Source organism: Ketobacter sp. (assembly GCF_003671495.1).
Classification (GTDB): domain Bacteria; phylum Pseudomonadota; class Gammaproteobacteria; order Pseudomonadales; family Ketobacteraceae; genus Ketobacter.
In genome coordinates this window covers 173,015-272,804 of the sequence record NZ_RCHN01000020.1, presented here as the reverse complement: position 1 = coordinate 272,804, position 99,790 = coordinate 173,015, and the positions used below count along the sequence as shown (strand labels likewise).

The following is a 99,790-nucleotide window of genomic DNA, read 5'->3' as shown; positions in this document are numbered from 1 at the left end:
ACACCGACAGCCATCCCCACGATGCCCCAGATTACGGTCATGACCGCAAATTGCTTAACGACACCATACTCGTATTGCGGCGTTGCAGCTTGACTATTACTCATTGAGTGTCATTCCTGTGTTGAGTGATTGAACACACACGGTTACTACGGTTTTCTTTCACGAAGCTAAAGGCTTGCCATTGATGAAAATGGCAGCATCGCATTATAGAAGTGAACGGTTGTACGTTGTTGATACATGTCAACTAAGGTAGTCACTGCCCATACCTCTCTAGTACTACATCGGCAAGCACTAATAGTGTGCACTAATGCGCTAAGGTGATCGCAAAAGGTGCGTTTTTCATGAAAGCTCTAGCCTGAAAATTTCTAAATCGTTGAAAAATAAAGAAATCGTCAGATGGCCCAGAATCTGCATGCTCTTAAATGGTGCGAAGGCACCATAATAGAACAAAAGCACGGTAAATTACCAAACATGTTCCTGAGATACAGAAATTTGGGGCGGCAATTATGAAAATGATTACGGCAATCATCAAGCCTTTTAAGCTGGATGATGTGCGCGAAGCGTTAACGGATCTGGGAATCACCGGGATGACGCTGGAAGAAGTGAAGGGATTCGGGCGTCAGAAGGGTCACACTGAGCTCTATCGGGGGGCAGAGTATGTGATCGATTTTGTCCCTAAGTTCAAGCTGCAGGTGGCAGTGAACAATAACCTGGTGGACGTAGTGTGCGAGGCGATCGCCAAAGCGGCCAACACCACCAAAATCGGAGATGGCAAGATCTTCGTTTCAGAGCTGGAACAGGTGATCCGCATTCGTACCGGCGAACAGGGGGAAGCCGCGCTCTAATCTGGGCAGCCCGGTGCACCACCAATAATAAAAGGCCAATTCAGTAACAATCTTCCTTCAAGGGGTATCTTCAATGTTGGGTTTAAGCAACCTGCGGCGGGTATTGCTCGCTGTGTCGTTTTTCCTGTTTCCGTCATTTGGTGTGGCTGATGAGCTGAGCGGTGCCAACACCGCCTGGATTCTGACGGCCACAGCCTTAGTACTGTTTATGACGATTCCCGGGCTCTCGCTGTTCTATGCCGGTCTGGTGCGGTCCAAGAACGTATTGTCGGTGCTGATGCAGTGCTTCACACTCACTTGCCTGATGTCGATCCTGTGGTTCGTGGTGGGTTATACCATCGCCTTCGGCTCGGCCGAGGAGCAGGGCCCATTTATTGGCGACTTTGGCAATGTACTGTTTGCGGCCATGGGGGTGGATTCCCTTAACGGCGACATCCCGGCGGTGTTGTTCGCCGCATTCCAGATGACCTTCGCTGTGATCACGCCGGCACTCATCGTGGGTGCCTTTGCTGAACGCATGAAGTTCTCGGCCATGTTGCTGTTCAGCTCGGCCTGGTTGCTGTTGGTGTATTCCCCGGTGTGTCATTGGGTGTGGGGCGGCGGCTGGCTGGCTGAGATGGGGTTCCTGGACTTCGCAGGGGGATCTGTCGTGCACATTACCGCGGCGGTGGCCGCCCTGGTGGCCGCCCTGGTAATCGGCAATCGGCGGGGTTTTCCCGGCACGCCGATGATGCCGCACAACATGACCATGACGGTAACCGGTGCCGGTATGTTGTGGGTGGGCTGGTTCGGCTTCAACGCGGGCAGTGCGCTGGCGGCCAATGGCAGTGCCGCCATGGCGTTGCTGGTGACCCACATTTCTGCCGCGGCCGGTTCCCTGGCCTGGATGGCCTGTGAATGGATTCGGCACGGCAAACCCTCGGTGCTGGGGATTGTCACCGGCATGGTGGCCGGATTGGGCACCATAACCCCGGCGTCAGGCTCGGTGGGGCCGGCGGCCGCGCTGGTGATCGGGCTCTGTGCCGGCACCATCTGTTTCTTCGCCACCTTGTTCCTCAAGCAGCGGTTGAAAATTGACGATTCTCTGGACGTGTTCCCGGTGCACGGGGTCGGCGGCATCCTGGGCACCTTGCTGGTGGGTGTTTTCTGCGCAACGGACTTGGGTGTGTTCAGTGGGCTGGGCTTTGGTGGGGATAATGGCTCCATTGGTGCGCAGGTACAGGTACAGCTGATCGGGATTGTCGCCACCTTCTCTTATACCGCGGTGGTGTCCTGGCTGTTGTTGAAGCTGGTGGATAAGGTGCTGGGTCTGCGGGTCAGTGAGGATCAGGAAACCGAAGGGCTGGATATTGTCCTCCACGAGGAGCGGGGTTACGACATTCGTTGATTGATTTATAAGATGAAGCCGGCCGTTGCCGTGGGCGCCCTAATACGGGTGCCCGTTTTGTCTTGACCAAAAAAGACCGGTCCATGGTGAAAATGGCTATTGTCTTTGCGGTGGGGATTTTATAAGTTAGCGGTCAGCGTCTCGAACAGTCGTTTGATTGATCAGCGTATAAAGCGTATAACGTAGAAAACTAAAACGTGTAAATTAATGTTAAAAAAGGCTTCAGGGTCGTCCTGAGAGCAAGAATAAAAATTTATAGGAGAAGGTGTAATGAGTCTCAAGTTCCTGTCTGAAGATTGGTTTGCAAAGGTGGCTGAATTGAAAGAGGCTGCCGGTGATCTGGACGTTCCCGCCGCCATGCACGATTTGGTGATCAACATTACTGTTTCCGGTACCGACTTTGGCGATGTGGATATCAGTTTGAATGCCGGCATGATCGAGAAAGGTCATCATGCCAATGCCCCCACCAAGATGACTCTGCCCGTTGACCTGGCCCATCGCCTGTTCATCGACAACGACCAGTCCGCTGGTATGCAGGGCTTCATGTCAGGCCAGATCAAGATCGAAGGTGATATGAGCAAGCTGATGGCTATGCAGACTGTGCAGCCTTCTGCCGCTCAGAAAAGCCTGCAAAAGCAAATTCTGGAAGTGACTGCACCTTAAGGCAGGCACCAACCAGCTCTGAAAAACCCGCCTTGAGACCAGGGCGGGTTTTTTTATGCCAAAAATAAAAATCAAAGAGGTCAGGATATGTCAAAACCCATTGCTGCCGACCTGGTGGGATTGACCACCGAACCGGTCACCGTTCGTTGGTCCGAAAAAGACGTTCTGTTGTATGCCCTGGCGGTGGGCTGCAAGCCGGAGCAGGAACTGGACTTTGTTTACGAAGCCCGCGGCCCCAAAGTACTGCCCACCTTCTCCGTAATTCCCGGCCTGAATATCATGGGGTCTGTGATGTCACAGGTGCAGTTCAATCTGGCCATGCTGTTGCACGGTGAGCAGAAAATTACGCTGCACCGAGCCATTCCTGCCGCCGGTATTGGCACCGGGGTCGGTCGAATTGTGGAGGTGTGGGATAAGGGTAAGGCGGCAGTAATGGGTGTGGAGTGCGAAGTGTCCGATGATGACGGGCTGCTGTTTACCACGCAAGCCACTCTGTTTATCCGTGGTGCCGGTGGCTTTGGCGGTGAGAGAGGGCCCAGTCGAGTGAATTTTGTATTGCCGGAGCGCGAACCGGACTGGGTCGTGGAAGACATCACCCGGGAGGAACAAGCTGCACTCTACCGCCTTACTGGAGACCGCAACCCCATACACATTGATCCCAACTTTGCCAAGTTCGGTGGCTTTGACCGCCCGTTTCTACACGGCCTGTGCACGTTTGGCTTTGCCGGGCGTGCCGCCTTATCAGCGTTGTGTGGTGGTGATCCGGCCCGTTTCCACTCCATGAGCGCGCGCTTCTCCGACCAGGTATATATGGGGGATCGCATCCTCTCCAAAATCTGGCAAACGGGAGCGGGGACTGCCTTGATGCAGGTGGAAACCCAGCGCGGGAATGTGGTGTTGAATCAGTGTGAGGTGACCTACCAACCACAATAAGGGCGGGTATCTCAGCTGGGCACCTGCGATCGCTTTCGATAGAATGCGCCTTCGCCGTGGGGGTTGCTTGGAGGTGTTTTGAATTGATGCAGCAGATGTTGCTGATTTGTCGTCCTGGTTTTGAGTCGGATCTGGCGGCAGAAATCCAGGAAAAGGCTGCCGCACGGGCTGTGTTTGGTTTTGTCCGGGCCAAGCCAAATGAAGGCTTCGTGGTGTTCGAAGGGCAGGAGCCAGATGCGGCTGAACGCTTGTTAAAAGGCCTTCCGTTTCAGGATTTGGTGTTTGCCCGCCAATGGCTGGCGGTTGTGGCCCATCTGCCCCAGGTGGACCCCCAGGACCGGATCAATCCCATACTGGAAGCCCTGTCGGGTCAAGCCTGTCACAGTGCCTGGATGTCCTATCCGGATACCAACGACGGCAAAGGCTTGTCCAAGCTGGTACGCAAACTGGAGCGTCCCCTGGAAAAGGCCCTGGCGAAACAGCTCAACAGCAAGGCGGGTTTCCATCTCCATCTGTTTTTTGAAAGCGGCACGGACATCTGGGTGGGCCTGACCCCGGTCAAGAACGCTGCCCCCTGGCCGCTTGGGTTTCCCCGTTTGCGACAGCCCCCGTCCGCCCCCAGTCGTTCCACCCTGAAACTGGAGGAAGCCTGGCTGCAGCTGATCCCGGAGGCGCAACGGGCCTCGCTGCTAAAACCGTTTCAAAAAGCGGTGGACCTGGGGGCAGCCCCCGGTGGCTGGACCTGGCAGCTGGTGCAGCGGGGTATGCAGGTCACCGCGATCGATAACGGGCCCATGGACAAAGCCCTGCTGGACAGTGGTCAGGTGAAACACCTGCGGGAGGATGCGTTCTCGTACAAGCCGCCACGACCGGTGGACTGGCTGGTGTGCGACATGGTGGAGAAACCGGCACGGGTGGCGGAGTTGATGGAACGCTGGCTGGTGCAGGGCTGGACCCGCTTTGCGATCTTCAACCTGAAGCTGCCCATGAAGCGCCGCTGGCTGGAAGTGAGCCGGATTCTGGCGCGTATGGAAACGGAGCTGGAAAGCGCAGGTTGTGTGTACCAGCTACGGGCGAAACAGCTCTATCATGACCGGGAAGAGATCACGGTGTTTGCTGCACCAAGGCACTATTAACCTAAGCTCTATTAACCCAGGCTCTATTAACAGCCTTTCTGCATGAGTAGCCTCGCTGCAGCCGGTGCGGTTAACCGACCTGTTGCAGTCCGCGGGCGGATTGGTACACACAGGGTTCCAGAATGGTGAAGCGCTCCGGCTCCTGCAAAAACATGCCGATTTTTTTCAGCATGTCCATGCGGGCGGAGGAGCGGAACCAGAGTTGCCAGGCGTTGACGCTTTCCCATAAGGAAATGACCACATAATGATTGGGGCGTTTGGCGTCGCGATAGGATTCTCCGCCCAGGTAGCCGGGGGAGTTTTCGGCATGGGTCAGTAATTCCACGATGGTATGCTCGTAGTTTCCTTCCAGGCCCTCGGCCACTGTCCGTTCAATCAATACCTTAATCATTTCTTTCCTCGGTGAGACCACTGCAATCAGGCCCTAATGGTAATCCCTTCCTTTGATTTTTCAATGAATAAGAAGCCGGAATCGGTATGATGGGCTCCCGACAGAGGGTAGAGATCAACATGAAGATAATGGGGGTAGGGGGATGAGTGCCTCGCTTTCGTACCGCCTGGGATTGCTGGGGTGCCTGTACTTTTCCCAGGGATTGCCGTTTGGTTTTCTGAGCCAGGCGCTGCCGGCGCTGTTGCGCAGTTACGACGTCAGTCTGGAGAAGATCGGCCTGGTGTCCCTGGTGGCGTTGCCCTGGGCATTCAAATTTCTGTGGGCACCCTATGTGGACCATTACCACTGGCAACGATTGGGGCAGCGCAAAAGCTGGATTCTGCCGATGCAGGGGGGCTTTATGCTGTGCCTGCTGGCGTTGGGTGCGCTGGACCCGGCCAGTTTCAGCGGGTCTGGGTTCTATGGTCTGCTGGCCATTCTTTTTGTGTCCAACCTGATTGCGGCCACCCAGGATATCGCCACCGATGGACTGGCGGTGTCCAGCCTCAGCCCGCAGGAACGTGGTCTGGCCAATGGGGTGCAGGTGGCAGGCTATCGCGTGGGGATGTTGTTCGGTGGGGCGGTCATTCTGCTGCTGCTGGAATGGCTGGGCTGGTTCAGCACTTTCATGACGTTGGCGCTGATGATTGTGCTGGTGAGCGTGCCCCTGTGGTGGTTTCGGGAGCCGGCGTCCGGGCCGGTGTTGCAGCATGAGCGGCCGCGTAACGTCTTTATCCTGGCCCGCCAATTCCTGCTCCAGCCCGGAATGTGGCGCTGGGTTCTGGTGATCGTGGTGTACAAGGCGGGCGACGCCTTTGGCTCTGCGATGACCAAGCCGTTGCTGATCGACCTGGGGTACAGCCTGGAGCAGGTGGGCTGGATCAGTGGTGGCGTGGGGATGGGCGCCGGCATTGCAGGCGCTTTGCTGGGTGGCTGGCTGATCCCCAGGTTGGGCCGGGTTCGGGCATTGGTGGGGTTTGGCGTGCTGCAGGCGTTCTCCTTGTTGGGCTTTTATTGGCTGGCCACTGGGTTGATGACTGGCCTGGCGTCTGCACTGGGGGCAGGATCGGTGACAGGGGATGCAGCGCTGCAAAAAGTGGTGATGGTGACGGCGCTGGAGCATTTTAGCGGTGGGCTGGCGACCGCTGCATTGTTCACACTGATGATGGATGCCTGCCGTCGACCCCTGGCGGGTACAGATTACACCTTGCAGGCCAGCCTGCAGGTGGTGGTGGCCGGGGTGATGCACAGTGCCAGCGGCTTCAGTGCATCGGCCCTGGGATATGAGGTACACTTTGTGGCTTCGTTTCTGCTGGGTTTGGTGGCGTTACTCCCGATACTGCTGTGGTGGCCCAAAGCCCCCCAGGTGCAGCGGGATTCATGGCACTGAGATCAAGGCCTCAGGTCAATGGCTCGCAAAACAAGGCAGCGTAACCCGGGCACTACGGCGACCCAGACACGACGTTATAGACACTACGACAGGAACCACAATGACGGAAACAGCAGACCATCACTTCGATGCCACCGGCTTAATGTGCCCCGAGCCGGTGATGATGTTGCACGGGAAAGTGCGCGAGATGGCAGGGGGCGAGACCTTGGAAGTGGTGGCCACAGACCCCTCAACCCAGCGTGATATTCCCAAGTTCTGCCAGTTTCTTGGTCATGAGTTGATCCTGTCAGAAGAACGGGATGGCAAGTATGTTTTTCGGATTCGGAAAAAACCGGACTGATTCAATTTGATAAATGTATTAAACCAATTTTTGATAAGCTGGCCCTTTGCAGCACAAGAATAATTCGAATTCTAGAAAATTTGGATAACGTTGAACCACTCTGGATAAAACGGGATTAAAAAGGCGGGAAGCCTTTCTTATGCACAAGCCAGGAATGCACATATCAGGAATGTACAAGCCAGGAATCGCAAGGGGAACCGCCAGGAATGTTTGGGCGTTGGTGATAATGCTGCTGCTGTCGGCGACCTTGGTGGCCTGCGGTGGCTCCCGCTCATCGGGCTCCGACGACCAGGACCGCTCCACCCAAACCCAGCCGGAGCCCTCTGACCCCGTCGATGGTCAAGACAACGATCAAGACGACCCGGATCAAGGCGACCCGGCCACGCCCGATGATCCGGAACCCCGGCTCCATCCCAAGATGGAGTTTGTCCACACCGATTCCGGTCCCATGGGGCCCGGCCGGATTGTGGACGGCACGGTGCGTTTCAGCGGAACCGCCAATCCCAACGATTCCATCCTCCTGATCATCAATGGCACCCCGTCCGGCTCGGTGCTGGCCAATGCCAAGGGTGAGTGGGACCTGGATTTTACCCGGGTGGAACTGTTGCCCGGGGCCTATCGAATTGATCTGAAGGCCGTGACCACTGGCGGCGCAACACTGGAATCCCGCCAACCTTTCGAGTTCTACTTTGATCCCACCTTGCCTCCCGTACCCCAGATTTCAGGCATCAGCAACGACACCGGTATCCGTGGTGACCGTATTACCGCAAGCCCGGATCAGATCCTGTCCGGTACTGCGCAGGCCGGGCATCGCATCAAGCTTTACCTCGATAACGTGCAGTGGGGTGAAACCATCGCCGATGAGTTCGGCGCCTGGCAGGCCGATATCGGCGCCCTCGATCTGTTGCAAGCGGACGGTGTGTATCGCTTCACGGCGGTGAGTGAGGATTTCGGTCTGCAGAGTCCAGTCTCCGACCCCTTCAATCTTACCTTGGACAGCACCGCGCCAGGGCCATTATCCCTGCAGCCCAGCCCCAACAGCCTGGGTGTTCCCCGGGGTTTGGTGCTGGAGATCGAGTTCAACGAACCGGTGCTGGCGGGGGCGGGGCAATTGGTCCTGCGCCGCACCCTGGACGGTATCGCGGTGCTTGCAGTGGATGTGGCGGCGCTGGTGGCTGCGGACACTCCGGTACAGCGCGTCCGGATTCCCCTGGCCACCTTGCTGGAGTTCGCCACCGGCTACCATGTTGACCTACCCACTGGTGCCTTTGTGGATGTGGCGGGGAATCCATCTGCTGCACTACAGGGGCCGGATGCCTGGGCCTTCAATGTGGAGCCGGCATTGTTCCCGCCCATCGATGTGGGAGCGCTGTCGCCGGAGCAGGGGTTTGTCTTCAGCGGAATGGCATCCTCACTGGCCAGCGCGGTAGCGGGAGTGGGTGATGTCAACGGTGACGGGTTTGAAGATTTTGCCGTGGGCGACCCAGCGTACGATGAGGCCCGTGGCGCCGTCTATCTGCTGCTGGGGCGAGAGGGCGTGACCCGGGCCAATGTGTTGCAGACCGAATGGGTCCGCAGCGAGGGTATTCTGGTGCAGGGTGCAGCCCCCGGTGACCAGCTGGGGGCTTCGATGGCCGGTGCCGGCGACATGAATGGGGACGGGGTCGATGACGTGATGTTGGCGGCCCCTGGCTCCGACCTGGGCGCAGGGGACGCGGGGGCGGTGTATGTCCTGTGGGGTGGCGAAGACCTGAACGATATAAACCTGAATAACTGGAACTCCGGGGCGGGATTTCGCATCCTGGCACGGGAGAGTGGCCAACGCCTCGGTCAGGCAGCACTTGATCAACCGGGGTTGCCCGGCAACGGACAGTCGCTCAGTGCCCATGGGGATGTCAATGGCGATGGGTTTGCGGATCTGTTGATCGGTCACCCTCAAAGCGATGGCACCGGTGAGGATAGTGGGCGCGCCTATGTGATACTGGGGCGCGCCGGGGTGAGCCGCCCGGATGTGGATCTGGGTTTGCTGGGGGCCGATGGTTTTGCGTTGTATGCATCCGGTCAACCCCGCTGGCAGCTGGGCTACAGTGTGCTGATTGCCGGGGATCTGAACCGGGATGGTCGCGACGACCTGCTCCTGTCGGCGCCCATAGCCAATGCCGGTGCAGAGCAGGGTGGGGCCGTGTTTGTGGTCTACGGGCCAGCAACCAGCAATCCCGGGGATCTGGAGCTGAACAATATGGCGGTGAGTGCCGGCGTCCGCTGGCAATCCACTGTCGCGGGCTCGTTGTTGGGGGTGGGTTTAGGGGCCGGCGAGTTCAATGGTGACGGCGTGGTGGACCTGTTTCTGGGCCAGCCCGGCTCTGGGGCAACACCCCTGTCCAATGTCGGTGCAGTCAGTATCCTGTTCGGTGGCAAAGCCTGGTCGGCGGTGAATAACCTGGAATCTCTCTCCCCAGAGCAGGGGTTTACTTTGCAGGGAATGGATGCGGAGAGTTTTACCGGTCAGGCTTTAGCCGGCGCGGGGGACTTCAATGCCGACGGACTGGATGACCTGATTGTGGGCGCCTTCAACGGGCAATACGGAGGCGTGCAGGCTGGGCGGGCCTGGCTGGTGCTGGGCAGCGATGACGATGTAATCGATTCCTGGAGCCTGGCGGACTTTCTTGCCTCTGACGGAATGCCGTTGAGCGGGAGCCGGGCAGGGCAGGGATTGGGGCAGAGCCTGTCCGCGGCAGACCTCAATGGTGATGGCTTCCAGGACCTGATGCTGGGCGCCCCAGGGCAATCTCAAGCGCCAGTTCAGCCCCAGGCGTTTGTGCTGTGGGGAAATGACTGGTTGGGGGATGTGGTGTTCCGCAATGGCCAGCCCGGTGCTGACAATATTGTGGGCAGCGCTGCCAGCGAGACCTTGACCGGTTACGGTGGCACTGATGCCTTTTCCGCCGGTGCCGGGAATGACCGCATTGAAATCGCCGATACCGCCTTTTTCCGGATACGGGGTGGGACCGGTGAAGATACGCTGGCCCTTACCGGCAACAACCTGTTCCTGGACTTGCCGTCCCTGGCACCGGAAGTGATTAACAGCATTGAAGTGATCGACCTGGGGGATGACAACAACCGCCTGCGGGTGAGCCGTGCCAGCGTACTGCGGTTATCACCCAACACCAATCGCCTGCGGATCGTCGGCGGTGCCTCGGACGTCTTCGAAGGCAGCGCCGGGGACAACTGGACGGTGGTGGAGGAGACCGAACTCCAGGGGGTGACTTACACCCGTTATGCTGACGGTGAGGCGGAGCTATTGGTGCAGACTGCCGTGATTCAGCCGGGTGTTGAACGATTGCAGTCCAGTCAGCGTTTTTACTTTGATACCACCGCCACTGGCGCTGATGTAATGGGCAACGTCACGCAGTTTCCCCTACTGCTGCGCATCACCGATGTGGAGATCATTGATGCGGTGCAGCCAGGGGCGCCGGATATCCGCTTTGTGGACAGCGATGGGACCACACGCCTGCCCTACGAAATAGAGCGCTGGGACCAGAATACCAATGAGGCGCTGGTCTGGGTGCTGGTACCGCAGGTGGATGGCAACAGCAACCAGGATTTCATAACCCTGCTCTACGACGATGCCGTGGATGGGAGTGTGGCCGATGGGCAGGATCCGGCCGCATTGTGGAACGACTATGTCGGGGTTTGGCACTTCGCCGAAGCCGGGCAGGCCCGTGATTCTTCACCCTTTGCCAATCATGGTGTGGACGCCGGGGGAGTGGGGCGGTCGCCGGACTTTGTGGGCCTGGCAGCAACCTTCACCGACGAGGCGGCCTATCGCGTGCCATTCAGCGAGTCCCTGGCCGCGGACGGCGGCGCCTTCAGTGTGGAAACCTGGTATTCCAGCAATACCTGCAGCACCACGCTGCTGAGCCGGTTTGATCTCAGCATGCTCGGCCGGGGCGACACCAACACCGGCTTTTGGGAACTGCGCAGTGCCCACTATTTTGCCAGTGTTATCGTCATTGGTACGCGGGTGGACCGTGCCTCGTTCACCCTGGGTGCGGGTGGTGGGGAAAGCGTTTTGTCCGGGGGCGCGTTGTTCGGGCTGTTCGTGGGCGATTGCGTGGAGCATGTCACGGCGTCCTATGATCCCATTCTCGGCTCAAGTATTTACATCAATGGGGTCTTGAAGGCCACCAACAGCCGCCGCTTCACATTGCAGTCTGCTGCTGACCTGATTATGGGAGGGCATGGCACCCGTTACCGGCTGACACTGGACGAATCCAGAGTGGCCCGCCGGCGCTGGGATGCCGATCGTGTGCGCCTGACCTATGAAAACCAGCGTAGCAACAGTGCGCTGGTGGTGACCCCCTAGGTCAGTTCTCTATCAGCATGGAAATCGCTGCCAGGGCTTCCGGGTCCTGTTCTTTGATCTTGTTGGCGATGCGGTGCTGGAAGAAATACTTGAACTCGGCCTGGTCCTGAGCGGAATACAAACAGGGATCACCGGGCAGGACGGGAGTGGATTTCACCTTGTCTTCATCCACCAGCATGGCGTGCACGGTGCCATCCGCCATCAGGCGCCAACTGAGCACTTCGATCAATACAAACGACCGAAAGCCGTTGTCCGTGAGTACCGCATGGGTGCCAATGGCGTCGGGGATTTCCTGAATGATGTCACCGTCGTGGATCTGCTCGATGTGATAAAACTCTTCGGCCAGTTCCAGTTCTTTGACTTTGTGTTTGGGGGGAGTGTAGAAGATGTCGTTAGTGCCCGGGTCGCGATAGCCTTCCCAGCGGCCGTTGAGGGGATCATTGATTTCAGTGCAGGGGACCACCTGATTGAGCCAGGGAACCAGCCCCACCACTTCACCGGATTCCCGCAGCGCCCAGCACACCACTTTCAGTGAGTACAGGCGGTTGGGAGAGGTGTCATTGGTGTAGAGCATCTCCAGCCCGTCCAGCTCCGGCGCTATGCGCACGATGCGGTCAACCACTTCGTCAATGGGGCGCCCGGAAAAAAGGTCGATCACATTGGAACGATTATCCGAAGCCTGTGGTTTCATACGACTACCCTCGCGGACCTGAGCCGGGTATACCGTTGAGCATGGTGATGCGCAGCCCGGGTCGTCATGGACACACTTCTACTTTATATCTAAGTACACTTGCATGCAAAATGCCAGTTTTTACTATGTGTCTTAGGCGATTAGGCGGACAGGGCCAGGGTCTTGCGCATTCGCCAGACGACCCGCCAGCAGAGCATGATGGCGGCGGCAGTGAGCCCGGCCACGAGGCCGATCCAGAAGCCCCGGGCCCCCATGGCGGGTACAACCCAGTCGGTGAGGCCAAGGCAATAGCCGATAGGCAGGCCCAGGCACCAATAGGCGAGGACGGTGATGAGCATGGGCCAGGCGGTGTCTTTCATGCCGCGCAGGACGCCATTGGCACTGACCTGCAGGCAGTCGGAGAGCTGAAACAGAGCCGCAAACAGCAGCAGGCCGGAGGCCATTTCAATGACCGTTTGATCGTCGGTGTAGATCATGGCGATTTCACTGCGAAACAGCGCCATCAGGCTGCTGTTGAAGACCGCGATCACCAAAATGATGGCCAACCCGCAAAGAATGGACAGCCGCACGGCCCGGGAATCCCCAGTGCCCATATTGGTGCCCACCCGCACGGTGAGGGCCAGGGACAGGCTGAGGGGGATCATAAACGTCATGGAGGCGGCGTTGAGGGCAATCTGGTGGCTGGCCACCACCTGTGCCCCGATGCCGGCGATGAACAGTGCGATGACGCAGAACAGGCTCACTTCAATGAATATTGAGAGCCCGATGGGTAACCCCAGGCGGAACACCGCCCCCAGTTCCGGCAGGTGGGGGCCGACAAACCGATGGAACACGCCGGTGCCCTGTTTCTGATCAAAAACAATACTATAAAGCACCATGAGCACCAACATGAGCCACATCACCACGCTGGTGGCCCAGCCGCAGCCTACGCCTCCCATCGGGCTGAAACCCAGTTTGCCGTAGATGAGCACGTAGTTGACCGGGATATTCACTGCCAGCCCCACCAGGCTGATCACCATCACCGGTTTGGTGTAGGACATACCCTCGGTGAGGGCGCGCAACGCCAGGAACAGGGTGATGGCGGGAAACCCCCAGGACAGGCCCTGCAGATAGCCGATGATCATGGGGCGGATGACCGGGTCCACGTCCATAATGTCCAGTAGGGGCTCCAGGTTACGCATCAGTAGGAACGCCAGCCAGCCCAGGGGCAGTGCCAGCCACAGCCCCTGCTGCACCACCACGCCGATGGCAGAGTGGTCGCGGCGGCCGCGGTATTGGGAGACGAACGGGGTCAGACCCTGCATGACTCCCACCAGGAACAGAAACACCGGTACCCAAACCGCCGCACCCACGGCCACCGCGGCCAGGTCGTCGGGCCCCACGCGACCGGCCATCACGGTATCCACAAAACCGTTGGCGGTTTGTGCAAATTGCGCGACGATAATCGGCATGGCCAGCACCAGAATGCGCCTGCATTCCTGCCGGAAGGATTTCCAGGTGTAGTTCATCGGCGTAATTGGGTGAGTTCGAAGGCGCTGTAGTTTATCATGCCGGTGGCCATTGTAATGGCCTGTTTTAGCGGGATATTCAGTCAGGAAAGTGAAGTATCGTGGAGCCAGTGGAACATAAGATCGAAGATATTATTACACTCTTCAACCAGTGTTTTCTGGATTCGTACAATACGCGATTGGTGAAAGGCGGAGATGAACCCATCTATTTGCCACAGTCGGCGGAGCGCGCCCACCACGAACTTCACTTCGCCCATGGCTTCTATCGCAGTGCCCTGCACGAAACCGCTCACTGGCTGATAGCCGGGGCCGCCCGCCGTCAACAGGTGGACTTTGGCTACTGGTATGAGCCGGATGGGCGTAGTGCAGAACAGCAACGGGTTTTTGAACAGGTGGAGGTGAAACCGCAGGCGCTGGAATGGATTCTGTCGGACGCGGCGGGCATACCGTTCCGGGTGAGCGTGGATAACCTCAGCGGCGAGTCCACCGACGCAACCCCCTTCAAGATGGCGGTGTTTTCCCAGGTGCTGGATTACCTGTCAGCCGGCCTGTGGTCGCGGGCGGAGACCTTCCGCCTCGCCCTCTGCGAGTACTATGGTCGCCCCCGCGAACTGGACCCGAACCGGTTTGATCCGGAGTCCATCTAAGGGCGCTATTGCACCAGGCTCATCATGTACCGCACTGCATTGCGGATATCTTCATCCGACAAATCCGGGTTACCCCCCCGGGGCGGCATCATCTCCATGGCGAAACCGTTAATGGCGTGGCTCACCAGGACATCCTCACCCTGGGGTAGTCGTTTGCCCCACATTTTTTTGTTGCCCAGGATCGGCGCACCGTTCAGTCCCTGCCCATGACAGGCGATGCACGTTTTGTCCACCACCGCTTTGCCTGCCAACAGTTCCGGGGCTAATTGCGGGGCTTTTTCTGGCTCATCGGTTGGGCCGCTGCAGGCCACAAACAGTAACATGCCGATGGCGACTAAGAAGGGGGAGGAGAACGAAGAGGCGAAAGTTGGTTTCATAAGTCATCAATCCAGGACGATACGTCGCTTTGTGCCAAGCAAGCTCTGTACCAGGGGCGAGTTCGAGAAATTTAAGCCGGCTTGTGGTAACGTTGTCGCGCATTTTTGACCGGGAATACAGAGCATTATGACAGACAGTCATCAACAGAAAATGGCCGCCAAAAAAGCGGTAATGGACGCCAAGATCGCCAAAGCCACAGAGGAGCGGGGCATCCTGATCCTGATGAAGGGCAATGGCAAAGGCAAAAGCAGTTCCGCCTTTGGAACCATGGCCCGTTCCCTTGGCCATGGCAAACGGGCCGCCGTGATTCAGTTTCTGAAGGGCCGCACCGAAACCGGAGAGTATCGGTTCTTCAAAGAGCATCCGATGGTGGACTGGCATGTAATGGGGGAAGGCTTTACCTGGGAAACCCAGAACAAGGAACAGGACATCGCCACCGCTCAAAAAGCCTGGGAGACCGCCCGGCCTTACCTCAGCAATCCTGACTATGATCTGGTGATTCTGGATGAGATGAGTTACATGTTCAAATACCACTATCTGGATGTGGAGCCGGTGGTGGCGGCCCTGCAACAGCGCCCGCGCTTACAGAATGTGATCATTACCGGGCGCACCATGGCGACGCCGCTGCAGGAGATCGCCGATACCATCAGCAGCGTGCAGGATGAACGCCACGCCTTTCGCCTGGGGGTAAAAGCACAGGCTGGCATCGAGTTTTAAGCGCTCGATCAGCCTGCGGAATTCGTGATAAAGTCGAGAGTCTGACCGAAAAATACAATAATAAAGCAGTGAGACCGCCATGCATTACGACGCCCAGATTCAGATGATCGTGAGCACCTTCAAATTGTCGCAGACACTCGACGTGGACCCGGAAACCGGCAAGGCCTCCATGCGTTATCGATTGAAATGCAGTGGCGGTGCCCGATCCTCGTCTTTTGACGAGTCGCAGGCAGTGGTCACCATCCTGGAGGCTTCCCGTTTGCAAGACCGTTCGTTGGGTTCCATTCAGCAACAGGATGGCCGCATGCAGATCCAGGTGTTGGCACCCCGCGAATACTTCAGTGGCCTGCTGCAGTTGTTTCCCCATTGTCGGCCGGAAGAAGGGGGCTATCTGTCGTTTGACTTTCTGTTGAGTGGGGGCGAGCCCATGCAGGTGTTGAGCGCGGAATACAAAATGGTGAAACAACTGTCTGACAACCCTGATCTGATCCGCCGTACCTGAAATCGAAGCACTTTCTGGAATACACAATGAGCCGATACCGTCCGCCTTCCACACCCGCTGCCCCTTACATAACCCCCCAGGGCCGTGATCGGCTGATGACGGAGTTGCGGTATTTGAGTGATACCCACCGGCCTGAGGTGACCCGAGCCCTGGCCGATGCCGCGGCGGAAGGGGATCGCTCGGAGAATGCGGAATACATCTATCGCAAAAAGCAACTGCGCGAAATCGATCGGCGCATTCGTTATCTGGTGAAACGGTTGGAAGTGTTAAAGACCGTGGATCAAAAACCAACGGACCAGAGCCGGGTGTTTTTTGGTGCCTGGGTGGAGCTGGAAGACCTGGACAGTGGTGCGGTGGAACGTTATCGACTGGTGGGGGCGGATGAGATCGACATTGATCGGGGCTGGATCAGTATTGATTCCCCCATGGCCAAGGCTTTGTTGAAGAAACAGGAAGGCGACGAAGTGCTGGTGGTCCGGCCAAAAGGCGAAGCCTGCTATGAGGTTGCGCGGGTAAGCTATGATCCGCTTCCCTAGCGTGCTAACGTAAACCTGGAGTGAGGTTTGAACTGCACCCTGCGCGCAAACGGATGCAGGTATCCTAAAGGTTGCAGTTATTGAAAGTTTGAAGGTAGAAGGAACAGACTATGAAAACGGTATTCATCACTGGCGCCAGTCGCGGCCTGGGCTTGGAATTCACCAAACAGTATCTGGTTGCTGGCAACCGGGTGATCGCGACAGCGCGGGACCCAGGGCAATCCGCCGGTCTGCAGCAACTGGCTCAGGAATATGGTGATAACCTCAAACTGTATCCCCTGGATGTGACCGATGCCCAAAGCCGCCGCAAGGTTTCCACGGCAGTGGGGGACAGGGTCATTCACCTGTTGATCAACAACGCCGGCTATTATGGAAACAGCAACAGCCTGGGTTCCCTGGATGAGGCGGAATGGGCCAAGGTATTCCACATCAACAGTATTGCCCCGGTCAAAATGGTGGAGTTGTTGCGCTCCAACCTGGTGAATGCAGGCAGTGCCACCATTGCCATGCTCAGCAGCAAAATGGGTTCCATGGGGGATAACAGTTCCGGCGGGAGCTATATCTACCGCAGCTCGAAAGTTGCCCTCAATGCAGCGACCAAATCGCTTTCCATTGATCTGGCCGCCGAACAGATCAAAGTGGTGGCTTTGCATCCCGGTTGGGTGCTGACCGAAATGGGCGGCCCCAATGCACTCATCGACACGGCTACCTCGGTCAGCGGTATGCGTAAGGTGATTGATGGCCTGAAGGCGAAGCAGAGCGGTGACTTCATCGCTTACGACGGTACCTTGATTCCCTGGTAAGGTGGATGTAAGGCAATGGGCGTGCGGTGTTTACGTTGGGGTCGCAGAGGTTGTCTTCTGCTGCTGCTGTTAGTGGCCTTTCCCCAGACGGTGCTGGCAGACTGGTTCAATCGCAAGGCGCCCATCATGGGCACCCGGGTGTTTGTGGAGATCTGGCAGGAGGACCCACAGCGGGCGCAGACTTTGATGCAGGCGGTCATGGATGAGATGGAGCGCATCAACCAGTTGATGAGCCCTTATATCGATTCTGCGGAAGTGGCGGTGGTGAATCGGGATGCCGGGCAGAAGGCGGTGCAGATCAGCCAGGAGTTGTTTGACCTGATTCTGAAAGCGAACCAATACAGCGATCTCAGTGACGGTGCCTTTGATATTACCTTTGCCTCGGTGGGGCACAAGTTTGATTACCGCAAGCATATCCGCCCCAACCCCCTGGAGCAGAAAACGGCGACTGAGCTGATCGACTATCGCCATCTGGTGCTGGACAGCAAAGCCCGCAGCATTGCGTTCGATAAACCGGGTATGCGCATTGACCTGGGGGGGATCGCCAAGGGCTACGCAGTGGACCGGGCGGTGGCACTGTTGCAGGCGGCCGGAGTGACCCATGGCATCGTTACCGCCGGCGGAGACAGTCGCCTGATCGGGGATCATCGGGGTCGACCGTGGATGTTGGGCATCCGCCACCCCCGGGGGGAAGAGCATGTGATTACCTTGCCGCTGTCGGATTCCGCTGTCTCCACCTCGGGGGATTACGAGCGCTATTTTGAAGAAGATGGAGTCCGCTTTCATCACATCATTGACCCGGCAAAAGGCGACTCGGCACGGGCGTTGTTAAGCGTCACGGTGCTGGCGGACCATTCCGTGGACGCCGATGCACTGTCGACCACTGTGTTTGTACTGGGGCCGGAGAAGGGGCTGAAACTCGTCAATTCTTTGGCAGGGGTATCGGCAATCCTGATAGACAAGGCAGGAAAGGTGCTGTACTCGGATGATTTGGTGGATCCGACGATGCATTGATGGGCGCGACATGGTATAACCGTTCCAACCAGTCGAATAAAAAATAAAAATAACCAGCGGACCCGTGGCTTCCCCATGAATTCGTCACTGATGCTGCACGATCCTGCCGAGGCGGGCCTACATTCTCCGAATTACGTTTTCGTTGCTGACCAGCATCAGCAGCACATCATCTGTTCCAATATGGTATCCCCCCAGTTTCTGTTGACACAGGAATCCCATGATGCGGATCTGTATCAGGCCTATTTGAGCGGCCCTGCCACCGCGGTTTTGCAGCTGAAGAACATCAAAGAAGATCTGGTTGATGCCATCGTAAAAGCCAATGAAACTTCGGAAGGCCGCTTATTCCGCTTTCGGGATGAGCGGGGTTATTGGCGTTTCGGGCTGCTGGAGAACATCTTGCTCTATGGTGGTGAAGTGGCGCAGCAGGAATTTCTCTGTGGCGTTATTTCACGGATTCAGAACCCCGCCGCTTACATGGGGCAGGAGCAGTTGAGTGCTTCGCGCCTGGTGTGGGTGACCGATCTGGACCTGAGGCTCACCAAAGTCAGTGGCGATTGCCGTACCCTGGGCTTTGATATGACCACGCTGTTGGCGTCCGGCCAGCTCAGCTTTCTGACGGAGGAAACCGGGGGCTTCCTGGAGTCCATCTGTCATGATCTGTTTCATCAGTCCAAGCCGGAAACCCGTGTGGTGCGCCAGACCCTGCGCAGTCTGGATGGCAACGCGGTTTCAGCGACCATTCAGTTTTCCCTGTTGTTTGATGAGTTTGGCGCAGTGATCGGTACTTTGGGCATGGCCGAGTTCATTCCCAGCCGGGAATTGCTGGAGAGTGAGCGACAGCTGTTCTCGGCGACCTTTGACGCGGTCTCCGAGGGCTTCTTTATCACGGATCGCAGTGGCTTTATCCTGCGGGCGAATCCGGCTCTGTACGAACTCACCGGGTTTTCCCCCAAACAACTGTTGGGCTTGCACTGCAGTCACATTTGGCGCGGTCGCCATGGCCCTGAGTATTTTCGTAAGATTCGTCACTGCCTGCAGCGCGACAGCAAATGGCGGGGCGAGTGCGAATATATGCGATGCGATGGTGAACTCCGGCCGGCCATCCTCAGCTTCAGCCAAACCCACAACCTGCGACACGAAGTGCAGAACTATGTGGGCATGCTGATGGACATCGCCGACAAAAAGCGGGATGAAATGCGCATTTACCGCCTGGCCCATTACGATTCCCTCACCGGGGTGGCCAACCGCCTGTTGTTCAACGAGCGTTTGCAGGAGGCGGTGCAGGCGGCGGAAGCCAGGGGGCAGGCCATTGCGGTTCTGTTCCTGGACATGGACCGCTTCAAGCCGGTGAATGATTCCCTGGGTCACAGTGCCGGCGATCATCTGTTGAAAGCCGTGGCCCGGCGTCTGATGTACTGCCTGGGTGAAGGGGATACGGTGGCCCGCATGGGAGGGGATGAATTTGCCCTGGTGCTGTGTGATCTGCCGACGGAAGAGGCGGAACAAACGGCCATTAAAATGGCGTCGCGAGTATTGGCCCAGTTTTTTGCGCCGTTCCTGATTGATGGCCGGGAGGTTTATTCCTCCTGCAGCATCGGTATCAGCCTGTACCCGTATCATGGCCAGACGGCGGAAATTTTACTGCGCAGTGCTGACACGGCCATGTACGCAGCCAAACGCTCCGGCAAGAACAGTTATCACTTCTATGACGATCACATGAACAAACAGGCCATGGATCGCCTGATTATGGAAAACGCCATGCGCAAGGCGTTGGTGGGGGAAGAGTTCGATTTATATTTCCAGCCCCAGTATTCGGTGCGCAATGGCGTGATGACCGGCATCGAAGTGCTGTTGCGTTGGGATCACCCGGTGTTCGGTAGTGTCCGGCCCCTGGAATTTATTGACCTGGCAGAGCAAACGGATCTGATCATCCCTCTGGGAGAATGGGTTTTCCAGCAAACCTGCGAAAAGATTGCCCGCTGGCAGCAACAGGGGGTGGTGTTTGGCCGGGTGGGGGTGAACGTTTCTGCCAACCAGTTCAAGCGCGATGATTTTGCCGAATGGGTGTTGTTCCAGGTGCAGCGTTTCGGGGTGAATCCCGCCCATCTGGAACTGGAGATCACCGAGAGCGCCCTGATGGAGGACGTGGAGCACAGCTTGCACATGCTGGAGCAGTTGCAGCGGGCCAGGATCCGCATCGCGGTGGATGACTTCGGTACCGGGTATTCCTCGCTGAACTACCTGCGCAAGTTTCCCATCAGCACCCTGAAAATTGATCGGGTGTTCATCGAGGATATCGTGGAGAGCGAAGATACCCTGCAGTTGGCACAGACGGTGATCGCCATTGCCAAGAGCCTGAATCTGGGGGTGATCGCAGAAGGGGTGGAAACCTGGGATCAATACCGCCTGCTCAGCGAGCACGGCTGTGACGAAGTGCAGGGTTACTACATGAGCCGGGCCTTGTCGGAGGCATCTCTGTTGGATCTGGTGGCCTGTGTATCCGAATAGCGGATTTGGGTTCTGATTCCTGGCCTAAGCCTGTGATAGGATGGCTCAAATGCTGTCGAAAGAGCCCACTGAGAGAGCCCAGTATTGTATGAACTCAGCACCGCACAACCCCAGACAACCCCCCGAGTCCACCTCCCGTCAAAAAGACCCGAAAGATTCGAGAGGCTCGAAAGACTCAGGACGCTCGAAAGAAGAGGGCCCCTCACCGAAGCCGGGTCATCCCCTGTTTGACTGGCGCCCCCTGTTTTTTACGTTATTCCTGTTTTCACTCTACTACACGTTTTCCTCCCAGGGGGACGGCGGGCCCAAGAACATTCCCTATACCCAGTTCAAGCAGCAGCTGTACAACGATGAGGTTGCCAGTGTGCTGGTGCGGGGGCAGCAGATCAGTGGTCGCCTGCGCAACAGCGACAAAACCCAGGGCTATGATTTTGTGACCCAGAAGCCAACCCTGCAGGATGACAGCCTGTTGCCCACCATAGAGCGCCTTAACGTGGAGCTGGTGGCAAAAAGTGAAGAGCTGCCCACCTGGGCTTCGGTGTTGATCAACCTGCTGCCCTGGATCCTGATTTTCGGCTTTTTTGCCTACAGTAACCGTGCCCTGCAGAGCCGCATGGGTGGGGGCGGTGGCCTGTTCGGGTTTTCCCGTTCCCACGCCCGTTTGTTTGAGAATCCTGAACAGGACGGGGTGACCTTCGACGAAGTGGCGGGACTGGACAGCGCCAAGCAGGATCTGCGGGAAGTCATCGAGTTTCTGCGCAACCCTGAAAAGTATCGCAAACTGGGTGCCAAGCTGCCCAAAGGCATTCTGATGATGGGCCCTCCCGGCACCGGAAAAACCCTGTTGGCCAGGGCCACCGCAGCCGAAGCCGGCGTGCCTTTTTTCAGCATCAGCGGTTCGGAATTTGTTGAGATGTTCGTGGGGGTGGGGGCCGGACGGGTTCGCAGCATGTTCGAACAGGCGCGGGAAAAGGCGCCGGCGCTGATTTTTGTGGATGAGATTGATTCTGTTGGCCGCGTACGGGGCAGTGGTGTGGGGGGTGGTAACGACGAACGTGAGCAGACCCTCAATCAGATCCTGGCGGAAATGGACGGGTTTTCCGGGGATGAACCCATTGTGGTACTGGCGGCCACCAACCGGCCCGACGTGTTGGATCCGGCGTTGATGCGGCCCGGGCGTTTTGACCGCAAGATCACCATGGAGCTGCCGCAGAAAAAGGCGCGCCTCCAGATCCTGCAGGTCCACACCCGTAACAAGCCGGTGGCCGGGGATGTAGACCTGGAACAATTGTCCAGCCGTACTATTGGTTTTTCCGGTGCGGATCTGGAGAACCTGGTGAATGAGGCAGCCCTGCATGCTGCCCGGTTGAATCAAGCCGAGATCCGGCACAGCGATTTTGAGTACGCCCACGATAAAATTTTGTTGGGATCAGAGCGCCAGGACATTCTCAACACCGAGGACAAAAAGCGCATCGCCTATCATGAGTCCGGGCACGCGTTGCTGTCCATGGCGTTGCCCCACGCCGACCCGGTCAGCAAGGTTACCATCATTCCCCGGGGGCGGGCGCTGGGGGTGACGGAGACCATGCCGGTTGAGGATCGTGTCAACTACACCCAGGCTGTGTTGGAGGACCGCCTTTGTGTGCTGCTGGGTGGCCGCTGTGCGGAGCGGGTGGTGTTCGGCAACGTCAGCTCCGGCGCGGCGGACGATCTTAAGCAGTGTACCTTGCTGGCCCGCCGCATGGTGACCCAATGGGGCATGAGCGAGACTCTGGGCCCGGTGCATTTTCCGCAGCATGAAGAGCATCCGTTTCTGGGGATGGAAATTGCGGCACCCAAGGATTTCAGTGATGCCACGGCCCACTCCATTGATCTGGAAGTGGAAGCCCTGGTGAAAAAGAGTGAGGAGCGCACGCTGAACCTGCTACGGGACAAGCGTGCGCAACTGGATGCCCTGGCCGCTGCGCTGATGGATCATGAAACCGTGAGTGCAGAGGAGATCGAACGCCTTATCGAAAGCTGCTGATCACCAGTGGTATTGCACGGTGTAGGTGACGACCTTTTCCTGACCAGGTTTTAATTGGGTCTCAAACTCAATGGTCTGGCTATCGGTTTTGGTGAAGGGATCTGATTGATCCTTAATGCTCCAGTTACTCCAGCGATACAGCTCTTCTACCACGGTTACGGTCACGGCTTCGGTTTTACTGTTTTTCAGGGTGATGGCGAAGGATTCCTGGGCCCGGTTTTCCCGGCTGTTCAGATTGAAATCCACGCGCTTGCGTTCTCCGCTCACGTCAAAGGCGTTACCGGTGTACACGGAAACCATGGCATCTTTGGCACTGTGGTCAACGTTGTTTTCCCCCAGGAATTCCAGCTGCTGGTCGCTGCCTTGTTGGTAAAAGCGAACCCGGCCTTTGGGGAGGGGAATGCCCAAGCCATTATCCTTGCTGTTTTTGAATTCACGATAGATCCAGACTTTGGGATTGCTGCCGGTGCCGTAGTTGGGATCGTTACGGATGTGCTCCATATTGGGACGGTAGCGGCGATCAATCTGGGCTCCGTTGTACAGGTAGCGGGTTTTGGCAGTGGCGCCGGCGGCGGTGATGAATTCCACCTGTTTGCTTTCCCCGTCGTTCAGATCCAGCGCCCGTTGAATGCTGTACAGGTGATATTCATCCACGGTTTTCTCGGTGACCTGCGCGCCGCTGTCCGCCGCCATCATGGTCATACGTTCACGCCGTACGGCGGAGTTGTCCGCGGCCACTTTATTCACGTCCCCCGCCATCAGTTTGACGTTGGCCTTGGCAAAACTCTTCCCGGACTGGTTGTCGAAGGTCACCCAACCGATGATATCCACTTTGTCGTTTTTCTCATTGGCGATGATGTTGTAATCCGCCTTCCAGCCAAGACCTGCAGTAAGGTAGGCCAGCTCCGCGTTAACGTTGCCGCTGGTGTTGGATTCCAGCTTCAGATTCAGTGCCGGTTTCAGCAGTGTATCGTTTTTCAGGGCGGGAAACAGTGGCCGTCCGGGCAGGCCAAAACGGGTCTTGCCTTCCAGCTCGATGATCGGAGTGCCGGCATTGAGGCCACTGCGGATGATTTTCCCGGGCAACACCAGAGTCTGATCGTTACGCTCGATCTCGAAGTCGATGGTCTGGCCCTCAAAATGGTTCAACAGGAGGGCTTCGTTCACCGGCAGGGACAGGTAGTTCTGCTCCAGAATACGGAACGGTTTGCCGCCGTCCAGGGGGCGGAACACCACCGAATCCGGTTCCAGTTGCTTGGTGATTTCCTGGTAACTGATCTGGTTGACACCCTTGTCGAGTTTAAGGTTCAGGGTGTCCCGCACTACAGCGAAGTTGTCGTTATAAATGGTGAGGGAGGGAGCCCCCTGGGCTGTCAAGCTGTGGGCCAGACCTGCCAGGAGCATACAGGAAACACATAAAGTATGGCGCCGGTGCGCCGGGGTGAATTTCCGCATGATCGTTCCCTCAATGAAATATGGGCTAGAGTGGGTAGCGTACCTGTAGTTGGGTGTACACGGTGGTCTGCAGGTCCGCCTGCGTGCCATCCAAGTTGGCCAGGATCTCTGCCAGGTGCTCGTTGTCTTCTTTGCCATGCCAGACTTTGTGGTAGGTGCCTTCCTTGTAACCATGGTCCTGACGGAAGAAATTCAGCACGTTTTTCCCGATGTACTGTTGATACAGTTCGACCAGGGGGAAGTTACAGAGTTCCATCAACTGGCAGAACAGGGGAACGGAAAACCCCTTGCTGGTCAGGGTGTGTTGGGCCAGTTGTTCCACGGCCACGAGGAAATCCTGTGTGGTGTCTGCACTCTGCCAGTGGGAGGCCAATTCTTCAGCCAGTTCTTCTGCAGTCTTGCCTGAGGTCAACAGGATGCTCAGGCCAAAATGCCAGATATCCACAATCTCCAATTTGATCTGGTGGCTATCCGGGGTTTGTTTCTTCCACCACTTCCAGCCGTGGTGATCCATCAATTCTGCGCATTCCGTCCAGATCGCCCGGTACCATGCGTAGCCCTGCTGCTGCCACTGGGGGTGAACTTTGCTGTTCATTTTGTCCTGCAGTTCAAGCATGCTGACAAAGGCCTGTTTCATGATGTCTCCTATTCGAATCCCAAAGACTGTAGGTTGCGATCCCGCTCCCGTAACAGATGCAGCCCCGCATAGAGCACGATTAACCCGGACATGCACAGATAGAGATGCCACCAGTAACTGGGCAGCACGGCAACATATTGCTCCGGCTCGGCGGGATTAACGTACACGGTATTGATGGCGGCGGCGTTCGGGAGGGGCGCGTTGATGGTGTAGCGTTTCTCGCCTACCTGATAGTAATAAGTACCGTTGACTGAGCTCAGTTCCACCAGCACCCAATCCTGCTTGGCCAGGGTTGCCTGCAGTAAGTACAGGCTCAACAGCAGAATCGTAATGCCGCCGAGGATGGCGAGGCAGGCAATAGCACGGATAACAGGATGTTTCTTCGGTGTGGGATCAGGCATGGCAAGGCGGTGTCATAAACGTCTGGGTCTATGCTAGCCTGTCTCCACCCGTCACTCAATGCGCGAGAACCAATTATGTGCGGTCGTTTCAACATCATTGACGATAAAGGGATGCAGGCGTTGTTGCAGGAGCTGGGATTTGATTTCAATTTTCCCACCCGTTTGAATATCGCGCCCACCGAGCCGGTGCCGGTGGTGGTGCTGGATGGGCAGAGCCTGGCCATGCATGAGATGCGGTGGTGGCTCACACCTTCCTGGGCGCCCGAGGTGTCCACGCGCTTCTCCATGTTCAATGCCCGCAGTGAAACCCTGGACACCAGCAAGGCATTTCGCGGGCCTTTTCGTCACCATCGCGGCATCATGCCGGCATCCTCGTTCATCGAGTGGCGGCGTCTGGGCGATGGCAAACAGCCTTATCTGATTCGGCCGGTGGAGGGCGTGTTCACTTTCGCTGCCATCTGGGATCAGTGGGAGAAATCCGACAGTTATATTGAAAGTTGCGCCATGATCACAACCGAGGCGGTGCCCGCCATGAGCTGGTTGCACCACCGTATGCCGGTGATGTTACCTGTCTCGGATGTGGCGGAATGGTTGGACCCGACAACCAGCAAGGGGCGCCTGCTGGCGCTGATGGCACAGGGTTTGCCCGCAGAGTTGGAGGCGGTGCCCATCAGCACAGCGGTCAACAATGGCCGCAACAAGGCTCCGGAATGTGTGCAGGAAGAGGGTGATCCGGTCACGATCACCCGCCATTAGGCATTACTCGTCGGAGAATATCCGTTTGATAACATCGCTCAGGGTTTGAGACGGCTCTTGATTGCCGGCGGGCTCCGCTGCTTCTGCCGCGCCCGCTGCCGGCTCGGCTCCCAACTCCAATCGGATGCTTTGATCCTGCTGCTTTTTGCGGTCCCGTTCCTGCATGTAGCCCAGATCCTGCAAGCGGGCGATGGCCAACAGGGATTTGGCGCGCATCCGGTCCAGCTGCATTTGCTGTTGTTCGATGATGGATACGGCCACATCCTGCATTTGCCGGCGCTGCTGGCGAAGCAGGGCGGCGGTTTCCATCTCCAGGCCCTTCACCTGCTGATACAGGGTCTGGATTCGGGTTTCAAAGCCATAGAACCGGTTCAGACGTATTTCCCGGGCACTGGCTACCGCCCGGATTCGTTGTTCCAGCTCCACCAGCATGTTATCCATGGCCACTTGCTCTTTGGTGGCTTCCCAGCGCTTGTCGATGGCGGTGGCGTTCAGGTCCCACATCAGCAGACCTTTCAGCAGCTTGAGCTTTTCCCATTCCTCATAATACAGGTCGGGGTCATCCAGTTGGACCAAGGCAGCCTCGATGGCATCCAGGCGCTCCTTTTGCAACAGCTGGGGGACATTGGCCATCCCCATCAGGTCATCATTGGCGATGATTTCACTGAGGCGGGCCTCGAACTCATCCAGCTTGACGCGGGAATAGGCGTAGAAATTCTTCGAGCGGTCGATGGCGGTTTCCGCCTTGGGTGCCAGTTCGTTCAAGCGCTCAACGTGGGTGTTGATCATTTCGTTGAAACTGGGGAACTGACGTTCCCAGTGCCGGAGCACCATGTAGAGTCGCTGCAGCTCCCGGTAATCCCGATACAGCTTCTGGAAATCGTTGCTGGCGAAATAGCGGTACAGGTGTTGGGACACCTCATCGTTCACCGGCAGTTGAAACTCCGGCAGTCGGCCCATGGCATCCTGGCCTGAAATATCCACCGGGCTGATGCGCTCGATCCAGTCCGGTTGCTGAATGTCGAGTTTGATGCTTTCCAGGCGTCGGCGCTGGTTGCGGAAGATCTTATAGGCTGCCTTGTAGCCATCCAGCGCGTCCTGCAGGGCACCCAACTCCTCAAATACGAAGGGTACGTTGAGAATGCTTTCCTGCACCGATGGATCTGTCAGCGCCCGTTCGTTGAGCTCCATCCAGGGGGTGAGGGCGTCCAGCTTGCGGTCGCCGTGAAAATGGGTCCAGCCCAGTGCCAGCAAGGCCCGGTTGGCCACCGGGCCATACAAGCGTACGCGGTGGAAGGTCTGTTCCGCCAGGGCCAACTGGTTGCTGCGCAGGTAATAAATCCCCAGCGCCAGTGCCGCCTGATCGTTCAGGGTTTTATCCAGTTCCGTAGTGGGGCGGCTGTTGGCCAGCACGTCGGAGTAATAGCCCGCAGCCCGTTCCATGTCCCCCAGCTGCGCCATGGCAGACGCCATATTGAAGCGCACGAACAGGCTTTGGGCCTGGTCTTCTTTCAGGTACTGGGTGAGGGCCTGCGCCTGATCCACCTGTCCCAGGCGAATATGGCACAGGATCTGGAGCAACAGGTGTTCGGTGGCGCGGGATTCCAGTGGTTCCTGGATATTGCTGGTGAGTATGGATAACGCCTGCCCGGTGGCACCGCGCTTGTAGTAGATGCGCGCCAACTGATACCAGGATTCATCGGCGCCCTGGGGGGAGGTGTAGGTGTTCAGCAGATTGCGGAAGATGGCTTCTCCCGAGTCCAGCAAACCGTAGGACACATAGAGTGCGCCCAGCACCAGTTCAGCGTGTTCACTGTTGTTCTTGAACAGGCCCCGTTCCTTTGCCACCAGGATCTTGGTGATGGCGGAGAAGTAATGTTGTTGGTAGTACTCAAACAACAGGTCGCCATAGGCCAGGTCCTCGATGCTGTGAGGCTGGTCGATGGGGATCGGCGTTTTGGGTTGCTCTGCGGTCTCCGCTTGCGTGCTGGTTTCGTGATTACCGAACCAGTGCAGGGGGTTCCAGTCCAGGGCAAGCGCAGGCAGTGGCGTCGCCAGGCCGAGGGCGACCACCAGTACGCTGTGCCGCAGACTGCGGGTAACCGGGCGCGAACGAATCACGGATGTTGGGTGATGACGTGTTGGTTTCAAAATCAAATCCTAGAGGCCCTGGCCATCACTCCCACTGCTTTAACTGGAAACCGGGCTGCTTGCGAAGGTCATCCCCTTCAATTTTCAATTCTATGTACTTGGTGCCACTGGTTTTTTCGAATGCCATACTGACTGCCCGCTTATAGTCACGGCCTTCGGGGCCGATGCCGGTCACAATGGCCACCAGTTCGTGTTCGCCCACCGGCAGGTTGCCGGTAAACAGGCGCTGCACGGCGCCCCGGTTCATGGCTTTCAGCTCACGTTCGGTATACAGGTGGTTGCTGATGGGGCGGTCATTCAATTTGAGGGTCACGCCATCCAGCTGGAAGTATTCCAGGGCATCAAACGACACGAACACGTTGACCTGGGTGCTGCTGGGAAACAGCAGGTCCTCCTCCAAAATGAACAGATCGCGGTTCACTTGCAGGATCTTTTCTTTCAATTGTTCCATTTCCTGCTGCATGGTTTCCGGGTCTTTCTTGGCGACGGTGCCTTCCGCCGCATCGTCAGGAGCGTCACCGCCATACAGGATCTGGTTGAGGTCAACAAACTCGCTTTCCTCTTCCGGAGCGGCCAGTTTGGGCTCGGGAGCGGCCTGAACCTGAGTGGGGGCGTTTTCGTCTTCATCCAGAATTTCATCGATTTCGATGAATTCCAGGTCCTCACCCAAATCAAGGTCCACGGTTTCGTCCAGCTCTTCCGCAGAACTCAGGCCGCAGGCTGAAATTAACAGCAAGGCCATGAGCAAGCGGGACAGTTTGTGATTGGTCGCGTTCATGTGCTTCACTTCACTCGTTTGGGTTCACCTATTCGGATACCAGGCTTTGCAGCAGGGTATCAAATGTGTCGACATCAGTGGGCTCAAAGCCGTCCTGCAGATGTCGGATTATGCCATCCCGGTCCACGATGAACGAGGAGGGCAGGTCGTCTATATCGTAGCGTTCGCTGACGCTGAACTGGTCGTCAAACAGGATCGTTAAATCCAGTCCTTTGTGTTGACGGTAGTGTTCGGCATCACTGCGCTTTTTATCCAGGGTGACGGCCCAGATTTTGACGCCATAATCCTGGTATTTTTTTTGTAACTGCTCCAGCGCCTGCAATTGTACAGGGCAGGAACGACACCAGCTGGCCCAGAATACCACCGCAACGATGTACCCCTTCTGTTCCGACAGGCGCAGATTAAAGGGCCCATCGCTGTTGAGGGTAAAGTCGGGTGCCTGATCACCTACCGGTGGCTTTTTGGCAAACGCCATGGGGCTGGCCAGCAGGGCCAACCCCATGATCATCGCTGCTGCCTGTCGTTTCATACCCATGGCGTTATCCATCGCACCGTAATCAGGAGGGAATGAACGAGATGGGATAGGTGTCTTTCCACACATCCACATCCATGGCGCCGAAATTGATGCGCTTGATCTTGAGCACGATCTTGCGTTCCAGGTCGGCATCGTTCAGTTCGCTGCTCACGACTTCGCACTTGGTCACCGTGCCATCGGGCTGGATCACCATGCTCAGCACCACCGTGCCTTCCAACGCAGGGTTGTTGCGCAAGGCGCGGCGATACAGTGAATAGATGGAGCCTTTGTACTTGTCGAACACCAACTGAATGTCTTCAGTAGAGCGTCGGGCGCGACCATCTTTGCCGCGGCGTTTTTCCTGCTCCGCTGCGGGATCGGCAATCTGACTCTCCACCTGAGTGGAGGTGACACCGGCCAGGGAGCCGGAACCGCCGCCGCCGGAGCTGGCCTTGGACGTGCTGACGCCGCCACTGCCACCCAGGGCCATGGCACCCACCAGGTTACGCTGGGTTTTCTGTTCCTGGGCACCTATCGAGGGCACGGACTTCTGCTCCGCTTTCAGGTCCGCCAGATCATTGGTGTCGCGCAAATCGCTCAAGTCGTCAAAGACCGCAATGGCTGCCTTGGCCCGCTCTTTGGCAGTGGGCTTGGGCTTTTCCTCTTTTTTCGGTTCTTCTTTCTTGGGCTCTTCTTTTTTCGGCTCTTCCTTCTTGGGTTCCTCTTCCTTGGGTTCTTCTTTGGGCGGAGGAGGGGGTGGCGGCGGTTTCTGCTTTTCCGTCACCAGCCGGGCCAAACGGGGTGGAACTTTTTCCACTTCGTCACGCTGCTTTTCCGGCACCGGAATATTGGGCAGGATAAACAGCATGGCCAGAAACAGCACCGCGAATGCCGCAACCAGTTTGCGGAAGAGTTTTTCCTCTTCTGAAAAACGATCCCAGGGCAGGTTCGGGTTTGAGTAATACAGCGCCTTCATGATGCCTTGTCCTCCGTTTTCTTGAGGACGGCCAGAGAGATCCGTGAATACTCGTTGGTGCTGCAGGTCATCATGATTTTGCGCAGCAGGGCATAGGGGATTTCCTTGTCACCCATGATGGTGACATCCCGTTCTGCCACACCCAGCTCGTTCACCACCAGGGCCGGGGCCTTGCTGGCCTGGTAGCGTAATTCCTTTTGCAGCGCCGGAATGTTGTCGCCGGGCAGGGCCATAATGGTGGGCACGCTCTCGACGATGCGGCCGTTTACCAGAATGGTCTGGTCGTTCACCATGATGGTCAGGGTTTCCCGCGGCAGTTGCTCCGCGATGGATTCCGGCAGCTTGATGGACTTCTGGTTCGGCAATTGGGTGGTGTTGGAGGAGTTCACCAACAGGAAGAACACCAGAATGGTGAAAATATCCATCAGGGACACCAGGTTTACGCCGGGCAGGAATTGGCGTTTGTGGCGTCGGTCCATGCGTTTTGCGCGATGGGACAATTTCATGCTGCACCTCCCTGAAGCGGGGAGGCGGAGGAGGTGTTCTGCTGATCCGGCGGCGCATCACCGATGGCGATATCCGGGAACAACTCGGCATTCTGTACTTCGGTACCCACCACCTGTTTGGTGACCCGCACCTTGTCCATGGTGGTCACCAGCTCCTCATAGGGGGTATTGGCTTCCAGCAACAAGGTGATTTCGGTGATGTCCGGAAATCGGTTTTTCACGGCCTTGAGGGTTTTTACCAGGGTGTCGAAATCGTGTTGGGTGCCGACTTTGGGAATGATTTTCAGCGGTCCTGTCTGACGGTCGACCACTTCCAAACGATTCTTGTAAATCAGTACTTCCAGCACGATGGGCTTTTTGTCCTCTTCCTGTTGCTGTGCCGCCGGGGTGGTGGCCGGCAGGTTCAGCTCCAGGATGGAGATCTGCGAAAACACAGCGGTGATCAGCAGAAACGGCACCAGTACCACCATCAGGTTCATGAAGGCGGTAATGTTGATTTCTGCATCTGCGGTGTGCTTTCGACGCGAGCGTCTACTCATAGCGGCTCCTGCTCAATCGTATTCGTTTGATTAATGCCGTGCGGCCTTAACCCTGTCCGTTGCCCTGGGCCTTTTGGCTCTGTGCCTGACGGAATACGTTGAGGAATTTAACCGAGGCCATTTCCATGCTGTCGATCAGCTGGTTGGTCTTGTTCTGCAGATAGGTGAAGGCCAGCAGCAGCGGGATAGCCGCCATCAGACCAAACGCCGTGGTGTTCATGGCCACCGAGATACTGGCGGAAAGCAGGTCCGCTTTCTGGGAAGGGTCGGCGCTGGCCACCGCAGTGAAGGCGTTGATCAGACCCATGATGGTACCCAACAGACCCAGCAGGGTGGCAATGTTCGCGAAGGTGGCAATGTAGTTGGTGCGCCGTTCCAGGTGGGGAATGGTTTCCATCAAGCCTTCTTCCATGGCCATTTCCACTTCGTCATGACGGGTGGCATAAGCGCTGCGGGACAATCCGTACACCAGAATCTTGGCGATGGCGCTGCCGGAACCCTTGGCTTCTTCCATGGCGGACTTGAACTTGCCCTGGGTCAGCAGGGGGAACAGTTTTTTCCACACCATCTGGTTGCGGGTCTGAGTCAGGTTCAGGTAAATGAACCGCTCCAGGGTGATGGCCAGTCCCACCAGGAACACCGCCAGGATGATGTACATGAAGGGGCCACCTTCCTGAAAGAATTGAGCGGTGGTGGTGATTAATCCTGCGCTTTGTTCAGCCGCATTCACTGTGTCAGACATTTTGGTCTCCTGCGTTACCAAATAAAGATGTTGCTGTTCGTAAATTCGAGTCCGGGATGAGTGCCCAGGCCAGGTTATTGTCGGAAGTGTGGCGCCATAAATCCTTATTGATCAATCGCTTGGGGATCAGAATGCTGCAGCAGGTTAAAATAATCAACCTGTCGCCGCAACTCGTCCTGGTCCACAGGCTTCAGTGAGTCATTGAGCAATTGGGAGTCGAGGCTGGGTTTGGACTGCCAGGGGTCCACCGACAATTCCCGATTCTGCCAGGGCACCACGTTGAGCACGTTGGGTGCTTCCTTGGTCCCTATAATGGTAGTCCCTTCATCCAGTGCCCACACCTTGCCGGTCAGCATCAGGCATGCCACTAGAAATGCTACGGTATAGCTGGGTTTCCTGTTCATTGTGTTCTTGCCGCTCTGCGCTGTAATTCAACAATCCAGCCACTGACCTTTTTATCCGGTTCCGGAATCAGCGTCTGGTAAGTTTCAAATTCTTTTAAGGCCAACACGGGATCATGCAGATAGAGATCTGCCAGTACCGCTAAATTATAGTGAGCCACCGCGTAGCCTTCATCGATGCGGATCGCAGATTCATAGCTCACCTGGGCCTGTTTGAACTTGCCAAGCTGTCGGCTGAGTAATCCTAACTCGTTGAGCAACCTGGGATTTTTGCCGTGCTGTAGAATGGACTTTTGAAGCAGGTCGTAGGCCTGCTGCGTCTGGCCTTTTTTTCTCAGAATAATGGCCTGGTTCACAATAGGGCCCGCCAACAGAGGGTATTCGGCGTTGAGTTTGCTGAAGCGGGCCTGGGCCGAATCCAGATTACCTTTGCGCATCTCTGCCAGTGCCCGGTTGTAATCGGAGCGGGCGGCGTTGGCTTGTTTCACTTGCTCCGGGTCCCGGGTTACCGGCTCTGTTCCCGGCTGCTTCAAGCGTTCCAGCACCGCCGCCGAGTCTGCATCTTTTATGGCCGTCTGTGGTTCCGCCGTCACCGGCTCGGTACCCGCGCTGTCGGGGGGCACGTCTGTGGCGTCTGCGGTGGGGGCCGCCTGTTTGTCTTCCGGTTCTTCACCGGTGAGGTCGATGGTGACGGATTCCGGCATTTCAAACTCATCAGAGCCAAACAGGCTGCCGCGGTCGGCTGTGGACGCGCAGCCCGCCATCAGCACCAGCATGGCCAGGAGCAGGGTGGACTTAATAAATTTCATCAACGAAGTCCTCCATGATTTCCGGCTTGTTGTAGCGGCCTGGTGATAGTTTGCTCAAAGACTCGTAACTCTTTTGTACCCATTCATCCCAGACACCGTCCAGTGTGCGCTCGGTGTTGGTCTGGAAGATGGCAATGGCTTTATCTTCAAAAGGCAGGGCCTGGTCTTCCAGCAGGATTTCGTACTCCTCCAGGGCCAGTTCGTCCAATCCACGGGGGCGTTCGCTGTCCATGATGCTACGGGCGAACAGCCGGTTCAACTCGCCCAGTTTATAGTTGGCGGCAGTGGTGAAATCGATGACACCGTATTGCACCGTTTGGGTGTACGCTTTGCTCGCTTTCTGCAAGGCCGCTTTCTTTTTGCGCAGGCTGTTTTTCAGAGGCTGCGTCAGGCGGATATTGTTGAAATCCTGGAACAGTATGTCAGCGCCGTGGTAGGCACCATAGGCTGCCAGGTACAGGGTACGATCACTCTGCTCAGCACCGGCGGCATTGTGAGTATCCACCAGTTTGTTCAACCAGAAGTAGCGTTTGCCGCTGTCACCCTGTTGCCCATAGAGTTCCACCAGTTTGAACTGTGCCTCCATGCGCGGGCCCACGGGGCGTTCGTAATCCCATACGAATTTTTTATACAATTCGATGGCGCCATCCACATCCCCGCTTTTCTCCCGCATTTCAGCAGCCTGCAACAGGGCCTCGCGGGCCAGTTCCGGGTTGGTCTCTTTGTTAAGCAGGGCGATGGCCACCAGTTCAGTGGCGGCCATGGTCAGGTTGCCGGTTTTCTCATAGGCAAAACTCAGTTTGGCCGGGATCGACGCAGTTAATGCGTGACTGGGGAAGCGGGAACGGAACGACTCCAGAACCTCTATGGCTTTGTCGTATTCTTCCAGTTGCAGCAGGATGTTGGCAGCATCGTAATCGGCGTTGGCCCGTACCGAGGCGTTGGGGATAACCGCGCCCACCCGCAGGTATTCACCCGCTGCTTCCGCCAGGCGCCCATCCTGCTCCAGGATCTCGCCTTGTTTGTAGATACAGGTGGCCAGGTTCTCTTCAAACTTTGCCCGTTGCTTGGGCTGCAGTGATGTGAACTGGAGCACTTTTGTGATCGCTTCCTCAGCTTTGACCCAGGCCTGCTTGTCGAACATGCCGTTGGCATAGGTAATCCAGGCCTTTTCGCGCAGTGCCTGGGGTGCCGGGGGCACCAGCTCAATAATCAACTGCGCTGTGACAATAGCGCCTTCGACATCCCCCAGCAGTAACTGATCCTCAATCACGTTATCCAGAATGGCTGGCGTGTGCTGGTTGGCGGGGTAAGCCTTGGCAAAGCGCAGGGAACTGCTGGCCCGTTTGGCGACCCAGCCGCGGCGGGTGGGGTCATCCTTGGGCAGCACATTAAGGAATTCCTGATAGGAAAGCAGTGCGAAATAGGCGGCTTTCTCGGCGTCGGCATGGGGTGGGTAATCGTAACCGGTGCGCTCAAATTCTTCGATGGCGGGGCGGAATTCCTTGGCTGCAAACAGGGTTTCACCCAGCAGCATGTTCATCACCGGTGCGCTTTCGTCGTTGGGGAAGGTGGCCAGGAATTCCCGGTACCAGCGGGCGGCGACGCCATAGTCTTTGGGTAGTTTGGTCTTTTGCGCGGCGGCGTGATAATGCTGGGCCAGCTCGATCAGGTGCTGTTTCAGCTCGTTGCTGTATTGTTCCCGGGCTTCCGGTGTGGCACGGGCCCAGAACGCACTATACACCCCGTATTGCTCCACAAAGGTTTCTTTGTAAGGTAACACCAGGCTGGGGAAGCCCCCTTTCTGGTAGGTGTCGATGACCTTGGAGGACATTGAGGGTGCCATGGGGTGCAGGGGATTCTTTTGCGAGAACATGGCGTAGGCGTCTGCGGCATCCTTATAGCGTTCCTGATACAGGTAGAGTTCTGCCAGCGCCGCATACACCTTGAATTCGTAGATACGGTGGCCATTGGTGCGGAAGTATTCCGAGACGCTGTTGGCGCCTTCCAGGTTGGAGAAGGACATACTCAGCACGCGCAGCGTGTCGTCCAGGGTTTTCTGTTGGGTTTTGGATACTTCCGGCAGGGGGATGGCTTCAATTTTGGTGATGGTCCGCTCTTTGCGTTCAGCGGCTTTTTCGGCTTCGGTCTTGGGCGGTGGCGTGGGCATGTAGCCATCCAGGAGGGTGACGAAATCCGTGACCGCCAGATCATAATCCCCCAGTTTGTAGAGGCTCCAGCCGTGTTTGTAGAGCGAATGCTCGTAGAAATCCCGCTGTGGCCCGGCTTTCAGCACATAGGCGTAGGCCCCCACGGCACCCTGGAAGTCCCCGATCAGGAACAGGTGTTCGCCGCGCCGGAACTGGGCTTCGTAGGTGAATTCGCCGTCCGGGTATTTGGCCACCAGGGTGTTCAGGGTATCCAGGGCTTTTTCCTGCTCGCCGCTCAGGTCATAGGCTTTCGCCAGCAGGTAGTACTCTTCCGATAGGTCTGAGCCGGCCGGTGCGCCGGCGATCAACGCCTCATAGATGGCCACCGCCTTGCCATATTGCAGCGTGTCCGCATCCACGGCTCCGGCTGCTGCGGCATCCACCAGCGGGGCTTCCTCCAGGGAATCGATCATTTTGTCTTCGGTGGCCACCATGGTGAGGTCCGCCATCCGGCGCATGGCCAGGGCGCGCTCCTCCTGGGTGGAGAACAGGGCTACCGCGGACTCATAGCTCTCCAGTACCCGCTCGGCGGACACCGGCTCCAGCTCCTGGGGGCGGACACTGATGTCACGACGCTTGAGGTCGCCCAGGGTGGGCTCACCGGAAGAATAGGATTGGTTGGACGACGAGCATCCGGCAAGAACCAGAACACCGGTAAGCGAACAGGCGATTAGAGTTGAGAGCACCCAATTTGGCTTTGACTGTTTGATCAATTTACTCACTCGTAACAACCTGGCACTTCTTGTTCTTTTCTCTCGGAGCGTAATATCTGACGGGTCAACGGATTAATGTCGTTAATTGTCGCCGGTTTTAAATCAACTGGCAAAATAGCGGGCTAATGGATTGTTAATTTTGTGCGCCCGTTATCCAAAAACACAAAAGCCGCCTTCAACACCTGCGAAAAGGCGACCGGTTTGGGTTATCAACGATCTGCTGTATGATCCACTTGGATGCGCAATTGTACGCATTTCAGATAGTTATAAAGAGAATATAGCAACTTTGAGACAATCTGACACGGTTTATCTGCTGGATTCCAGTATCTATATTTTTCAGGCCTGGTTTGGCTACCCGGATAATTTTCACGATGCCGCCGGGCGGCCGGTGAACGCGGTGTACGGGTATCTGAAAACCCTGCTGTCCCAGCTCAACACCTTGCAACCACGGTACCTGGCGGCTGCGTTTGATGAAAGTTTGTTCAGTGGCTTTCGTCATGAACTGTATCCTCCCTATAAAGCCAACCGGGCTTTGCCGGATGAGGACCTGGCCCATCAGCTGCATTTATGCCGGCAGTTGACCGAGTGCCTGGGCGTTCAATGCCTGGGGGATGCGGTCTATGAAGCCGATGACTGGCTGGCGCTGGGAGCGCAGACCGCCGCCGCGGCGGACCTGCCGAAGGTGATCATCACCCGGGACAAGGACCTGGCCCAATTGGTGGGGCCAAAGGACCTGTGGTGGGATTGGTCCGCGGATCTGAGGCGGGATCAAACCGCATTGCAGGATCACTGGCAGGTGGCACCGGATCGTATTCCGGACCTGCTGGCGTTGATGGGGGACAGCTCGGACAATATCCCCGGGATTGCCGGTATTGGGGCGAAGACGGCCAAGACTTTGCTGCAACATTTCGCTAGTCTGGAGTCGCTGTACGCCGATCTTGACGCCGTGGCAGCGCTGCCGGTGCGGGGGGCGGCGCGGTGGTGCCGGATTTTGCAGAATACCGAGGAGGAAGCGTTTCTGTTCCGGGAGTTGATCCGGTTGCATCCACCACCGCATCCGCTTCCATTGCAGGCGCTGGAATTTGCCCCGGTGCCGCTTGCCAAGCTGCTGGAACACCTGGACACAGCTGGCCTGGGCAAAGCATTTCGCAACCTGGTGACGCAATTTTATGCTTAGGGTTTATGGTTAGGGAGTATGGTTACAGCAACGATTCAACAGGACATTCTTGATTGGCTGGCTGAGTGTCTGGGTCACGATTACACGCGGGCGCGGGTGACGCCTTCCGGTGCAGGCTGCATTAATCAAACCTATGCGGTGCAGCGCACGGGTTTGCCCTCGGTGTTCATCAAAGTGGGGCAGAGCGATCAGTTGCCGATGTATCAGCAGGAGCAACGGGGTCTGGCGTTGTTGCGGCAGTGTGAAACCATCCGGGTGCCCGAGGTTTACGGCGCAGAGAACCTGGAATCCTGTGCCCTGCTGGCACTGGAGTTCATTCAACTGGCACCGCTGCGTTCCGTGGCGGAACCCACGTTCGGCCGCGCCCTGGCGCAACTGCATTCAATTACCGTCAACGCTTACGGTCTGGATCACAATAATTTCATCGGGCGCAGTCATCAAATCAATGATTGGCATTCAGACTGGTGGACCTTCTTTTGTGAAAAGCGTTTACGCCCTCAACGCATGTTGGCCCAGATGAAGGGCATGCGCAGTGGACTGCTAACGGATCTGGAGCGTCTGATGGCGGTGGTGCCCGCTGCGCTCTCGGATCACACTCCGCCTGCCTCACTGCTGCACGGGGATTTGTGGAGTGGCAATATGGCGGTGGATGAGAACGGCACTCCCACCCTGTTCGATCCCGCAGTGTATTACGGCGATGGCGAGACGGACCTGGCCATGAGTCGCATGTTCGGTGGTCCGGGGGCGGGGTTTTACCAGGCGTATCACGAAATCCAGCCGCTTCAGGAAGGCCATGAGCTGCGCCGCAGCCTGTACGACCTGTATCATTGGCTGAATCATTTCAACCTGTTCGGCGTGGGCTATTTGGGACAGGTGGAACTCACCTTGGGCGCGTTGCTGCGGGAAATGGACTGATCGATGAAAATTGTGGTGGACGAAAATATTCCCATGGCGGAACTCTGTTTTGGGTCGTTGGGGGAGGTGGTAAAACTTCCGGGTCGCAACCTGGAGCCGGAGCAGGTGAAGGATGCGGATGCCCTGATTGTCCGTTCCATTACCCCAGTGTCCGAATCCTTGTTGGCGGGGTCTGCGGTGCGGTTTGTGGGCACGGCCACCATCGGTGTCGATCATGTGGACCAGTCCTATTTAGCCCGCCAGCAGATCGGGTTTGCCAGCGCCCCCGGTTGCAACGCCCGTTCCGTAGTGGAGTACGTGATCAGCGCCTTGCTGGAGCTGGAAGTCATCCGCGATTTCCAACTCGAGGGAAAATCCATCGGCATCATCGGTGTGGGCAATGTGGGGTCCCGCCTGCAGGCCCAATGCGAAGCCCTGGGATTGCGGGTATTGGCCTGTGATCCTCCCCGACAGGCCCAGGGTGCAGCTGGTCTGGTGAGCCCAGATGAAGCCTGGCAGGCCGACATTGTGACCTTGCATGTGCCCTACACGCTGGAGGGTAAATACAGCACCCATCACCTGGCGGACATTCATCGACTGCGCAGCATGGTGCCCAATGGGGTGTTGATCAACACGGCCCGCGGGCCGGTGGTGGACAACATGGCCCTGAGCAAAGTGCTGGATGAGCGCTATGACCTGTCCGTGGTGCTGGACGTGTGGGAGGGGGAGCCCTTCGTCAACATCGAGCTGGCCAGCCAGGTGGATATTGCCACGCCCCACATTGCCGGTTACAGCTACGATGGGAAGGTGCGTGGCACCTGGATGATTTACCAGGCCTTGTGCCGGCATCTGGATCAAGCCGTGTCATTGCAGGAGACGGACCTGATCGATGCGCAATTAGACCTGTTGCTGGATGTGCAAAGCGAGCAGGCCCAGACTCCATCCACCGCCCGGGAACTGCTGACCCGGATCTACGACATTCGTGAAGACGACATCGGCCTGCGCACCAGCCTGCGCCTGCCCCGGGAAAAACGCGCCCTGGGTTTTGATGCGCTGCGTAAAAGTTATCGGGTAAGGCGCGAGTTTGGTACCGTTCGGTTGCGGGGCGAGGCGTTCCTGCAGTCAGCGTTACCCGCCGTGGAGTTCAATCGCCTGCGGGCGTTGGGCCTGCAACTGGAGCCTTGAGCCGGGTGCCGGGGACAGACTATGGAGCGCATCCACCAGTCCACCTCGGGTTAGGACCCAATGCAGATACACCAAAAACACCAGGATGATGAGGTGATACCAGTCGTTGTAGTGCAGTGGTCCGGTGGGCAAACTGCCCAGGGCCATCAGTGACCAGACGCCACCGGCCACCAGGTTCAACGTAACCAACGCGATCAGTTGCCAGAACAGGCGTAAGCCCTGGGCGAAAATCAGATAAAGAGAAAACCCGATCACCAGCAGATGGGTGAACAGGTGAAATACCACCACCAGGGAATACTGGCTGATGAGCAGCGATGCAGCACAGAACAACAGCAGTGACGCCACCAGTCCACTTTTGACCCAGCGGAATCCATAGCGATCCGCCAATGGGTGCAGAAAAATTCTCATAAAATAGTATTCCGTCAGGCCTATGGCAAAGAACGTGGCCAGCCATACCCGCAGGTAGACATTGTGGAAGGAGCCCACCCTGGAATGGTCGGGCAGCCACTGGTTCAACCCGGCAATCACCTGGTTCACGGCTGATTGTTCCGCTTCCATGTGATGGGCAAAGCCACCCAGCAGGGCCGCCACGGCAAACAGCGCCATATGAGTGGCTGCCTCCCGAAAACGTGACGGGCGGCGGAACAGATCCAGGCTCAGGCACAGGGCCAGGGCGAAAATGGCATAGTTTAAAGAAATCAGCATAATCCGGCGAAATCAGGGCGATTGGAATTCAGCAACATAAGGCTAGTGTCGCACGTTTCGACCCGTTAAGGCATGTCTCAACATCGAGGGCTGCACTCCCTATGAATCTGAGTGGCGTGCTGTAACCGCAGAGCTGATATAAAATGCGGTCAGCGACTGTACGCAGACAATGCAAACCGGCACTAAACGGAATCCATATGAATCACATCAAGTTGGGGCTGATCGTCAATCCAATGGCGGGTATCGGCGGCGCGGTGGGCCTGAAGGGCAGCGATGGCGATGCGATCGTGGACGAAGCGCTGAATCGTGGAGCGATACCCCGGGCTTTGCAGCGGGTAGCGATTTTCCTCAATGAGTTAACGGCCTATGAGGCGCAGATCCACTGGTACTGCTGGAGTGGCCCCATGGGTGAAGATAGCCTGCAGGAAGCGGGCTTCACAGCGCAGGTGTGTGGGCAAAGCCCGGCTACTACCGGCCCCATGGATACCTGCGAGGCAGCCCGCGTGTTGCAACAGGAGGGCGTGGACCTGCTGGTATTTGCCGGTGGGGATGGCACGGCCCGCGACATCCATCGGGCGGTGGGAACCTCGATCCCGGTACTGGGCATCCCGGCCGGAGTGAAAATCCATTCCGGCGTCTACGCCGTGCATGCCAAAGGTGCCGCGGAGATCATCAGTAAGATGATCCGGGGTGAGCTGGTGAGTGTGGCCCGGATGGAAGTGCGGGATATTGACGAAGACGCGTTCCGGCACGGCCAGGTGCGGGCCAGCCATTTTGGTGAACTGCTGGTGCCCGCGGAGGAGCGTTATTTGCAGCACGTGAAATGTGGCGGCAAAGAGGTGGAAGCTCTGGTGTTGCAGGAAATGGCGGCTCATGTGATTGACGATCTGGAGGTGGATTGTGTGTATATCCTGGGCCCTGGCACCACTACCCGGGCGATCGCGGAAGCGCTGGGGCTGGACAAAACCCTGCTGGGGGTGGACTTGCTGCTGAATCAGCAGATGGTGCAAATGGATGTGACCGAGCAGGATATCCTGCACTGGCTGGAGCGTTACCCGGCCCGGATCATCGTCACCCTGATCGGGGGCCAGGGCCATATCTTTGGGCGTGGCAACCACCAGATCAGCCCACCGGTGATTCACAAAGTGGGGCGCGACAACATCTTGATTGTTGCCACCAAAACCAAACTCAAGGAACTGGACGGCCGTCCGCTGCTGGTGGATACCTGGGATGCCGCGCTCAACAAGGCGCTAAGTGGGTATCTCCCCGTTATTACCGGTTATGAGGATGCTGTATTGTATCCCGTGGAGGGTTAGTTTTGTTTACTGTCGGCTTGCAGCTCCGGCAGTTGCCAGGCCAGCACGGCCCCCAGCAACGAGGTGAGGCCCAGCACCAGGATGGCAAACTCCACACTGCGGTTACTCAGCAGGGCCAACGCCGACCCCGCCGCCAGCAGCACAATGCCGATGAGGGTATTGCTGAGCGCCACCAGCTTGGCCCGGTTGCCGGCATTGGCCATATCCATCAGATAGGTGGTGCGCCCCAGCTTCACCCCGGCGTGGCCAACATAGAGGAGGAGTATGACCACACCGTACCACCAGGGTGAGCGGGCAAATGACCAGTTTTGATGTAATGCGGCCACCACCGCCAACGCCAGGACACCACAGAGTGTGCCGGTGATCATCAGTACCCTGCGACTGGAAATATCCGACCACAAGCCCCAAAACCGGCCACTGAACAGATTGGCCAGCCCGGTCAGCAGGATCAGCGCTCCCAGTGTGGAGACACTGCCACCGCTGTAGCGGTTGGCCAGAATCACATAGAAAGGTGCCACCAGAGCCGTGCTGATAAACAGGCTGCGGGTGATCAGAAAGTGGATCAGCTGGCGGTCCTGCAGCAGGTGTTTGAATGGCTCAAACCTGCCTTTGCCTTTGTCTGCATGGCCATCAGGCTGATCCGCCTCTTCCGGAACCGCCTGATAGTGCAGGGCGGCGAATAACCAAAGGCAGCCGGCGACCACCAGCACGATGCTCACGGCGATTTGGTTGGATTCGCTCAGCCAGCCCAGCATGAGCGCGGCGGCGAAGACAATGCCTGCCAGTCCGGCGATGGAGGTGGCCACGCCACTGACCGATCCCCGGCGCTGCTGGTCAATGGTTCTACCCTGCACATCCTTGATCACAATGGAGCACAGGCAGCGGGCCAGGCTGAACACCGTCAGCAAGCCCAAAATCAGCCATCCTGCTGCAGCCCCACGCAGCCCGGTAAACGGCACGCAGCCCATCAAAACAATCGCCAGACCTTGCACGATGCTGCCCAGGCTCCAGAGGCCCTTACGGCGATCGAAGCGTTGGATCCAGTGTGCCAGGATCAACTGTGGCAGCAACGCCAGAGCCTCCCGTAATGGCACCAGCCAGCCGATAAACCACACCGGCGCGCCCAGGGCATTCAGCAGCCAGGGCAGCATGAGCTTAACGTCCGCCAAAGCGTCGCCGGCTTTGGTCAAACTCAGGGCCACCACATGGGCGCCAGCGCTGACATCCTGCTTTTCATAGGCCGTGGTGGATATATCCTGTGGTTTGGAGGAGGTGTTGATCTCTTTGGGCAGAAGCCGATTATTGATCCAGCGGTAGAAGCGCTTCATGGCATCAGGCAGGTGGACAGTCGGTAGGGAGAAAGCGCGAAGCCCGCCGTGGGGCGGGCTTGCGATCAGCTTGGATCAGGCGTTGCTCAATGCGGCAATGCGGGCATCCAGCGGCGGATGTGAAGAAAACAGTTTGGCGACTGTGCCGCTGCGAATACCAAAGGCCACCATGGTGTCGGGCAGGTCGTTGGGCAGTTCCATTTCCGCCTTCAGACGTTGCAAGGCCCGGATCATGGCCCCCCGGCCGGCCAGGTCCGCACCGGCTGCATCGGCGCGGAATTCCCGCCAGCGGGAGAACCACATAACAATGATGCTGGCGAGAATGCCGAAGATCATGTCGAAGATGAACACCACGGCCATGTGACCGAACATGCCCAGACCGCCTTCGCCTTCGTTGTTGCGGAAGAACTGGTCAATGACAAACGCGGCGATGCGGGCAAAGAACATCACGAAGGTGTTCATAATGCCCTGAATCAGGCTCAGGGTGACCATGTCGCCGTTGGCAACGTGACCGATCTCATGGGCCAGTACTGCACGCACTTCTTCGCGATCGAAGCGCCGCAGCAGACCTTCACTCACCGCCACCAGGGCGTCATTCTTGTTCCAGCCAGTAGCAAAGGCATTGGAGACCTGGGATGGGAAGATTGCCACCTCAGGCATCTTGATGCCGGCTTTGGTGGAAAGTTCGTTTACGGTTTCCAGCAGCCACTGTTCGGCGTGGTTGCGGGGTTGAGTGATGACCTGGGCCCGGGAGCTCCACTTTGCCATTTTCTTCGACAGCAGCAGAGAAACGAAAGAACCGGCAAAGCCGAACACGGCACAGAAAATCAGGAGGGACATCAGGTCAATGTTGGTGCCGTTCTGTTGCAAGTAACCAGGCACCCCCAACAGACTCAGGGTAATACTGGCGACGGCAATCACGGCCAGGTTGGTACCAAGGAACAACAGTATGCGCATCATGGCTGGTTTTCTAACCTCTCTAGGGTAGTGAACAATTCAAAATTCATCCGAATGTGGTCTACATCGGGGCGGTCTGGCGGATTTCAAGTGCTTGAAATGCAAGACCAACGGAGGTTTAGACCCATCGGTAGGACAAAGATTCCGACATATCATGTCACTATTTTGTTAAACATAAAAGACGATTTTAATGTGGTCTTTATCCTGGGCAGCAAGATGGTAAACTGCGCGGCATTTCCCGTGGTGCAGCGGTAAACGCTGCGTATACGGCTTATCCGATCGACCTTTGACCAAAGAGTGGAAAACTATGGAATTCAATCCGGTAATGCCCACCTCCATTGACGCGCTGCACCTGATTCTGGGTGGCCTGAGCCTGGTGTTGCTGCTGGTGGCGCTGCTGCGGGGCACTGGCAAAAGCGGCGCTAACACCACCCTGGCCGAGGCGGGCACACCCGCTCCGGCGCCCGCCACCGAGGCAGCACCCAAGCCGGCTCCGGTGCTGAAGTCCAACGACCCGGAATCCGCCCTGCAATTGCTTGGCCTGCTGCAGCAGGAGGCCCGTTTCATCGATTTCCTGAACGAAGACCTGACCGGGTTCAGTGACGCCGAAATCGGTGCGGTTTCTCGCGTAGTACACGAAGGCAGCAAGAAATTGCTGGATCAGTATTTTTCCCTGGCACCGATCCGCGCTGAAGAAGAAGAGTCCCGGGTTACCCTGGATGCCGGGTTCGACCCCGCGCAAAACCGTGTTACCGGCAATGTGGTGGGTGAGCCCCCCTTCAATGGTGTACTGGTGCACCGCGGCTGGAAGGTGACCAAGGCAGAGCTGCCCAGGCTGGCGGAAGGCCATGATCCCAAAATCCTGGCACCGGCTGAGGTTGAGTTATGAGTGAGGGCAGTCGTTACAGCGTCGGGATTGACCTCGGCACCACCAACAGTGTGCTGGCGTATCTGGACGTGACGTCTTCCGCTGCGAACAGTGCAGCCCACGTGCCGGAAACCGGCAACCCCACCGAACAGGTGCTGGCGGTGGATCAGCTCACTCAGCCTGGGGTGGTGGAAGCCCGGGCCCAGTTACCGTCGTTTCTTTATCAGGCCCATGAGGCCGAGGTGTCTGCCACGGAGTTGAGTCTGCCCTGGGGCGCAAGCGGCTCGCAGCTGGTGGGCTATGCAGCCCGCTATCTCGGGGCCAAAACGCCCATGCGCCTGGTGGCCAGCGCCAAAAGTTGGTTGTGCCACAGCGGTGTTGACCGACGTTCTCCATTATTGCCTCTGAACGCCCCGGACGAAGTGGCCAGAATTTCCCCCCTGGCTGCGTCCGCGGCTTATCTTGAGCATCTTAAATGTGCCTGGAACCATCGCTTTCCCGAGTACCCTCTGGAACAGCAGGAGATCACCCTGACGGTACCGGCATCGTTCGATCCTGCGGCCCGGGACCTCACCGCGGAAGCCGCCCGCAGCATTGGCCTGAACCGGCTGACGCTGTTGGAAGAGCCCCAGGCAGCCCTCTACAGCTGGGTTAACCGCTCCGGTGACCAGTGGCGTGAGCAGGTGTCGGTGGGGGATGTGGTACTGGTGGTGGACATTGGTGGCGGTACCACGGATTTGTCCCTGGTGGCCGTCACTGAACAGGATGGCAACCTGGAGCTGAACCGTATTGCCGTAGGGGATCACATCCTGCTGGGCGGCGATAACATGGACCTGGCCCTGGCCTATCGGGTGAAAGCCAAACTGGATGCAGAAGGCAAGGCACTGCAGCCCTGGCAGATTCAGGCGCTGACCCACGGCTGCCGGGACGCCAAGGAAGCGTTGTTGGGTGATGCAGAGTTGGATGCGGTGCCGATTGTGGTGCCGAGCCGTGGCTCCAAGCTGCTGGGCAGCACCCTGCGCACCGAACTGACCCGGGAGGAGGTGGAGCAAACTCTGGTGGACGGGTTCTTCCCCCAGGTGGGCATTACTGAACATCCCCGGCAACAGCCGCGGGGGGCGCTCACCCAGATGGGGTTGCCCTATGCCCAGGATGCCGGGGTAACCCGCCACTTGGCCGCGTTTCTCTGTCGCCAGGCTAACGCAGCCCAGGATTTTTTCGGCAGTGCCCAGGACTTCATCAAACCCACCGCAGTGCTGTTTAACGGTGGCGTGCTGAAAGCCCCCAAACTGGCGCAACGGCTGATGTCTGTGATCAACGGTTGGTTGCAGCAGGCTGGCGCTGAGCCTGCCCGCTTGCTGGATGGGGCGGATCTGGATCTGGCGGTGGCACGGGGTGCCGCCTATTACGGATACGTGCGCCAGGGCCACGGCGTGCGCATTCGTGGTGGTCTGGCCAGCGCCTATTATGTAGGTATCGAAAGTGCCATGCCGGCCGTACCAGGCATGCCGCCACCGTTGCAGGCGCTTTGCGTGGCCCCGTTCGGCATGGAAGAGGGCACTGAGACTACGCCCGGGGCGCAGGAATTCGGGCTGGTGGTGGGCGAGCCGGTCACCTTCCGGTTCTTCGGCTCCACTGTGCGCCGCGACGACCAACCCGGCATGCTGTTGGACTCTTGGAGTGATGAGGAGTTACAGGAACTCCCTCCCATCCAGGCCTCTCTGCCTGCGGAGGGGCGCTCTGCCGGGGAGGTGGTTGCGGTCACACTGGCAGCACGGGTTAATGAATTGGGCACCTTGTGCCTGGAAGCCATCCCCAGGGAAGGCGATCAGCGCTGGCAAGTTGAATTTGACGTGCGGGATCAGTAAGCAGAAGTGAAGCGGAATGAGTGAAACAGGCAAGGCGCGTTATCTGGTCGGCATCGACCTGGGCACCACCCATACTGTGGTGTCTTATGCTGATCTGTCCGTAGGAGCCGACCGGGCTCAGGCCAAGTTGTTTGAAATTGAACAGCTCATTGGTCCCGGCGAGGTGGCCAAGCGGCCGCTGCTACCGTCCTTTCGCTATCATCCCGCAGCAGGCGAACTGCCGGAGGAGCAGTTGGTTCTGCCCTGGCCAAGTCAATCCATTCCCGGCGATGACACCCCCTACCTGGTGGGTGAATACGCCCGCGACCTGGGTAGTAAAGTGGAGGGCCGCCAGATTGCCAGTGCCAAGAGCTGGTTGTCCCACGGTCGAGTGGAGCGCTCTGCCCCCATTCTGCCCTGGGCCGCTGCGGAAGGTGTTGCCAAGGTTTCACCGGTGGTGGCGTCGGCCTCCTATCTGCTGCACATCCGCTGCGCCTGGAACCACGAACACCCGGACGCGCCCCTGGATCAGCAGACCCTGGTGATCACCGTGCCGGCTTCGTTTGACGAGGCGGCCCGCTCCCTCACCCTGCAGGCGGCCGAGCTGGCAGGTTTACCCCAGGTCACGCTGCTGGAAGAGCCCCAGGCCGTTTGCTACGACTGGTATTTTCGCCACGGTGAAGCGGCCCGCACTGCATTGCAGGGCATTCACTTGCTACTGGTATTGGACGTCGGTGGTGGCACCACCGATCTGAGCCTGATCCAGGTGCAGCACCAAGACGGCAAATTGCAATTGAACCGCATTGCGGTGGGCGACCACTGGATGTTGGGAGGCGATAACGTGGACCTGGCCCTGGCCCGGATGGCGGAGCAGCGCATCACCTCAACGGGAAAGCCACTGAGCGCCGCCAGTCTCAGCCAGCTTATCCAACAGAGCCGTTCCGCCAAGGAATTACTGTTAGGCGAACCGGCGCCGGCCAGCGCCAAAGTGACGCTGGTGGGGGGGGGTGCCCGTCTGATCGGCGGGGCGAAAAGTGCGGAGTTCAGTCAGCAGGAGGTCCGCGACCTGGCCCTGGAGGGATTCTTTCCCCTGATCGATTTGGGTGAGCGACCGCGAAAGCGCAGCGGCGCCATTGTGGAGTTCGGCCTGCCTTATGCGCCGGACCCCGCGGTGAGTAAATACATTTCCCAGTTTTTAAGCCAGCATCAGGCAGGGTGTCGCAAGGCGCTTTCTGCGCAGGGCGATGTCAGTGCTGATACGCCGGCAGTACCCGATGCCCTGTTGATGAACGGTGGTGTGTTCAACAGCAAACTGCTGACTGAGCGCGCCCAAACCCTGTTGAGCCAGTGGCGGGGTGCGCCGGTGACCGTGTTGGAAAACCGGGACCCCCACCTGGCTGTAGCCTTCGGCGCAGTGGCCTTCGGGCTGAGCCGCGCCACCAACCAAATGCGGATTGGCGGAGGTTCGGCCCGCTCCTACTTCCTGAAAGTGGATGCTGCCGCCGAGACACCGCTCGGGGTGTGTATTCTACCCAAGGGCAGTGAGGAAGGGGACGAAGTGCCCTTGGCAGACCGACGCTTTGCCCTGCAGGTGAACCAGCCGGTGCAGTTTTCCCTGGTGGGCCACTCCGGCGATGCGGTGTTTGCCCCGGGCGAACTGGTGGAACTGGATCTGGAGGAAGAACGCTTCCAGCCGTTACCGCCACTGGTGGCGGCTTTGGATGGTGGGTCCGAGGACCGGGAAGTGGAAGTGGCGCTGGTGACGCGCCTGACTGAAGTCGGTACCCTGGACATTCAGTGTCGTTCGGTTTCGGATCCGCAGCAACGTTGGCAGGTGGAATTTCAGTTGCGCCGGGACCTGCAAAGCCAGCATTCGGCCCAGCAACTGCCGGCCGGGTTCAAGGCCGCCGTGGACGCCCTGGAAGCCGTATTCGGTGCCAACGACAAGGATGCCGACAAAAACGCCGTGAAACAGTTGCGCCAACAGTTGGAAAAAAAACTGGGGGAGCGCAAAGACTGGGATACGGCATTGGCCCGGGCGCTGTTTGATGAGCTGTGGTCCCGTCGCAAAAAACGCCGGCGTTCCCAGGCCCATGAACGCCTGTGGTTTAACCTGGCGGGCTTTTGCCTGCGTCCGGGGTTCGGCTACCCGGCAGACGATTGGCGTATACAGCAGGCGTGGGGATTGTATCAGCAAGGCTTGCAGTTTGAGAAAGAGAATCAATCCTGGGCGGAGTGGTGGACGTTCTGGCGTCGCGCGGCCGGTGGACTGGATGTCAGCGCCCAGAAAAAGCTGTTTAAAGATATCAGTAAATTCATAAATCCTGCATCCGCTCGCAATCTTAAAATTAAGACTGAGATCAAAAACAAATCCTACGAGGATATGGTACGGTTAGCGGCTTCCCTGGAAGGTTTGCCAGTGGAAACCAAGGTGGAATTGGCCAATTGGCTGGCCAAACGACTGGAGAAATCCAGTGAAACCCAGACCAGCTGGTGGGCTCTGGGACGAATTGCCGCCCGCGAGCCCTTCCACAGTGGCGTGGAATCGGTAGTGCCGCCCCAACAGGCACAGACATGGTGCAAGCTGCTACTGAGCCAGGACTGGAAGAAAAACAGCAATGCCGCTTTTGCCGCTGTGATGATTGCCCGCTGCACCGGTGACCGGGCCCGTGACCTGCCCGACACTTTACGGTCTACAATAATAGAGAAGCTGCGAGCGGCCAAAGCCCCGGAGCTGTGGCAAACCATGGTGGAACAGAAACTGGTGCTGGACGACCAGGAGAGCAAACTCGTATTTGGTGAAGCCCTTCCGGTGGGTTTGAAACTGCTGGCAAGGTGAGCCACCCAACCCAACGGCATCAGGTTAATGAGCGACAGTCGAAAACCGAACAATACCCCATCCTCCGCGGCCCAGCCCGTCTGGTCCAGCACGGAGGCACCCTTGCTGGTGCGTGAATCCATGGGTGAGCCCGCTGGGGCAGTCACGGTGCAGGAAGCGCCAGTGGCGTTTGCTGATCCGATTCGCGAAATCCGCTCCTTTCATCGCTTCCATTTCCGGCTCACCCTGTTGTACGGCAGTGTGGTGATCCTCACCCTGGGTGTGCTGGTGTACCTGTTTTACACCCTCTGGTCGCAATCGGAAATTGCCTCGCTGCAGCAACGCCTGCTGACATTGTCTACCAGCCTGGCCGCCACCATCGATGCCGACCGGGTGGGGGCATACGACCTCAAGGCCACCACGCTGACGCCGTTCCATGAGGAAATTCATGCCCAGTTTGAAGCCATGGCGGAGCGGGACACCGACATTGATTCGATTTACATCCTGCGGCCGTCAGATGTGCCCACCGAGCTTTTCTTTTTTGTGGACTACGCCAAGGGCGAATTGCAGGGTGAACCGGGCCAGTTCTATTCCGCCGAAGACACGCCCGTGATGTTGAAAGGCTTCTCCCGCCCTTCGGTGGAGGATGTGCCCTATCGCGACGAGTTCGGCTATACCCTATCGGCCTATGCGCCGCTGCGCACCACCCAGGGCAAGGCCATCGGGCTGGTGGGTGTGGACGTCAAGGCGGAACGGCTCAACATGGTGGAGAACCGGGTGTTGATGGCCTCCGGGGTGATCTTTGTGGTGTCTTTCCTGGTGATTGCGCTGGTGTCCTGGGTGGTGTCGCGCAGCATTCGTGAACCGCTGGGGCGCTTGATACAGGGTACCGGTGCGGTGGCCCAGGGTAACCTGGATGTGCGCATGCACATGCGGCGGGAGGACGAGTTCGGCCTGTTGGGCCGGTATTTCGACAAAATGGCAGATGAGCTGAAAGAGCGCCAGACTCTGCGGGATCTGTTCGGTCGTTACCTCAGTGAGGATGTGGCCCGCTCTGTACTCTCCCAGGAGCAGAAGATTGACCTGGGTGGGGAAGAGGTGGTGGTCACGGTGCTGTTCTGTGACCTGAAAGATTACACCACCATCAGTGAGCGTTTGTCGCCCCTGCAGATGGTGTCCATGCTGAACGAGTACCTGGGGGTGATGAACAGCATCATCGACCAGCATAAGGGCTGTGTGATCGAGTTTCTGGGGGACGGCATCCTGGCGGTGTTCGGTGCGCCTCAGGCCACGCCGGATCACGCGGAAAAAGGCACCCGCTGCGCACTGGCCATGCGGGAGGCCCTGGATGCCCTTAACAAACAGTGGCAGTCCGATGGCCTGGCCCAACGCTGGCAGGCGCTGGGGGTGGACCACATCGAATTTCGTATCGGTCTGCACACTGGCGCGGTGGTGGCGGGGAATCTGGGCTCCAAGACCCGGATGAAGTATGCGGTGATCGGCGATACCGTGAACGTGGCGGCCCGCCTGGAGCACTTGAACAAGGAGTTCGGCACCACCATCCTCATCAGCGATGATGTGAAAGCCCGCCTGCCCAATGACCTGGCTGGACGCAGCACGCAAATGGGGTTGAGTCAGGTGAAAGGGCGCTCCCAGCCGGTTATCTGCCATTCCATGTGACGGTTACTGACCGCTGACTGGCCGAGACCGGCAGCGGGAAATTACAGTTCGTTGAAAAACGCCCGCATGACCTGGGTCATTTGCTCCGAGGATTGTGAGCTGACGGCGCGACGCATATGCTCAATCATGGTCAGACGTTCCCGCGCCTCAAAACGGGGAACCTCTTCTTCCGTATTCGATGCCTCACGGCCGGACCACGGCGCCTCGACAATGGTGGTCAACCGGATCAGGCCCTTGGCCGTCAGGAAAGCCTGGTCGATGCCATCCTGGCGGATGGTGGCCCCGTATTTCAGAAAGCCCTCGTCGGATAACCAAAGCATGGCGCCAAAACAGGCTTCGTGACGCTTGGTGTGAAGTCCGAACTCGTCCACCTGGTCGGGCCCGATCAGGTCTTCCACAAACAGCTCCATCTTGCGGGGGAACACCCGCTGCAGGCTCATTAGAATGAGAGCTGTGTCTTTGTAGAAATCCAGTATGTTCAGATCCGCCATGACTATCCTTTGAGGTCGTTGCGCAGGCGCTCGAAAAATTCGGTCATTTTGCTCAGGGCGATTTCCAGATCCTCTTCCCGGGGCAGGAACACCAGGCGCAGGTGATCCGGATGCGGCCAGTTGAACCCGGTTCCCTGTACCAGCAGGATTTTCTCCTGAATCAGCAAATCCAGCACCAGTTTCTGGTCATTCTGGATGGGATACACTTTTGGGTCCAGGCGTGGGAACAGATACAGTGCACCTCTGGGTTTGACGCAGCTGACCCCTGGAATATCACACAGCATGGAGTGGGCCAGCTCCCGTTGCCGGTAGAGGCGGCCACCGGGTTTGGTGAGTTCATAGATGCTTTGATAGCCCCCCAGCGCGGTCTGGATCGCCAGTTGACCCGGCACATTGGCGCACAGGCGCATGGAGGCCAACATGGTGATGCCCTCCAGATAATCCTTGGCCGCGTACTTGTTGCCGCTCACCACCATCCAGCCGGCGCGATAGCCCGCCACCCGGTAGGTTTTCGACAGGCCGTTGAAAGTGATGAACACCAGGTCACTGGCCAGGGAGGCGGTGCAGGTGTGCTCGGCGTCGTCGTACAGGATTTTGTCGTAAATCTCGTCGGAGAACACGATCAGTTTGTGCTCCCGGGCGATTTCAATCAGCCCTTCCAGGATGGCCTTGGGGTAGACCGCGCCGGTGGGGTTGTTGGGGTTGATGATCACCAACGCTTTGGTGCGGTCGGTGATCTTGCTGCGGATGTCCTCCAGATCCGGGAACCAATCTGACTGTTCGTCGCAGAGGTAGTGCACAGGGGTGCCACCGGAGAGGCTTACCGCAGCCGTCCACAGGGGGTAGTCGGGTGCTGGAATCAACACCTGGTCACCGTTGTTCAACAGGGCCTGCATGGACATCACAATCAGCTCACTGACGCCATTGCCCAGGTAAATGTCTTCAATCTGCACATCTTCAATGCCGCGGGCCTGGTAGTACTGCATGACGGCTTTGCGGCCGGCAAACAGACCCTTGGAATCGCTGTAGCCGGAGCCCTCGGGCAATTGGTAGATCACATCCTGGATGATCTCTTCCGGCGCCATCAGGCCAAAGGGGGCGGGGTTGCCGATGTTGAGTTTGAGTACCCGATGACCTTCTTCCTCCAGGCGGCGCGCCTCATCCAGTACCGGGCCCCGGATGTCGTAACACACATTATGCAATTTGCTGGACTTCAACACTGGCTTCATAAAGACAAACTCATGCCTCTTGGGGCTGCTATTCATTGGGAAGAAAAAGGTTCATAGTATGCAAGCATAGCAAGCGTACAGGGACCGGTAAGTTTATACGAAAACCGGTTGTTTTTAATGTATTTAATAGTGAGGTACTGAAGGTGGTCAAGCGGGTGGAAAAAACCGATGACGAGTGGAAACAGACTTTATCGGATGAGGCCTTTGCAGTGTGTCGGCTGGCGGGAACCGAACGCGCCTTTACCGGTAAATATTGGGATCATAAGGGAGTAGGGCAATACCACTGCGCCTGCTGTGATACGCCTTTGTTTACCTCCGAGACCAAATACGACTCCGGCTCCGGCTGGCCAAGCTTCTTCAAGCCGCTGGCGGAGGACGTCATTGTGGAGCATCGCGACACCAGCCACGGCATGGTGCGTACCGAGATTCGCTGTGGCAGCTGTGATGCCCATTTGGGCCATGTATTCCCGGATGGTCCGCCTCCCACCGGCCTGCGCTATTGCCTGAACTCCGTTGCATTGCAGTTTCATGAAAACAGTCAAGGTTAGTTATTAACAACTGAGTTGCCTAAAATGCGCCCGTTATAACCGCAGATTGTTAACGGGCGTTTATCTATATTTACCCACCTTTTGATCGTGCACTACGCTGATTCGCCTGCTTTCTGTACGCACCCATTTTGTACACAGTTAGTGTTGACTATCGCGCTATCGCCCTAAATACGGGGCCCTGTCTGTTATGGTGCAGATTGTCAGATAAGTTGCTGAAATGTGGATGAAATATGGCTGGTTAAAAAATAACCAGAATGTTGAGGGGAGCGCAATGAGCGTCTTTTACGAATTTTTACATAATGTATCAACAGAGTTATCCACAGATATTGTGGAAAACTGTGAACCTTGCACCCTCCAAACAGGCTATGGTTGTAGCAAATTAAATTGTGCAAAATATAAATATGCGATAAGGTCGTTGCTCTACATTCCCAGCACCGGCCAGACCAACAGGAGCAAGCCATGAGTGGAGTTCATGAATTTACCGCGGTGACCATGCAGGGTAAGCAAACACCGCTGTCGGAATATAAAGGCAAAGTGTTACTGGTGGTGAATACCGCCAGCAAATGCGGCTTTACCCCCCAATTCAAGGGGCTGGAGGCCCTGTACGAAAAGTACAAAGATAAGGGGTTTGAAATCCTGGGCTTTCCCTGCAATCAATTTGGCAAGCAGGACCCGGGCAGCAACGAAGAGATCAGCGAATTCTGCGAGCTGAACTACGGGGTGAAATTTCCCATGTTCCAGAAGGTGGAGGTGAACGGCGATGGCGCCCATCCGTTGTTCAAGCACCTTAAAGAGCAGGCGCCGGGTCTGCTGGGAACCCAGGCCATAAAATGGAACTTCACCAAGTTCCTGGTGGATCAGAATGGTCGGGTGGTGCAGCGCTTCGCGCCCAAGGATACGCCGGAGAAAATTGAATCCGAAGTCAGCAAACTGTTGGCTTGAGGCGGTAAAGCAGTTTGAGTGATTCTGACGAGTTGGATGATGTCCTGAAGCTGGATAACCAGTTCTGCTTTGTGTTGTATGCCTTGTCCCGCAAAGTGATCGCCCAGTATCGACCGTTACTGGATGAGCTGGGGCTGACCTATCCGCAGTATCTGGTGATGCTTGTGCTGTGGGAATCGCTGCCGCATCCGGATCACCCGGAAGGGGTGTCGGTGAAGTTCATCGGCGAGCGCCTGATGTTGGACAGCGGCACCCTGACACCCCTGTTAAAACGATTGGAAACCAATGGGCTGGTTCATCGGGAGCGGTCGCGGCGGGATGAGCGTGAGGTTCTGGTGAGGCTGTCTCTGGATGGGATTCAACTCAAGGACCGAGCCCGGGTGGTGCCGTTGCAGTTGCTGTGCAGTATTAATGGCACCCCTAACCAATTGATGGCGCTGCGGGATGACCTGAGGGCATTGCTGGATTAAATAACCTGGTCCGGCTACTGGCGCTTCAGAAGTATTTCTTCTTCCAGGCGTCTTCCTCTTCAATCATTTCGTCCATGGCCTGGGTCAGCTCATTGTTCTCCGTGGTGTCTTCCTCCACCTGGTGGCCGGCTTCAATCTTCAGCTCGTTAATGATGGCGCCGATCTGTGCCATGCGTTCATCGTAGGCCCCTTTCTGGTTGCGTTTCTTCATTTCCGCCAGTGCTTTCTCGTAATTGAGGATGGCGAGCTTGGGTTTGTTCTCGCGCCGGGTGTTTTCGGCCACCTGTAAAAGGTAGTTCAGGTTGGCGTCGATAAAACTGCTTTGCAGCTGGCTCAGGTAACGGCGGGCCTCATCCACCGAAATAACCTTGTTCTGGGTAAAGCCTTCAATCACTTTGCTCAGATCCTGCAGTTGGGTGCGGATTTCATTGGCTTCTTCCGGGCATTTGAGCTGGGGCTTGGTTTGGGGTGTGGTCGCGCCGGTCACTTCGGCGATCTGCGCGTTGGTGGATTCCAGTTTTTTGTGGAATTTCTCATTGCCCGGGGCGAGATCCTTGAGTCGCTCCATCCGCTTTTTGATCTGTCCCAGGAGCAGGAGCTGGATGTCCTTTCCGGTGTAGGCTGCAGGAACAGAATCCAGGATGCGCTGCAAACGGAAGGCATGGTCCGACAGATTGGCAATCAGCAATGCCCGCTGCCGACGCTGTTTCTCGATGCTGTGGCTGATGTAAAACAAACCAATCAGCCCGGCACCGCCCACAATGGACAAAATGATAATAAGTTCTGTAGACATGGTTATCCCTGCCGGCTGGCCATCCTATTTTATTAAGTGTAGACCTAAATTCCGGATGCAGGGCTTACTGCCCGGCGCTTGTTGTGGCCGGCGCGTTTTGGAGGGCAGGGGATAGCGCGGGCCGATCCACGCCGGGCTCTTTGTGAGCCCGGGGCCAAATCCACTTAGGGTGATCTAAAAGCGAATTTTTCCGGTCAGCATGTCTTTGTACATTACCCAGTCGCCCATAAAACTGTACCAGGGGTAGGTGAAGGTGGCGGGCTTGTTCTTCTCAAAGAAAAAATGTCCCACCCAGGCGAAGCCATAACCCACCACGGGTAACAGCAGCAGAAATGTCCACTGAGCGGTGGTGACCACGAATGCCAGCAAGGCCAGTACCAGGGTGCTGCCCACAAAATGCAGCCGGCGACAGGTCACGTTGTTGTGTTCGGCCAAATAGAAAGGGTAAAAGGCGGCAAAGGAATCAAATTCTTGGGCTTCAGACATGGCTGTATCCTGTTGTTATTTGCAGCCAGATTAAACCATGGGCGCCCTGGGCTCCACAGGTGTAACCATCTGTTCCAAGAACCGGGTTTGTTATGACGGACCGTTGGGTCACACTGTGTCTGCACGGTATGGAAGGAGCCTGCTTTGAGGGGTGGCAGCCGCAGGTCGACATCACGGAGGGTGATGAATTATTTCAAAAAAATGTCTTGACGGGGTTGGGGTTCGTCCATAAAATGCGCGCCTCAACACACAGCGAAGTGTTCGATGCGTCCCCTTCGTCTAGTGGCCTAGGACACCGCCCTTTCACGGCGGTAACAGGGGTTCGAGTCCCCTAGGGGACGCCACTATTCGACAAAAAAGCAGGCTTAGGCCTGCTTTTTTTATGGGCGCTTTTTATAGGCGCCTTGGCGAGGGAGTGGCGGGACAGTCATGCAGCATCATGCTTGGGATCTCACACCGAAACAGGCCATCCAGGTACAGCACCAATGGCGGCAACGGGTGGTGACTGAGGATCAGTTTGGACCGGTGACCACGGTGGCCGGTGTGGACGTCGGCTTCGAGCAGGCGGGTAGCGTCACCCGGGCGGCCATCGTGGTGCTGAATGCGTCAGATCTGCAACCGGTGGATTCCGCTCTGGTCAAGATCCCCACGTCCTATCCTTATATCCCCGGTTTGCTGTCCTTTCGGGAAATGCCTGCCATCCTGCAAGCGTTTGAGCAATTGAAGACCCGGCCAGACCTGATCTTGTGTGATGGGCAAGGAACAGCACACCCGCGCCGTTTTGGTATTGCCTGTCATCTGGGGGTCTGGCTCGATCTGCCTGCCATTGGCGTGGGCAAGACCCGGTTGGTGGGGCAGCACGTCGAACCGCCGGATGAGCGGGGGGCCTGGGTGCCATTGCAGGACAAAGGGGAAACAGTGGGCGCAGTATTGCGCAGCCGCCGGGGAGTGAAGCCCCTGTATGTGTCGCCCGGGCATCGCGTCAGCCTTGCGTCAGCGGTTCATTGGGTAATGCACTGCGTCACCCGTTATAAGTTGCCGGAAACCACGCGCCAGGCCCATCATCTGGCGTCGAATCTGAAATAACCCGACCCCATATACTATTCGCACAAATCCACGAAGCGCTGTATCAGATGCTGGTTAGCGTCGGCGTGCTGTACCCCGGCCAACAGCTTGCGTACCGGCATGTTTGCCGCCAGTAATTTTTCATAGGCTTCGAAAATATAGCCGCGCATGATGTCCGCCGTGAATTCCGGGTGAAACTGGACACCCCAGGCCCGCTCACCCACCCGAAAAGCCTGATGGGGTTCATAGCGATTGCTGGCCAGCAGAGTGGCGTCAGGGGGCAGCACCAGGGCGCTTTGGGCATGGGTGACCTGGGCCAGGAAGGTTTCCGGTAAGCCACCCAGCAGTGGATCTTCCTTGCCGGAGGCGGTGAGCTTGATGGTGACCGTGCCGATTTCCCGGCCTTTGGGGTGCCAGCCAGCTTCGCCACCGAGAGCGTCTGCCAGCAGTTGATGCCCGTAACAGACCGCCAGCAATGGCCGACCCTCAGCCACAATCTGTTGTATCCAGGGCTTCAGGCTTTCACTCCAGGGCAGTTGCTCCGTCACCATGGCAGGGGAGCCGGTAATGATGTAGCCATCGCACTCATGCAGGGACGGTGGCTTGGCTCCACCCGCCACGTCATATGTAGTAAAGTGCCCGTGGCCCACGCTGTCCTGAAACCAGGATTCAAAATCCCCGAAAATGCTGCGCAGTCTGGGGTGGGTGGTGCCGGTTTTGATAATGCCGATTCTGGAGGTCATGGCGATTGCAATCCATACTGAAACGAACTCTTTCCGTTTTATATCAGGAATGTCCTGTTGGGGAAACCGGGGTTAACGTATGCATGACATGATGTACGGCAACGCACAGCGGGGGCAGGTGGATTGGAAAGTGCTGGGTAAGTTGCTGCCGTACCTGTGGCAGTTCCGAGCCCGGGTAGGGCTGGCCCTGACCTTATTGATCATCGCCAAACTGGCCAATGTGGGAGTGCCGGTTTCCCTCAAATACATTGTGGATTCCCTGGATGCATCGTTGCTGCAGGAGGCGGGGATGCAGGCGGTGGTGGTGCCGGTGGCGATGTTGCTGGCCTATGGCCTGCTGCGTTTCAGCAGTGTGGCGTTTGGGGAATTGAGGGATGCTGTGTTTGGCCGGGTGGCCGAGCGCACGCTGTCCCGCCTGGGGCTGCGGGTGTTCGAGCACCTGCATCGTCTGGATCTGGAATATCACCTCAGTCGCAAAACCGGGGGCTTGTCCCGGGATATCGAGCGGGGTACCAGCGGCGTATCGTTTCTGTTGCGTTCACTGGTGTTCAGTGTGGTACCCATCCTGGTGGAAGTGGCTTTGGTGGTGGGGATCTTTGCCCTGCAGTTTGATTTTGTTTTCGTGTGGATCACCTTGTTCGCGGTGCTGGTCTATATCGTGTTTTCGGTGGTGGTGACCAACTGGCGCACCGCATATGTCCGGGAAGCGAACCTGAAGGACAGCCAGGCCAACACCCGCGCCATTGATAGCCTGCTGAACTACGAAACCGTCAAATACTTCAATAACGAATCCTACGAGGCACGCCTTTACGCCCATAATCTACTGGAGCGGGAACAGGCCAAGGTCAAGAATCACCTGAGCCTGGCCGCGTTGAACTCCGGCCAGGCGCTGATCATCGCCGCAACCATTACTCTGATGATGTTGATTGCGGCTCATCAGGTGAAGGACGGGGTGATGACCCTCGGCGACCTGGCGATGATCAATGCGCTGATGATTCAGGTGTTCATTCCCCTCAATGCCCTGGGGTTTGTGTATCGCGAGATGAAACGAGCGCTGGCCGATGTGGAGGGCATGTTTGATATCCTGGAGCTGCGCCCGGCCATCATGGATGCCGCCGGTGCGCAGGATTTGCCGGCCACCGCGGACGGCATCGAGTTTCACAACGTCAGTTTTGCCTATCATCCAGAGCGACCCATCCTCAAGCAGGTTTCGTTTCAGGTGCCGGCGGGCAAGAAAGTGGCTATCGTCGGGCCCAGCGGGGCCGGCAAGTCCACTATCGCGCGCCTGCTGTTTCGCTTTTACGAGGCCGGCAGTGGCCGCATTTCCATTGGTGGCCACGATCTGGTGAACCTGACCCAGGACAGTCTGCGGGGGGCCATCGCTGTGGTGCCCCAGGATACCGTTCTGTTCAACGACACCCTGTGGGAAAACATCCGTTACGGGCGTCCGGACGCAACCGACCAGGAAATACAGGATGCGGCGCAACACGCCATGCTGACGGAGTTCATCGACAAGTTGCCAAAAGGCTACCAGACGGTGGTGGGGGAGCGGGGCCTGAAAGTCTCCGGGGGTGAAAAGCAACGCATCGCCATTGCCCGTGCCCTGCTCAAACGGCCGCGCATCTTCCTGTTTGATGAAGCCACGTCATCCCTGGATTCCCGCACCGAACAGGGCATCAACCGTTCGTTGCAAACCATTGCCCGTGATCACACCACGCTGATCATCGCCCACCGGCTTTCCACCGTGGTGGAGTGCGATGAGATCATTGTGCTGGAAGACGGGCACATTGTAGAACGGGGTAGCCATCGGGATCTGCTGCAACACGCCGGTCGCTACGCCGCCATGTGGCAGGCTCAGATGCAAATGGAAGGGGAGTAGGCAAAATGGCCCAGACTACGGCATTGGTTGATGCCTTGAAGCAGGTGTTGAAGGAGCAGTCCATCACTTACCGTCAGGTGGCAGAGCATCTGGATATGTCCCTGGCCAGTGTGAAGCGTCTGTTTTCGGAGAAGCAGTTTTCCCTCAAACGCCTGGATGCCGTGTGCGAATACGCTGGTATCGAAATCAGTGACCTGGCGCGGCGGGTGGAGCAGCAGCGCAGGATCAGTCAACTGTCCCTGGAGCAGGAGCAGCAGTTGGTAGAGGACGAGAAACTGTTGATCATTGCGGTGTCGGCGCTCAATCGCTGGAGTTTTGACGACATCATCAGGGCCTATGATTTTAGCGAGGCTGAGATGATTCAGAACCTGGCGCAACTGGATCGCATGAAAATGATCGATCTGTTGCCGGGCAACCGCATCAAGCCGCTGATCACCACTGACTTTCAATGGCAGAAGAACGGCCCCATACAGCGTTTTTTTGAAACCCAGGTGCAGCAGGACTTTTTTCAAAGCCGGTTCAATGGTGCGGGTGAAATTCGCCTGTTTGTCACCGGCATGTTGACGCCGGCCTCCAACCGCATCATGCAGCAGAAGATGGAGCGTTTGGCGATGGACTTTCGGCGCCTGCATCAGGAGGATCTGGCTCAGCCCCTGGCGGATCGCTATGGCACCAGCCTGGTGCTGGCCATGCGTCCCTGGGAATTGGAGTTTTTCCTGCGCCACCGTAGACCGGGCACCAAGAAAGTGTTTCCCGGTTGAATTTAAACGCGGCTGGGGTAATCTCAGTGGCTGAAACAAGCAGACGAAAACAGGGGATGCATGTGAGCACAGAATGGGCCTACCAGAGCGCTAAACAATTGCTGCTGATGATGAAGGACGGCACGTTGAGCAGTCGGCAATTGCTGGACTACTACATCAAGCGCATTGAACGTTTGAATCCGCAGTTGAATGCAGTGGTCGCCACCGATTATTCCGCGGCCCGGGCCCGGGCGGACGCTGCTGACAAGGCACGACGTGAAGGTGAAAACTGGGGTCCATTGCACGGGCTGCCGCTCACGGTGAAGGATACTTTTGAAGTGGTGGGCATGCCCTGCGTGGCCGGTGCGCCATCACTCAAGGATCATTTGCCGAAACAGAACGCCGTGGCCATTGCCCGCCTGCAGCAGGCTGGGGCCATTGTGTTTGGCAAAACCAACGTGCCGTTGTTTGCATCGGATCTGCAGAGTTACAACAAGGTTTATGGCACCACCCACAATCCCTGGAATAAGCAGTGTACGCCCGGTGGCTCATCCGGTGGTGCAGCGGCGGCGCTGGCGGCCGGTTTTACACCACTTGAGTTGGGTTCGGATATTGCCGGTTCCATCAGGACCCCGGCCCATTTCTGTGGTGTGTTCGGACACAAGAGCAGTCACGGTATCATCTCCTTGCGTGGCCACATTCCGGGGCCGCCCGGTGTGCTCAGCGAAACCGACCTGGCCGTGGCCGGCCCGATGGCGCGTACGGCGGATGACTTGCAGTTGATGCTGGACGTAGTGAGCGGACCGTCACCGCTGATGGAGCCCGGTTGGCAACTCAAACTGCCTGCGGCCCGGCAACGAAAGCTGCAGGATTTCAAAGTGTTGTTCTGGATGGAAGACCCACTTTGTCCCATCGCCCAGGAAATGCAGTCCATATTCGGGGATTTGAAACAGAGCCTGGAACAGCAGGGTGTATCCGTTACCCTGGGATCACCCATGGGCATGGAGTTGAAAGCGTTTTACCCGTTGTATTTGAATTTGTTGGGTGGCGTTATGGGGTCCTCCCACAAGAAAATGGAACGGCGGGCGATGGGCCTGGCAGCCCCTTTGTTACAGAAATTCGGCGATCGTTTCCAGTTGCCCAAATTGTTTGAGCATTATCTGGAAGGTGCCAGCCAATCCCATGTGGAGTGGTTGCGTCACAATGAACGGCGCTATCGCCTGCGGGAAAAATTTCTGCAAACCTTCGAACAATACGATGTGATTCTTTGCCCCAACAACATGACCACCAGTTTCCGCCACCATCAGCAGCAGGAAATGTTCATGCGCAAGGTTTCGGTGGATGGCAAGTTGCGCAACTATACGGACATGTTCATGTGGATTGCACCGGCGACCGTATTGGGCGTTCCGGCCACCAGCGCCCCGGTGGGCGTCACCAAAGAAGGGTTGCCGGTGAACGTGCAGATTATGGGCGGGGCCTACCAGGATAAAACCACCATCCGCTTTGCCCGTTGCCTGGAAAAGGCGGGATTCACCTTCCAGCCGCCAGCGGGATACTGAAAAAAAGCCCGGTTAAACCGGGCTTTTTTGTAGGCTAAGGTTCAGGGCTTCCAGCGGGTCATCATTTTTTTCACCAGCTGGGGCGCTGCGCCCAGGGCGCTGCCAATCAACTCCTTGGCATCCCGGGGGTACATCATGCGCTGGGCTTTCAACAGGGTGTTATAGGTGGTCTCATCGAAGGGATACCACCAGAGATTCCGTTTCATGGGCAGGATGTCCCAGTTGATGGCCTTGGCGTGAGTCATTTCCAGCAGGCCTTCATGGCCGTGGGTGCGACCCAGTCCGGAATGCTTCCAACCACCCCAGGGCATTTCTGACAGACCGTGGGTGTACAGGTGATCATTGATGGTGGTGACACCGGATTCCAGTACGGCGGCAATGCGCTTGGCCCGCTTCAGGTCGCGGGACCAGATGGACGAGGTCAGGGCCAGATGAGATTCGTTGGCCAGCTGGATGGCTTCGTCTTCGGTGGCGAACGTCATCACCGGAATGATGGGACCAAAAGTCTCGTCGTTCACCAGCAGCATATCGTTGTGGGTGCCGGACAATAACGTGGCCGGATGGAAATAACCATTTTGCGGACCCACCGGCTTGGACTGGGCTTCGATCTTGGCGCCTTTCTGCAATGCATCCTGTAAATGTTGCTCCACCGTATTCAATTGCCCCCGGGTGGTGAGACAGCCCATGTCCACATCAAAACCCTGACCAACACCGTGGCGCAGAGCCGACGTTTTTTGCCGCATCAGGTCCATGAAAGGTTCATACACGGACTCGTGCACATAGACCCGCTCAACCCCGCCGCAGGATTGCCCGGCATTCTGGAAGCCGGCCCAGGCGGCGCCGTTGGCTGCGCGCTCCAGGTCGGCGTCTTCGAATACCAGCATGGGGTCGTTGCCCCCCAGCTCCAGGGACAGGGGGGTCAGGGTTTTGGCCGCCTGCTCCATCAGCTGTTTGCCCACCGGTACTGAGCCGGTGAAGAATATCTTGTCGATGTTGTTATCGAAAAAGGCCTGTGACACTGCTCCACCCGAGCCTACGATCTGTTGAAACAGGCCCTTGGGCAGGTTGCCGGCTTCCACTATCCGGTTAATGGCTTCGCCCACCAGGGGCGTCGCGGCGGCCACTTTCAGGACAATGGCGTTGCCCGCCATCAGGCCCATGATCACCTCACCAAACGGAATCGACAGCGGATAGTTCCAGGGGCTGATGATGCCAACGACACCCAGGGGTTTGCGTTGAATGACGGTGCGCTTATTGATGAATAATGGGCTGTCGATGGGCAGCTTCTTTTCTTTCAGAACTTTTTCAGCGTGTTTGGCATACCAGTCACAGGCCAGGGTGCAGGGCAGCACTTCGGTGGCCAGGGCATCCACCAGGGTCTTGCCATTGCTTTTGCTCACCACTTCGGACAGTTCTTCCGCATTGGCCACGATGTAATCCCGCATCAGATGCAGGGCGCGGGCCCGTTCCTTGAAGGAGCGGTGTGCCCAGATCTTTTGGGCGGCGCGGGCGTGGGCAAAAATCTCCGGCAGTTGGTTCAGGTCGGTGTTGGCAACCTGGCCGATTTCTTCGCCGGTAGCCGGGTTATAGGCAATGGTGAGTCCGGGTTCACGGATGTCTTGGGGTGCAGTCATTGGGTTAAAACCTCTGAAAGATGATCCTGGTGCCCCTCAATCAGGGCTTTCTAAGTTATTGTCTAAATTATAAGTCAACCTCTTTAATGTCCGATTCTACGAGAACCGGGCGGTGTGGGCAAACCCGGATTGGTGACGCTTTGTATACCGTCGAAGTTCGCAGCCCGGATTCGATTGCCGTCTAACTGACAGTGTGCTTTAAGAGGTTAGTGTAGACTTAGGCAAAAGCCTATTAGGAACCCCGGTGTCTCACCAGGGAGAAGCCGGCGTGCCGGCCGGGCAGGAGCCGCAGGCAAATCATCATTCGACAGGTGACACATCCATGAAGAAAACCGGTGCCTGGTTGGCGCGCTATGCCCTGGAGCAGTTGGGAATCCGTTACACATTCGGCATGCCCGGCGTGCACAACACTGAGTTGTACGACGAGCTTAATAATTCGGAGAGCATTCAACCGGTTATGGTCACCCACGAGGCGGGGGCTGCGTTCATGGCCGACGCCGTCAGCCGCACCTCCGGCCACCTGGGCACACTGGTGATTGTGCCGGCCGCCGGGGCGGCCTATGCGTCTGCCGGCATCGGAGAAGCCTATCTGGATGGGGTGCCCATGCTGGTGATTTCCGGCGGTGTGCGTACGGATATCCCCTTCACCTATCAGCTGCATGAGATGGATCAACAGAACTTCCTGGCCGAGATCACCAAGCAGACTTTCAAGGTGGACCGCCACCGGGAAATCATTCCCACCCTGTATGAAGCCTATCGGGTGGCAAACGAAGGTGAACCGGGACCGGTGTTTGTAGAGATACCGGTGAACCTGCAATTGTTCACGGGGGAGGTGGATCACCTGCCCCGCTACCAGCCGGATGCACCCCGTGCCCCCCTGATTGAAAGTGCGGCGCTGGAGCAGGCTGTCCAATTACTCCTGAATGCGAAAAAACCCGGCCTGTTGGTAGGGTGGGGCGCCCGCCACGCGGAATCCAGCGTGCGGAAAATTGCGGAGTACCTGAATGCGCCGGTGTGTACCACCTTGCAGGGCTTGAGTGCGTTCCCGGCCAACCACCCACTGCACACCGGAATGGGGTTTGGTGAATACGCCGTGCCGGCGGCCGCCAACGCGTTCAGGGATTGTGATTGCCTGTTGGCGGTGGGTACCCGTTTTGGGGAGATCGCCACCGGCAGTTTTGGTGTGAAGGTACCCTCACAGCTGGTGCATGTGGATATCAACCCGCTGGTGTTCAACGCCAATTACCCGGCCACCGTGGCCATTGAGGGGGACGCGGCAGCGGTGTTGGAGTTGCTGAGCGACGCGTTGCAGCGGGCACCGCAGCCCACCAACCAGCGTTCCAGCGTGCGGGCAGACATTGAAAAAGATAAGCACGATTATGCCGCCCAGTGGTTGCAGCACGACAGCAAGAGCCGGGTCAATCCGTTCCACTTTTTTCGGGGCTTGCGTCAGTCCCTGGCGGACGATGATTTCGTGGTGGTGGACGACGGCAACCATACCTTCCTGGCGGCAGAATTATTGCCCATCCATAAGCCCGGTCGCTTCATTTCGCCCACCGACTTCAACTGCATGGGCTATGCGGTGCCTGCCGCCATCGGCACCAAACTGGCGAATCCTGAGCAGCGGGTGGTAGCCGTCGTGGGTGACGGTGCCTTTACCATGACCTGCATGGAAATCCTGACCGCCAGCCGGCAGCAACTGGGCATCCTGTTTTGTGTGTTTCATGATGGGGAGTTATCCCAGATTTCCCAGGCTCAGGAAATTCCCTATAACCGCAAGACCTGTACTGTGCTGCAAGGACTGGATGTGGCCGGGGTGGCGAAGGCCACCGGCGCGCGCTTTCTGGCGTTGGAGCGGAATGTTGATGTGGATCAGGTGTTGGCCAAGGCCTGGTCCATGACAGACGATAACGTGCCGGTGATCATCGATGTGAAAATTGACTATTCGAAACGAACGCGTTTCACTGAAGGAGTGGTGGCCACCAATTTGAAACGCTTCAATCTGGGCACCAAAGCCCGCTTCATCAGTCGGGCACTGATGCGCAGGGTCACCGGTTAAACCCGCAAGCCAACGGAACAGGACAAGCAGACTCATGGCGGATCTCAGCAGCGTATATTGTGGATTAACTCTGGCCAATCCCCTGGTGGCATCGGCGTCTCCCCTCACGGCGGAACTGGCGTCGGCCAAGCAGTTGCAGGCGGCAGGGGCGGGTGCTTTGGTATTGCCCTCCCTGTTTGAAGAATCGGTTCGTCACGATGCAACCCTGCTGAATCGCTACGCAGATAAGATCAAATCCTATAAGGATGCGTTGGATATTCCAGTCATCGCCAGTCTGAACGGCATTACCGAAGGCGGATGGCTAGATCATGCCCGCAGCCTGGAGCAGGCCGGTTGCGATGCCATTGAATTGAACATTTACTACATTGCTGCCAATGCCCATGAATCCAGCGACCAGATCGAGCGCCGTTACATCGACCTGGTATACAAGCTGAGGGCCCAGATCCGCGTGCCCATTGCCGTGAAGCTCACCCACCAGTTTTCTTCGGTAGCCCATCTGGTTAAACGCCTGGAGGATACCGGCGCGAATGGTGTGGTGCTGTTCAACCGGTTTTATTTGCCGGACATTGATGTGGAATCCATGTCGGTGACTCCGTCCCTGCAACTGAGCCATTCCAGCGAGACCCTGTTACGCATACGCTGGATCGGATTGTTGCGAGATCAGGTGCGCTTATCCCTGGCCGCAACAGGCGGCATGCACAACCTGGATGATCTGTTGAAAACTCTGCTGGTGGGGGCAGACGCCGTTCAGTTGTGCAGTGTTCTGTTTGAGCAGGGCATTGATGAAATGGCACGCTTGCGAGACCAGCTGGAAGACTGGTTGGACCGCAAAGGGTATGACGGTGTGGACGCCATCAAGGGCCTGATGAGCTATGGCAAAGCCAAAGACCCGTCCGCCTTCGAACGGGCCAACTACCTGCAAGTGCTGGAGCAAAACAGCTAACTTAACACTTCCTTCAGTTCATCCATCATCAGTACCCGCGCAATCCTGTCTTCCAGGTTATTGGGTTTGTCCAGTTGCACCCGCTCCAGGTAAGGAAGATATTCAGCCGGAGCCTCTGGGTTTTTCAGGGCTTTGAGGAGCGCTTTGACGAGTGTGGATTTGTGCTCGGTTTTGGCTTTCATGGCTTTCAGGCAGCGAGCCACCACCAGTTCCTCGGTGGTGAAATCGGTGCCGCAGGGAAACGCAGGGAACATACCCTTGGCCCGGTACGGGGCCAGGGCAGCTTCCAGTGTTTCCGGTCGGTTGTGGCGGAACGGTTCGGGAATCTGGTAATCCTTCGGCATCTTGCCCGCCTGTTTGGCCTTGGCCAGCAGTTCCGGCTGGAAGCGGGAGTCGGCGATGTTCAACAAGGCGGCGATGACGTCTTTGTCACATTTGCCGCGGGTATCGGCGATGCCATACTCGGTCACGTAAATATCCCGCAAATGCCGTGGAATGGTGGTGTGGCCGTAATTCCAGATGATGTTGGACTGGGTAACCCCGTTTTTCTCCCGGGTGCTCTTCAGCATCAGGATCGAGCGCGCGTCTTCCAGTTCGTGGGCCTGAGCCACAAAATTGTACTGTCCACCCACGCCACTCACCACCTTGCCGCTTTCCAGCCCGTCGGATGTGGCCGCACCCAGGGCATGCACCAAAAACACGGTGTTGATGAAGCGGGACTTCTGCCGCTGCAATCGCTTCAAGGGTTCATTGCCATACAACTGGTTCACGTAGCTGATGTTGGTCATGTTGATGGCGTCAAGGATGTCCGGGCTGAAGTTCTTCAGGCCTTCATAAAAAGAACGGGGCCCCAGGAAGAACCCTCCGTGCATGATGCGACCCTGTTGCAGGGTGTGGCCCAAGCACTGGTCCTGGATGACCTGGCGCGATTCAGCAATGCTTGGCGACACTTTCTGCCCCTGGGGGGTAACCAGTTGACCCGATTGGAAGGTCACGCCGGGTAGAAATATACCGAAGCGGGTGAGGAAGCGGACATCCTCTTCGCTGAGGAGTGGTCCCACCGCGCCGGCTTCCACCAACGCGTCCAGCGTGGCAATGCTGACCTGCTCCTGAATCCGGCCGCTATTCAGCAGGGACTGGATGGCCTCGTGATCGTAGACCTTGCGTTTCAGGATGCCGGTCTTGATCAGGTAATAGAAGCCGTCCACAAACATTTCGCTGTTGCCATAGAGGCCTTGCTCGAAGGTGCCGGTGCCGCCTACCCTGTCGATGATGTCGCCGAACTTGGTGGTGATCTGTAGATCCTTGAGAACCGCGTTGTAGGCGTCGTTCTGTTGCTGGCGGAGCTCACATCCGTAGACAATGGCGTCCCCCAGGGAGCCGATGCCGATTTGCAGGGTGCCGCCATCGGCGATCAGTGTGCTGGCGTGCAGGCCAATCATATGGTCGACCGTGCTGACCGGCATGTTGGGTGGGGCAAACAGGGAGGAATAATATTCCTTGTTGTTGATCACCATGTCGAAGGTGTCTTCTTCTATCAGGGCGTCGTTACCCATAAACGGAAGATTTTCATTCACCTGCCCCACAAACAGAATAGGCTCACCGGCGGCTTTGCGGCGCATCAGTTCTGGCAACAGGTCGCGGGTGGTTTCCGGGTTACAGCTCATGCTGTAACGGTCTTTGCCGTCCACCACCTGATGGGACACCAACTGGGCAACCATATTAATGCCAAGGGCCAGCAGATCCCGCACCGAGTGGGTGTAGTTGGTACTGATATAGTTTTGCTGCGCCAGATCATTACCCAGCATGGAGCCGGATTTGAAGAAGAATTCATGGATGACGATGTTGTCGGGAACCGTGCCGGCCCGCAGGTCGCGCATATAATCCAGGCCCGGGTAATCACCGAAAACCCGTTGCAGGAATGGACCCAAAAAGCGTTTCTGTAATCCTGTGCCGGGATCCGGCACCTCCAGCGAGAGGGCGGTGGCAATCATCAGTTTGATGTTGGGATCTGCTTTGGCGCGCTGGTAGAGAGCATTGATCAACTCCGGGGGCTTGCCCAGCCCCAATGGCAAGCCGATGCGGATGTCGTTACCAATGATGCTGAGAATGTCGTCTACGCAATCTTCCACATTGCGGTGGCGGGTGGGTATCGTCATATTTTTTATCGTTCCCTGCAGGTTTGTTGCTCTGCGTCCACTATGCATCAAAAGTGGAGGGCGGGGAATGATCGAAGTCAGATTTTGACCGCTCTACCCATTCAGTCGGTCAGCACCGGGGCGACGACAATTTTACGGGCTTCCGCGCTGGAAACCGGGACCTGGAACAGGTGTCCCTGCATGGTGTTGCAACCCATGTTCACGAGGTAATCCTTTTGTTGCTGGGTTTCAACCCCTTCTGCCACCAGGTTGAGATTGAGCCCTGAGGCCATGGCACTGATGGCACTCACGATGCAGGCGTCCCCGCTCTGGTATTGGTCACTGATGTGCCGCAGGAAGGACTCGTGCAACTTGATGGTGTTGATGGGCAGCTGGTGCAGGCAGCTCAGTGACGAATAGCCGGTGCCGAAATCGTCCACCGAGATGGAGAAGCCGAGCCGGTTGAGGCGTTTCAGCTTGGTGGTGATCAGGTTCAGATCCGTCATTAACAGCTCTTCGGTGATCTCCAGCTCAATCTGGTTGGGGGATACATTGTGGGCTTTGACCGCGCTCATGAGCATATTCTCAAATTCCGCATGCTCCACCTGGCGCGGGGAAAAGTTCACGGCGATCTTGAGGATGGGGTTGGCCCATTCCTCCAGGTCGGCGCAAACCCGATTCATCACCCAGCTTCCCACCTCCACGATGATTCCGGTCTCTTCCGCCACGCTCAGGAACTGGGCCGGCGTCAGCACGCCCCGTTGCGGGTGATCCCAGCGCACATAGGCTTCCAGCGCATAGACGCCGGAGGTCTGCACGTTGTAGATGGGTTGGTATTCCAGAAACAGCTGCTCGCCTTCCACGCACTGGCGCAGATCCTGCTCGGTATGCAGGCGTTCGGCGTAGGACTGGTTCATTTTCTCATTAAAAAACTGATAGCCGTTCTTGCCATGCCCTTTGATGTGATACATGGCGATATCGGCGTTCTGGATCAGCTGTTCGATCTGTTCGCCGTGGTCAGGATACAGGGCGATACCGATGGACCCGCTGACATAGAGCTCATGCTTCTCTATAAAAAACGGCTGCTTCAATTCGTGCAGGATCTTTTTGGCGATGATCACCGCGTCATCCTGATTGCGAATGTTGGGTAACAGCAGGGTGAATTCGTCGCCCCCAAAGCGGGACAGGGTATCGCCTTCCCGCAGGATCTCACTGCAGCGGCGGGCCACGGCCTGAATCAACTGGTCACCCACTGAATGGCCGAGGGAATCGTTGATCAGCTTAAAGCGGTCCAGGTCCACAAACATGACCGCCACTTTGGAACCGTTGCGTTTGCTGTGGGAGATGGCAAGCGACAGTCGATCCCGGAACAACGTGCGGTTGGGCAGGCCGGTGAGCAGGTCGTGATAGGCCTGGAACCGCATCAGTGATTCCGCCTGCTTGCGGTCGGTGATGTCGCGGGCGATGCCGTAAGTGCCGCGAAACTGCGGCTTGCTGTTGCGGCGATCAATCTCGTAAATGCCCATGGCGCTGATCTCAAACGGCATGGAGAGCGAAGTGCTCTTGTCCTGGCCGTTCAGATAGAGCCGCTTGCGCAGATGCAGCTCGCTGCGCTGCTCCACCCGTTTCACCGCCCGCCGTTCATTGAACACATAAGGATGCTGTTTGCATTCCTCTTCGCTCATCAGGTTGCTGAAGTGCTTACCGATCAGCTCTTCCTTGCTGACGTTCAACAGCTTTTCCACCCGGTCGTTGATGAAGTTGATTTCACCCCGTTCGTTGAGGATATAGATGATGTCCGGGGAATTGTTCACCAGGAACCGATGCATTTTTTCCGATTGCTTGATGCGCTCCTGCAGGGTGCTGACCTCAAACTGGATGCGGCGCTGATTAAGGACTTCCTTGATGGTCTTTTCCAGCTCCAGTGGATTGTAGGGCGCCACCAGGGGATAAATGTTGGGGTGGTTCAACCGGTTGGAGAGTTCGCCGAACAGCCCGGCGTCGCAGAGGGCAATGATGGGCAGCTGATTGCGTTTTTCCCGTACAAAGTCGAACAGCGGGTTCCACAGCGCAGGGGCAGGGCCTACTCTCAACACAATCAGGTCGAAATTCGATCGGCGAATCGCATCCAGCGCACCGTCACAGCTTTCCACACTCCGAAACGGGTATCCCTGGGCTTCGATAAAGTCGCCAAGGCTCTGTAGGGAAGGGGAATTTTCACTGATTAACAACAGGTTGTGCGAATGTCCTGGCTTTGTTGTTGTCATGTCGGCGGGCTCGCTGGGCTATCCGGTCGAGTATACACACAATCAGTCGGAAACTGACACTTATTAGGCACGCAGGGGGAGTATAAAACCCTGAGCGATTCATGAGCAATTGTGATTAATGAAAAAAATTATGTGAAATGAGTCACGGAACCGGTTTTGTGATTCATGTACCCGTCATCGGACTGTCACAGGGGGAGCGTAAAACTAGAGGGAGAGAAAGCCGTCTGCCAAGTAAATCAATCACTTAGCACAAAAAATGTTTGCCTGACTGTGGAAATGTGTTCTACATTCTAGGTAAATTAAAGCAGAAATTGATCAACGCGGGAACCCTTGTTCCGCACTCACCCTCAAGGAGAACAACAAGGGAATTCAAGACCTCAAACCTTTCCACTTTCACCGGGATCAGAATAGGGAGGGACGAAGAAGACTGCACTACGGCTTTGGGAGCCGGTTACTACTTCAATATTCTTCTTGAGGAATGCGAATGAGCAGCAAAGCAGAAAGTACCAAGAAAGCTTATGTAATCGATACCAACGTTTTAATTCACGATCCGAATTCAATCCTCAATTTTGACGAGCATCTCGTCGTCATCCCCATCACTGTCCTGGAAGAACTCGACAAGCTCAAAAACGGCAACAAGTCCATCGCCGCAGATTGCCGCTCGGCCATCCGTCTGATCGACAGTGTGATAGCCGACAGTCCCACGGAACGTTTGCAGAAAGGGGTGCCTATTCCCCGTAACAATGGCACCAGCCACCTGGGTAAGCTGGCCATTATGATGAACAAAACCGGCGAGCCGCCGGAAGCCTGTCTGCCCAACGATAACAATGACAACAAAATCATTAACCGGGTGGTGCAGATGCAACTGGAAAACCCGGAATACAATTTTGTGTTGGTGACCAAGGACATCAACATGCGCCTCAAGGCGCGCGGTTGTCGTATCCATGCCGAGGATTACCACAACGATCAATTGATTTCGGATGTAAAGCAGCTCAGCACCGGCTATCACGAATTTGAAGGCTCGTTCTGGGATCGTGTTGCCCATGTGGATACCATCCAGCGGGACAATGGTACTTTCCATTCTCTGGCACGGGATGTGTTCGAGGGTGCCCTGTACGTCAACCAGTATGTGTTGGATGACCAGGAATTCCTGGCCCGCATCGAAGAGGTGAATGACGAGCATGTGCTGATCAAGCACATCAAACGGGATTCACTGATGCACCAGTCTGCCTGGGGCTTGCAGCCGCGCAACATCTATCAGGCCATGGCGCTGCACGCGCTGTTGGACAACGACGTTCATCTGGTGAATCTCACCGGGCCGGCCGGCTCCGGTAAAACCATCCTGGCCCTGGCAGCCGCCATTGAGATGACGGTGGCGCACAAGATGTACAACAAAATCATTGTTACCCGCTCCACGCCGCCACTGGCAGAAGATCATGGTTTCCTGCCTGGTACGGAAGAGGAAAAAATGGACCCCTGGCTGGGTGCCATCACGGATAACATTGAAGCGCTGCATATCCAGGACGAAAGCCCCCAGGGCAGTATTGAATATGTGAAAGAGCGGGCCAACATCCAGTTCAAGGCGCTGAATTACATCCGCGGGCGCAGTTTCCAGCGCAGTCTGATTCTGATCGATGAATCCCAGAACCTGACGCCCCATCAGATGAAAGCCATCATTACCCGGGCGGGAGAGGGCAGCAAAGTGATCTGCCTGGGCAACCTGGCGCAGATTGATACGCCTTACCTAAGCCCCATTAGCTCCGGGTTAACGTATATGACCGAGCGCTTCAAAGGTTTCCGGCACAGCACCAGCTTGCGTCTGAACGGCATTCCCCGTTCCTTGCTGGCCGAGTACGCGGAAGCTAATCTGTAAACATCGGGTAGACAAAACGGCCCGCCTGGCGGGCCGTTGTTCGTTCTAACACACCAGTTTTGGGGGTGAATGTGCATCACTTTTTTGCGTATGTGTCCAAACTCAAATACATTCTGCGGTGGGGGCTCAAGCGCAATGTGGAAAACGAGAATGTAAAGGAGCACAGCTTTGATGTGGCCACCATTGCGCACGCGCTGGCGTTGATTCGCAACCGGTTGTACGGAGGCGATCTGGATGCCAATGCCATTGCCGTCATTGCGTTATATCATGATGCCTCTGAAGTGCTGACCGGCGACCTGCCAGGCCCCATCAAGTATTTCAATCCCAGTATTGCTGAAGCCTACAAAGAGGTGGAGAAGGCCGCCAAATCGAAATTGCTCACCATGCTGCCGGAGGAATTACAGGCCGACTATGCTGGCCTGATCAACGATCACGAGTTGCCAGCGGAGACCCGCAAGTTGCTGAAGGCGGCGGATGTGTTGTCGGCCTACATCAAGTGCATTCATGAGGTGGATTCCAATAATCATGAGTTCCAGGTGGCCAAACAACGGGTGGAAGGGCTGCTGGCCAGCTATGACCTGCCGGAAGTGGGCTATTTTATGGAGAAGTTCCTGCCCAGTTACCGTCTGACCCTGGACGAACTGGGTTGATCGCTGATTGCGCTCAGTCCAACAGCAGGCGGTCGATGATCAGAGCATAGAAGCCGGCATCGCTTTCTCCGCTACTTCCCTCACAACTGAAGTACCACCCCAGGTGTTGATGACAGCGTCGGCAATAGCAGTATTGCCAGGAAAAGCCTTCAAACCAGCTGAAATAGTCGGTGGGTTTGCCACTGACCTCCACGCCCTCCACCTGCTGGTAGGTTTGCAGGTCGAATCCCTGACCGGCCGGGTTGGTAAAAAAATGCTGGGTCTCGCCGGCAATGGGCGTCAGCAAATCATTGCGGGTGAGGTAGTTGAGGCAGCTCTTGCAGCGGACTTTGCTGCGGGCCGGTTTCACATCATCCCGTGATGCTGTATCCGGGTCCAGAGTGTGCAACCAGTGTTCAAAGGGGTGTGGCGGAGGTTTGTCGTGATCCAGAAGGTGCATGATCAGCGCTTTCCATGGCTTTAATCTGCCAGTTTAGCACCGGTATCTCGGTCTCACCATCGGGGTGGATTTGCCAACAAGAATTTACCAACAAAGAGCCCCCGGAGTACGGGGGCTAAATAAACGCAGGAGAAGATAAAAAGAATCAGGCGGTGAGTTTGGAACGCAGTTCCTGAGTCTTGGCCTGTACCTCGCGCAACTGAGCCGTGACGGTGTCCCGCACTTCAGCCAGCTTGGGTTTGACATCCTTGGCGTAGGTTTTTTCCGCCTGTTGTTTGGCGTAGGCGGAAATCATGGTAGCGTTCCAGTTCAGGCGGAAACGGTTGTCGTAGGTGGCAACGTTCAGGTTGCGCAGAAAATCACGTACCGTTGGGTTGGCCTGGCGCAACTCCTCAACCAGTTCCTGCAGGTCAATTTTCTCGGCGCTGGTGTCAACGCCCATTTCGTGCAGAATGCGTTGACCTTCCAATTTGGCCACTTCCAAGCCTTTGCTCAACTCTGCCTGCAGTTTTTCGCTCTGTTTTTTGAGCTGGTCCAGCTGAACTTTGACTTTGTCTTGAATCATGGTGGTTCCTCACACGTGCGATATTGGGATTGCAGTCGATGGGATAATATTATTGTCAAAAATTAGAATGTTCTTACTAAACTGCGCAATTTCAGTGCATTTGTGGCGTGGTTGTTGATTTTTCGAGGATTTTTAATGAAAGTTTGGTGCACAGGCATTCGCAGGCGGGATCCAAGGGGGCAGTGATGGGTAAGTTTCTGATTGTGCTGGGGGTTGTACTGGCCCTGTTGGGGCTGGCGTTGGTGTATGCCCCGGGATTACTGAGCTGGTTCGGCAAGCTGCCCGGGGATCTGCGCTGGCGCAATGAGAGCGGCGGGGTGTATTTCCCCATCACGTCCATGATCATTGTCAGCGTGGTGCTGACGCTGATCATGAATCTTCTGGGGCGTCACTAACGCCCGTCACTGAAAGGCGCGTCACTAACGCCTGGCACTGATGCCCGGCCTCAGTGCTCTTCCCGATGGGCCAGCTCGGCCCACAGGTCATGCTCATCGGCCTGGAAGATTTTCGCAGTGACCATGTCCCCGGGCAGCAGCTCGGTTTCACCATTGAGGAACACCAGGCCGTCAATTTCCGGGGCATCCGCCGCAGTGCGGCCGATGGCGCCTTCGGCGTCCACTTCGTCAATGATCACGTCCAGCGTTTTACCGATTTTGGCCTGCAGCTTGGCAGCGGAGATGCGGGACTGAACCTCCATAAACCGCTCAAAGCGTTCCTGCTTGACGGCCTCTGGCACAGCGCCGTCCAGTTGGTTGGCCGTGGCGCCCTCCACGGCGGAGTATTTAAAGCATCCCACCCGATCCAGTTGTGCCTCCTCCAGCCAGTTCAGCAGGATCTGGAAATCCTGCTCGGTCTCGCCGGGAAAGCCCACAATGAAGGTGCTGCGCAAGGTCAGGTCCGGGCAGATGGTGCGCCATTTGTGGATACGCTCCAGGGTGTTTTCCGCATGGGCCGGGCGCTTCATGGCCTTCAGTACAGACGGGCTGCCATGCTGGAATGGAATATCCAGATAGGGGAGGATCTTGCCGTCCGCCATCATGGGGATGATCTCGTCCACGTGGGGATAAGGGTAAACATAATGCAGACGCACCCAGACCCCAAAGCTGGCGAGCGCCTCACACAGCTCTTTCATGCGGGTTTTCAGGGGCCGCCCCTGCCAGAAACCGGTGCGGTATTTGGTGTCCACGCCGTAGGCACTGGTGTCCTGGGAGATGACCAGCAGCTCCTGCACCCCGGCCTGCACCAGGCGCTCCGCTTCGTCCATCACATCGCCCACCGGGCGGCTCACCAGATCGCCACGCAGTGACGGGATGATGCAGAAGGTGCAGCGGTGATTGCAGCCCTCGGAGATCTTCAGGTAGGCGTAGTGGCGGGGCGTCAGTTTGATGCCCTGGGGCGGTACCAGGTCGGTGAACGGGTCATGTTGCTTGGGCTGGGGCACATACTTGTGGACGGCGCCCACCACCTCTTCGTAGGCCTGGGGCCCGGTCACGCTCAACACCTGCGGGTGGATCGAGGTGATCTGCTGGGCGTCGCCCCCCATGCAACCGGTGACAATCACCTTGCCGTTCTCCTGCAGGGCTTCGCCGATGGCCTCCAGAGATTCGCGCTTGGCGTCGTCGATAAAGCCACAGGTGTTCACCACCACCACGTCTGCGTCCTCATAGGTGGGCACAATGTCGTAACCATCGGTTCGCAGTTGGGTGAGAATGCGCTCTGAATCCACCAGGGCCTTGGGGCATCCCAGGGAGATGAATCCTACTGTCTTGCGGCTGTCGCTCATAAGTACCTGTTACTCTTGAATCTTTTAGGAGGCTGCTGGATCGTTGCCCATTTGGTCCGATGTGGCCCAGGGGCGGGATCGGCTCAAAAAGGCGCAGTAGTTTGGTTTTTAGCGGCGTAATTGTCAAATAGATGATGCATCTATAGCGCAATGCCGCCAAGTGGCCCAAATCACTGAAAAAATGGTTGACTCAATGGCGGTCACTCCTTAATATTCGCGCCCACACCAAGCGGGAATAGCTCAGTTGGTAGAGCACAACCTTGCCAAGGTTGGGGTCGCGAGTTCGAGTCTCGTTTCCCGCTCCAAAATTCAAAAAAGCCCGAAGTCATCGCGACCTCGGGCTTTTTTTTGCCTGACCGTTTATGCACCCAGCTTACGGCATGGTCCTGTTTAGATGCGCGGCGCTTTTCAGATAAGAGGCGCTCAGCTCGGCCAGCTACTCCTGCTCGCCTGGGTAATACACCCTCCGCGCCTGATCCAGTATTTCACACAGGTTCTCGGCCGCATCCACCGTGCGGGGTGTGGAGCGGGTGTACATGTCCTGATCCACAAAAAACAGCATACCGTGCTTCACGGCGTCCATACTGCCCCAGGTGGCCCATTTTTCTTTCCAGTTATCAATGGAGCGCTTGCCGTGATGACCGCCGGTGAGCATGACCTGGGGATTGCGGATCACGATGGCTTCCACGCTGACGATGGGGGAGGCTTCGCTCAGGTCCGCAAATACATTGACGCCGCCACACAGGCGGTAGAGGTCAGAAATAAAGTGGCCGCCAGCCAGGGTGTAGAGCGGGTCCTCCCACACTTGATAGAACACCCGTATAGAGGGCTTGTGGGCATTGGCGTGTTTGAGTTCAGCGCGGCGGCGGTCGTATTCCTGCGCTGCGCGGTTGGCAATGTTTTCAGTGGCGGTAAGCATACCGAACTGGCGAATGTTGTGGCTGATGCTGTCCATGGTTTTGGGATCACTCATGTACACAGGAATCTGTAACAGCTTGAGCTTTTCCACGGTTTCAGCGCTGTTGCCTTCATACCAGCCGATGATCAGGTCCGGATTCAATGACAGGATGCGTTCAAAATTCACCTGGTTGTAGCCGCCCACCTGGGGAATGGCTTTGGCGGCTTCCGGGTAGTCGCTGTAATTGACGGTGCCGACGATGCGATCACCGGCCCCGGCCGCGAACAGCACTTCGGTAATGTGCGGCGCCAGGGACACAATGCGCTGGGCCGGGCCAGGCAGCACCACCTGTCGCTGCCCGTCGTCGATCAGGCTGATCGGGGCTGCCTGCAGCAACCCGCTGGCAAAGGCCAGCAGCAGCGTCATGGGCAAGTTTGGTTTAAACCACTTCACCTTCGATTCCTTGTGTCGCTTCCCGTGCGCGCCGGGGTTCGGATTCCGACAGCGCCGGCACCGGTATGACCCCGGTGGGTTGCGGATGAATAAAACGGGACAGCAGTATAATCATGCTGGGCAGGAACAGGAAGTCGAATACCAGGGCGATGACGATGGTCATGGACACCATGATGCCCAGAATCGAATTCACATTGAAATCAGACAGCGCCAACATGCCAAAGCCCAGACTGAGCACCACCGTCGTGGTGACCAGGGCGGCACCCACATGCTCAAAGGCATAGTGAATGGCGTGTCTTACGTCGCCGGTTTCCTGATAGCCGCGCAGATACTTCGCCAGGAAGTGCACCGTGTCATCCACCACGATGCCAAGGGTGATGCCAAACACCACGGCCACCGCCAGGTTGACTTCGCCCACACTGAAGCCCCAGATGCCCAGCATGATGGCAGCGGGGAAGGCGTTGGGAATGATGCTCAGAAGCCCCAGTTTCCAGGAGCCCAGCGCCAGAATCAGTAACAGGGAAATGATCACCGTCGCAATCACGGTACCGTTAATCATGCTCTCGATATTGCGCTGGCCGATGGCGGCGAACATGATGGAGGGGCTGGCTCCCACTGCCGCCAGTTCCGGCGCGTGATCGGCAAACCACTGCTGGGCGTTGGCTTCCATGGCCAGGATATCCTTGGCTTTGGCGCCCTTGATACTGACGGTGATGCGCAGGGCAGATTTGTTCATGTCCACCTGGTTATTGACGTCCATGCCAAAGGGCAGGGACATCTCGTACAGCAGCTGGTATTGGGAGGCATGCTCGCGGTTTTCCGGCAGCGTGTAATAGGCGGGATCATCGCCGTGCATGTTTTTGTTGAGGCGCTTCAGGGTGTCGGTAAAGGTGAAGACATGGGTCACCATGGGCTGCTGCCGATACCATTGCACGAAAGCGTCGACTTTTTTCAGGAAGGCCGGATCGTTGATGCCCTGTGCCTGATTGGTGTCCAGGGCGTACTCAATCATGTTCACCCCGTTCAGGTTGGCCTCGGTGAAATCCGCCGCGCGCCGCACCTCAATGGTTTCTTTGAAGTAGCCGAAGTTGTCGTCGTTGAGCTCGTTTTCCCCGATAAAGGAAATGCAGGCAATGGCCACCAACAGGCTGCCGAAAAACAGCTTTTTGGGGTGGCGAATGGTGAAGTCTGCCAGGTGACCGAAGGCGGCACTGCGCTCGGTGTCCACCTTGGGTGCTTTGCGGGTAAACCATAGAATCAATTGCGGCATGACCGTCAGGGTGAACAGGAAAGCAAAGAACACCCCGATGGCGGACACCAGCCCTAGCTCGCGGAACGGCGGGGATTCACTGGATTGCATGCTGAGAAAGCCGATGGCGGTGGTGAGACTGGTCAGAAAAATCGGCTTGGCGTTGATGTCCAGGCTGGTGAGCAGTGCCTCCGTGCGGTCCTGGCCGCGACGCAATCCGGTCAGATAGGTGGACAGCAGGTGAATGCAGTCCGCCACCGCCAGGGTCAGGATGATGATGGGGGAGGCGAAGTTAATGTTGTTGATGGGGATGCCCAGCCAGCCCATGGAGCTGACGGCGATCACCACACTGAAAATGATGATGCCCACGGTGATGAGGGTGCCCGAGAACGAGCGAAGCAGCAGGCCCACCAGCACGATGATCACCAGCAGCATCAACGGCACCAGGGTTTCTGTGTCCCGCTGGTTCATCTCATTGAAGGCGTTGTTGAGGGGAGTCACCCCAGTCAACATGACCTCCAGTTGCGGATAACGCTCGGCAAAGTCCGCCCGGATCTCGCGCACCTTTTGCATAACCTCCGGGATGGCCAGCGTCTGATCCTCCGGCAGGTTCAATTGAATGTTGATGGCACTGACATGGCCGCTGGGGGAAATCAGCCGGTGCACCAACAACGGTTCATTGAGGGCAATGTTCTTGCGCCAGGCAATATCTTCGTCAGAAAGCTCGCCGGCATCCATCACCAGGTCTTCCACCATGAGGTCGTCACCGTCCACCACCGTGTTCTGGAAATTGGTGATGGAATCCACCCGCTGGGAATAGGGTACCTGCCAGGATGCTTCGGTCAGGGCTTCAATGGCGATCAGATTTTCGCGGGTGAAAATATCGCCGTTGGCCGGGTTCAACACCATCAGTACATTGTCGCTGGCACTGAAGCGTTGCTGGATCATCTCGTTGGCGACCAGCTGGGGATTATCTGCTTCAAAAAAGATTTTGTAGTCGGATTTGACGGTGAGGCGGGTGCCGCCAAAACCCACCAATACAATGGTCAGCAGGCTGAGAATGAACAGTGGAAAACGGTATTTTACCAACCAGAGTGAGATTGAATGATGCATGATAGTCAGTCCTTTGGAATCAATGCTTCCAGATGCCGGAAGGTGTTTTGGTAAGTGAGTAGATAGTCATGCTCCGTACTCAAAGGGTGCCAGTGGTATCCGTCCAGCAGGCAGCTCATCTGATGCAGGAGCAGGGTGTTGGTGGCAGACAGTTCCAGGCCGTTGATCAGGTCACGGGCGCCTTCCAGTACCAGCAAGCCAAAGCTCATGGCCCACAGCCCCAGGCACAGGTCGTCCACCTGGGTGTGCTCCGGCAGGGTGAGATCGCCGGACTGGATGGCCAGTTGAATCACTGCACGGATGGCGTTCAGTACCAGGGTATCCACCTGGTCCATGCGTTCCAGCCGCTCTGGTGAGGCTTTCTCCCGGATATTGTTGGTGCGGGCGGCGATCAGCAGGTCAAACTCTTCAGGAAAACGCTGGGTATAGAGCTGATAGCCCACCCCGATGCAGATGATTTTCTCCCGGCTGTTGCCCTGCCAGGTGAGGGCATGGCTGAACATGTCATACATCAGGCCCAGGCTGTCCAGGCATAAACCGCAGAGGATGTCCTCTTTACAGGTAAAGTGCTTGTACACCGTGCCTTTGGCGTACTCGGTGTGTTCGGCGATCTTGTCCATGGTGAGGGCGGAAATCCCGTCCGTGCGGATGATGTTGCGGGCGGCGTCCAGAAACAGCTTTTCCCGCTGCTCATACTCCCGCTGGCGTCTGGTCTGGGTGTTCAAAATGGATGCTCCGTCATAGAGTGACGATTCGTCACATTTTCAACAGGGCGCCAAGTTTTGTCAATCGGATATTCTGGTATAGTGAAACCCTGATTGAGCTTTTGCCGGCAGTAGGGTGGTAACGCTTTGATGGACAACTCTATTTTGGAACAACTGCATCCGGCCCTGGTGCCTTCGCTGGCGCAGGTGCCGAGGGGCGTTCCGGTGTCGCTGGTGACCCGGCATTCCATCCGCGAGCAACCCAAGAACCGCTTTGCCGGTTACGACGTGCCCCTGACGCCGGAAGGGGTGCATCTCGCCCGGGAGTGGGGGCGCAGCCTGGACCGGCCCATCGCCGCCCTGCATTCCAGCCCGGTGGGGCGCTGTGTCGAAACCGCCACCGCCATGGCCGAAGGCGCCGGCCTGGAACTGCCGGTCAGTACGCACAGCAGCCTGGTGGAACCCGGCAGCTATGTGGTGGATCTGCCCGTGGCGGGCCCTTACTTCCTGAAATTGGGGCCGCTGGCCTTTGCCCGCAAGCACCTGCGCAACGAGGTGCGCGGCGTGTTGTCGCCGCGGGAGGGCGCCCTGCGGCTGTTGCAGCATTTCCGGGATACCCTGCTGCAGCCCGGTACCTTCACTGTGCACGTCACCCATGACACTATTCTGACGTCCTTTATCTATTTCCTGCGCAGCGAGTCGGACATCGAGGAGGCCCACTGGCCCTGGATGATGGAGGGTGCCTTCCTCTGGTTTGAAGAAGAGGAGGTGCACTGGCTGTGGCGGGGTGAAGCCGGCAGCCTGGCGCTGGCGTGCCTGGAATAGGCGCTTAACCCTTAGAGCCCAGTCCTGCGCCGTGCCATGCCCTGCGGTGGCAGGGATTGCAGGTTTCCGTATAATGCCTGCTCCACTGTTCTGTTCAGGCATTTCATGACCACAGCACTTTCTGTACACGATCTCAAGAAGACCTATTCCGGTGGCTTTGAGGCCCTGAAAGGCATCAGCTTCGAAGTGAAGTCCGGTGATTTCATGGCTTTGTTGGGGCCCAACGGTGCCGGCAAGTCCACCACCATCGGCATCATCAGTTCTTTGGTCAATAAAACCTCCGGTACCATCAGTATTTACGGCGAGGATATCGACCGCAATTTTGCCGCTGCCAAAATGAACATTGGCGTGGTGCCCCAGGAATTCAATTTCAATCAGTTTGAAAAAGTGGGGGACATTGTCCGTACCCAGGCCGGGTACTACGGCATTGATAACCCGACGGCGGCGCAGCGGGCGGAAAAGTATCTGAAGCTTCTGGATCTGTGGGACAAGCGCGAGGAACGTTCCCGCATGTTGTCCGGTGGCATGAAGCGGCGCCTGATGATTGCCCGGGCCTTGGTGCACGAACCCAGACTGTTGATATTGGATGAGCCCACAGCCGGGGTCGACATCGAATTGCGGCGCTCCATGTGGACTTTTCTGAAGGAGCTGAATCAGCAGGGCACCACCATCATCCTTACCACCCATTATCTGGAAGAAGCGGAACAACTCTGTCGCAGCATCGCCATCATCGACCATGGGGAAATCATCGAGCAAAGTTCCATGAAAACCTTTCTCTCGAAGTTGGATCGCGAGACGTTCATCCTGGATCTGGGGAAAGACATTACAACCGTACCGCAGCTGGATGGGGTGCGCAGCCAGTTGCTGGACGCCCACACCCTGGAAGTGGAAGTGTCCAAGCAGGCACCCCTCAATGCGATTTTTGCAAAGCTTTCGGCTTTGGATATACCGGTTACCAGCATGCGCAACAAAGCCAATCGCCTGGAGGAGTTGTTTGTGTCGCTGGTGGAGCGCAAGCGTTAATTATGAAAGAGAATCCCTGACATGAATTGGCAACAACAGTTCAATGCCTTCAGCACCATCGTGCGCAAGGAAATCCGGCGCTTTATGCGCATCTGGGTGCAGACGCTGATCCCACCGGCCATCACCATTGCCCTGTATTTTGTGATCTTTGGTGAATTGATTGGCCGCCGTATCGGTCACATTGGTGAATATTCCTATATGGAGTACATCGTGCCGGGGTTGATCATGATGTCGGTGATCACCAATTCCTATTCCAATGTGGTGTCGTCGTTTTTCAGCACCAAATTCCAACGCAGTATTGAAGAAATGCTGGTGTCGCCCATGCCCAATTACGTGGTGATCGGTGGCTTTGTGCTGGGTGGTGTGGCCCGTGGTATTGCGGTGGGCGCCATCGTTACCCTGTTGTCCCTGTTTTTTGCCCACCTGAGTGTGGACAATATCTGGATCACCATAAGCATGGTGGTGCTGACGGCCACGCTGTTCTCGCTGGGGGGCTTCATCAATGCGGTGTATGCAGGGTCTTTCGATGACATTTCCATTGTTCCCACCTTTGTACTGACGCCATTAACCTATCTGGGGGGCGTGTTTTATTCCATTACCATGCTGCCGGACTTCTGGCAGGGGGTATCGCAGATTAATCCCATCGTCTACATGGTAAATGGGTTCCGCTATGGCATTCTCGGTATTTCCGACATCAACATCGGCGTGGCCTATGGCATGGTGATCACGTTTATTGTGCTGTTGTACGCGTGGGCGCACTGGCTATTGAAATACGGCGTGGGGATTCGCAGCTGATGAGTGAACAGACGCATGGCCCATTGGGGCAAACCAGCTCCTATCCGGATCAATACGACCCCGGTCAACTGTATCCGATTCCGCGGGAGTCCGGTCGGGTGGAGATCGGTGTGTCGGCACCGTTGCCGTTTTACGGCGAGGACATCTGGAATGCCTATGAGGTTTCCTGGCTGAACGGCAAGGGCAAGCCGGTGGTGGCCATGATGGAGCTGCGGGTGCCGGCCACCTCACCAAATATTGTGGAATCCAAATCCCTGAAATTGTATTTGGGCTCTTTCAATCAGTGGGCGGTGGATTCCACGGAGCAGCTGCAGCAGACCATTACGCGGGATCTTGCCGCCACGGTTGGGGCTGAGGTGGGCGTGCGTTTGTTGCCGTTGCAGCAACAGGGCCCGTTTGCGGTGCAGATGCTGCCGGGCCGTTGCCTGGATGAACTGGATGTGGAGGCCCACCAGTTTGAGGTGGATGCCAGCCTGCTGCGGGTGAAAGCGGGCCATACCAGTGATGTGTTGCACAGTCACCTGTTGCGCTCCTGTTGCCCGGTGACCGGACAGCCGGACTGGGGCAGTGTGTTGATTGAATACGAGGGGCCGCAAATTTGCGAGGAAGGTCTGCTGCAATATCTGATATCGTTTCGCAACAATCAGGAATTTCATGAGCAGTGCGTGGAGCGGATTTTTACCGACATCAGCCGCCGTTGTGCACCGCAACGGTTGGCGGTGTATGCCCGTTACACCCGGCGCGGCGGAATTGATATCAATCCCTATCGATCCAGTCAGCCAGGGGTGCCGTCAAACCTGCGTCTGGTGCGCCAATAGGGCACCAGGTGACGCGTGAGTCCACCTCATCCGGCTGCAGGGCCCAGGGGAATACCAAACCCCACCCATAACGCGAACACCAGGCTCCAGCCAAGCAGAAAAGCCATGGAGTAGGGGAGCATGAGCGACATGATGGTGCCCACCCCCAGATCCTTCTGATAGCGTTGCATGAACGCCACCACCACGCCGAAATAGGGCATCAGGGGGGTGATGATGTTGGTACTGCTGTCCCCCACCCGATAGGCGGCCTGTACGCTTTCCGGCGCAATGCCCAGGAGCAGGAACATGGGTATGAAGACCGGTGCCAGCAGCGACCACTTGGCCGAGGCGCTGCCCACCAGCAGGTTGATGAACGCCGCCATCAGGATGAATATCGAAAGCAGGAACACCGGCGGCAGCGACAGGGCATGCAGCCAATTGGCGCCTTTGATTGCCAGCACCATACCCATATTGGACCACCCGAAGTAATTCACAAACTGGGCGGCAAAAAACATCAACACCAGGTAACTGGCCATGGTGGCCAGCGTATCCTCCATATCCTGAATGACGCTGCCTTTGTTGCGGTAGCGCCGCACTGAGCGTCCATAGACCACTCCGCAGAGCGCAGCCACCAGCGAGATCACCGTGACAATGCCTTTCATCAGCGGCGATTGACTGATGGAACCCTCTGCACTGCGCAACAGACCTTGCTCCGGGGCCAGACCCAAAGCAATCAACACCAGGCAGGCCAACAACACCAGGCCCGCGTTACGCAAACCCTGCGCCTGGGCGCTGCTGGCTTCCGTTGTAGGGGGGGCGGCTGGCGCTGCCTGCCAGGCCGGCAGTGCCGGCAGGGTGACTTTCTCGGTAATCAGGGTGCCCAGGGCCGTAATCAAGAACGTGGAGGCGACGATGAAGTAGTAGTTGCCCAGCATGCTCACCTGCCGCTCGGGCTCGATGAGCTGGGCGGCTTCGGTGGAAATACCGGCCAGCACGGCGTCGATGGGGCCGATCAGCAGGTTGGCACTGTAGCCGCCGGAAACCCCGGCAAAGGCGGCGGCCATTCCGGCCAGGGGGTGCTTGCCTGCGCTGGCAAAGACGATACCGGCCAGCGGGATCAGTACCACATAGCCGGCATCGGCCGCCAGGCTGCTCATGACCCCGGCGAACACCACGATGGCAGACAGCGCCCGCCCACCGGCTTTGGCCACCATGCGGTTCAACAGGGCCCCCAGCAAACCGGATTTTTCGGCGATGCCCAGGCCGAGCATGGCAATCAGTACCGTGCCCACCGGCGCAAACTGGGTGAAATTGGTTACTGTGTGGGTGAGTATCCGATGCAGGCCTTCCTGGCTCAGCAGATTGGTCACAGTGACGGTGCTGCCATTGACCGGATGCACCGCGCTGCTGCCCAGGAGCGATAACAGCCAGGACAACACCAGCACCAGCAGGCAGAACCAGATAAACAGGGTGGTGGGGTGGGGCAGCCGGTTACCCAGGGTTTCAACGTAACTGAGAAACGTGAGTACCGGCCGGCTTTTCATATCAGACGATCAACTTGTCCCGTATGCGCTTGGCGGCTTCCTCCAGCGCTTCCACGACGGTGTCCTTGTCGTAATTGCGGATCTTGTCGATGTCCACGAACAGGGTGAAGCCGTCTTTCTCACACTCCAGGAAGCTCTGGGTGGCCCCCAGTTCCTTGCGGTGGTCCACGATTTCATAAATGGCCACGGTTTTGCTGAAACCCTTGACGTTGATCTGGCCGCGGTCCCGACACATGATCACATCCCGCACCAGGTTGTAAGTGGATTCCGCAATCAGGATCTCGCCAGGCTGGGCGACGGACTCCAGGCGACTGGCCAGGTTCACTTCACGGCCGATGATGGTGTAATCCATGCGGGTTTCGGCGCCGAAGTTACCCACGGTACAGTACCCGGTGTTGATGCCCATACGCACCTGCAGTGGTTTGCTGATGCCTTCCTTGCGCCATTGCTGTCGCAACAGTTTCATCTTTTTACGCATTTCCAGGGCCATGGACACACAGGCGATGGCGTCCTGCTTTTGCCCGCGGGAAGTGGGATCACCGAAGAAAATCAGGATGGCGTCGCCCACGAACTTATCAATGGTGCCACCGTATTTGAGCGCAATGCGCGACATCTCGGTGAAGTAGCTGTTCAGCAGGTCGGTGAGGGCCTCGGGCTGCAGCTCCTCGGAGATCTCGGCAAAACCCTTGATGTCGGAAAAGAACACGGTGAGCTTTTTACGCTGGGTTTCCAGTTTGACATCGGTCTGGCCGGAGAAGATGGAGCCCCACACCTGGGGTGGCAGGTACTTGGACAGCTTGCGCGACAGGTTGGCGGATTCCTTCTGGCGCCGCTTCAGCTCATCCTGAATGGAAATCAGGGTGCGGGCCTGCTTGAAAGAGAAATAGCCCAGCGCCGTGGCGTACACCGTCAGGCTCAACAGCCCCACTGTGAGGGTGGCCACATTGGGCGGCTGCAGGGAAAACTCATTGAGTTTAAACAGGGCAATCCCGATGATCGCCCCCAACAAAATGGCGAGCCCACTCATGATCCAGCCGAAAACACCGCCAATGGTGATGGTGCCGGCGCTGACGATAAAAAACAGGAACAGGGAAAGGGCAGGGTCAAACTGAAACAGCGCAATACCGCCCCCGGCGATGGCCGCGTCCAGCATGATCAGGCTGGCGTTGGCGCGGGCCGGTTGGGTTCGTTGCCAGCCGGAGGTGGTGAAATGACTCAGCCAGGGATAGACGAAGGACACCACCGGTGCCCACCAGAGCTGCTTGGTCAGATCGTTGGCCAGAATGGCGGTGACCAGGGTGAGGGTCACCAGCAGATAAGCAAAAATACGGATATAAGACGGTGACAGGTCTTTATTAATCAGTGTCTCAGGTGTTATGTCGAGTGCAAACTTGCTAGGCATCCATCTCTATCCACGCCGAATAAAGCACCTTTGGGGATCCAAATATTAAGTATTTCAAGGGCTTTGATAACGAAATTCAAGTTGTTTTGTCAGTTTAGTGGGAAGTTTAAGCGGTTGGCAACCTGCGAACAACTTCCTTTTTGTTGTAAAGAGTCAATCACCGACCAGCGGCTGACTTGACCAGCCGTAATTGCACCGGCGTCTCACTAGTATGGCCTGCTTCGGGGTAAATCGCCTGTAAATATTCACGGATTGAGGTGGTTTCCGGTATGTATTCCAGAATACGGGCGACGGCCTCTTCCATACTGACCCGATGGGCGGGGGAGACCAGGATGGGGTCCACGCCTTCCAGCACCCGCAGCACAGCAGCGACTTGTCCACCTTCGGACACGCGGAGAAAGCTGCCCCGTTCTGCGCTCAAGGTTCCACTGATGTGTTTGGGGCGCACCGAGCGGATGCCAATGGTGGGAACACTGGTGACCAGGCCTACGTGGGAGGCTACCCCGAAACGATCCTCTCCGGTGATGCCGCGGCCATCGCAGATGAACACATCCGGCACCCGTTTCAGTTTATTGAGGGCCGCCACTACGGCAGGCATGGTGCGAAAGGAATAAAGCCCGGCGTGCAGTGGAAACGCCGTGGCCTTGATCGCCACCTTGCGTTCCAAAAGGCGCTGGGTGGCTGCTTCCACCACCGTGATGCAAGCCTGCACGGTAGTGGATTCGTCACTCTCCGCGCTGGAGAGCAATGAGATCCGCCCTACCAGACGGGGACTGGGGCACTGACCTTCGGTGATGATCCAGGCACGCAGGTTCTTCTGAATCGCCAGTGCGTTCTCCAGGGATACGTTCCAGGAATGCAGGTTATGGGTCTTCATACCTGAGGCCCTACTCCGATTGGGTTGTCCTTAAGTATTAGCAGGATTTTGTGAACGCTATGAGAACTGGCTCAAAGTTTCAGGGATTGGTGGTCAAAAAGTGCCCAGGGGCGGCTTGCCACCGAATTCCTGTCAGGACATGAAGCACGGCGTGAAGCAGGGCTCCAGATACGCTATGATGCTGCCTTGGTCTGACCCCGGTTTCAGGTCAATATCTATTCAGTTTTCCTCATCTTAAGGCGAACTATGAGCAACATAATCAACAGCATGCTGGAGCGGGTATCCAACCCCAAGCTGGCCCAACCCTGCCCGGATCGCGCCCAACTGGAGCAGATGTTCAAATGCGCCGTTCGGGCACCGGACCATGGCCGCCTGCGCCCCTGGCGGTTTATTGTGCTGCAGGGGGAAGCCCTGGTGCAGCTGGGGCACGCGTTTGAGGCCTCGCAGCCGGAGGCGGATGAGGCCAAGCGGCTGCGGCTGCGTTCCATGCCGCTGCGGGCGCCCATGATCATCGTCAGTATCGCCACCCTGGACTGGGAGCATAAGAAAGTACCCGTTTGGGAACAGCAGGTTGCGGTGGGGATTGCCACCCAGCACCTGCAATTGGCGGCCAAGGAGTTGGGCTTTGGCACCATGTGGCGCACCGGTGAGATGACGGAAACGGAGAGTGTACGGGCCCATTTGGGGCTGGCGGACAACGAGCAGATTATCGGGTTTCTCTATACCGGCACGGTTGAGGGGGAGCCCCGGGCGGCGGACCTGCAGCCCCTTGACGAAATTGTCGAATATCGCGGCTGACCGCGAATAGCCGTTGATCTTTCCTGCCAAAACCAGTATCTTACGCGCCTCTTGTGAGGGCGAGTCTGCGTGTTAGGACGAGTCTGCGCTAACGAGAGTCTGGTCAGGTGTCCGAGCGGTTGAAGGAGCACGCCTGGAAAGCGTGTATACGTTTATAGCGTATCGAGGGTTCGAATCCCTCCCTGACCGCCAGATTCCCACTTCCCCCCGTAGTACCCGTCAAAGAAAGAACCCGTTAAAGATAGCACCCGCTACAGATCATCCAGCTCCGCTTTCACTTCCCCTTGCATCTGCACCGAGAAAATCTCCAGGCCGAAAATGCCCACTTTGAAGCTGTAGCCGAACGGCAGTTTCAGCCGCGCGGGCTTCAGCGAAAACTGCAGGTTGATGGGGGCCAGCTCCTTCACCCGCAGATCGTTAAGGCCGGCATCAAGCAGGATTTTGGGCAAGCTTTTGATGCCGGCGCTGATGTTGATGTCGGGCAGTTTCTCCAAGGCGAACGATGCCCCCAGTTTGGCTTTGATTTCCGGCAGCTCGGTCACCGCCGCATTCAGATTGATCGGTGCCAGCTTGTCGACGCTGGCGGACACATGGGTGTTGATGTTGGGAATGGAATCGATACTGAACTTGGAATTGGTGTTGATGGTGGGGAAATTGTCGAGACGGATATTGGAAAGGGTGTAATTCAGGTCGTTGATGGACGGCGGTGTCGGTGGTGTGTCGCCGCTGAGCAGGTTCTCGAAAATTTCAAACAGATTTGCCATGTGGGGCTCCCCAGTGCAGTGGCCTCATCCTCACAATAAACCCGGGTGGGATCAGGCCAGTTCATTTGCCGGTTCATGGTCGATCATCATATCACGAACAATCTGCAGGCGTTGGGCGCGGGAGACATGGATCTCGTCGAACAGGAACAGGTGCAGCATGCGCTGGACTTTGCGGGTGTTTTCGCCGGTGAGCCGTTCCCGGTACAGGCGGCGGTCCCAGGCGGCGCGGTCAATATAGACGATCTGGAACGCCATGGACTGGTTGCGGTATTGAAAGCCGTAGTGACGTTTCTTCTCGTTTTTGTCCACTTCCAGCAGGACGTGCAGTTTGCTGATGATGTCGTTGGCGTGGCACTTGCTGTTGTCGAGCCACGATTGGGCATCATCAGAAATCAGCACCTGCTCCATGTCCAGGTGTTTGGCCAGTGCCTTGAGGAAGGCGATGTCGTGGCGACGGGTGAGGCGATGCGCCAGACGATAGTCAATGATGGAAGCCGTATCCGTAGTATTGGTCATGGTGCCCCCCGCAGTTTGCTGATTTCAGGTCAGTCTTCTCAACAGTAGCGCGATGGCTGCGGGCCTGTCTGTTACGTTTTGTTAAAGTTGTATATAAAATAGCCTGACATTTTCCCGGGGCTGGTGAATGTGACCCGGTCCCAAATATTGAAGGCCCGTTTGAATAGCTGCATACTGCGCCGGCATACACTCCATTTACCGCTGCAATGAACATGCATGAAGAAAGGAAAGCCTATGTCGTTTGATCTACAAAGAGCCAGAGCTGTTGGGTCTTCCGTGCTTGCCTCCACCCTGCGGGGCTGGCGGGGCAGCAGTGCCAGCCGCTCCGTGCAGCCACCGGCGCAACTGTTGGAATTGTTTGATCGTGAAGGCTGCGCCCATTGCCGTTTTGTGCGGGAGGCCTTGACCGAGTTGAATCTGGATGTGCGCATCGTGCCCATCCCCTTGGGGGGCACCCGTTTTCGCACCCGCCTGATGGAAATCAGCGGTTCGGATCAGGTGCCCTATCTGGTGGACCCCAACACCGGCACCCAGATCAAGGGCAGCGATGCCATCGTCCAGTATCTGTTCGAACAATACGGGAATCGACCGGTGCCGGCCCAGCTGAAGGCCACCGGCGCCAATGTGGTCAAATCCAAGTTGGCCACGGTGGTGCGGGGCTCCCTGGGGCTGGAGGTGCGGCCTTCCAAAGCGGTGGATCAGGACATGACCCTGTACAGCTTTGAATCCAGCCCATATTCGCGTCTGGTGCGGGAGCGGTTGTGTGAGCTGGAGATCCCCTACACGCTGGTGAACATCGGCAAGCAGCAGCGGGCCGATGTGGGTCCGGCCACCTTCCGCCTGCACCTGGGGGAGTACAAGCCGCTGCCGAACACCAAGCGTTCGTCCATGCTGGCGGAGGTGGGAAATGTTCAGGTGCCTTACCTGATCGACCCCAACCGGGATACCAGAATGTTCGAATCGGCGGACATACTCCAGTACCTTAACCAGAATTACGCGCTGTAGCGGTTCAATATGCACGGGTTGCCCTGGTAGTTGCGCTGTATAGCGTAATAAAGATTGGCGCTTGGCGGCATTCCACCTATCATAAACACCTTATGATAAGAGCGATGCCGTTAGCGCCAACCTATGTTGCACACCTATGTTTTTTAGTGAAGACCGCAGCCAGTTTTTCCGACCCCTCACCAGTAAATACCGCGAACAGATCCTGGAATGCCTACGCCTGCTTTATGAGCGCCTGTACAGTGCCCGCGCTGACTATGGAGAATCCCTGCAGCGGGATCAGGTGATCGAGATTTTCGAAGAGGCACTGGCCCGGGCCCCGCAATTGGACAGTGGTGAGTACGGTAACGAAACCCGCTTTAAATCCGAACGCGAGCAGGCCTCGTGGATTCTGAATCAGTTGCTGGAATCCGGCTGGATGGAGAAGCAGGTGGATCAAGCCACCCTGCAAAGCACCTTTCCCTTCACCCGGGTGGGGCGCATGATCACGCAAAGCCTGTCGGAAATGGGCACGGCATCGGTGCGCACCCGGCACCGTAATACCCGCAATACATTGAATGCGCTGGAAGCGTTTCTCAGTCGTGGCGAAGTGCATGACTTGATGGATGCCTACGAGTATTCCGAACGCATCATCAGTGATTTCAGCGATGTGATTGCCGAGCTGGAAGAGCGTAAGCGGGAGCTGGTACGCCAGGTGGAAACCCAACTGCTGGTGCAGCAGGCCACGGACCATTTCTTTGAGTTCATGGAAAAGCGTTTTCAGCCGGATGTGTCCATTCGCTTGTCGGCGGACAGTGTTGAGAAGCACCGGGATGCGATTCAGGCAGTGATTGACAAGATCCGCCGCAAGCGCAAGGAATTCAAACGGGAAGCAGAACTGAAACTGCGGGAGTTGGCGCCGGAGCTGATTCAACCCGGCCAGTCCGTACTCTACTTTGTGTTGGATGCCATTGAGATTCGTATGCGCAATGCAGCGGAATTGATGTTGCCGGCGTTGCGGCGGGCCTTGCAGAGTTTTACCAAACGGGCCGACATCATCATCCGACAGCTCTCGTACCTCACCAGCCAACGCAACAACAGCGTGGTGGATGTGTGTCGAGAGCTGGCCCAACTGGAACGGTCACAACAGGATCAGCTGCTGGCCGGCGCCGGTGACGCCCTGGCGGGCCTGCACCTGCAATGGCTGGACCCGGATCAGGTGAGGCTGCAGCAGAAGCGGCGGGAGCAGGTGCTCTACACCCGCATTGATGAGGCCGGTGAGGTGGAAGACGATGCCCTGCGGGACGTGGCCCTGCAGCAGCAACTGGATCAGGCCTTTATTACGCACCACGAAGGCCTGCACGATTATCTGATTACCGCCATGGCCGGTGGCAACCGGGTCAGTACCCGGGATCTGCCGTTGCGCAGCGCGCGGGATGTGCTGGCCATGTCCCATGCCATCGAAACGGCCTCCTATCAGGCGGTGGACAGCGACTATCAATTTGTGGTGACACCCACCGGTGAAACCGCCGCCAACGACTACTTTGCCTGTTTCGATGTGTTCGAGATTGAACTGATCAAGAAAGCCAAACCGGAAACCGATACCGACGACTTATGAAATTGACTGAGCAATTGCAGCAGACCCTGAACGCCAAGCGCTTCACTCTGGATGAATTCAGTGAGCTATTGATTCGTTTGCTGGATTACGGCGTATTAAGCCGGGATGAAAGCCAGGTGGAAACCCTGTTGTACGATCGTTACGTTCAGCTGGAACCCCTGGTGCTGGATTACCTGAGCCCGTTACAAGTGCGCATTCAGCACGACACCCGGTTCGGCTTTGTGCGGGTGTTTCCGCCGGGTGCCCGGGTGCCGGGATTGCCGGACGATGATAACCAGGCGTTCGCCGGTGGTTTCCGAGCCGGCCTCACCCAGCAGGAGGTTGCTGTGGTGCTGGTGTTGCGGGCGGAATACGACAAGGCGCTGCGGGAAGGGCAGGTGGATGATCAGGGCTGTGTGCTGCTGTCGTTGGAAGCCCTGGGCATTGCGCTGCGGAATCTGCTGAACCGCAGCCTGCCGGAAAAAAAGACCGAGCGGGCCCAGTTGTTCCGTCGTCTGCGGCAGTTGCGGCTGATCCATTTTATTGCCAATGCTGAGGAAAATGTGGATGACGCCTGGCTCAAGATTCGTCCTTCCATCACCAGCTATGTGAGTGAGGCAGTGCTGGACCAGATTCGCGGTGAGCTGCCTGCCACCGAGCAGGACGCCGCCGATGATTCTGAAGGCCCGTTGGCCTCCACCCTGTTTACCCGTTCCGAAGAGGCTGAATAAATCATGTATCTGAAGAAAATGATTTACGTGAACTGGGGCAATATTCCACAGACAGAAGTGGAGTTCGGCCGGGTGAATCTGTTCTCCGGTGGCAACGGCTCGGGCAAAACCACGGCGGCAGACGGCATCCAGACCCTGATGACGGCGGCCCATGAAAATCTCTTCAACTATAACCCCGGCCAGGATGAAACCACTCAGCGAGGGCGGGGTGGTAAACAGGTGCGTACCCTGGCGTCCTATGTGCTGGGCTGTGATGACGGCAGTTACGCACGGCCGCAACAGACGGATGCCTACCTGGTGGGGGTGTTCACGCCCAGCGCCGGTGAGCAGGGCGAAGCGTTCAGCGTAGTGTTGGGGGCCCGTGCCCACCTGGACAGTGCCGGCCAGCAACGGCAGGCCCGCCAGGATCAGCTGATCTTTCTGTGTGTGCCCGGCCAGGCCCTGTATCTGGACCAGTTCGTGCGTCAATACCAGGATGGCAAGCATGTGGTGCCGTTGACGGATGTGGTGGATCTGTTGTGCCGGGAATACGGCAAGTCCGCTGTGGAAGTGTACGACAAGAAGGGCGCCTATCTGCGTCGTTTGTATGGATTGTTGCGCGGCCGCAAGGATGCGGTGTCAGACCGCGAAGCCAAACACGCAGCGCGCACCTTCGCCAACTTTATGGCCTACAAGCCGGTGAAAAGCATCAATGAGTTTGTGGCCGATGAAATCCTCGAAAAAAAGGATCTGGGGGAAGCCATTCGCACGGTCTCCGACCTGATGAAAACCATTCACGGTATGGAAGAGGAATCCCGCTCCATCATCCAATCCCTGGAGATACTGGAACGGTCCGCTCAGGCCTGTAAAACCTATACCGGCCATTGGGTGCAGCGGCAGGTACTGGATTACCAGGAGGCCCAGCGCGCACTGCAGGTGAAGCAGCGAGCCTATGTGAATTGCCGACAAAAGCAAAGTGCCTTGCAGGGGGAGATCAAGGAGCGGGATAACCGGCTGGATGTGAACAAGGCCCGTCGTCTGGAAACCCACGACCAGATTGTGTCCCTGGAAGCACAGCGCCGGGGTGTGTCTGTGCTCAATGAGAAAGATGAGCTGGCGCGCCAGGTGGAGCAGATGCAGCAGGAGCTGGCCCACAAAGCCCAACCGTTGCTGGCCCAGGATCATCAGATTCACGACAACATCAAACTGGCCAATGCCCTGCAGACCCTGCTCAGCCAGCACAGCTGGGGTGCGGAGCTGCCCGCCCTGGAAGCCAGGCCACTGAAGGAAAAATTACGCAAGGTGATTCAATCCGGCCATGGCGCCAAGGTGGATCTGGCCAATCTGTTCGGTAAGGATTGGGTGGACCTGGCGCCGCTGGAAGCGTCTTTGGATCAGGCCATTGAGGTAGAGAAGATCCACAATCAATTATGCAGTGAACTGCAAGGCTCTCTGGACGACAGCAAGCCTTCGCTGCGGGATCTGGTGGCCCAGTTGCGGGCAGACACCGAGCGGGCATTGCAAAACCGGCAAAAGCAGTTGCAGCAGAAGGAGCGGGAAATCGCCCAACTGGAAACCCGGCAGGTGAGCTATCCGCCTCAGGTGGAAGTGGCGCTGGCGGCGATCCGGGAACAGTGCCCTCAGGCAGAACCGCGGGTGCTGTGCGACTACGTGGAGGTGGAGGACCCGCAGTGGCAGATGGCCATCGAAGGTTATCTGGGGGGCGCCCGCTTTGGCATTGTGGTGCATCCGGAATATGAAGCCCAGGCCATTTCCATTGTGCGCAACCTGCCCGGTCGCCGCAGTGCGGCCCGGGTCGTGCAGGGCGGGCGCGCGGAAAAAGACGCCCAACGCCTCAGCAATCCCCGCGATTCCATCATTGATATCCTGTCCTTCCAACACAAGACGGTGGAGTTTTACCTCAAGGCAAGTTACGGCAATGTGGTGCGGGTGGACGATGCCCAGGCGCTGCGTGAGGTGGCTCGGGGCATCACCCGGGAAGGGTTGGCCGCCGGTAATTACAGCCTGTGGCGTTGCGATATCCCCGACAGCGAGCTGGTGTTCGGCCAGTACGCCCGGGATCGCGCGTTGGCCGCAAAACAGCAGGAATACCAGGATCTGTTGATTCAAGCCCAGACCGCGCAGGGCAACCTGGAAGCCATGCAGCGTTTGTTCAAGGCCATCGAGGGTATCAAACGCATTGATTACGCCACGTTGATGCAGGGCATCCTGGCACTGCACCGCAGGCTGCGTCAAACCGAAAAGACCCTGAATGAACTGGATACCGGCGAATTTCAGGTGCTGGATCAGGAGCTGTCGCTGCTGCGGGACAAGTACTCCCAGCTGGAAGCCGACCTGAAACAACTGGAAAACGAGAAAGGCCGCCTGGCCCAGGAGTATGACGCTGAAGTGGCCCTGGGCCGAAAGCTGGCGGATGAACAGGATAAACTGATCGAGCACGCGGAAGCGCGGGAGATGGCCGTGCGCGGCATCACCCGCATCCATCCCCAGTTTGATGTGGAAGCGACCTTGCAACAGGCAGACGCTACGCTGGTGGTGAATGAGCAGGGTTTCTACCAGGATGAACTGCAGCAACTGGATCGTCAGCTCACCGCCACCGCCAGTGAGCTTTATGAAGCCCTGCTGCGCCACAACCAATATTGCAATCCCGCGGACGTCATCGTTTATGATCCGCAGGTGGAGACTCTGCATCAGGCGGTGTTCTTCAAGCGCATTAATGAAGTGGCCCAGGAAGTGGACAACATCGCCAACCGTCTCAAGAACAATGTGTTGGTGGAAAAGTACGGGCAGTTGGCCAAGCTCAAGGATCGTTTCAATGAAACCTTCGTCAGTCATCTCTGCCACAGTATCTACCAGGCCATCAATGAAGGGGAGCGGGCGCTCACGGATCTGAACCGGGAGCTGGAACATCACCGCTTCGGCACCGACCGAGAACGCTATTACTTTGCCTGGCGTTGGGTGCCGGAATTCAAGGAGTACTGGCGTTTCTTCAAGGAAGTGTCCCAGTTACCCAACATCGGTGACGGCTCCAGTCTGTTCGACATGAACCTGCCGAAAGCGCTGTTGGCAGTGCGTGACAAACTGGTGGCCATGCTGCTGGATGAGGATGAACAGAAGGCCATGCGGGAGCTACAACGAATTGCGGACTACCGAAACTATCGCAGCTACGACATCTTCAAAGAACCGGAAGGCAAACAGCCTATTGCCTTGAGTCAATACGGCACCGGGTCCGGTGGGCAGTTGGAAACGCCGGCCTATATCATTCGCTCCGCTGCCGTCACCTCCGCATTCCGTTTCAACGAGGGCAATACCCATCTGCGTATGGTGCTGGTGGATGAAGCCTTTTCCAAAATGGATGAAACCCGTTCCCGCGAAGTCATACACTATCTGACCGATGCCTTGGGGTTGCAATTGGTGTTCATCATGCCCACCAGTAAATCCGGGCCGTTTATGGATGTCATCAGTCACCAGGCCGTGTTCACCAAGTGCCCCGCCAACCGCAAAGTGGGTGAGCTGAACACGCGGGTGCTGGTGGATCGTAAGCGCTGTAATCAGGATAAAATTGCGGAGTTGTGGGAGCAGTCCCGCCAGAATATTCGTGACCAGGTGACCCTGGATTTTATGGAAGGCATCAGTTGAACCATGGCGCAACCCGCTAGCGACAGGATCGTGAAACAGAGCTTCCAGCTGACCGAGCCCGTGGACAATGCCTGCGATTGGCTGGCGCAACACAGCGCTTTGCCCAAAGCGCGTATCAAACTGGCCATGACCCAGGGCGCGGTGCAGGTGAAGAAACCTCAGAGCAAGTGGCAGCGGCAGCGACGGGCCAGTGCGCGCTTGCCGGCGGGCACGTCGATTCGACTTTTTTATAATCCACAACTGCTTGCCATCAAACCGGCGCCGTTGGAATTGATCAGTGATCAGCGTCGCTACAGTGTTTGGTTCAAGCCGCCAGGTATCATGAGCCAGGGCAATGAGTGGGGCGATCACTGCAGTGTGTTGCGCCTGGTGGAGTTGCATTTTAATAATCAACGCCCGGTATTTTTGATTCATCGTCTGGATCAGGATGCCTGCGGTTTGATACTGGTGGCCCACGATAAAAAAATGGCGGCGCAGTTAAGTGAGCGGTTTGCCGGCCGGGAAATTGAAAAACAGTATCGGGTGCGGGTAGAGGGGCAATGGAATCCTGAGGTGAAACGCATCGAGATTCCGCTGGATGATAAATTAGCGATCACGAATATTTTGGCCGTGGAGCAAAGTGAAGATTCCGCACTGCTGATTCTGAATATTGAAACCGGGCGCAAGCATCAGATCCGTCGGCACCTGTCGCAAATGGGGCATGCGGTGCGTGGTGATGCGCAATATGGGGTCAAAAATTCACAGACATTGCATCTGACTGCAACAAAACTGTCGTATCAATGCCCTGTTGAAGGGCGATTCACCACCTTTGAACTGACACCTGAGCAGATACGTCGACACTGGCAGTAAATGTCGTTGACGGGCAAGGGCTTAGAGTTATAATCGAAATCAAGCGCTTTTTTGCTCTGATGTTTTTGCTTAGTTTTACGATCAGCAATGGCCGATCAGTAGAGGCGGTTAAGTGGGATATTCTGGTAACTGGGTGCTTGCGAATTGTACTTCGGTACGTGAAAAGAAAGTCTGAAAAAGTTAGGTATTTGGTATGTCAACACCCTCTCTTGGCAAAGTGAAATGGTTCAATGAATCTAAAGGTTTTGGTTTCATTGAGCAGGATAACGGTCCCGATGTTTTTGTTCATTTCAGCGCTATTACTGGCTCTGGATTCCGAACACTGGCAGAAGGTCAACGGGTTCAATTCAGCGTAGCACAAGGTCAGAAAGGCCCACAGGCAGAAAACGTCCAGGTGGTCGAATAATAAAAAAGGGGGTGAAGCCAAAACTTCACCCCCTTTTTTATTTCTATATTTAGTCTTCTTTTTCTTTGTGCACGTGCACATCCATCTGCGGGAATGGGATACCCACGCCGGCCTCGTCGAATGCGTACTTCACTTTCTCATTGGTGTCCCACAGCACGCCCCAGTAGTCAGCGGAATTAACCCAGGGTCGTACCACAAAGTTTACGGATGAATCCGCCAACTCGGATACGGCAATCACCGGAGCCGGGTCTTTCAAAACGCGGCTGTCGCTGTTGATGATTTCGGTGAGGATGTTCTTGGCCTGACGGATGTCGGCGTCGTAGGCAATTCCGAACACCATATCAACACGGCGGGTATCGCGGGCTGAGAAGTTGGTGATGGTGCCACCATAGACCTGGCCATTGGGCACGATCACTTCTTTGTTGTCCGGAGTTTTCATGATGGTGGTGAAAATACCAATGTGCTCAACCACACCGGTAACGCCACCGGCATCCACGAAATCGCCGTTCTTAAAGGGGCGGAACACAATCAGCATGACGCCGGAGGCGAAGTTCTGCAGGGAGTCTTTCAATGCCAGACCGACGGCGATACCGGCAGCACCCAACAAGGCAACCAGTGAGGTGGTATCTACACCCAGTTGCTCCAACGCGGCGATGATGACAAACAGCATCAATACCCAGCGCAGAATGGAGGCGACGAAATTCACCAGCAGGGCATCCATGCCGCCACGTTCCATTGCGTGTCGGGCAACTTTGACGATGATGTTGGCTATAATTCGACCAATAAAGAAGACAAGAATTGCCATTCCTATACTGATCGCCCACTCGAGCAGGAGCTCCTGAGAAAAGTCTTTCGGGATGAGATCTTCGAACATTAAATTGCCCTCCTATTGGTGTAAGAGGGCAATATTACAAATGCGCGGTTATAAATCTACCACATTAACCGAATTTAACGCTGGCCTTCATGGGCACAGCATCATTCTGGCGGGCGAGGAACTCGGGGCTCTGGAACCAGGCTATGGAATCCCGCAGGGAGATACGTACGTCGCGGGGATTGTATCCCAATTCCTTACGCGCTTTGCTGCAGTCCATATAGGCGTACTGTGAGGTGTATTTTACTTCTTTCGGATTGAGCAACGGCTTGGAGTGGGTAATGTTTTCGGCAATAAATTGTGCCAGTTGCGCACCGCCTTCCACCAACAAACCTGGCAGCGGAATCACGCGATCGGATTTGCCCAGGATCTCGGCGCACATTTTACTGAACTCCTCACCGCTCACGTTCTCGTTACCCAGAATGTAGATTTCCCCCTGGCGTCCTTTTTCTGCAGCCAGAATATGACCTGCGGCCACA

89 protein-coding genes and 3 tRNA genes (1 of these 92 only partly in view) are annotated in these 99,790 nt (G+C 57.0%); 51 read left to right on the top strand and 41 right to left on the bottom strand.

Annotated features, from left to right (window positions below):
* Positions 1-506: 506 nt before the first annotated feature.
* The 5 genes from D9N14_RS10940 (at position 507) to rlmM (ending at position 4,964) form a co-directional block, all read left to right on the top strand.
* Positions 507-845, top strand: coding sequence for a P-II family nitrogen regulator (locus D9N14_RS10940; RefSeq protein ID WP_290579504.1), 339 nt, complete (start codon positions 507-509; stop codon positions 843-845).
* A 73-nt stretch (positions 846-918) separates the two neighbouring features.
* A complete protein-coding gene (locus tag D9N14_RS10935) occupies positions 919-2,232 on the top strand; it encodes an ammonium transporter (protein ID WP_290579502.1) in 1,314 nt (437 codons plus the stop codon).
* A gap of 270 nt (positions 2,233-2,502) precedes the next feature.
* On the top strand, positions 2,503-2,895 hold the full coding sequence (locus D9N14_RS10930; protein WP_290579500.1) for an SCP2 sterol-binding domain-containing protein: 393 nt from the start codon (positions 2,503-2,505) through the stop codon (positions 2,893-2,895).
* Between the two features lie 87 nt (positions 2,896-2,982).
* Positions 2,983-3,828 carry a MaoC/PaaZ C-terminal domain-containing protein gene (locus D9N14_RS10925; protein ID WP_290579498.1) on the top strand — a complete coding sequence of 282 codons (846 nt, stop codon included), beginning with the start codon at positions 2,983-2,985 and terminating at the stop codon, positions 3,826-3,828.
* 86 nt (positions 3,829-3,914) lie between these two features.
* On the top strand, positions 3,915-4,964 hold the full coding sequence (rlmM, locus tag D9N14_RS10920) for a 23S rRNA (cytidine(2498)-2'-O)-methyltransferase RlmM (RefSeq protein ID WP_290579496.1): 1,050 nt from the start codon (positions 3,915-3,917) through the stop codon (positions 4,962-4,964).
* Positions 4,965-5,034: 70 nt separating this feature from the next.
* On the opposite strand, the gene D9N14_RS10915 is transcribed toward rlmM, so the two are convergent.
* The gene (locus D9N14_RS10915; RefSeq protein WP_290579494.1) at positions 5,035-5,355 is read right to left on the bottom strand and encodes an antibiotic biosynthesis monooxygenase family protein; all 321 of its coding nucleotides are present in this window, start codon (positions 5,353-5,355) and stop codon (positions 5,035-5,037) included.
* Between the two features lie 142 nt (positions 5,356-5,497).
* Here D9N14_RS10915 and D9N14_RS10910 point away from each other — a divergent pair, with 142 nt between their 5' ends.
* The 3 genes from D9N14_RS10910 (at position 5,498) to D9N14_RS10900 (ending at position 11,490) form a co-directional block, all read left to right on the top strand.
* Positions 5,498-6,784 (top strand): MFS transporter, encoded by a 1,287-nt coding sequence (locus D9N14_RS10910; protein WP_290579492.1) that lies wholly within the window; start codon positions 5,498-5,500, stop codon positions 6,782-6,784.
* A 100-nt stretch (positions 6,785-6,884) separates the two neighbouring features.
* Complete coding sequence (gene tusA / locus D9N14_RS10905) at positions 6,885-7,124, top strand: sulfurtransferase TusA (protein ID WP_290579490.1); 240 nt, start codon at positions 6,885-6,887, stop codon at positions 7,122-7,124.
* A 226-nt stretch (positions 7,125-7,350) separates the two neighbouring features.
* The gene (locus tag D9N14_RS10900; protein ID WP_290579508.1) at positions 7,351-11,490 is read left to right on the top strand and encodes a DUF2341 domain-containing protein; all 4,140 of its coding nucleotides are present in this window, start codon (positions 7,351-7,353) and stop codon (positions 11,488-11,490) included.
* Between the two features lies 1 nt (position 11,491).
* Here D9N14_RS10900 and D9N14_RS10895 read toward each other — a convergent pair whose 3' ends face one another.
* Positions 11,492-12,181, bottom strand: a complete 690-nt coding sequence (locus D9N14_RS10895; protein WP_290579488.1) for a hypothetical protein — start codon at positions 12,179-12,181, stop codon at positions 11,492-11,494.
* Positions 12,182-12,321: 140 nt separating this feature from the next.
* On the bottom strand, positions 12,322-13,689 hold the full coding sequence (locus D9N14_RS10890; protein ID WP_290579486.1) for an MATE family efflux transporter: 1,368 nt from the start codon (positions 13,687-13,689) through the stop codon (positions 12,322-12,324).
* A 101-nt stretch (positions 13,690-13,790) separates the two neighbouring features.
* On the opposite strand from D9N14_RS10890, the gene D9N14_RS10885 reads away from it, so the two are divergent.
* Positions 13,791-14,336 carry an elongation factor P hydroxylase gene (locus D9N14_RS10885; RefSeq protein ID WP_290579484.1) on the top strand — a complete coding sequence of 182 codons (546 nt, stop codon included), beginning with the start codon at positions 13,791-13,793 and terminating at the stop codon, positions 14,334-14,336.
* 5 nt (positions 14,337-14,341) lie between these two features.
* On the opposite strand, the gene D9N14_RS10880 is transcribed toward D9N14_RS10885, so the two are convergent.
* Entirely contained in the window at positions 14,342-14,713 is a 372-nt protein-coding gene (locus D9N14_RS10880; RefSeq protein ID WP_290579482.1) for a c-type cytochrome, read from the bottom strand.
* A 127-nt stretch (positions 14,714-14,840) separates the two neighbouring features.
* Between D9N14_RS10880 and cobO the strand changes: the two genes are divergently transcribed.
* From cobO to ftsH, 7 genes are all read left to right on the top strand, one after another.
* Positions 14,841-15,431: a cob(I)yrinic acid a,c-diamide adenosyltransferase gene (gene cobO, locus D9N14_RS10875; RefSeq protein WP_290579480.1), complete on the top strand. Its 591-nt coding sequence runs from the start codon at positions 14,841-14,843 to the stop codon at positions 15,429-15,431.
* Positions 15,432-15,510: 79 nt separating this feature from the next.
* Positions 15,511-15,933: a hypothetical protein gene (locus D9N14_RS10870; protein ID WP_290579478.1), complete on the top strand. Its 423-nt coding sequence runs from the start codon at positions 15,511-15,513 to the stop codon at positions 15,931-15,933.
* A 26-nt stretch (positions 15,934-15,959) separates the two neighbouring features.
* Positions 15,960-16,469: a transcription elongation factor GreB gene (greB, locus tag D9N14_RS10865; RefSeq protein ID WP_290579476.1), complete on the top strand. Its 510-nt coding sequence runs from the start codon at positions 15,960-15,962 to the stop codon at positions 16,467-16,469.
* 110 nt (positions 16,470-16,579) lie between these two features.
* Positions 16,580-17,272 (top strand): SDR family oxidoreductase, encoded by a 693-nt coding sequence (locus D9N14_RS10860; RefSeq protein WP_290579474.1) that lies wholly within the window; start codon positions 16,580-16,582, stop codon positions 17,270-17,272.
* 15 nt (positions 17,273-17,287) lie between these two features.
* Positions 17,288-18,286, top strand: coding sequence for an FAD:protein FMN transferase (locus D9N14_RS10855; RefSeq protein ID WP_290579472.1), 999 nt, complete (start codon positions 17,288-17,290; stop codon positions 18,284-18,286).
* A gap of 75 nt (positions 18,287-18,361) precedes the next feature.
* Complete coding sequence (locus tag D9N14_RS10850) at positions 18,362-20,794, top strand: putative bifunctional diguanylate cyclase/phosphodiesterase (RefSeq protein ID WP_290579470.1); 2,433 nt, start codon at positions 18,362-18,364, stop codon at positions 20,792-20,794.
* Positions 20,795-20,882: 88 nt separating this feature from the next.
* Positions 20,883-22,820, top strand: coding sequence for an ATP-dependent zinc metalloprotease FtsH (gene ftsH, locus D9N14_RS10845; protein ID WP_290579468.1), 1,938 nt, complete (start codon positions 20,883-20,885; stop codon positions 22,818-22,820).
* On the opposite strand, the gene D9N14_RS10840 is transcribed toward ftsH, so the two are convergent.
* The 3 genes from D9N14_RS10840 to D9N14_RS10830 form a co-directional block, all read right to left on the bottom strand.
* Complete coding sequence (locus D9N14_RS10840; RefSeq protein WP_290579466.1) at positions 22,821-24,224, bottom strand: DUF4139 domain-containing protein; 1,404 nt, start codon at positions 24,222-24,224, stop codon at positions 22,821-22,823.
* 76 nt (positions 24,225-24,300) lie between these two features.
* Entirely contained in the window at positions 24,301-24,912 is a 612-nt protein-coding gene (locus tag D9N14_RS10835) for a dUTP diphosphatase (RefSeq protein WP_290579464.1), read from the bottom strand.
* A gap of 8 nt (positions 24,913-24,920) precedes the next feature.
* Positions 24,921-25,313, bottom strand: a complete 393-nt coding sequence (locus tag D9N14_RS10830; protein ID WP_290579462.1) for a hypothetical protein — start codon at positions 25,311-25,313, stop codon at positions 24,921-24,923.
* 75 nt (positions 25,314-25,388) lie between these two features.
* Here D9N14_RS10830 and D9N14_RS10825 point away from each other — a divergent pair, with 75 nt between their 5' ends.
* The gene (locus D9N14_RS10825) at positions 25,389-26,069 is read left to right on the top strand and encodes an SOS response-associated peptidase (protein WP_290579460.1); all 681 of its coding nucleotides are present in this window, start codon (positions 25,389-25,391) and stop codon (positions 26,067-26,069) included.
* Between the two features lie 3 nt (positions 26,070-26,072).
* On the opposite strand, the gene D9N14_RS10820 is transcribed toward D9N14_RS10825, so the two are convergent.
* The 10 genes from D9N14_RS10820 to D9N14_RS10775 all read right to left on the bottom strand — a co-directional run bounded on the left by D9N14_RS10820 (position 26,073) and on the right by D9N14_RS10775 (position 36,381).
* Positions 26,073-28,220 carry a tetratricopeptide repeat protein gene (locus D9N14_RS10820; protein ID WP_290579458.1) on the bottom strand — a complete coding sequence of 716 codons (2,148 nt, stop codon included), beginning with the start codon at positions 28,218-28,220 and terminating at the stop codon, positions 26,073-26,075.
* A gap of 25 nt (positions 28,221-28,245) precedes the next feature.
* Positions 28,246-28,998: a hypothetical protein gene (locus D9N14_RS10815; RefSeq protein ID WP_290579456.1), complete on the bottom strand. Its 753-nt coding sequence runs from the start codon at positions 28,996-28,998 to the stop codon at positions 28,246-28,248.
* Positions 28,999-29,026: 28 nt separating this feature from the next.
* Positions 29,027-29,533, bottom strand: coding sequence for a peroxiredoxin family protein (locus D9N14_RS10810; RefSeq protein ID WP_290579454.1), 507 nt, complete (start codon positions 29,531-29,533; stop codon positions 29,027-29,029).
* A 22-nt stretch (positions 29,534-29,555) separates the two neighbouring features.
* Positions 29,556-30,488, bottom strand: coding sequence for an AgmX/PglI C-terminal domain-containing protein (locus tag D9N14_RS10805; RefSeq protein ID WP_290579452.1), 933 nt, complete (start codon positions 30,486-30,488; stop codon positions 29,556-29,558).
* Entirely contained in the window at positions 30,485-30,994 is a 510-nt protein-coding gene (locus D9N14_RS10800; protein ID WP_290579450.1) for an ExbD/TolR family protein, read from the bottom strand. Before D9N14_RS10800 ends, D9N14_RS10805 begins: the two co-directional genes overlap by 4 nt.
* Positions 30,991-31,533 carry an ExbD/TolR family protein gene (locus D9N14_RS10795; protein ID WP_290579448.1) on the bottom strand — a complete coding sequence of 181 codons (543 nt, stop codon included), beginning with the start codon at positions 31,531-31,533 and terminating at the stop codon, positions 30,991-30,993. Before D9N14_RS10795 ends, D9N14_RS10800 begins: the two co-directional genes overlap by 4 nt.
* A gap of 46 nt (positions 31,534-31,579) precedes the next feature.
* Positions 31,580-32,275: a MotA/TolQ/ExbB proton channel family protein gene (locus tag D9N14_RS10790; RefSeq protein WP_290579446.1), complete on the bottom strand. Its 696-nt coding sequence runs from the start codon at positions 32,273-32,275 to the stop codon at positions 31,580-31,582.
* 104 nt (positions 32,276-32,379) lie between these two features.
* Positions 32,380-32,631: a hypothetical protein gene (locus D9N14_RS10785; RefSeq protein ID WP_290579444.1), complete on the bottom strand. Its 252-nt coding sequence runs from the start codon at positions 32,629-32,631 to the stop codon at positions 32,380-32,382.
* Positions 32,632-32,675: 44 nt separating this feature from the next.
* Entirely contained in the window at positions 32,676-33,485 is an 810-nt protein-coding gene (locus D9N14_RS10780) for a hypothetical protein (protein ID WP_290579442.1), read from the bottom strand.
* Positions 33,472-36,381 carry a tetratricopeptide repeat protein gene (locus D9N14_RS10775; protein WP_290579440.1) on the bottom strand — a complete coding sequence of 970 codons (2,910 nt, stop codon included), beginning with the start codon at positions 36,379-36,381 and terminating at the stop codon, positions 33,472-33,474. The genes D9N14_RS10780 and D9N14_RS10775 overlap by 14 nt, the downstream gene beginning before the upstream one ends.
* Before the next feature lie 313 nt (positions 36,382-36,694).
* Between D9N14_RS10775 and D9N14_RS10770 the strand changes: the two genes are divergently transcribed.
* From D9N14_RS10770 to D9N14_RS10760, 3 genes are read left to right on the top strand one after another with little or no spacing between them, the layout of a single operon-like run.
* Positions 36,695-37,585, top strand: a complete 891-nt coding sequence (locus tag D9N14_RS10770; RefSeq protein WP_290579438.1) for a 5'-3' exonuclease — start codon at positions 36,695-36,697, stop codon at positions 37,583-37,585.
* 18 nt (positions 37,586-37,603) lie between these two features.
* A complete protein-coding gene (locus D9N14_RS10765) occupies positions 37,604-38,500 on the top strand; it encodes a fructosamine kinase family protein (RefSeq protein WP_290579436.1) in 897 nt (298 codons plus the stop codon).
* 3 nt (positions 38,501-38,503) lie between these two features.
* Positions 38,504-39,664 carry a 4-phosphoerythronate dehydrogenase gene (locus tag D9N14_RS10760; RefSeq protein WP_290579434.1) on the top strand — a complete coding sequence of 387 codons (1,161 nt, stop codon included), beginning with the start codon at positions 38,504-38,506 and terminating at the stop codon, positions 39,662-39,664.
* Here D9N14_RS10760 and D9N14_RS10755 read toward each other — a convergent pair.
* On the bottom strand, positions 39,608-40,369 hold the full coding sequence (locus D9N14_RS10755; protein ID WP_290579432.1) for a DUF6962 family protein: 762 nt from the start codon (positions 40,367-40,369) through the stop codon (positions 39,608-39,610). The genes D9N14_RS10760 and D9N14_RS10755 overlap by 57 nt on opposite strands.
* A 197-nt stretch (positions 40,370-40,566) precedes the next feature.
* Between D9N14_RS10755 and D9N14_RS10750 the strand changes: the two genes are divergently transcribed.
* Positions 40,567-41,685, top strand: a complete 1,119-nt coding sequence (locus D9N14_RS10750; RefSeq protein WP_290579430.1) for an ATP-NAD kinase family protein — start codon at positions 40,567-40,569, stop codon at positions 41,683-41,685.
* Here D9N14_RS10750 and D9N14_RS10745 read toward each other — a convergent pair.
* Both D9N14_RS10745 and htpX read right to left on the bottom strand, forming a co-directional pair.
* Entirely contained in the window at positions 41,682-43,013 is a 1,332-nt protein-coding gene (locus D9N14_RS10745) for an MFS transporter (RefSeq protein WP_290579428.1), read from the bottom strand. The genes D9N14_RS10750 and D9N14_RS10745 overlap by 4 nt on opposite strands.
* Before the next feature lie 75 nt (positions 43,014-43,088).
* The gene (gene htpX / locus D9N14_RS10740) at positions 43,089-43,973 is read right to left on the bottom strand and encodes a protease HtpX (protein ID WP_290579426.1); all 885 of its coding nucleotides are present in this window, start codon (positions 43,971-43,973) and stop codon (positions 43,089-43,091) included.
* A 304-nt stretch (positions 43,974-44,277) separates the two neighbouring features.
* On the opposite strand from htpX, the gene D9N14_RS10735 reads away from it, so the two are divergent.
* Genes D9N14_RS10735 through D9N14_RS10720 form a run of 4 tightly spaced genes read left to right on the top strand, consistent with a single transcriptional unit; the run spans position 44,278 to position 51,183 of the window.
* On the top strand, positions 44,278-44,859 hold the full coding sequence (locus D9N14_RS10735) for a DUF2760 domain-containing protein (protein ID WP_290579424.1): 582 nt from the start codon (positions 44,278-44,280) through the stop codon (positions 44,857-44,859).
* Positions 44,856-46,706 (top strand): Hsp70 family protein, encoded by a 1,851-nt coding sequence (locus D9N14_RS10730; RefSeq protein WP_290579422.1) that lies wholly within the window; start codon positions 44,856-44,858, stop codon positions 46,704-46,706. The genes D9N14_RS10735 and D9N14_RS10730 overlap by 4 nt, the downstream gene beginning before the upstream one ends.
* 16 nt (positions 46,707-46,722) lie before the next feature.
* Entirely contained in the window at positions 46,723-49,524 is a 2,802-nt protein-coding gene (locus D9N14_RS10725; protein ID WP_290579420.1) for an Hsp70 family protein, read from the top strand.
* Positions 49,525-49,551: 27 nt separating this feature from the next.
* A complete protein-coding gene (locus D9N14_RS10720; RefSeq protein ID WP_290579418.1) occupies positions 49,552-51,183 on the top strand; it encodes an adenylate/guanylate cyclase domain-containing protein in 1,632 nt (543 codons plus the stop codon).
* Positions 51,184-51,224: 41 nt separating this feature from the next.
* On the opposite strand, the gene D9N14_RS10715 is transcribed toward D9N14_RS10720, so the two are convergent.
* The gene (locus D9N14_RS10715; protein ID WP_290579416.1) at positions 51,225-51,674 is read right to left on the bottom strand and encodes a hypothetical protein; all 450 of its coding nucleotides are present in this window, start codon (positions 51,672-51,674) and stop codon (positions 51,225-51,227) included.
* 2 nt (positions 51,675-51,676) lie between these two features.
* A complete protein-coding gene (locus tag D9N14_RS10710; RefSeq protein WP_290579414.1) occupies positions 51,677-52,903 on the bottom strand; it encodes a pyridoxal phosphate-dependent aminotransferase in 1,227 nt (408 codons plus the stop codon).
* 143 nt (positions 52,904-53,046) lie between these two features.
* Between D9N14_RS10710 and msrB the strand changes: the two genes are divergently transcribed.
* The 3 genes from msrB to D9N14_RS10695 all read left to right on the top strand — a co-directional run bounded on the left by msrB (position 53,047) and on the right by D9N14_RS10695 (position 54,863).
* Entirely contained in the window at positions 53,047-53,451 is a 405-nt protein-coding gene (gene msrB / locus D9N14_RS10705) for a peptide-methionine (R)-S-oxide reductase MsrB (protein WP_317622607.1), read from the top strand.
* A gap of 459 nt (positions 53,452-53,910) precedes the next feature.
* The gene (locus tag D9N14_RS10700) at positions 53,911-54,393 is read left to right on the top strand and encodes a glutathione peroxidase (protein ID WP_290579410.1); all 483 of its coding nucleotides are present in this window, start codon (positions 53,911-53,913) and stop codon (positions 54,391-54,393) included.
* A 14-nt stretch (positions 54,394-54,407) separates the two neighbouring features.
* Entirely contained in the window at positions 54,408-54,863 is a 456-nt protein-coding gene (locus D9N14_RS10695; protein ID WP_290579408.1) for a MarR family winged helix-turn-helix transcriptional regulator, read from the top strand.
* Between the two features lie 25 nt (positions 54,864-54,888).
* Here D9N14_RS10695 and D9N14_RS10690 read toward each other — a convergent pair whose 3' ends face one another.
* Together D9N14_RS10690 and D9N14_RS10685 are read right to left on the bottom strand one after the other, a co-directional pair.
* Entirely contained in the window at positions 54,889-55,656 is a 768-nt protein-coding gene (locus D9N14_RS10690; protein ID WP_290579406.1) for a hypothetical protein, read from the bottom strand.
* A gap of 174 nt (positions 55,657-55,830) precedes the next feature.
* Entirely contained in the window at positions 55,831-56,142 is a 312-nt protein-coding gene (locus D9N14_RS10685; protein ID WP_290579404.1) for a DUF962 domain-containing protein, read from the bottom strand.
* 268 nt (positions 56,143-56,410) lie between these two features.
* Between D9N14_RS10685 and D9N14_RS10680 the strand changes: the two genes are divergently transcribed.
* Together D9N14_RS10680 and nfi are read left to right on the top strand one after the other, a co-directional pair.
* Positions 56,411-56,486 (top strand) — tRNA-Glu (locus D9N14_RS10680).
* 85 nt (positions 56,487-56,571) lie between these two features.
* Complete coding sequence (gene nfi / locus D9N14_RS10675) at positions 56,572-57,228, top strand: deoxyribonuclease V (RefSeq protein ID WP_290579402.1); 657 nt, start codon at positions 56,572-56,574, stop codon at positions 57,226-57,228.
* Between the two features lie 14 nt (positions 57,229-57,242).
* Here the strand turns inward: nfi and D9N14_RS10670 are convergent, their stop codons facing one another.
* On the bottom strand, positions 57,243-57,950 hold the full coding sequence (locus tag D9N14_RS10670) for a glutamine amidotransferase (RefSeq protein ID WP_290579400.1): 708 nt from the start codon (positions 57,948-57,950) through the stop codon (positions 57,243-57,245).
* A gap of 79 nt (positions 57,951-58,029) precedes the next feature.
* On the opposite strand from D9N14_RS10670, the gene D9N14_RS10665 reads away from it, so the two are divergent.
* From D9N14_RS10665 to D9N14_RS10655, 3 genes are all read left to right on the top strand, one after another.
* A complete protein-coding gene (locus D9N14_RS10665; protein WP_290579398.1) occupies positions 58,030-59,829 on the top strand; it encodes an ABCB family ABC transporter ATP-binding protein/permease in 1,800 nt (599 codons plus the stop codon).
* Between the two features lie 5 nt (positions 59,830-59,834).
* Complete coding sequence (locus D9N14_RS10660) at positions 59,835-60,590, top strand: helix-turn-helix domain-containing protein (protein ID WP_290579396.1); 756 nt, start codon at positions 59,835-59,837, stop codon at positions 60,588-60,590.
* Between the two features lie 62 nt (positions 60,591-60,652).
* A complete protein-coding gene (locus D9N14_RS10655; protein WP_290579394.1) occupies positions 60,653-62,128 on the top strand; it encodes an amidase in 1,476 nt (491 codons plus the stop codon).
* A gap of 41 nt (positions 62,129-62,169) precedes the next feature.
* Here D9N14_RS10655 and D9N14_RS10650 read toward each other — a convergent pair whose 3' ends face one another.
* Positions 62,170-63,762, bottom strand: a complete 1,593-nt coding sequence (locus D9N14_RS10650) for an aldehyde dehydrogenase family protein (protein WP_290579392.1) — start codon at positions 63,760-63,762, stop codon at positions 62,170-62,172.
* A 322-nt stretch (positions 63,763-64,084) separates the two neighbouring features.
* Here D9N14_RS10650 and D9N14_RS10645 point away from each other — a divergent pair, with 322 nt between their 5' ends.
* Positions 64,085-65,821, top strand: a complete 1,737-nt coding sequence (locus tag D9N14_RS10645) for a thiamine pyrophosphate-binding protein (protein WP_290579390.1) — start codon at positions 64,085-64,087, stop codon at positions 65,819-65,821.
* Positions 65,822-65,855: 34 nt separating this feature from the next.
* Positions 65,856-66,764, top strand: coding sequence for a dihydroorotate dehydrogenase-like protein (locus D9N14_RS10640; RefSeq protein WP_290579388.1), 909 nt, complete (start codon positions 65,856-65,858; stop codon positions 66,762-66,764).
* Here D9N14_RS10640 and D9N14_RS10635 read toward each other — a convergent pair.
* Positions 66,761-68,923 (bottom strand): acetyl-CoA hydrolase/transferase C-terminal domain-containing protein, encoded by a 2,163-nt coding sequence (locus D9N14_RS10635; protein WP_290579386.1) that lies wholly within the window; start codon positions 68,921-68,923, stop codon positions 66,761-66,763. The genes D9N14_RS10640 and D9N14_RS10635 overlap by 4 nt on opposite strands.
* A 101-nt stretch (positions 68,924-69,024) precedes the next feature.
* The gene (locus D9N14_RS10630) at positions 69,025-71,169 is read right to left on the bottom strand and encodes an EAL domain-containing protein (RefSeq protein ID WP_290579384.1); all 2,145 of its coding nucleotides are present in this window, start codon (positions 71,167-71,169) and stop codon (positions 69,025-69,027) included.
* A gap of 484 nt (positions 71,170-71,653) precedes the next feature.
* On the opposite strand from D9N14_RS10630, the gene D9N14_RS10625 reads away from it, so the two are divergent.
* Together D9N14_RS10625 and yfbR are read left to right on the top strand one after the other, a co-directional pair.
* Positions 71,654-73,042, top strand: a complete 1,389-nt coding sequence (locus D9N14_RS10625; protein WP_290579382.1) for a PhoH family protein — start codon at positions 71,654-71,656, stop codon at positions 73,040-73,042.
* Between the two features lie 71 nt (positions 73,043-73,113).
* Positions 73,114-73,692: a 5'-deoxynucleotidase gene (gene yfbR, locus D9N14_RS10620; protein ID WP_290579380.1), complete on the top strand. Its 579-nt coding sequence runs from the start codon at positions 73,114-73,116 to the stop codon at positions 73,690-73,692.
* 13 nt (positions 73,693-73,705) lie between these two features.
* Here yfbR and D9N14_RS10615 read toward each other — a convergent pair whose 3' ends face one another.
* Positions 73,706-74,131 (bottom strand): cereblon family protein, encoded by a 426-nt coding sequence (locus D9N14_RS10615; RefSeq protein ID WP_290579378.1) that lies wholly within the window; start codon positions 74,129-74,131, stop codon positions 73,706-73,708.
* A gap of 145 nt (positions 74,132-74,276) precedes the next feature.
* A complete protein-coding gene (locus D9N14_RS10610) occupies positions 74,277-74,696 on the bottom strand; it encodes a hypothetical protein (protein WP_290579376.1) in 420 nt (139 codons plus the stop codon).
* 185 nt (positions 74,697-74,881) lie between these two features.
* Between D9N14_RS10610 and D9N14_RS10605 the strand changes: the two genes are divergently transcribed.
* Complete coding sequence (locus D9N14_RS10605) at positions 74,882-75,091, top strand: DUF2905 domain-containing protein (protein ID WP_290579374.1); 210 nt, start codon at positions 74,882-74,884, stop codon at positions 75,089-75,091.
* A gap of 50 nt (positions 75,092-75,141) precedes the next feature.
* On the opposite strand, the gene rimO is transcribed toward D9N14_RS10605, so the two are convergent.
* Positions 75,142-76,479 carry a 30S ribosomal protein S12 methylthiotransferase RimO gene (gene rimO, locus D9N14_RS10600; RefSeq protein ID WP_290579372.1) on the bottom strand — a complete coding sequence of 446 codons (1,338 nt, stop codon included), beginning with the start codon at positions 76,477-76,479 and terminating at the stop codon, positions 75,142-75,144.
* Positions 76,480-76,708: 229 nt separating this feature from the next.
* Between rimO and D9N14_RS10595 the strand changes: the two genes are divergently transcribed.
* Positions 76,709-76,784 (top strand) — tRNA-Gly (locus D9N14_RS10595).
* 131 nt (positions 76,785-76,915) lie between these two features.
* Here the strand turns inward: D9N14_RS10595 and D9N14_RS10590 are convergent.
* The 3 genes from D9N14_RS10590 to D9N14_RS10580 are packed head-to-tail and all read right to left on the bottom strand — an operon-like array spanning position 76,916 to position 80,917.
* Positions 76,916-77,830, bottom strand: coding sequence for a cobalamin-binding protein (locus D9N14_RS10590; RefSeq protein WP_290579370.1), 915 nt, complete (start codon positions 77,828-77,830; stop codon positions 76,916-76,918).
* The gene (locus tag D9N14_RS10585) at positions 77,817-80,192 is read right to left on the bottom strand and encodes an efflux RND transporter permease subunit (RefSeq protein ID WP_290579368.1); all 2,376 of its coding nucleotides are present in this window, start codon (positions 80,190-80,192) and stop codon (positions 77,817-77,819) included. The genes D9N14_RS10590 and D9N14_RS10585 overlap by 14 nt, the downstream gene beginning before the upstream one ends.
* A 5-nt stretch (positions 80,193-80,197) precedes the next feature.
* Positions 80,198-80,917 (bottom strand): TetR/AcrR family transcriptional regulator, encoded by a 720-nt coding sequence (locus D9N14_RS10580; protein WP_290579366.1) that lies wholly within the window; start codon positions 80,915-80,917, stop codon positions 80,198-80,200.
* A gap of 129 nt (positions 80,918-81,046) precedes the next feature.
* Between D9N14_RS10580 and D9N14_RS10575 the strand changes: the two genes are divergently transcribed.
* The 4 genes from D9N14_RS10575 (at position 81,047) to queF (ending at position 84,357) form a co-directional block, all read left to right on the top strand.
* A complete protein-coding gene (locus D9N14_RS10575) occupies positions 81,047-81,721 on the top strand; it encodes a histidine phosphatase family protein (protein WP_290579364.1) in 675 nt (224 codons plus the stop codon).
* Positions 81,722-81,826: 105 nt separating this feature from the next.
* The gene (locus tag D9N14_RS10570; protein ID WP_290579362.1) at positions 81,827-82,744 is read left to right on the top strand and encodes an ABC transporter ATP-binding protein; all 918 of its coding nucleotides are present in this window, start codon (positions 81,827-81,829) and stop codon (positions 82,742-82,744) included.
* Positions 82,745-82,765: 21 nt separating this feature from the next.
* Complete coding sequence (locus D9N14_RS10565) at positions 82,766-83,539, top strand: ABC transporter permease (protein ID WP_290579360.1); 774 nt, start codon at positions 82,766-82,768, stop codon at positions 83,537-83,539.
* On the top strand, positions 83,539-84,357 hold the full coding sequence (queF, locus tag D9N14_RS10560) for an NADPH-dependent 7-cyano-7-deazaguanine reductase QueF (protein WP_290579358.1): 819 nt from the start codon (positions 83,539-83,541) through the stop codon (positions 84,355-84,357). The genes D9N14_RS10565 and queF overlap by 1 nt, the downstream gene beginning before the upstream one ends.
* A gap of 26 nt (positions 84,358-84,383) precedes the next feature.
* Here the strand turns inward: queF and D9N14_RS10555 are convergent, their stop codons facing one another.
* From D9N14_RS10555 to D9N14_RS10545, 3 genes are all read right to left on the bottom strand, one after another.
* A complete protein-coding gene (locus D9N14_RS10555; RefSeq protein ID WP_290579356.1) occupies positions 84,384-85,880 on the bottom strand; it encodes an AbgT family transporter in 1,497 nt (498 codons plus the stop codon).
* Position 85,881: 1 nt separating this feature from the next.
* Entirely contained in the window at positions 85,882-87,282 is a 1,401-nt protein-coding gene (locus D9N14_RS10550) for an adenylate/guanylate cyclase domain-containing protein (protein ID WP_290579354.1), read from the bottom strand.
* A gap of 157 nt (positions 87,283-87,439) precedes the next feature.
* Entirely contained in the window at positions 87,440-88,159 is a 720-nt protein-coding gene (locus D9N14_RS10545; protein WP_290579352.1) for an endonuclease V, read from the bottom strand.
* Positions 88,160-88,405: 246 nt separating this feature from the next.
* Here D9N14_RS10545 and D9N14_RS10540 point away from each other — a divergent pair, with 246 nt between their 5' ends.
* Positions 88,406-88,957 carry a nitroreductase gene (locus D9N14_RS10540; protein WP_290579350.1) on the top strand — a complete coding sequence of 184 codons (552 nt, stop codon included), beginning with the start codon at positions 88,406-88,408 and terminating at the stop codon, positions 88,955-88,957.
* 101 nt (positions 88,958-89,058) lie between these two features.
* Positions 89,059-89,149: transfer RNA gene (locus D9N14_RS10535), tRNA-Ser, on the top strand.
* A gap of 59 nt (positions 89,150-89,208) precedes the next feature.
* On the opposite strand, the gene D9N14_RS10530 is transcribed toward D9N14_RS10535, so the two are convergent.
* The gene (locus tag D9N14_RS10530) at positions 89,209-89,721 is read right to left on the bottom strand and encodes a hypothetical protein (RefSeq protein WP_290579348.1); all 513 of its coding nucleotides are present in this window, start codon (positions 89,719-89,721) and stop codon (positions 89,209-89,211) included.
* A gap of 51 nt (positions 89,722-89,772) precedes the next feature.
* Positions 89,773-90,237 (bottom strand): hypothetical protein, encoded by a 465-nt coding sequence (locus D9N14_RS10525; protein ID WP_290579346.1) that lies wholly within the window; start codon positions 90,235-90,237, stop codon positions 89,773-89,775.
* A gap of 234 nt (positions 90,238-90,471) precedes the next feature.
* On the opposite strand from D9N14_RS10525, the gene D9N14_RS10520 reads away from it, so the two are divergent.
* From D9N14_RS10520 to D9N14_RS10495, 6 genes are all read left to right on the top strand, one after another.
* Complete coding sequence (locus D9N14_RS10520) at positions 90,472-91,242, top strand: glutathione S-transferase N-terminal domain-containing protein (RefSeq protein WP_290579344.1); 771 nt, start codon at positions 90,472-90,474, stop codon at positions 91,240-91,242.
* Between the two features lie 136 nt (positions 91,243-91,378).
* Entirely contained in the window at positions 91,379-92,836 is a 1,458-nt protein-coding gene (locus D9N14_RS10515; protein ID WP_290579342.1) for a Wadjet anti-phage system protein JetA family protein, read from the top strand.
* A complete protein-coding gene (locus D9N14_RS10510) occupies positions 92,833-93,546 on the top strand; it encodes a DUF4194 domain-containing protein (protein WP_290579340.1) in 714 nt (237 codons plus the stop codon). Before D9N14_RS10515 ends, D9N14_RS10510 begins: the two co-directional genes overlap by 4 nt.
* 3 nt (positions 93,547-93,549) lie before the next feature.
* Positions 93,550-97,185 (top strand): ATP-binding protein, encoded by a 3,636-nt coding sequence (locus tag D9N14_RS10505; RefSeq protein WP_290579338.1) that lies wholly within the window; start codon positions 93,550-93,552, stop codon positions 97,183-97,185.
* 3 nt (positions 97,186-97,188) lie between these two features.
* Positions 97,189-98,034 (top strand): RluA family pseudouridine synthase, encoded by an 846-nt coding sequence (locus tag D9N14_RS10500; RefSeq protein WP_290579336.1) that lies wholly within the window; start codon positions 97,189-97,191, stop codon positions 98,032-98,034.
* Between the two features lie 193 nt (positions 98,035-98,227).
* Positions 98,228-98,440 carry a cold-shock protein gene (locus D9N14_RS10495; protein ID WP_290579335.1) on the top strand — a complete coding sequence of 71 codons (213 nt, stop codon included), beginning with the start codon at positions 98,228-98,230 and terminating at the stop codon, positions 98,438-98,440.
* A 49-nt stretch (positions 98,441-98,489) separates the two neighbouring features.
* Here D9N14_RS10495 and D9N14_RS10490 read toward each other — a convergent pair whose 3' ends face one another.
* Together D9N14_RS10490 and D9N14_RS10485 are read right to left on the bottom strand one after the other, a co-directional pair.
* Positions 98,490-99,314 (bottom strand): mechanosensitive ion channel family protein, encoded by an 825-nt coding sequence (locus D9N14_RS10490; protein WP_290579334.1) that lies wholly within the window; start codon positions 99,312-99,314, stop codon positions 98,490-98,492.
* Between the two features lie 64 nt (positions 99,315-99,378).
* On the bottom strand, positions 99,379-99,790 hold the 3' portion of the coding sequence (locus D9N14_RS10485; protein ID WP_290579333.1) for an SDR family oxidoreductase. The gene runs 626 nt beyond the window's last position; only the last 412 of its 1,038 coding nucleotides appear in the window; the start codon falls outside the window, past its right edge — the gene reads right to left on this strand; it ends in the stop codon at positions 99,379-99,381.

Bases quoted from the DNA above. Each gene is read 5' to 3' on its own strand.
- D9N14_RS10570 (WP_290579362.1), top strand. From the start codon at position 81,827: ATGACCACAGCACTTTCTGTACACGATCTCAAGAAGACCTATTCCGGT.
- D9N14_RS10745 (WP_290579428.1), bottom strand. From the start codon at position 43,013: ATGAAGCGCTTCTACCGCTGGATCAATAATCGGCTTCTGCCCAAAGAG.
- D9N14_RS10505 (WP_290579338.1), top strand. From the start codon at position 93,550: ATGTATCTGAAGAAAATGATTTACGTGAACTGGGGCAATATTCCACAG.
- D9N14_RS10540 (WP_290579350.1), top strand. From the start codon at position 88,406: ATGAGCAACATAATCAACAGCATGCTGGAGCGGGTATCCAACCCCAAG.
- D9N14_RS10665 (WP_290579398.1), top strand. From the start codon at position 58,030: ATGCATGACATGATGTACGGCAACGCACAGCGGGGGCAGGTGGATTGG.
- D9N14_RS10530 (WP_290579348.1), bottom strand. From the start codon at position 89,721: ATGGCAAATCTGTTTGAAATTTTCGAGAACCTGCTCAGCGGCGACACA.
- D9N14_RS10895 (WP_290579488.1), bottom strand. From the start codon at position 12,181: ATGAAACCACAGGCTTCGGATAATCGTTCCAATGTGATCGACCTTTTT.
- D9N14_RS10890 (WP_290579486.1), bottom strand. From the start codon at position 13,689: ATGAACTACACCTGGAAATCCTTCCGGCAGGAATGCAGGCGCATTCTG.
- D9N14_RS10685 (WP_290579404.1), bottom strand. From the start codon at position 56,142: ATGTCTGAAGCCCAAGAATTTGATTCCTTTGCCGCCTTTTACCCTTTC.
- D9N14_RS10815 (WP_290579456.1), bottom strand. From the start codon at position 28,998: ATGAACGCGACCAATCACAAACTGTCCCGCTTGCTCATGGCCTTGCTG.
- D9N14_RS10725 (WP_290579420.1), top strand. From the start codon at position 46,723: ATGAGTGAAACAGGCAAGGCGCGTTATCTGGTCGGCATCGACCTGGGC.
- D9N14_RS10925 (WP_290579498.1), top strand. From the start codon at position 2,983: ATGTCAAAACCCATTGCTGCCGACCTGGTGGGATTGACCACCGAACCG.
- D9N14_RS10510 (WP_290579340.1), top strand. From the start codon at position 92,833: ATGAAATTGACTGAGCAATTGCAGCAGACCCTGAACGCCAAGCGCTTC.
- D9N14_RS10490 (WP_290579334.1), bottom strand. From the start codon at position 99,314: ATGTTCGAAGATCTCATCCCGAAAGACTTTTCTCAGGAGCTCCTGCTC.
- D9N14_RS10765 (WP_290579436.1), top strand. From the start codon at position 37,604: ATGGTTACAGCAACGATTCAACAGGACATTCTTGATTGGCTGGCTGAG.
- D9N14_RS10880 (WP_290579482.1), bottom strand. From the start codon at position 14,713: ATGAAACCAACTTTCGCCTCTTCGTTCTCCTCCCCCTTCTTAGTCGCC.
- queF (WP_290579358.1), top strand. From the start codon at position 83,539: ATGAGTGAACAGACGCATGGCCCATTGGGGCAAACCAGCTCCTATCCG.
- D9N14_RS10935 (WP_290579502.1), top strand. From the start codon at position 919: ATGTTGGGTTTAAGCAACCTGCGGCGGGTATTGCTCGCTGTGTCGTTT.
- D9N14_RS10750 (WP_290579430.1), top strand. From the start codon at position 40,567: ATGAATCACATCAAGTTGGGGCTGATCGTCAATCCAATGGCGGGTATC.
- rlmM (WP_290579496.1), top strand. From the start codon at position 3,915: ATGCAGCAGATGTTGCTGATTTGTCGTCCTGGTTTTGAGTCGGATCTG.
- D9N14_RS10660 (WP_290579396.1), top strand. From the start codon at position 59,835: ATGGCCCAGACTACGGCATTGGTTGATGCCTTGAAGCAGGTGTTGAAG.
- htpX (WP_290579426.1), bottom strand. From the start codon at position 43,973: ATGATGCGCATACTGTTGTTCCTTGGTACCAACCTGGCCGTGATTGCC.
- D9N14_RS10810 (WP_290579454.1), bottom strand. From the start codon at position 29,533: ATGGGTATGAAACGACAGGCAGCAGCGATGATCATGGGGTTGGCCCTG.
- tusA (WP_290579490.1), top strand. From the start codon at position 6,885: ATGACGGAAACAGCAGACCATCACTTCGATGCCACCGGCTTAATGTGC.
- D9N14_RS10730 (WP_290579422.1), top strand. From the start codon at position 44,856: ATGAGTGAGGGCAGTCGTTACAGCGTCGGGATTGACCTCGGCACCACC.
- D9N14_RS10930 (WP_290579500.1), top strand. From the start codon at position 2,503: ATGAGTCTCAAGTTCCTGTCTGAAGATTGGTTTGCAAAGGTGGCTGAA.
- D9N14_RS10555 (WP_290579356.1), bottom strand. From the start codon at position 85,880: ATGAAAAGCCGGCCGGTACTCACGTTTCTCAGTTACGTTGAAACCCTG.
- nfi (WP_290579402.1), top strand. From the start codon at position 56,572: ATGCAGCATCATGCTTGGGATCTCACACCGAAACAGGCCATCCAGGTA.
- D9N14_RS10870 (WP_290579478.1), top strand. From the start codon at position 15,511: ATGCATTACGACGCCCAGATTCAGATGATCGTGAGCACCTTCAAATTG.
- D9N14_RS10690 (WP_290579406.1), bottom strand. From the start codon at position 55,656: ATGTCTACAGAACTTATTATCATTTTGTCCATTGTGGGCGGTGCCGGG.
- D9N14_RS10625 (WP_290579382.1), top strand. From the start codon at position 71,654: ATGAGCAGCAAAGCAGAAAGTACCAAGAAAGCTTATGTAATCGATACC.
- D9N14_RS10520 (WP_290579344.1), top strand. From the start codon at position 90,472: ATGTCGTTTGATCTACAAAGAGCCAGAGCTGTTGGGTCTTCCGTGCTT.
- D9N14_RS10915 (WP_290579494.1), bottom strand. From the start codon at position 5,355: ATGATTAAGGTATTGATTGAACGGACAGTGGCCGAGGGCCTGGAAGGA.
- D9N14_RS10615 (WP_290579378.1), bottom strand. From the start codon at position 74,131: ATGCACCTTCTGGATCACGACAAACCTCCGCCACACCCCTTTGAACAC.
- D9N14_RS10545 (WP_290579352.1), bottom strand. From the start codon at position 88,159: ATGAAGACCCATAACCTGCATTCCTGGAACGTATCCCTGGAGAACGCA.
- D9N14_RS10835 (WP_290579464.1), bottom strand. From the start codon at position 24,912: ATGAAACAGGCCTTTGTCAGCATGCTTGAACTGCAGGACAAAATGAAC.
- D9N14_RS10910 (WP_290579492.1), top strand. From the start codon at position 5,498: ATGAGTGCCTCGCTTTCGTACCGCCTGGGATTGCTGGGGTGCCTGTAC.
- D9N14_RS10850 (WP_290579470.1), top strand. From the start codon at position 18,362: ATGAATTCGTCACTGATGCTGCACGATCCTGCCGAGGCGGGCCTACAT.
- D9N14_RS10640 (WP_290579388.1), top strand. From the start codon at position 65,856: ATGGCGGATCTCAGCAGCGTATATTGTGGATTAACTCTGGCCAATCCC.
- greB (WP_290579476.1), top strand. From the start codon at position 15,960: ATGAGCCGATACCGTCCGCCTTCCACACCCGCTGCCCCTTACATAACC.
- rimO (WP_290579372.1), bottom strand. From the start codon at position 76,479: ATGAGCGACAGCCGCAAGACAGTAGGATTCATCTCCCTGGGATGCCCC.
- D9N14_RS10630 (WP_290579384.1), bottom strand. From the start codon at position 71,169: ATGACAACAACAAAGCCAGGACATTCGCACAACCTGTTGTTAATCAGT.
- D9N14_RS10515 (WP_290579342.1), top strand. From the start codon at position 91,379: ATGTTTTTTAGTGAAGACCGCAGCCAGTTTTTCCGACCCCTCACCAGT.
- D9N14_RS10575 (WP_290579364.1), top strand. From the start codon at position 81,047: ATGGACAACTCTATTTTGGAACAACTGCATCCGGCCCTGGTGCCTTCG.
- D9N14_RS10785 (WP_290579444.1), bottom strand. From the start codon at position 32,631: ATGCTGACCGGCAAGGTGTGGGCACTGGATGAAGGGACTACCATTATA.
- D9N14_RS10795 (WP_290579448.1), bottom strand. From the start codon at position 31,533: ATGAGTAGACGCTCGCGTCGAAAGCACACCGCAGATGCAGAAATCAAC.
- D9N14_RS10635 (WP_290579386.1), bottom strand. From the start codon at position 68,923: ATGACGATACCCACCCGCCACCGCAATGTGGAAGATTGCGTAGACGAC.
- D9N14_RS10495 (WP_290579335.1), top strand. From the start codon at position 98,228: ATGTCAACACCCTCTCTTGGCAAAGTGAAATGGTTCAATGAATCTAAA.
- D9N14_RS10585 (WP_290579368.1), bottom strand. From the start codon at position 80,192: ATGCATCATTCAATCTCACTCTGGTTGGTAAAATACCGTTTTCCACTG.
- D9N14_RS10550 (WP_290579354.1), bottom strand. From the start codon at position 87,282: ATGCCTAGCAAGTTTGCACTCGACATAACACCTGAGACACTGATTAAT.
- D9N14_RS10760 (WP_290579434.1), top strand. From the start codon at position 38,504: ATGAAAATTGTGGTGGACGAAAATATTCCCATGGCGGAACTCTGTTTT.
- D9N14_RS10650 (WP_290579392.1), bottom strand. From the start codon at position 63,762: ATGACTGCACCCCAAGACATCCGTGAACCCGGACTCACCATTGCCTAT.
- D9N14_RS10720 (WP_290579418.1), top strand. From the start codon at position 49,552: ATGAGCGACAGTCGAAAACCGAACAATACCCCATCCTCCGCGGCCCAG.
- D9N14_RS10800 (WP_290579450.1), bottom strand. From the start codon at position 30,994: ATGAAATTGTCCCATCGCGCAAAACGCATGGACCGACGCCACAAACGC.
- D9N14_RS10565 (WP_290579360.1), top strand. From the start codon at position 82,766: ATGAATTGGCAACAACAGTTCAATGCCTTCAGCACCATCGTGCGCAAG.
- D9N14_RS10500 (WP_290579336.1), top strand. From the start codon at position 97,189: ATGGCGCAACCCGCTAGCGACAGGATCGTGAAACAGAGCTTCCAGCTG.
- D9N14_RS10715 (WP_290579416.1), bottom strand. From the start codon at position 51,674: ATGGCGGATCTGAACATACTGGATTTCTACAAAGACACAGCTCTCATT.
- D9N14_RS10525 (WP_290579346.1), bottom strand. From the start codon at position 90,237: ATGACCAATACTACGGATACGGCTTCCATCATTGACTATCGTCTGGCG.
- D9N14_RS10700 (WP_290579410.1), top strand. From the start codon at position 53,911: ATGAGTGGAGTTCATGAATTTACCGCGGTGACCATGCAGGGTAAGCAA.
- D9N14_RS10645 (WP_290579390.1), top strand. From the start codon at position 64,085: ATGAAGAAAACCGGTGCCTGGTTGGCGCGCTATGCCCTGGAGCAGTTG.
- ftsH (WP_290579468.1), top strand. From the start codon at position 20,883: ATGAACTCAGCACCGCACAACCCCAGACAACCCCCCGAGTCCACCTCC.
- D9N14_RS10670 (WP_290579400.1), bottom strand. From the start codon at position 57,950: ATGACCTCCAGAATCGGCATTATCAAAACCGGCACCACCCACCCCAGA.
- D9N14_RS10605 (WP_290579374.1), top strand. From the start codon at position 74,882: ATGGGTAAGTTTCTGATTGTGCTGGGGGTTGTACTGGCCCTGTTGGGG.
- D9N14_RS10755 (WP_290579432.1), bottom strand. From the start codon at position 40,369: ATGCTGATTTCTTTAAACTATGCCATTTTCGCCCTGGCCCTGTGCCTG.
- D9N14_RS10780 (WP_290579442.1), bottom strand. From the start codon at position 33,485: ATGAAATTTATTAAGTCCACCCTGCTCCTGGCCATGCTGGTGCTGATG.
- D9N14_RS10710 (WP_290579414.1), bottom strand. From the start codon at position 52,903: ATGAAGCCAGTGTTGAAGTCCAGCAAATTGCATAATGTGTGTTACGAC.
- D9N14_RS10735 (WP_290579424.1), top strand. From the start codon at position 44,278: ATGGAATTCAATCCGGTAATGCCCACCTCCATTGACGCGCTGCACCTG.
- D9N14_RS10805 (WP_290579452.1), bottom strand. From the start codon at position 30,488: ATGAAGGCGCTGTATTACTCAAACCCGAACCTGCCCTGGGATCGTTTT.
- D9N14_RS10860 (WP_290579474.1), top strand. From the start codon at position 16,580: ATGAAAACGGTATTCATCACTGGCGCCAGTCGCGGCCTGGGCTTGGAA.
- D9N14_RS10940 (WP_290579504.1), top strand. From the start codon at position 507: ATGAAAATGATTACGGCAATCATCAAGCCTTTTAAGCTGGATGATGTG.
- D9N14_RS10900 (WP_290579508.1), top strand. From the start codon at position 7,351: ATGCTGCTGCTGTCGGCGACCTTGGTGGCCTGCGGTGGCTCCCGCTCA.
- D9N14_RS10840 (WP_290579466.1), bottom strand. From the start codon at position 24,224: ATGCTCCTGGCAGGTCTGGCCCACAGCTTGACAGCCCAGGGGGCTCCC.
- D9N14_RS10825 (WP_290579460.1), top strand. From the start codon at position 25,389: ATGTGCGGTCGTTTCAACATCATTGACGATAAAGGGATGCAGGCGTTG.
- D9N14_RS10830 (WP_290579462.1), bottom strand. From the start codon at position 25,313: ATGCCTGATCCCACACCGAAGAAACATCCTGTTATCCGTGCTATTGCC.
- D9N14_RS10790 (WP_290579446.1), bottom strand. From the start codon at position 32,275: ATGTCTGACACAGTGAATGCGGCTGAACAAAGCGCAGGATTAATCACC.
- cobO (WP_290579480.1), top strand. From the start codon at position 14,841: ATGACAGACAGTCATCAACAGAAAATGGCCGCCAAAAAAGCGGTAATG.
- D9N14_RS10855 (WP_290579472.1), top strand. From the start codon at position 17,288: ATGGGCGTGCGGTGTTTACGTTGGGGTCGCAGAGGTTGTCTTCTGCTG.
- D9N14_RS10610 (WP_290579376.1), bottom strand. From the start codon at position 74,696: ATGATTCAAGACAAAGTCAAAGTTCAGCTGGACCAGCTCAAAAAACAG.